The organism is Pullulanibacillus sp. KACC 23026 (assembly GCF_029094525.1).
In the GTDB taxonomy this organism is placed as follows: Bacteria; Bacillota; Bacilli; order Bacillales; family Sporolactobacillaceae; genus KACC-23026.
On the sequence record NZ_CP119107.1, the window covers coordinates 3,517,963 to 3,633,305 of the forward strand.

At 41.5% G+C, this 115,343-nt stretch carries 89 protein-coding genes, 3 rRNA genes and 1 riboswitch (1 of these 93 running past the window's edge); of the genes, 18 read left to right on the forward strand and 74 right to left on the reverse strand.

Features of this window, described 5'->3' with window-relative positions; all coding sequences use genetic code 11:
* The first annotated feature begins 261 nt into the window (after positions 1–261).
* The gene (locus tag PU629_RS16380; protein WP_275281123.1) at positions 262–483 is read left to right on the forward strand and encodes a hypothetical protein; all 222 of its coding nucleotides are present in this window, start codon (positions 262–264) and stop codon (positions 481–483) included.
* A gap of 108 nt (positions 484–591) precedes the next feature.
* Here the strand turns inward: PU629_RS16380 and PU629_RS16385 are convergent, their stop codons facing one another.
* Positions 592–1,737 (reverse strand): FtsW/RodA/SpoVE family cell cycle protein, encoded by a 1,146-nt coding sequence (locus tag PU629_RS16385; protein WP_275281124.1) that lies wholly within the window; start codon positions 1,735–1,737, stop codon positions 592–594.
* Between the two features lie 387 nt (positions 1,738–2,124).
* Positions 2,125–2,424 carry an Fpa/YlaN family protein gene (locus PU629_RS16390; RefSeq protein ID WP_275284468.1) on the reverse strand — a complete coding sequence of 100 codons (300 nt, stop codon included), beginning with the start codon at positions 2,422–2,424 and terminating at the stop codon, positions 2,125–2,127.
* 217 nt (positions 2,425–2,641) lie between these two features.
* Between PU629_RS16390 and PU629_RS16395 the strand changes: the two genes are divergently transcribed.
* The gene (locus PU629_RS16395) at positions 2,642–3,115 is read left to right on the forward strand and encodes an immunoglobulin domain-containing protein (protein ID WP_275281125.1); all 474 of its coding nucleotides are present in this window, start codon (positions 2,642–2,644) and stop codon (positions 3,113–3,115) included.
* A gap of 76 nt (positions 3,116–3,191) precedes the next feature.
* On the opposite strand, the gene PU629_RS16400 is transcribed toward PU629_RS16395, so the two are convergent.
* The gene (locus tag PU629_RS16400; protein ID WP_275281126.1) at positions 3,192–4,517 is read right to left on the reverse strand and encodes a PhoH family protein; all 1,326 of its coding nucleotides are present in this window, start codon (positions 4,515–4,517) and stop codon (positions 3,192–3,194) included.
* 377 nt (positions 4,518–4,894) lie between these two features.
* On the opposite strand from PU629_RS16400, the gene PU629_RS16405 reads away from it, so the two are divergent.
* On the forward strand, positions 4,895–5,098 hold the full coding sequence (locus PU629_RS16405) for a YlaI family protein (protein WP_275284469.1): 204 nt from the start codon (positions 4,895–4,897) through the stop codon (positions 5,096–5,098).
* 237 nt (positions 5,099–5,335) lie between these two features.
* Here PU629_RS16405 and PU629_RS16410 read toward each other — a convergent pair whose 3' ends face one another.
* From PU629_RS16410 to PU629_RS16420, 3 genes are all read right to left on the reverse strand, one after another.
* Positions 5,336–5,668: a YlaH-like family protein gene (locus PU629_RS16410; RefSeq protein WP_275281127.1), complete on the reverse strand. Its 333-nt coding sequence runs from the start codon at positions 5,666–5,668 to the stop codon at positions 5,336–5,338.
* A 26-nt stretch (positions 5,669–5,694) separates the two neighbouring features.
* The gene (gene typA / locus PU629_RS16415) at positions 5,695–7,539 is read right to left on the reverse strand and encodes a translational GTPase TypA (protein ID WP_275281128.1); all 1,845 of its coding nucleotides are present in this window, start codon (positions 7,537–7,539) and stop codon (positions 5,695–5,697) included.
* A 230-nt stretch (positions 7,540–7,769) separates the two neighbouring features.
* Positions 7,770–8,909: an IS110 family RNA-guided transposase gene (locus tag PU629_RS16420; RefSeq protein WP_275281129.1), complete on the reverse strand. Its 1,140-nt coding sequence runs from the start codon at positions 8,907–8,909 to the stop codon at positions 7,770–7,772.
* A 393-nt stretch (positions 8,910–9,302) separates the two neighbouring features.
* Between PU629_RS16420 and PU629_RS16425 the strand changes: the two genes are divergently transcribed.
* Positions 9,303–9,470: a DUF5325 family protein gene (locus PU629_RS16425; protein ID WP_275281130.1), complete on the forward strand. Its 168-nt coding sequence runs from the start codon at positions 9,303–9,305 to the stop codon at positions 9,468–9,470.
* 99 nt (positions 9,471–9,569) lie between these two features.
* On the opposite strand, the gene PU629_RS16430 is transcribed toward PU629_RS16425, so the two are convergent.
* Positions 9,570–10,403: an inositol monophosphatase family protein gene (locus PU629_RS16430; RefSeq protein WP_275281131.1), complete on the reverse strand. Its 834-nt coding sequence runs from the start codon at positions 10,401–10,403 to the stop codon at positions 9,570–9,572.
* A 236-nt stretch (positions 10,404–10,639) separates the two neighbouring features.
* Positions 10,640–10,828 carry a hypothetical protein gene (locus PU629_RS16435; RefSeq protein WP_275284470.1) on the reverse strand — a complete coding sequence of 63 codons (189 nt, stop codon included), beginning with the start codon at positions 10,826–10,828 and terminating at the stop codon, positions 10,640–10,642.
* A 299-nt stretch (positions 10,829–11,127) separates the two neighbouring features.
* On the opposite strand from PU629_RS16435, the gene PU629_RS16440 reads away from it, so the two are divergent.
* On the forward strand, positions 11,128–11,748 hold the full coding sequence (locus PU629_RS16440; protein ID WP_275281132.1) for a YktB family protein: 621 nt from the start codon (positions 11,128–11,130) through the stop codon (positions 11,746–11,748).
* 74 nt (positions 11,749–11,822) lie between these two features.
* Here the strand turns inward: PU629_RS16440 and PU629_RS16445 are convergent, their stop codons facing one another.
* Positions 11,823–12,800: an NAD(P)H-dependent flavin oxidoreductase gene (locus PU629_RS16445; protein ID WP_275284471.1), complete on the reverse strand. Its 978-nt coding sequence runs from the start codon at positions 12,798–12,800 to the stop codon at positions 11,823–11,825.
* 152 nt (positions 12,801–12,952) lie between these two features.
* On the opposite strand from PU629_RS16445, the gene PU629_RS16450 reads away from it, so the two are divergent.
* Complete coding sequence (locus tag PU629_RS16450; RefSeq protein WP_275281133.1) at positions 12,953–14,431, forward strand: aminotransferase class I/II-fold pyridoxal phosphate-dependent enzyme; 1,479 nt, start codon at positions 12,953–12,955, stop codon at positions 14,429–14,431.
* A gap of 52 nt (positions 14,432–14,483) precedes the next feature.
* Here PU629_RS16450 and PU629_RS16455 read toward each other — a convergent pair whose 3' ends face one another.
* The 31 genes from PU629_RS16455 to PU629_RS16605 form a co-directional block, all read right to left on the reverse strand.
* Positions 14,484–14,603, reverse strand: coding sequence for a GapA-binding peptide SR1P (locus tag PU629_RS16455; protein ID WP_275281134.1), 120 nt, complete (start codon positions 14,601–14,603; stop codon positions 14,484–14,486).
* Between the two features lie 504 nt (positions 14,604–15,107).
* A 5S ribosomal RNA gene (rrf, locus tag PU629_RS16460) occupies positions 15,108–15,223 on the reverse strand.
* A 64-nt stretch (positions 15,224–15,287) separates the two neighbouring features.
* Positions 15,288–18,237 (reverse strand): 23S ribosomal RNA (locus PU629_RS16465).
* 124 nt (positions 18,238–18,361) lie between these two features.
* A 16S ribosomal RNA gene (locus PU629_RS16470) occupies positions 18,362–19,922 on the reverse strand.
* Together the 16S, 23S and 5S rRNA genes form the textbook arrangement of a ribosomal RNA operon.
* 823 nt (positions 19,923–20,745) lie before the next feature.
* A complete protein-coding gene (locus PU629_RS16475; protein WP_275281135.1) occupies positions 20,746–21,651 on the reverse strand; it encodes a fumarylacetoacetate hydrolase family protein in 906 nt (301 codons plus the stop codon).
* Positions 21,652–21,701: 50 nt separating this feature from the next.
* Positions 21,702–22,472: an SDR family NAD(P)-dependent oxidoreductase gene (locus PU629_RS16480; RefSeq protein WP_275281136.1), complete on the reverse strand. Its 771-nt coding sequence runs from the start codon at positions 22,470–22,472 to the stop codon at positions 21,702–21,704.
* Between the two features lie 36 nt (positions 22,473–22,508).
* A complete protein-coding gene (locus PU629_RS16485; protein WP_275281137.1) occupies positions 22,509–23,372 on the reverse strand; it encodes an NAD-dependent epimerase/dehydratase family protein in 864 nt (287 codons plus the stop codon).
* A 40-nt stretch (positions 23,373–23,412) separates the two neighbouring features.
* Complete coding sequence (locus tag PU629_RS16490; protein ID WP_275281138.1) at positions 23,413–24,789, reverse strand: four-carbon acid sugar kinase family protein; 1,377 nt, start codon at positions 24,787–24,789, stop codon at positions 23,413–23,415.
* A gap of 16 nt (positions 24,790–24,805) precedes the next feature.
* On the reverse strand, positions 24,806–25,039 hold the full coding sequence (locus PU629_RS16495) for a hypothetical protein (RefSeq protein ID WP_275281139.1): 234 nt from the start codon (positions 25,037–25,039) through the stop codon (positions 24,806–24,808).
* A gap of 15 nt (positions 25,040–25,054) precedes the next feature.
* Positions 25,055–26,533: a glycoside hydrolase family protein gene (locus PU629_RS16500; RefSeq protein WP_275281140.1), complete on the reverse strand. Its 1,479-nt coding sequence runs from the start codon at positions 26,531–26,533 to the stop codon at positions 25,055–25,057.
* 194 nt (positions 26,534–26,727) lie between these two features.
* Complete coding sequence (locus PU629_RS16505) at positions 26,728–27,816, reverse strand: Gfo/Idh/MocA family protein (protein WP_275281141.1); 1,089 nt, start codon at positions 27,814–27,816, stop codon at positions 26,728–26,730.
* Positions 27,817–27,834: 18 nt separating this feature from the next.
* Positions 27,835–28,281 carry a MaoC family dehydratase gene (locus tag PU629_RS16510; protein ID WP_275281142.1) on the reverse strand — a complete coding sequence of 149 codons (447 nt, stop codon included), beginning with the start codon at positions 28,279–28,281 and terminating at the stop codon, positions 27,835–27,837.
* Positions 28,282–28,325: 44 nt separating this feature from the next.
* A complete protein-coding gene (locus tag PU629_RS16515) occupies positions 28,326–29,174 on the reverse strand; it encodes an amidohydrolase family protein (RefSeq protein WP_275281143.1) in 849 nt (282 codons plus the stop codon).
* 58 nt (positions 29,175–29,232) lie between these two features.
* Entirely contained in the window at positions 29,233–30,381 is a 1,149-nt protein-coding gene (locus PU629_RS16520) for a CaiB/BaiF CoA transferase family protein (RefSeq protein WP_275281144.1), read from the reverse strand.
* Between the two features lie 22 nt (positions 30,382–30,403).
* Positions 30,404–31,549: a CaiB/BaiF CoA transferase family protein gene (locus PU629_RS16525; RefSeq protein WP_275281145.1), complete on the reverse strand. Its 1,146-nt coding sequence runs from the start codon at positions 31,547–31,549 to the stop codon at positions 30,404–30,406.
* Positions 31,546–32,691 carry an ABC transporter substrate-binding protein gene (locus PU629_RS16530; protein ID WP_275281146.1) on the reverse strand — a complete coding sequence of 382 codons (1,146 nt, stop codon included), beginning with the start codon at positions 32,689–32,691 and terminating at the stop codon, positions 31,546–31,548. The genes PU629_RS16525 and PU629_RS16530 overlap by 4 nt, the downstream gene beginning before the upstream one ends.
* Before the next feature lie 87 nt (positions 32,692–32,778).
* A complete protein-coding gene (locus PU629_RS16535; protein WP_275281147.1) occupies positions 32,779–33,477 on the reverse strand; it encodes a YesL family protein in 699 nt (232 codons plus the stop codon).
* A gap of 51 nt (positions 33,478–33,528) precedes the next feature.
* The gene (locus tag PU629_RS16540; protein ID WP_275281148.1) at positions 33,529–34,527 is read right to left on the reverse strand and encodes a family 43 glycosylhydrolase; all 999 of its coding nucleotides are present in this window, start codon (positions 34,525–34,527) and stop codon (positions 33,529–33,531) included.
* Positions 34,528–34,564: 37 nt separating this feature from the next.
* On the reverse strand, positions 34,565–35,263 hold the full coding sequence (locus PU629_RS16545; RefSeq protein WP_275281149.1) for a GDSL-type esterase/lipase family protein: 699 nt from the start codon (positions 35,261–35,263) through the stop codon (positions 34,565–34,567).
* An 18-nt stretch (positions 35,264–35,281) separates the two neighbouring features.
* A complete protein-coding gene (locus PU629_RS16550) occupies positions 35,282–37,681 on the reverse strand; it encodes a glycoside hydrolase family 95 protein (RefSeq protein WP_275281150.1) in 2,400 nt (799 codons plus the stop codon).
* A 33-nt stretch (positions 37,682–37,714) separates the two neighbouring features.
* A complete protein-coding gene (locus PU629_RS16555) occupies positions 37,715–39,760 on the reverse strand; it encodes a beta-galactosidase (protein WP_275281151.1) in 2,046 nt (681 codons plus the stop codon).
* Complete coding sequence (gene lacZ / locus PU629_RS16560; RefSeq protein WP_275281152.1) at positions 39,738–42,899, reverse strand: beta-galactosidase, LacZ type; 3,162 nt, start codon at positions 42,897–42,899, stop codon at positions 39,738–39,740. The genes PU629_RS16555 and lacZ overlap by 23 nt, the downstream gene beginning before the upstream one ends.
* Positions 42,900–43,559, reverse strand: coding sequence for an aspartate/glutamate racemase family protein (locus PU629_RS16565; protein ID WP_275281153.1), 660 nt, complete (start codon positions 43,557–43,559; stop codon positions 42,900–42,902).
* A 418-nt stretch (positions 43,560–43,977) separates the two neighbouring features.
* Positions 43,978–44,760: a response regulator transcription factor gene (locus tag PU629_RS16570; protein ID WP_275281154.1), complete on the reverse strand. Its 783-nt coding sequence runs from the start codon at positions 44,758–44,760 to the stop codon at positions 43,978–43,980.
* 11 nt (positions 44,761–44,771) lie between these two features.
* Positions 44,772–46,565 (reverse strand): sensor histidine kinase, encoded by a 1,794-nt coding sequence (locus PU629_RS16575; protein WP_275281155.1) that lies wholly within the window; start codon positions 46,563–46,565, stop codon positions 44,772–44,774.
* 67 nt (positions 46,566–46,632) lie between these two features.
* Positions 46,633–48,201 (reverse strand): extracellular solute-binding protein, encoded by a 1,569-nt coding sequence (locus PU629_RS16580; RefSeq protein WP_275281156.1) that lies wholly within the window; start codon positions 48,199–48,201, stop codon positions 46,633–46,635.
* A 104-nt stretch (positions 48,202–48,305) separates the two neighbouring features.
* Positions 48,306–49,190 (reverse strand): carbohydrate ABC transporter permease, encoded by an 885-nt coding sequence (locus PU629_RS16585; protein ID WP_275281157.1) that lies wholly within the window; start codon positions 49,188–49,190, stop codon positions 48,306–48,308.
* 18 nt (positions 49,191–49,208) lie between these two features.
* A complete protein-coding gene (locus PU629_RS16590; protein WP_481900450.1) occupies positions 49,209–50,198 on the reverse strand; it encodes an ABC transporter permease in 990 nt (329 codons plus the stop codon).
* Positions 50,199–50,332: 134 nt separating this feature from the next.
* Positions 50,333–51,589: a ribulose-bisphosphate carboxylase large subunit family protein gene (locus PU629_RS16595; protein ID WP_275281158.1), complete on the reverse strand. Its 1,257-nt coding sequence runs from the start codon at positions 51,587–51,589 to the stop codon at positions 50,333–50,335.
* 35 nt (positions 51,590–51,624) lie between these two features.
* Positions 51,625–53,667, reverse strand: coding sequence for a beta-galactosidase (locus PU629_RS16600; protein WP_275281159.1), 2,043 nt, complete (start codon positions 53,665–53,667; stop codon positions 51,625–51,627).
* 4 nt (positions 53,668–53,671) lie between these two features.
* Positions 53,672–57,526 carry a glycosyl hydrolase gene (locus PU629_RS16605; RefSeq protein WP_275281160.1) on the reverse strand — a complete coding sequence of 1,285 codons (3,855 nt, stop codon included), beginning with the start codon at positions 57,524–57,526 and terminating at the stop codon, positions 53,672–53,674.
* 221 nt (positions 57,527–57,747) lie between these two features.
* Between PU629_RS16605 and PU629_RS16610 the strand changes: the two genes are divergently transcribed.
* The gene (locus PU629_RS16610) at positions 57,748–60,456 is read left to right on the forward strand and encodes a family 78 glycoside hydrolase catalytic domain (RefSeq protein WP_275281161.1); all 2,709 of its coding nucleotides are present in this window, start codon (positions 57,748–57,750) and stop codon (positions 60,454–60,456) included.
* Positions 60,457–60,716: 260 nt separating this feature from the next.
* Here PU629_RS16610 and lpdA read toward each other — a convergent pair whose 3' ends face one another.
* From lpdA to PU629_RS16635, 5 genes are all read right to left on the reverse strand, one after another.
* Complete coding sequence (gene lpdA, locus PU629_RS16615; protein ID WP_275281162.1) at positions 60,717–62,129, reverse strand: dihydrolipoyl dehydrogenase; 1,413 nt, start codon at positions 62,127–62,129, stop codon at positions 60,717–60,719.
* Between the two features lie 4 nt (positions 62,130–62,133).
* Positions 62,134–63,405 carry a dihydrolipoamide acetyltransferase family protein gene (locus PU629_RS16620; RefSeq protein WP_275281163.1) on the reverse strand — a complete coding sequence of 424 codons (1,272 nt, stop codon included), beginning with the start codon at positions 63,403–63,405 and terminating at the stop codon, positions 62,134–62,136.
* A 48-nt stretch (positions 63,406–63,453) separates the two neighbouring features.
* Positions 63,454–64,431: an alpha-ketoacid dehydrogenase subunit beta gene (locus PU629_RS16625; protein ID WP_275281164.1), complete on the reverse strand. Its 978-nt coding sequence runs from the start codon at positions 64,429–64,431 to the stop codon at positions 63,454–63,456.
* Between the two features lie 3 nt (positions 64,432–64,434).
* The gene (gene pdhA / locus PU629_RS16630; protein WP_275281165.1) at positions 64,435–65,520 is read right to left on the reverse strand and encodes a pyruvate dehydrogenase (acetyl-transferring) E1 component subunit alpha; all 1,086 of its coding nucleotides are present in this window, start codon (positions 65,518–65,520) and stop codon (positions 64,435–64,437) included.
* A gap of 425 nt (positions 65,521–65,945) precedes the next feature.
* On the reverse strand, positions 65,946–66,614 hold the full coding sequence (locus PU629_RS16635) for a YkyA family protein (protein WP_275281166.1): 669 nt from the start codon (positions 66,612–66,614) through the stop codon (positions 65,946–65,948).
* 162 nt (positions 66,615–66,776) lie between these two features.
* Between PU629_RS16635 and def the strand changes: the two genes are divergently transcribed.
* A complete protein-coding gene (def, locus tag PU629_RS16640; protein ID WP_275281167.1) occupies positions 66,777–67,325 on the forward strand; it encodes a peptide deformylase in 549 nt (182 codons plus the stop codon).
* Positions 67,326–67,389: 64 nt separating this feature from the next.
* On the opposite strand, the gene PU629_RS16645 is transcribed toward def, so the two are convergent.
* The gene (locus PU629_RS16645; protein WP_275281168.1) at positions 67,390–68,172 is read right to left on the reverse strand and encodes a Cof-type HAD-IIB family hydrolase; all 783 of its coding nucleotides are present in this window, start codon (positions 68,170–68,172) and stop codon (positions 67,390–67,392) included.
* Between the two features lie 642 nt (positions 68,173–68,814).
* On the opposite strand from PU629_RS16645, the gene PU629_RS16650 reads away from it, so the two are divergent.
* Together PU629_RS16650 and rnjA are read left to right on the forward strand one after the other, a co-directional pair.
* A complete protein-coding gene (locus tag PU629_RS16650) occupies positions 68,815–69,024 on the forward strand; it encodes a DNA-dependent RNA polymerase subunit epsilon (RefSeq protein ID WP_275281169.1) in 210 nt (69 codons plus the stop codon).
* Positions 69,024–70,706 carry a ribonuclease J1 gene (gene rnjA, locus PU629_RS16655; protein ID WP_275281170.1) on the forward strand — a complete coding sequence of 561 codons (1,683 nt, stop codon included), beginning with the start codon at positions 69,024–69,026 and terminating at the stop codon, positions 70,704–70,706. The genes PU629_RS16650 and rnjA overlap by 1 nt, the downstream gene beginning before the upstream one ends.
* A gap of 46 nt (positions 70,707–70,752) precedes the next feature.
* Here the strand turns inward: rnjA and prpB are convergent, their stop codons facing one another.
* From prpB to PU629_RS16720, 13 genes are all read right to left on the reverse strand, one after another.
* Entirely contained in the window at positions 70,753–71,670 is a 918-nt protein-coding gene (gene prpB, locus PU629_RS16660) for a methylisocitrate lyase (protein WP_275281171.1), read from the reverse strand.
* A gap of 15 nt (positions 71,671–71,685) precedes the next feature.
* Entirely contained in the window at positions 71,686–73,131 is a 1,446-nt protein-coding gene (locus PU629_RS16665; protein ID WP_275281172.1) for a bifunctional 2-methylcitrate dehydratase/aconitate hydratase, read from the reverse strand.
* Between the two features lie 30 nt (positions 73,132–73,161).
* Positions 73,162–74,277 (reverse strand): citrate synthase, encoded by a 1,116-nt coding sequence (gene mmgD / locus PU629_RS16670; protein WP_275281173.1) that lies wholly within the window; start codon positions 74,275–74,277, stop codon positions 73,162–73,164.
* Between the two features lie 195 nt (positions 74,278–74,472).
* Complete coding sequence (locus PU629_RS16675; RefSeq protein WP_275281174.1) at positions 74,473–75,144, reverse strand: potassium channel family protein; 672 nt, start codon at positions 75,142–75,144, stop codon at positions 74,473–74,475.
* A gap of 30 nt (positions 75,145–75,174) precedes the next feature.
* Positions 75,175–76,206, reverse strand: a complete 1,032-nt coding sequence (locus PU629_RS16680) for a cytochrome d ubiquinol oxidase subunit II (RefSeq protein WP_275281175.1) — start codon at positions 76,204–76,206, stop codon at positions 75,175–75,177.
* A gap of 525 nt (positions 76,207–76,731) precedes the next feature.
* Complete coding sequence (locus PU629_RS16685; protein ID WP_275284473.1) at positions 76,732–77,355, reverse strand: ECF transporter S component; 624 nt, start codon at positions 77,353–77,355, stop codon at positions 76,732–76,734.
* A 50-nt stretch (positions 77,356–77,405) separates the two neighbouring features.
* Positions 77,406–79,079: an ABC transporter ATP-binding protein gene (locus PU629_RS16690; protein ID WP_275281176.1), complete on the reverse strand. Its 1,674-nt coding sequence runs from the start codon at positions 79,077–79,079 to the stop codon at positions 77,406–77,408.
* On the reverse strand, positions 79,052–79,939 hold the full coding sequence (locus tag PU629_RS16695; RefSeq protein WP_275281177.1) for an energy-coupling factor transporter transmembrane component T: 888 nt from the start codon (positions 79,937–79,939) through the stop codon (positions 79,052–79,054). Before PU629_RS16695 ends, PU629_RS16690 begins: the two co-directional genes overlap by 28 nt.
* 3 nt (positions 79,940–79,942) lie before the next feature.
* A complete protein-coding gene (locus PU629_RS16700; protein ID WP_275281178.1) occupies positions 79,943–80,776 on the reverse strand; it encodes a DUF4430 domain-containing protein in 834 nt (277 codons plus the stop codon).
* A gap of 9 nt (positions 80,777–80,785) precedes the next feature.
* Positions 80,786–81,361, reverse strand: a complete 576-nt coding sequence (locus PU629_RS16705) for a class D sortase (protein ID WP_275281179.1) — start codon at positions 81,359–81,361, stop codon at positions 80,786–80,788.
* Between the two features lie 2 nt (positions 81,362–81,363).
* Positions 81,364–83,127 carry a DUF4430 domain-containing protein gene (locus tag PU629_RS16710; protein WP_275281180.1) on the reverse strand — a complete coding sequence of 588 codons (1,764 nt, stop codon included), beginning with the start codon at positions 83,125–83,127 and terminating at the stop codon, positions 81,364–81,366.
* A gap of 139 nt (positions 83,128–83,266) precedes the next feature.
* Positions 83,267–83,460, reverse strand: a riboswitch (cobalamin riboswitch).
* 369 nt (positions 83,461–83,829) lie between these two features.
* On the reverse strand, positions 83,830–85,659 hold the full coding sequence (locus PU629_RS16715; protein ID WP_275281181.1) for an ABC transporter ATP-binding protein: 1,830 nt from the start codon (positions 85,657–85,659) through the stop codon (positions 83,830–83,832).
* Between the two features lie 12 nt (positions 85,660–85,671).
* Positions 85,672–87,429 (reverse strand): ABC transporter ATP-binding protein, encoded by a 1,758-nt coding sequence (locus PU629_RS16720; protein ID WP_275281182.1) that lies wholly within the window; start codon positions 87,427–87,429, stop codon positions 85,672–85,674.
* Between the two features lie 665 nt (positions 87,430–88,094).
* On the opposite strand from PU629_RS16720, the gene PU629_RS16725 reads away from it, so the two are divergent.
* Positions 88,095–88,964 (forward strand): mechanosensitive ion channel family protein, encoded by an 870-nt coding sequence (locus PU629_RS16725; protein ID WP_275281183.1) that lies wholly within the window; start codon positions 88,095–88,097, stop codon positions 88,962–88,964.
* A gap of 67 nt (positions 88,965–89,031) precedes the next feature.
* Here PU629_RS16725 and PU629_RS16730 read toward each other — a convergent pair whose 3' ends face one another.
* From PU629_RS16730 to cbpB, 6 genes are all read right to left on the reverse strand, one after another.
* On the reverse strand, positions 89,032–90,345 hold the full coding sequence (locus PU629_RS16730) for a hemolysin family protein (protein ID WP_275281184.1): 1,314 nt from the start codon (positions 90,343–90,345) through the stop codon (positions 89,032–89,034).
* 416 nt (positions 90,346–90,761) lie between these two features.
* Positions 90,762–91,001 (reverse strand): YkuS family protein, encoded by a 240-nt coding sequence (locus tag PU629_RS16735; RefSeq protein WP_275281185.1) that lies wholly within the window; start codon positions 90,999–91,001, stop codon positions 90,762–90,764.
* A 136-nt stretch (positions 91,002–91,137) separates the two neighbouring features.
* Positions 91,138–92,271: an N-acetyldiaminopimelate deacetylase gene (locus PU629_RS16740; RefSeq protein WP_275281186.1), complete on the reverse strand. Its 1,134-nt coding sequence runs from the start codon at positions 92,269–92,271 to the stop codon at positions 91,138–91,140.
* A gap of 468 nt (positions 92,272–92,739) precedes the next feature.
* Complete coding sequence (gene dapD / locus PU629_RS16745) at positions 92,740–93,453, reverse strand: 2,3,4,5-tetrahydropyridine-2,6-dicarboxylate N-acetyltransferase (protein WP_275281187.1); 714 nt, start codon at positions 93,451–93,453, stop codon at positions 92,740–92,742.
* A gap of 131 nt (positions 93,454–93,584) precedes the next feature.
* A complete protein-coding gene (locus tag PU629_RS16750) occupies positions 93,585–94,460 on the reverse strand; it encodes a transcriptional regulator CcpC (protein WP_275281188.1) in 876 nt (291 codons plus the stop codon).
* 258 nt (positions 94,461–94,718) lie between these two features.
* On the reverse strand, positions 94,719–95,180 hold the full coding sequence (cbpB, locus tag PU629_RS16755; protein WP_275281189.1) for a cyclic-di-AMP-binding protein CbpB: 462 nt from the start codon (positions 95,178–95,180) through the stop codon (positions 94,719–94,721).
* A gap of 352 nt (positions 95,181–95,532) precedes the next feature.
* On the opposite strand from cbpB, the gene PU629_RS16760 reads away from it, so the two are divergent.
* The 4 genes from PU629_RS16760 to PU629_RS16775 all read left to right on the forward strand — a co-directional run bounded on the left by PU629_RS16760 (position 95,533) and on the right by PU629_RS16775 (position 98,366).
* Complete coding sequence (locus PU629_RS16760) at positions 95,533–95,703, forward strand: aspartyl-phosphate phosphatase Spo0E family protein (protein WP_275281190.1); 171 nt, start codon at positions 95,533–95,535, stop codon at positions 95,701–95,703.
* A gap of 155 nt (positions 95,704–95,858) precedes the next feature.
* The gene (locus PU629_RS16765; RefSeq protein WP_275281191.1) at positions 95,859–96,116 is read left to right on the forward strand and encodes a sporulation protein; all 258 of its coding nucleotides are present in this window, start codon (positions 95,859–95,861) and stop codon (positions 96,114–96,116) included.
* A 395-nt stretch (positions 96,117–96,511) separates the two neighbouring features.
* Entirely contained in the window at positions 96,512–97,798 is a 1,287-nt protein-coding gene (locus PU629_RS16770; RefSeq protein ID WP_275281192.1) for an MFS transporter, read from the forward strand.
* A complete protein-coding gene (locus PU629_RS16775) occupies positions 97,746–98,366 on the forward strand; it encodes a TetR/AcrR family transcriptional regulator (RefSeq protein WP_275281193.1) in 621 nt (206 codons plus the stop codon). Before PU629_RS16770 ends, PU629_RS16775 begins: the two co-directional genes overlap by 53 nt.
* A gap of 174 nt (positions 98,367–98,540) precedes the next feature.
* Here PU629_RS16775 and PU629_RS16780 read toward each other — a convergent pair whose 3' ends face one another.
* Positions 98,541–98,819 (reverse strand): hypothetical protein, encoded by a 279-nt coding sequence (locus PU629_RS16780; protein ID WP_275281194.1) that lies wholly within the window; start codon positions 98,817–98,819, stop codon positions 98,541–98,543.
* Positions 98,820–99,068: 249 nt separating this feature from the next.
* Here PU629_RS16780 and PU629_RS16785 point away from each other — a divergent pair, with 249 nt between their 5' ends.
* The gene (locus tag PU629_RS16785) at positions 99,069–99,968 is read left to right on the forward strand and encodes an SDR family oxidoreductase (RefSeq protein ID WP_275281195.1); all 900 of its coding nucleotides are present in this window, start codon (positions 99,069–99,071) and stop codon (positions 99,966–99,968) included.
* 29 nt (positions 99,969–99,997) lie between these two features.
* Here the strand turns inward: PU629_RS16785 and PU629_RS16790 are convergent, their stop codons facing one another.
* A complete protein-coding gene (locus PU629_RS16790; protein ID WP_275281196.1) occupies positions 99,998–100,621 on the reverse strand; it encodes a histidine phosphatase family protein in 624 nt (207 codons plus the stop codon).
* 229 nt (positions 100,622–100,850) lie between these two features.
* Positions 100,851–101,669, reverse strand: coding sequence for an alpha/beta fold hydrolase (locus PU629_RS16795; RefSeq protein WP_275281197.1), 819 nt, complete (start codon positions 101,667–101,669; stop codon positions 100,851–100,853).
* 165 nt (positions 101,670–101,834) lie between these two features.
* Between PU629_RS16795 and PU629_RS16800 the strand changes: the two genes are divergently transcribed.
* Entirely contained in the window at positions 101,835–102,068 is a 234-nt protein-coding gene (locus PU629_RS16800; protein WP_275281199.1) for an alpha/beta-type small acid-soluble spore protein, read from the forward strand.
* Between the two features lie 257 nt (positions 102,069–102,325).
* Here PU629_RS16800 and PU629_RS16805 read toward each other — a convergent pair whose 3' ends face one another.
* Positions 102,326–103,558 carry a DHH family phosphoesterase gene (locus tag PU629_RS16805; RefSeq protein WP_275281200.1) on the reverse strand — a complete coding sequence of 411 codons (1,233 nt, stop codon included), beginning with the start codon at positions 103,556–103,558 and terminating at the stop codon, positions 102,326–102,328.
* 274 nt (positions 103,559–103,832) lie between these two features.
* On the opposite strand from PU629_RS16805, the gene PU629_RS16810 reads away from it, so the two are divergent.
* Positions 103,833–105,929, forward strand: coding sequence for a DNA topoisomerase III (locus PU629_RS16810; protein WP_275281201.1), 2,097 nt, complete (start codon positions 103,833–103,835; stop codon positions 105,927–105,929).
* 193 nt (positions 105,930–106,122) lie between these two features.
* On the opposite strand, the gene PU629_RS16815 is transcribed toward PU629_RS16810, so the two are convergent.
* The 5 genes from PU629_RS16815 to PU629_RS16835 form a co-directional block, all read right to left on the reverse strand.
* On the reverse strand, positions 106,123–106,770 hold the full coding sequence (locus PU629_RS16815) for a glycoside hydrolase domain-containing protein (RefSeq protein ID WP_275281202.1): 648 nt from the start codon (positions 106,768–106,770) through the stop codon (positions 106,123–106,125).
* A gap of 189 nt (positions 106,771–106,959) precedes the next feature.
* Entirely contained in the window at positions 106,960–108,912 is a 1,953-nt protein-coding gene (locus PU629_RS16820; protein ID WP_275281203.1) for an NADPH-dependent 2,4-dienoyl-CoA reductase, read from the reverse strand.
* 295 nt (positions 108,913–109,207) lie between these two features.
* Positions 109,208–112,303, reverse strand: coding sequence for an SbcC/MukB-like Walker B domain-containing protein (locus tag PU629_RS16825; protein WP_275281204.1), 3,096 nt, complete (start codon positions 112,301–112,303; stop codon positions 109,208–109,210).
* Positions 112,300–113,457 (reverse strand): exonuclease SbcCD subunit D, encoded by a 1,158-nt coding sequence (locus PU629_RS16830; RefSeq protein WP_275281205.1) that lies wholly within the window; start codon positions 113,455–113,457, stop codon positions 112,300–112,302. The genes PU629_RS16825 and PU629_RS16830 overlap by 4 nt, the downstream gene beginning before the upstream one ends.
* Positions 113,458–113,725: 268 nt before the next feature.
* Positions 113,726–115,343 carry the 3' portion of a 2-isopropylmalate synthase gene (locus tag PU629_RS16835; RefSeq protein ID WP_275281206.1) on the reverse strand. Its footprint extends 86 nt past the window's final position, so the window shows 1,618 of its 1,704 coding nt (coding positions 87–1,704); its start codon lies off the right edge, out of view; the stop codon is at positions 113,726–113,728.

Below are 115,343 nucleotides of genomic sequence, written 5' to 3' on the forward strand. Positions count from 1 at the left end.
CCACAGCCGTCTCAAAATCTCCTCTCGACATTTAATTTTAGTTGATCAATTATAAAGCATTCTATTAATGTGGGAGTTCCTTAAAATCGTTTGGAATTGTTTTCTATTGTTGTTTGGAACCTATAATAATAGGGGGAGTTTCTAGAGCAGCGCTTACTCAGATAGTAATCTTGATTAGTTCGGATTTTCTTGATAGTAAGCCTAAAAATCCTCAGCGCCGCTTACTCTAGAAGCGTAAACTAGAGTCCTGCGGGAATGCACGTGTCCGAAGATCCACTTGGGAAAACAATTAATCAATTCCCAAGAAAGCTTGAGGCCGTGCCCGCGGAAAGCGAGGTTATTTTCGCACTAAAAAGCTGTGTTTTAATTGTGAGTTATCCACAAGTCCAGATTATAAAGATTCCTGGCAAGAAGAAAACTTGGCGTATCACCAACGTATTAGAAAAAGCAGACTCCCTGACGAAAGGGAATCTGCCTTTTTGATTGATGAAATTCGATTTTTTCAAAACCTATTTTAAATGGCAGCATTTTTTTAAGGGACTCACGCCTCAATTTGCGTCTGGAGCCTTCTTAATCTCCTGTGCGAACAACTTACGCCGCTTCTTGTTCAGCCTGTTTCAATTTTTTATTCGTAAAGGCAGAGACATTAATTAATATGCCTATCATAAATAACGTCATGATAAGAGAAGATCCCCCATAGCTCACTAATGGCAATGTGACACCTGTTACAGGTAGTAGACCCGTAGCAGCACCTAGATTAACGATCGTTTGAACACCGACAAAACTTGCTATACCTATTGCAAGCAGACTGCCAAAGACGTCCTGGCAGCGAATCCCAACCAAAATGCCTCTAATGACGATGTAAGCGAGGCAAAGCATAACAAAGGTGACTCCAAACGTCCCTAATTCCTCCGCGATAATCGCGATTATAAAATCGGTATGAGGTTCAGGTAAAAAGCCTGCCTTCTCTATGCTATTACCTAAGCCCTTACCGGTTAAACCACCCGAAGCAATGGCTACATAAGAATTAATTAATTGCCAGCCCTCTGCATTTGCGATCGTAAAAGGATGGTAGGCAGCGGCAAATCGCTTTAATTGATAGCCCTTTAACATGAAGTGAAAGAGAAAGGCAATTGTTCCGCCACCCAATCCAAATAAGAAAACAATATGCTTTAAGCGCATCCCCGAACAAATAACAAGGACGGCTGATATTCCGGCGACAATCATGGCTGATCCTAAGTCAGGCTGCTGTTCAATGAGAATGAAAAATATGGCAACCGTGACAAGAGGAGGCAAGACCCCGCTTTTAAAATCTGAAATGAAGGCTTGCTTATTCGAAAAAACAGAAGCCAAATAAATAATGACAGAGAGCTTGGCAATCTCAGCTGGTTGAATGTTGAAGCCCCCAATGGAAAACCAGGACGTTGCCCCGTTTGAGCTCTTTCCGATCAACATGACCAGAACGAGCAAGGCCAAGGTCAATATCGTAATCCATTTGGTAAATGCTTTAAAAAGCTTATAAGGCACAATCATTCCAAACGTTCCAGCTATAAGAGCGAGAACACACCAAATCAATTGCTTTTTTAAGATTGAGACACTTGATCCATGCAGGACCATCACTGACCATATTGAGCTGGCACTATAGACCATTACAAGCCCAAATGCTAATAAGAGAAGTGTAACAACTATTAAAGAGTAATCATAATAACGAAACAACTCTTTTATCTTTGAACCCATGCTGCTCATCCTAACTAACGTATTTCTATAATAAATCGTTTCACTTCAAGTGACATGAATGAACCATACACGCGCCACAAGTAGCCACTTCACGTGTGGCAGACATAAACTTATTAATTGATTAAAACAAAAGAGGGACTTAAGGACACAGCATGCCTGTCCATTTGGTCCGACCAAACTGACTGGGAATAAACAAATTTGATTTTGTTGTGTTCTTTAAGAGTTTAATAGTCTACCTAATAAATTCGCTATTGGTTTCTTAAATCCTTTAAAAATAAGGAGTTTAAGTCCTGGAAATCCTTGCTAAAACGTAAAATGGATTTAAGTAACTCTATTAAAAAAACTCAAACCCACTTGTTTTCAAAACCAAGGTAGTTTGAGTTTTCCTCACTCCTGACCTGTTATCGCTTCGTACAGGCTTGAGAGCTGCTGTTCAAGTTTTCCAAGAATTGCTTTTCCATCTTTTGCATCAACTAGGCCTAGACGAACGGCAAAATCGATCTCTCTTGATAGCCCAAACATTTGTGTATCTAAAACTTCCTCGTATAGAGGACACTGTGGCATGGTTAGATTCTCCATCTGAACTTCTATTAATTTTAGGATCTTATGCGCATCTGCTTCAAGCAACGCATAGGCCTGATCTCGATGCCGTGTTTCGGTATCGATCGACAATAGGATCCCCTCCATTACTCTTGCTTTAACTTTCATATTAAAGGGAAAAAAGGGAAAAAGCAAGTTATAATTCCTATTCCAATGGATGTCCCCCAAGAGACCGTTTCTTAAAAGATATTAAATTATATGCTGCCTTATGTGACAAATGAAAGACTAGCTTTTATACTTAAGAGAGGCACCTTCAATTAAAGAAGGCGGGACCGACATCCTTTAATAGAAATGAGGCGTTTTTTTGTCCACCATTGTACCCATTACTGGCCGCGTCCAGTTTCAAATTGTTTTAGATCCCAGCAGTTGGATTTTTGATCACCGAAAGATTGAATTGAATGATTACTTAACCGAAACCATCACCATTCAAGATGTACTAGGACATAATCGAGATGAACGAGCAGGTGCTGCCATGCCCCGGATGATCGAGACAGGCGTTAAATACGAAAAGGATAAATGGTTAACCGACTCATTTGTCATACCTATTGCTCCTTTTCTAAGCAATGCTGAACCGTTAGAGGATGCGAGTCTCGTCCATTTATTAAGTGAAGACGGGGAGGAAATAACTACACTCCCCATTACAGTCTTCAAGGAAGGCGTCTTTTGTTTTTCAAAAAATGGGAAGATCTTAAAAGAAGAAGGGCCGCTCCAATTTTACAATTTAGACGATTATCACGATGAACCTATTGGAGGCATTTCTAAAATTGTTCTTGCCTAAGCTTCAAGAATAGCCGGCCCGACCTTTATAAGTAGGACCGGCTATTTTTTATACGTTAAGGGCGACCTTGAACCGGTTACAAAACATCCGCAGCGATTTGCGCAAGTTTTGACCGTTCGCCCTTCTGAAGCTTAACATGTCCACTGACATCTTGATCTTTCATCTTTTCCACAACATAAGTCAGTCCATTATTGTATTGGTCAAGATAGGGGTGATCGACTTGTTCTGGATCCCCCATTAAAATAATCTTAGTGCCTTCCCCTACTCTTGTTAAGATTGTTTTGACCTCGTGCTTCGTTAAATTCTGAGCTTCGTCTATAATGATAAATTGCTCGGGGATGCTTCTTCCTCTTATATATGTAATCGCCTCAGTTTCAATAGAGCTAATACCCGCTAATATATCCTCGATCTCTCCTTTTCTCTTGGTGTTAAAAAGGAATTCCAAATTATCATAAACAGGCTGCAGCCACGGTCTCAGCTTCTCTGCTTTCTCACCTGGCAGATAGCCAATATCCTTGCCGACTGGCATAATGGATCTGGCAATCAAAAGTTTTTTATAGAGATGCAAATCCTCCGTTTGCAGAAGCCCTGAAGCAAGCGCCAACAAGGTCTTGCCGGTCCCTGCTTTCCCAATTAATGTAACGAGGTGAACGTCCGGCCGTTGTAAAAGTTCAAGCGCCATCACTTGCTGGGCGTTCCGGCCTTTTATCCCCCAGACCGTTTCATTCCCATAATAACAACTCGTTAACAGCTTTCCTGATGCATCAATAATTCCGATCGCAGAGGATTTCATATTCAATCCCTTTAAAATAAAGAACTCATAAGGATAGGTCGGTTCTTTTGTAATCTCAGAAACTGGAATTTTCTTATCGCGATAGAATTGGTTGATCAAATGATCGGATACGTAGAACTCGCGATAGCCATTGTAGATATCATCATCCTTTATGACTCGATCATTCAAGAAGTCCTCAGTTTCAATCCCAAGGGCATCCGCCTTGACTCTTACTAGGACATCTTTACTGACTAAGATCACTTGTTTCGGGATCTCTTTTTGTTGTTCTTCGATTTGTAAATTTAACGCGACAGCAATAATCCTGTTGTCATTCGTTCTATCTATAAAGCTTTCTTTTACTGATTCAAATGAGCGATGATTAAGTTCTACACGAATAGAACCTCCGTTTTCAAGCGGCACCCCTTGATGAAGCCTTCCTTTTTCTCTAAGCTGGTCAATGAGTCGAGAGACCGTTCTTGCATGCCGCCCAATCTCATCCATATTTCGCTTTTTGGAATCAATCTCTTCCAAAACAATGGCTGGAATAATCACTTCATGTTCCTCGAAAGCGAACAATGCAAAAGGATCTTGTAAGAGTACATTTGTGTCTAGGACGTAAATTTTAGTCAAAGTGTCGCCTCCTGTGTCATTAGCCTGTTGATTCAAGGCCCTATTCATTTTTTAATTTGCATTAGCAGGGTCAATCAAGAAAAATTAAGGTCGTTGTCTTGTGAGGACGAACTTAAATTTTCAAGATGGATGACTTTTTTTATCACCTCAACACTGAATTAGAGTTAGTTGTGAAAGAAATACAGCTGTGTCACTCAATGAATTTCCGTTTAGTAAAAATGTATGTACAATTGAACAAAGATAGACGAATGAGAAAAAAATGATGACTAATTAACTGATTAAAATAGGCTAGTACCGCTCAAAATGGCGGACTTGAGTCAAGAATAAAGAGACGTTGATCATTGGGTCATGGTATAATGTCACTTGAGGTGAATGAGATGAAGATCACATGTATCTTATGCCAAGAAACACAAGAAATTGATGACCAAAATCCCGTTGCCAAACGATTAAGGAATCGTCCCATTCACACATACATGTGTCCAAACTGCCATGAACGAATAACAGACAGAACCATAAAACGCTGGGAAACAGGGAAATTTCGCGTCCATCATAAAGAAGTCCAGAAAAATGACCAATGGTGAGCCTACTACTTGAACTAACATCATGAAATTTCATCCTCGGGTTGATCTACATGCTGGCTTGCGTATAACTTCCATCTTTCTATCGTAGGTTATACGCACCAGCAAGTTGCACATTCCAATTCAAATCTGTTCTTACTAACCTATTTTCTGCTGGCTTGCACAATTCCAATCAGTTTTTACGAAGCAAAAAAAAGCCATTACAGGTCCAGATGGACACGTAATGGCTTTTTTTAGTTGTTACATTTTTAATTGGTCGTCTCTTCTCTTCGATTGGTACAGTCGCAGTTTATAGATAATAAGCACGACTGCTGCAATCGTCAAAGCCCCGACAATCGGTAATTGAAGGGCTAAGATCGTCATAATAATGCAACCAAACAAGAGCAGCACATAAATAATTAAGGATTTCAAAGGAGGAAGCTTTCGGGCAAACCCTAGTTTGTAGACCACAATAGACAAAGCAACAATCGTCAGATACAAAATAATAATCATGTGATCAGAAGACCATTTGTGATCGAGCAGAAATTGCGGATAGCTCGAAAAGTGAAATTGACTGCTATCAGTGTTTGACACAGCTTCTTCCCCCTATCTTCTCCTTATTAGAACTTTGAACTAGCTAACTTACGCTTCTTCTCTTCCCGCTCACGTTCGTTTTTATTTAAAACTTTCTTTCTCAAACGAATGTTTTCCGGAGTCATTTCGCAATATTCGTCATCATCCAAATAAGCTAATGCATCCTCAAGAGACAGGATTCTTGGCGTTTTAAGCGTGACCGTTTGATCTTTTGTTGCGGATCGCACGTTCGTCATTTGCTTGGCTTTTGTCACATTAACCGTCAAATCATTCTCACGGGTATGCTCACCAACGATCATTCCCTCATAAACTTGAGCGCCCGGCTCAACGAACATCGTTCCACGGTCTTCAAGCTGACCAAGTGAATAAGCCGTTACTTGCCCAGTATCCATGGAAACGAGGACACCTTGACGACGGCCACCGATAGCCTCACGAATAAATGGACGATAGTGGTCAAAGGAATGATTTAAAACTCCATAACCGCGTGTCTCACTTAAGAAATCACGACGATAGCCGATAAGGCCGCGAGATGGTGCCATAAAAGTTAATTTGAAATGACCGTCTTCTTGCTGTTCCATGTTCTGCAGCTCCGCTTTGCGGCGGCCAAGTGATTCAATGACAGACCCAGAATAATCTTCAGGTACGTCGATCATAACCTGCTCCCATGGCTCAGATAAAACACCATCAATTTCTCTTTCAATAACCTTAGGCTTCGACACTTGAAGCTCATAACCCTCTCGGCGCATGTTCTCAATTAAAATAGACAAGTGAAGTTCCCCGCGTCCAGAAACGATCCAAGCATCAGGAGATTCTGTTTGCTCAACAATTAAGCTCACATCGCGTTCGACTTCTGCCATCAAGCGTTCATACAGCTTACGGCTAGTGATATATTGGCCCTCTTTACCAGCAAATGGACTATTATTGACTAAGAACGTCATTTGCATGGTTGGTTCTTCAATGGTTAAGAGAGGAAGTGGATCAATTTTGCCCGCTTCATTGATTGTTTCACCGATATTGATATCCTCAACACCCGTAATCGCGATTAGATCTCCAGCTTTGGCCTCTTGAATTTCCGATCTTTTAAGGCCAAAGAAGCCGAATAGCTTCGTTACACGGAACCCTTTTTGTGTACCATCGGCCTTCACAAGCACCGCCTGCTGACCCACTTCGATTTTTCCTCGGTAAATACGGCCGATCCCAATACGTCCTACATAATCATTATAATCAAGCATCGTCACCTGGAATTGAAGGGACTCATCGGAGTTATCAATCGGTCCTGGTACGTGCTCAAGAATCATGTCAAAAACAATGGACATATCATGCGTGACATCATCAGGTGTCTTTCCTGCTACACCGTTGATTGCCGATGCATAGACAACTGGAAACTCAAGCTGGTCATCATCAGCACCAAGATCAATAAAGAGTTCAAGCACTTCGTCTATAACTTCTTCTGGTCGAGCCATAGGCTTGTCGATTTTATTTACAACAACGATTGGCTTTAATTTAGCTTCAAGCGCTTTTTTCAATACAAAGCGTGTTTGTGGCATAACCCCTTCATACGCGTCGACGAGAAGCAAGACCCCATCCACCATGCGCATGATCCGTTCAACCTCACCGCTGAAGTCAGCGTGTCCAGGAGTATCCACAATATTAATACGGTGGTCTTTATATGAAAGGCTTGTGTTCTTAGCTAAAATCGTAATTCCGCGTTCACGTTCAAGATCATTGGAATCCATTGCCCGTTCATGAACATGCTCATTTTGACGGAATGTACCAGATTGCTTTAATAATTCATCCACAAGCGTTGTTTTTCCGTGGTCAACGTGTGCAATGATCGCAATATTTCTTAAATCATTTCGTGTATTTGACATTCAATACGCTCCTCAGTTTCATAGGTCCGCTTAGCTTATGCGGTGCAAACTCTATTATTATAACATATCCGTAAAATAATGTCCCTCTTTCTTTTCTGTGAAAATAATCACTGGGTTTAATCCACACTTGAATTGGCTATCCTATATCTAACTTAATTTTGACAATAGGAAAGCAGAGCTACCTAAATTTTAGGTTTCTCGAATAACTTTCTTATTAATTGTCTATAATGCTAATTTGCTGTGGACTCGTGATAGGGTTCTTTGTTCTGAAGCATGTGATAGACAATGGTAAGCATTCGGTGTCCGATGGCAACGAGTGCTTTTTTCTTTCCTCTTCTTGCAGCTAGCGACCAATACTTAATGGACAACCTTTTATTTCGACTTCTTGAAACAGCCCACGCAGCTTCACATAAAGCAGATTTAATATGAGGATTCCCTTTGACTGTCTTTGTACTCTTTCGTTTTCCCGCACTTTCATGATTACCAGGAGATAAACCTGCCCATGAGGCAAGGTGTTTGGAAGTAGGGAATTGTCCCATATCCACTCCTATTTCAGCGATGATAATGGCTGCGGTCTCTTTTTTAATACCGGGCATGGTCATAAGCAATTGCACTTCTTCTTGATAGTCCTTCAAAATGTCATCCATTCTCTTTTCGATAGCCGATATTAACTCTTCAAGGTAAATAATATGCATCCAAGATTGTTTAATAAGAAAGAGTTGATGTTCGTTTAATGTTCCAAACAGTGAATCGGCTATCATTTGCTTTTTATGTGCCATTTTCCCATGAATCTTTTGACCAACTTCTTCTTGATCAATGTACCCATTATCCATAAGTTGTTCTAAAAGCTTTCTTCCTGAAACGCCAAATACATCTGAAATAACGGTAGCTAGTTTAATATTCGAAGCCTCTAGAACCTTTTGAATCCGATTTTTTTCTGACGTCATCTGACCCACCCACTTTTTGCGAAGACGAGTCAAGTCACGAAGATTTCGAAAATCCTCGGGAGGCACAAAACTTTTTTCAATTAAACCATGTCTTAATAATTTGGCGATCCACTCTGCATCTGACACATCCGTCTTTCTACCAGGAACATTTTTAATCCTTTGGGCATTCGCCAACGTAATATCGAAGAAATCCTCTAAGATGTTATAAACCGGCTTCCAATAAATGCCTGTACTTTCCATCGCTATATGGGTGACTTCTTTTTCCTCTAACCACTTTAGAAGACGAAAGAGATCTTTGGTTAAAGTAGGGAAAGTTTCCGTTTCCTTCACTAGATCTGTTTCTGATTCTCCCATTAAGACACATGCCACAATCGTTTCTGAATGAACATCCAAGCCTGCGCAACGTTTGTACAACGTTTCCACTTCAAACCACCTTCATGTTTTTATTCCACAAACAGTGGAATGAATTTGAAGTTAGACATTTTTCTGTTCGTAGTCATCTCTTAGTAAGACAAATAGAGAGCTAACAATGGGTTGTTCACCAAATTCATTCCAACAGTTTTTTATACAGGGTAGAACCACCATTAAAGAGCACGTTATATACTCACTGTCTGTGGTATCTACATTATGGGGTGGGTACTCTATTTTCATTCCTGGGTTGAGAGCGAAAGATCATGGATGTTTTTTATATAATATAGGCTAGACTATATTATAGAGGTTCATGCATGGAATGTTTACTCATTTTATATTGAAGAATTGTGTTTTTTTGCTATTATTATTTATTAGTTATATCCTGTATGTAGGAGGTTGTTTTTTATGAATGCCGTTTTCTTTTTGCTTGCTGTCTTAACAGTTGGGAGCTTAGTGATGATCGGCTACGCCATTGTGGCGAGCAGCTTGCTTGGAGTCATCCTGTCGATTCTGGGTGTTCTTGTATTTATGGGGCTTGGGTTTACCTTAAAGCGCCGCGTACAAACGAATTGAATGCCAAAAGCCCTGGGATATTCCCAAGGCTTTTTTTATAGCCTCGCAAACTTTTTTGTTTTTTACTGAAGCGAAAATAGCCCCCGGCTTTATTTGACTTTATTCATACTGTTCGACGAATTTACCGCTTTCTATTTCTTGCTGGATATGGTTGGAGACCGTTTGATGAACCGATGGATTGCCAACTAATAATGAATTTTGCTTGAGCAAGTTAATCGGGGACCCATCAACACGGGTTGCCGCACCCCCTACTTCTTCCACCAAAATTAATCCAGCCCCAATATCCCAAGGGGCGAGACGCATCGACCAGTACAGATCCAGTGCTCCACACGCCACATAAGCCAGTTCAATAGCAGCCGAGCCATAAGAACGGGTTCCTCGGCATTGACGGGCGATGGGTCTCACAATATCCGGGTCAATCCGACGATTCTGATTAAGCCAAGTGGCATTAATGGAAATCACCGCTTCGTTCAAGGATGTTTCCGTAAGAGGAGGGAGCTTGCTATCGTTTTGAAAGGCACCGGAGCCCTTTACGCAATGATAAAGATCGCCATTCATTACATCTAAAATAAGACCAACTCGTCCAACACCATTTTCATAAACCCCAATTGATATCGAAAAGTGCCGTTTTTGATGAACAAAATTCATCGTCCCGTCTATCGGATCAATCATCCATATAATCCCTTTTAGTTCACTAAGCTTATCGCCATAGCCCTCTTCCGATATAATGTAATGCCCCGGAAAAGATTCGCGGATATGCTGAATGAAAAATTCTTCAATTTGCCGGTCCATATTCGTGACAAGGTCATCTGGGGAAGACTTGGTTTCCACTTGAAGAGTAGACTTCAAGGCTTCTTTTAGCTGTTCTCCGGCATCTAGGATCCATTCCTTTGCTCGGTCTCTGATTGCGTACCAATCGATTTGTTCACTCATGCCATGACCCCTTTATTTTAAATATCAACTATGCCATAAATGTATTAGAAAATTTTTCACACTAAAATAAAACGTGAATATCAATATATATGTATCATTGTCTATTATGACATATTTCCGACTAAATCTTGCCAAAAAATGCTCGGAACTTATTCCAAATAAAGGAGGGTAAACTTTATAGAAAGTCTACCCTCACTTAACATTGGCTATTTTGGTTAAAAGGTCCTGTTCGATTGTCATGCTTCTAATCGAATTAACTCTTGTCTAAAACGGGTCAAATTCTCCTTGCATGATTCAATGGTTTCTTGATCCGCATTGACCATTGCCTCATGAAGCCTTGCTAATTCGTAATCGATTTCCATGCGTAAGACGGGAATCCGTTTCTCAGCGTCCGTTCGCTTTAAGGTTTGGATGACTTGTTTCATGGTCACCGACACATCCTTTCTTTAAGGTATTCAAAACGGGCAATGGGCAACTCTACAAAGCCTGAGACAATTTCCTGCTGTTTAAAAATTCAGATATTATGTTATTTATATTATGAAGAGAAGTTATCCTATGCGACATTTTTAATGTTAAATGGGCTCCGTATCCGTTGCATTCCCAAATTAACTATGTTTGACTTTATACCCAAAGCCAATTGATTAGAAACCTGGACAAGACATGTGTTAAACTGACTAAAAAGCGAACTATCCGTCGAATTTAGATAAAGTAGGAGTTGTACGACATGACTTTTAATGGATTTTCAGAAGCGGACTTCGATGTGTTTTCCATTGAAGGACTTGACCCGCGGATGCTAGCCCTTCGCCATCACATTCAGCCCAAATTAGCGGAGCTCGGAGACTATTTTTCTCCTATTTTAACAGCCTTAACAGGTGATGAAATGTTCTATCATGTAGCCAAGCATGCCAGACGAACCGTTAATCCACCGAAGGATACTTGGGTAGCCTTTGCCGCAAACAAAAGGGGCTACAAAAAACATCCTCATTTTCAGATAGGACTTTGGCCTACCCACCTTTTTATCCGTTTAGCCGTTATCAATGAATGTCCTGATAAAAAAGCACTGGCGAAGGCTCTCAACACACATGGTCGGTCCATAATGGAGCACTTTCCAAAACAATTTGTATGGTCAGCGGATCACACCAAGCCTCATACAACGGAAGAACCCGCTCCGGATCTAATCGATCGTCTTGGGGAGATAAAAAAAGCAGAATTTCTGGTCGGCCTTGATGTAGACCGTGAAACCACTGTAAAGAGCGGTGCGGAGATTCTGAATGTGATTGAAAAAACATTTGGACAGCTCGCCCCTCTATACAATGAAATGCGCCGGAGAGTTAGGCCCCATTAATTAAGAAAGAGGCGTGCCTTTCGGGTATGCCTCTTTTAATCATTATATGTGGTTGTGATAGAAAATGACCGGCATCAACCCATTCTTTCTTCCATTGAAGTGCCCCATTTAGCACGAATTTGATGAGCTTCTGCCATTATTCGATCAAACAAAGTCTGAACAGTGGGGATATCCTGTATTCGCCCAGCCGTTTGACCTGCCCAGCCAAAGCCCTCCTCCATTTTCCCATCATAGATTAAGGCTTTATTGCGTTCACCGCTGATTAACGCCTTTAATCCCTCATAGCCGCTACCTTTTTCTTCTTCTCTAAGAATGGAAGCTGTCCAATCATTTTTTAAAGCTCGTGCAGGGGCACCCAATGATTTTTTTATGATAACCGTATCGGTTTCATCGGCTTTTAAAATCATCTCCTGATACGTTTTTGAGGCATGGACGCATTCCTTTGTTGCAATGAAGCGTGTCCCCATCTCCACCCCTTCTGCCCCAAGTGCTAGTGCCGCCATCAAGCCTCTTCCGTCTGAAAAACCCCCTGATGCGATAACGGGAATGTTAACGGCATCAACGACAGAAGGAATGAGGACCAACCCACCAATTTCTTCACGGCCAAGATGTCCTCCCCCTTCATTTCCGACAACCATCACGGCATCGGCCCCTAACGCCTCAGCTTTGATCGCTTGTCTCTTTGTTGCCACTAAGACGAGCTTCTTGATAGGGGTTTGATTTAATTTTTCAAAGACAGGTGTTGGATTGCCACCGGTAATCGAAACGACCGGAACCCCTTCATCGATGGCCACCTGAAGCATCTCCTCGTAAGGACGCCCATGCTGGCCAATCGCAAAGTTCACACCAAATGGACGATCGGTTAATTGACGTATTTTATGTATCTCATCTCTTAAATCTTCAGGAGATGAACAAGTCATAGCAGTCAGTTGCCCAAGCCCGCCGGCATTTGAAACCGCAGCCGCAAGCTCTGAATAGGCCAAATAAGCTAGTCCCCCTTGAATAATAGGCAAATTAATAGCTAGAGCATCTGTCAGGCGTGTTTTTAAGATTGTCACATTTTTGTCCTCCCCATTTAATTTTTCTTGATAAAAAGGTAAGTTATGGACTAAGATAATCCTAGTCTGTCTTTTTGAAATCGGTTAAAGAAGCCCTGCTTGACCTTCCGATTTTGGAGTCCATAAGAAAGTGTGGTGGAAAGTTCTTGTCACAACAAGAGACCCCATTATTTACCGGTTTAGTCCATTATATCAAAAATAATCCGATTCCCTTCCACATTCCTGGTCATAAAAAAGGAAATGGAATGGATCCTGAGTTCAGAGAATTCATTGGCGAAAATGCTTTAAAAATTGACTTAATCAATATTGCACCTTTAGATGACCTGCATCAGCCTCATGGCATGATCCAGCAAGCTCAAAAATTAGCTGCTGAAGCGTTTGGTGCTGATGAGACCTTTTTCTCAGTACAGGGAACGAGCGGTGCCATTATGACAATGGTTCTTGCGGTTTGCTCACCTGGGGATAAAATTTTGGTTCCGCGAAATGTACACAAATCCGTTTTATCAGCGATTATCTTCTCAGGTGCTCTGCCTATTTTTATCTACCCAGAAGTCGACCGAGAATTAGGGATTTCACATGGCATTTCAACGGAGGCAGTTAAACACGCGCTTCAAGCTCATCCAGATGCTAAGGCCTTATTAGTGATCAACCCCACTTATTTCGGGGTCAGTGCAAACTTAAAAGAGATCGTCGAAGTGGCTCATGGATTTAATGTTCCCGTCCTTGTTGATGAAGCCCATGGCATTCACATTCATTTCCATGAGAAACTGCCGATGTCAGCGATGCAGGCAGGAGCTGATATGTCAGCCACCAGCATTCATAAATTAGGCGGCTCTCTCACTCAGAGCTCTGTTTTAAATGTCAAACGCGGACGTGTTTCCCCTCAGCGTGTACAAGCCGTTCTAAGCATGTTAACCACCACGTCGACTTCTTATATATTGCTCGCGTCTTTAGATGCAGCTAGACGTCATTTAGCGACGGAAGGCCACAAGGAAATTTCCAGAGCTATCGAACTAGCTGATCACGCAAGAAATCAAATTAACCAGATTGAGGGGCTCTATAGTCCAGGTGAAGAAATTCTGCATTCCAAAGCCACTACCGCCCTTGACCCTACTAAAGTATTGATTTCGGTTAAAAAACTGGGGATCAAAGGGTATGATGCAGAAGTTTGGCTTCGTGAAAATTACCGGATTGAGGTCGAATTATCAGACCTTTACAACATACTATGCCTCGTTACTTCCGGCGATGATGAAGCTTCTATTCAATCACTCATTAATGGCTTGCGTGCTCTGTCGGACACTTTTAAGCAAAACGGGAAGGACCCGATTCACAAAGAAATGCCGGTCCATGTTCCACAAATGCCCAAGCTTGCCCTTTCACCGCGCGACGCCTTTTATGCCCAAACCGAATTCGTCCCATATGAAGAATCGGTCGGAAGAATTATCGCTGAGTTTGTAATGGTATACCCACCCGGCATTCCTATCTTCACGCCGGGAGAAATTATTACAAAAGAAAATTTAGATTATATTAAAGAAAACATGGATGCCGGTCTCCCTGTTCAGGGACCAGAAGACCCCGCTTTGAAGACCTTAAAAGTTGTCCAAGAAATTGCGCCAATAGAATAGCTTAAACCTCATAAAAAAAGGTGACCTCCCCCAAAAGGTCACCTTTTTCCATTCATTTCTTCTTGTTTGTCTTATCCTTACATGCCGAACAGGTACTGTACAAAGTAGACACTTTAAAATCATCAACATGCTCAATCGTCCGTTCACATTCCTGACAGATGATGGTGCCCAAGTCTTCCAGCTCCTTTTTGTTAAGTATTTAATCACTTGATATCTCTATAATATGTCATACTGATTCCGTTTACAACCATAATTAGTATGTCTTAAATAATTAAATAAGCGTATTAATGGGCCGCAGATCGTTCACCGAGGGGTTCCCTTTAAGCTGGCTTACTCCTGTGATTAATAGTCTATTTGATACCGTTTACATTAATACTATTCCTGCACAGCTTTATTCCAAAAAAAAGACACTCGCCGCACCACCACCCTATAAACGCAAAAAGGAGAACTGCTTAATCGCAATTCTCCTTTTTTCAGTTGCCCGGCGGCGTTCTACTCTTGCCAATCTAATCGCTTGGAATACTTCGTGGGTCCCCTTCTTCGATTGACGCCTTGTTGATTTGCGCATGACCTCATTCTTTTAAACCAAGGTTAGGTGCAGGGGCACAGCCACTATCAATAATTAATGATTCAATGTAAAAAAGGAATCGTCATTTAAACGATTCCTTTATCGATTGCCCGGCGGCGTTCTACTCTTGCAGGGGGAAGCCCCCAACTACCATCGACGCTGAAGAGCTTAACGGCCGTGTTCGAGATGGGAACGGGTGTGACCTCTTCGCCATAACCACCGGACAAAGTATTTAATTGAAGGATCATACCTTCAAAACTAGATAGGAAGTCAAACAAACACTAATTTAAGGTTAAGCCCTCGATCGATTAGTATCCGTCAGCTCCATGCGTTGCCGCACTTCCACCTCGGACCTATCTACCTCATCATCTCTAAGGGATCTTACTGACTTAAAGTCATGGGAAATCTCATCTTGAGGGGGGCTTCATGCTTAGATGCTTTCAGCACTTATCCCGTCCACACATAGCTACCCAGCGGTGCTCCTGGCGGAACAACTGGGACACCAGCGGTGTGTCCATCCCGGTCCTCTCGTACTAAGGACAGCTCCTCTCAAATTTCCAACGCCCGCGACGGATAGGGACCGAACTGTCTCACGACGTTCTGAACCCAGCTCGCGTACCGCTTTAATGGGCGAACAGCCCAACCCTTGGGACCCACTTCAGCCCCAGGATGCGATGAGCCGACATCGAGGTGCCAAACCTCCCCGTCGATGTGGACTCTTGGGGGAGATAAGCCTGTTATCCCCAGGGTAGCTTTTATCCGTTGAGCGATGGCCCTTCCATGCGGCGCCACCGGATCACTAAGCCCGACTTTCGTCCCTGCTCGACTTGTAGGTCTCGCAGTCAAGCTCCCTTGTGCCTTTACACTCTGCGAATGATTTCCAACCATTCTGAGGGAACCTTTGGGCGCCTCCGTTACTCTTTAGGAGGCGACCGCCCCAGTCAAACTGCCCACCTGACACTGTCTCCGAACCGGATTACGGTCCCGGGTTAGAATGTCCATACCGAAAGGGTAGTATTCCACCGACGCCTCCACCGAACCTGGCGGTCCGGCTTCAAAGGCTCCTACCTATCCTATACAATCGATACAGACATCCAATATCAAGCTGCAGTAAAGCTCCATGGGGTCTTTCCGTCCTGTCGCGGGTAACCTGCATCTTCACAGGTACTATAATTTCACCGGGTCTCTCGTTGAGACAGTATCCAAGTCGTTGCACCTTTCGTGCGGGTCGGAACTTACCCGACAAGGAATTTCGCTACCTTAGGACCGTTATAGTTACGGCCGCCGTTTACTGGGGCTTCAATTCAGAGCTTCTCCTAAAAGGATAACCCCTCCTCTTAACCTTCCAGCACCGGGCAGGTGTCAGCCCCTATACATCACCTTTCGGTTTAGCAGAGACCTGTGTTTTTGCTAAACAGTCGCTTGGATCTTTTCACTGCGGCTCAGCAGGGCTATTCACCCCGCCAAGCACCCCTTCTCCCGAAGTTACGGGGTCATTTTGCCGAGTTCCTTAACGAGAGTTCTCCCGAGCGTCTTAGGATTCTCTCCTCGCCTACCTGTGTCGGTTTGGGGTACGGGCACCTTGAGACTCGCTAGAGGCTTTTCTTGGCAGTGTAAGCACGGGCACTTCGGTACTAAAATTCCCTCCCCATCACAGCTCAGCCTTACGAAGGCGGGATTTGCCTCACCTTCAGCCTTACTGCTTGGACGCGCATAACCAACAGCGCGCTTGCCTTGCCTTCCTGCGTCCCCCCATTGCTCAAACGTCTCCTGGTGGTACAGGAATATCAACCTGTTGTCCATCGCCTACGCCTTCCGGCCTCGGCTTAGGTCCCGACTAACCCTGAGCGGACGAACCTTCCTCAGGAACCCTTAGGCTTTCGACGGAGGGGATTCTCACCCCTCTTTTCGTTACTCATACCGGCATTCTCACTTCTAAGCGCTCCAGCAAACCTTCCAGTTTACCTTCTCTGCCCTTAGAACGCTCCCCTACCATCCCATTGGGATCCATAGCTTCGGTGATACGTTTAGCCCCGTTACATTTTCGGCGCAGCGCCACTCGACCAGTGAGCTATTACGCACTCTTTAAATGGTGGCTGCTTCTAAGCCAACATCCTGGTTGTCTGGGCAACGCCACATCCTTTGCCACTTAACGTATACTTGGGGACCTTAGCTGATGGTCTGGGCTGTTTCCCTCTCGACGACGGATCTTATCACTCGCCGTCTGACTCCCGAGGATGAGTCCTTGGCATTCGGAGTTTGACTGAACTCGGTAACCCTGTGGGGGCCCCTCACTCAATCAGTGCTCTACCTCCAAGTCTCTTCCCTCGAGGCTAGCCCTAAAGCTATTTCGGGGAGAACCAGCTATCTCCGAGTTCGATTGGCATTTCACCCCTACCCACACCTCATCCCCGCACTTTTCAACGTGCGTGGGTTCGGGCCTCCATTCAGTGTTACCTGAACTTCACCCTGGACATGGGTAGATCACACGGTTTCGGGTCTACAACCTTAAACTATCGCCCTATTCAGACTCGCTTTCGCTCTGGCTCCGTCTCTTCAACTTAACCTTGCTTAAGATCGTAACTCGCCGGTCCATTCTACAAAAGGTACGCCGTCATCCCCCCGGGTCCCCGCAAAAGCCTGCTTTTGTGGGTGGGGAGGACTTCGACTACTTGTAAGCACACGGTTTCAGGATCTCTTTCACTCCCCTTCCGGGGTGCTTTTCACCTTTCCCTCACGGTACTGGTTCACTATCGGTCACTAGGGAGTATTTAGCCTTGGGAGATGGTCCTCCCGGATTCCGACGGGGTTTCACGTGTCCCGCCGTACTCAGGATCCACTCAGGTTGGGGGTCTGTTTCGACTACAGGGCTGTTACCTTCTCTGGCCGGCCTTTCCAAACCGGTTCGTCTACAGCTCCCCTTCCGGGATGAGTGTCCTACAACCCCAAGAGGCAAGCCTCTTGGTTTGGGCTGTTCCCGTTTCGCTCGCCACTACTAAGGGAATCGCATTTGCTTTCTCTTCCTCTGGGTACTTAGATGTTTCAGTTCCCCAGGTCTGCCTTCCATACCCTATGTATTCAGGTAAGGATACTGCCCGTTCAGGGCAGTGGGTTTCCCCATTCGGAAATCTCCGGATCAAAGCCTACTTACAGCTCCCCGAAGCATATCGGTGTTCGTTCCGTCCTTCATCGGCTCCTAGTGCCAAGGCATCCACCGTGCGCTCTTATTCGCTTAACCTTGTTACAATTGATGTCTTGTTTGCACTTCATTATCCAGTTTTCAAGGGACGATTTCGAGTGTTCACACACTCAAAACCAAACAAATAACCAAAAGCACCTAACGCTAAGAATCGTTTCCTTAGAAAGGAGGTGATCCAGCCGCACCTTCCGATACGGCTACCTTGTTACGACTTCACCCCAATCATCTGTCCCACCTTCGGCGGCTGGTTCCTTACGGTTACCTCACCGACTTCGGGTGTTACAAACTCTCGTGGTGTGACGGGCGGTGTGTACAAGGCCCGGGAACGTATTCACCGCGGCATGCTGATCCGCGATTACTAGCAATTCCGGCTTCATGCAGGCGAGTTGCAGCCTGCAATCCGAACTGAGAGTGGCTTTATGGGATTCGCTCGACCTCGCGGTTTCGCTGCCCTTTGTACCACCCATTGTAGCACGTGTGTAGCCCAGGTCATAAGGGGCATGATGATTTGACGTCATCCCCACCTTCCTCCGGTTTGTCACCGGCAGTCACCTTAGAGTGCCCAACTGAATGCTGGCAACTAAGATCAAGGGTTGCGCTCGTTGCGGGACTTAACCCAACATCTCACGACACGAGCTGACGACAACCATGCACCACCTGTCACTCTGTCCCCCGAAGGGGAAAGCCCTATCTCTAGGGTGGTCAGAGGATGTCAAGACCTGGTAAGGTTCTTCGCGTTGCTTCGAATTAAACCACATGCTCCACTGCTTGTGCGGGCCCCCGTCAATTCCTTTGAGTTTCAGCCTTGCGGCCGTACTCCCCAGGCGGAGTGCTTAATGTGTTAACGTCAGCACTGAAGGGTGGCCCCTCCAACACCTAGCACTCATCGTTTACGGCGTGGACTACCAGGGTATCTAATCCTGTTTGCTCCCCACGCTTTCGCGCCTCAGCGTCAGTTACAGACCAGAGAGCCGCTTTCGCCACTGGTGTTCCTCCACATATCTACGCATTTCACCGCTACACGTGGAATTCCACTCTCCTCTTCTGCACTCAAGCTCCCCAGTTTCCAATGACCCTCCACGGTTGAGCCGTGGGCTTTCACATCAGACTTAAGAAGCCGCCTGCGCGCGCTTTACGCCCAATAATTCCGGACAACGCTTGCCCCCTACGTATTACCGCGGCTGCTGGCACGTAGTTAGCCGGGGCTTTCTGGTCAGATACCGTCAAGGCGATAGCATTTCCTCTATCACTTGTTCTTCTCTGACAACAGAGCTTTACGATCCGAAGACCTTCATCGCTCACGCGGCGTTGCTCGGTCAGACTTTCGTCCATTGCCGAAGATTCCCTACTGCTGCCTCCCGTAGGAGTCTGGGCCGTGTCTCAGTCCCAGTGTGGCCGATCACCCTCTCAGGTCGGCTACGCATCGTCGCCTTGGTAGGCTATTACCCCACCAACTAGCTAATGCGCCGCGGGCCCATCTGTAAGTGATGGCAGAACCATCTTTTACATTGACACCATGCAGTGTCAATGATTATCCGGTATTAGCTCCGGTTTCCCGAAGTTATCCCAGTCTTACAGGCAGGTTGCCCACGTGTTACTCACCCGTCCGCCGCTCGATCCACAACCATCACCCCGAAGGGATCTGGAAGTTTCACGCGCTCGACTTGCATGTATTAGGCACGCCGCCAGCGTTCGTCCTGAGCCAGGATCAAACTCTCAAAAAAGTGCAGTTTATAAGCACTGCTGGCTTTTGATGGGGACAGATCTCTTTTAAAAAGAGGTCTGTCCCCCCTTTGGAAAATATGTTCGTTTGATTCCTAGCGTTAAACTCAAAGTATGACTTTGACTGGCGCTTTTGGTTTTTGTTTAGTTTTCAATGTACGAAACAATCTACTAATCTTTCACTATCAATCGCCGTCTCTCAAAGGCGACTTAATTATCTTATCACGCCAACAAGATGAAGTCAACAAGTTTTTTTCTTTGTTAAAACCACCCGTCAGAAGCGACGTTTATTAATATACCACCATACAGTGAAAAGGTCAACTATTATTCTATAAACAAATAATGAAAATACATATCTTCTCTTAAAGAGGCGGTTTAATAGGATATTAGATTATTACTATAATTCTTTAAGAATCATAAACCATTTTTTCATTCTGATAGCGCAAAGTCCAAAATGACCACTCAAGTATCGCTTCATGCTGCCTTGCTTAAAATCCCCAGAAATACGGGGGGCATCCCTACCCTTTTTTAAGATGAGGAGGTAAGCAGTAGTCTCACCTATTCCGTATGGGCGTGAGTATTTAATCCAAATCAGCTTTATCTCATTGGCTTGATAAGAGTGACGATTCATGAGATCTCAGGCAAAACCCATTTTTCGCCTCTTAATATAGTTTCCACCATCCCTCTTTTTTTATCTTTTGGAAAAAATGGGTCTCCTATTTTTCTCTTGTGATCAACATTAGGGTTTAAAAAAATTAAACCGTCAGACGCACTAAGTGTCTGACGGTTTTTAGCCACCAATCAAAACCTATATGATTCAAGTTATTAATAACTTGAACTTTCTTCTACAAATTTATTGGATAAGCTTCCTAATCCTTCAATCTCCACGATTACCTCATCACCTGGCTGGATATAGACTTGCTTTTCTTCAGGATAACCTAACACCACGCCCTCTGGTGTCCCCGTTAAAATGAGATCTCCAGGCTCTAATGTCATGTGTTTTGAAATATAACTAATTATCTCATCGCATGAAAAAATCATGTCCGATGTATTCGAGTTTTGACGAATTTCACCATTAACAACTGTTCTAAGGTTTAAATTTTGCGGATCCTCAATTTCATCTGATGTTACCAAATAAGGGCCAATTGGGCTGAAATCATCACAAGTTTTGCCAAGTAACCATTGTTGCGTTCTCAATTGTAAATCCCGAGCTGATAAATCATTCGCTGTGCAGTAACCAAAAACATAGTCTAGTGCCTCTTCCTTAGATACATTTTTAGCTTTTTTCCCAATTACGACTCCAAGCTCAACCTCATAATCTAGTTTCTCTGTAACGTTTGGAACTCCTATATCATTTCGATGGCCAGTCAGCGTGTTGTTAAACTTATTAAATAAAATAGGCACTTCTGGATAGGCGGCATTCGTTTCATCCGCATGTTTACGATAGTTTAATCCCACACAAATGATTTTACTTGGTTGCGTTACACATGGCCCCCAAATCAGATCATTTTCTGCTAATAAATACGTTTGATCCCCATCTACCTTTAACTCATTGATGTAACTGTTTAATAAAGTGACTGCCTGATATCCCCCCGCAATAACTTCCATGATATTTGAAGGAACAGTATCTAAAGGGTGAGAAAGAAGTGCTTCTCTGATGTCAATAATTCCCTCATTAACTTTCACACCTAATCGATCCTGCTCATTTTTTTTAAAGGTTACAAGTTTCATTGTGTTTTACTCCTCTATTCCTTTTAATTTTAATCACTTTTGGTATCACCTTAAACGGACTTCCCGTTTACGACACCTCCGTCAATCATAAAAGGGGCACCCATCATAAATTTAGATTCATCCGATGCAAGGTAAAGCGCAGCATAGGCAACATCAATGGGCTTTCCCAGCTCCCCAGATAACTGGCGTCTTTTTATGCCTTCAATTGTCTGTTCAGGATGAGGATCCTTTGATAAGTAATCCTCCACAAATGGTGTAAAGATGGTTCCTGGCATAAGGGCATTAATTCTAATATTATAAGGAGCATAATCCACCTGCATGGATTTAGTCATCGCAAGGATTGCCCCTTTACTTGCTGCATAAGAAGCTCTGTCTGAAAGTCCCATTTCCGCAATACAAGAAGACATATTAATAATGGACCCGCTCTTTTGTGCCATCATATATGGCAGGACATATTTTGTAACAAGAAACACGCCATTCACATTGACATCCATAACTCTCTTCCAGGCTTCGTATTCCAAGGCATGTGCTTGGCCAACTCCGCTGATACCCGCATTATTAAACAAAACATCCACCGAACCATATGTCGTGACCATCTTTTCAACCATTGTTTGTACACTTTCAGGTTGAGTCACATCAACTTGAATAAATATCGCTTCACCATATTTTTCTTCGATTTCGTTTACCGTCTGTCTTCCAGACGCTTCATTAATATCTGTTACAACCACCTTTGCTCCTTCTTTTGCAAATAGGAGGGCGGTTTCTTTTCCAATCCCTGATCCTGCACCTGTAATAAGAGTGATTTTATTCTTTAATCGCATCGTCTATTATCCCCCCATTTATTTCTAAAAGTTCGTTTAAAACGGTTTCACTTTCATTTTATTAACTTCTTCACGCCAATTGCACTGTGGTTCCCAACCAAGTAATTGCTTAGCTTTTTTATTAGAAAGTAATGATTGATAGTCATCAATTGGTTCACGAATATCCGTCACAGTTGGATAACAAGTCGCCAATAGTTCAGAACTCTTAATAGCCATACACGTCTCATCAGCCGCTAGATTCACGGCTTGAAAACCTAAATAGCTTTTTTCAATAGATAACCTGCAAGCACTTGCAACATCTCGAACATCAATGTAACTCCACAATAAATTCTCTCGTCGCGATGGATCATAGATAAAGTTAGGGAACTGCTGATAGATTTCAGGCGTGATAACATTTGTAATCCTCAACGCAATTATCTGCCTATCAGTTCGTCGGCACATCATCTCTGCTGTTTCTTCATTGACTATCTTAGAAAGCCCATAACTATCTTCAGGAAGTTGCGGGTGTGCTTCATCTATTGGTACATAAGTTGGTGAAAGTTTATGTTTTGAAAAACAGATCCCATACAAACATTCACTCGAAGCCATAACAACTTTTTTAATTCCAAGAAGATAAGCGGCTTCAAGGACATTATAAGTTGTCATCACATTGTTTTGAAAAACGACTTCATTTGGATGGGAATAAGCAACGGGTATCGACCCCATATGAATAATGGCATCCGCTTCAAATAATGCCCCCACTACCTGCCCTAAATCGGTTAAATTTGTGATAATCGTTTGACATAAGGACTTTTCAGGTTCCTTTTGATCTAAATTGATCACATCATATCCGTGATCAATTAAATCTTGGATTATCCAATGTCCTATCCTTCCGCTTCCCCCTGTAACAGCAATTTTCACATTTGAACCCTCCTCAGATTCGGTTGAGCACTTTCAGATTTCAATAACCATGATCCTCAATTAACCCGCTAACTTGAATAAAGAAATCTCGTTCTCCCATTTGCCCACCCTTTAAACAAATTTGAAGATCATCAAAGTTAGGATCATACGAATAGGCTTTGCATAAAGGAGCCCCTGGAGATACTGGACTTATCATTTCCATCGCATAAATATCAAGCTCTTTTAACACATACCCTGAGGTATCTCCTCCGGCAATTATGACCCGTTTTATTTTTTGTTTCCGAATAATTTCTTGACTCATTTTTCCTAACTGTTCGCCAAATAAATGACCCGTTTCCTTTGGATCCATCCCATTAGCTTCTAGCCCCTTTTTCGTTGTGAGAATGTCAGGGTCATTATCACCAAATGCCGAATACATTAGAACAGATTTCCCTTTAGCTAATAGTTGAATGGCCTCTTGAACAAGTTGTTCACAATAATTTTTACGATTCTTGGATAAAAGCAACTGTTCACCAGAAACCTTCAAACCTATCAACCCATAATCTAAGGCACTCTTAATTTGCTTTTGTGTCATAGAAGAACAACTTCCAGAAACAACTAGGACAGGACCTTCCGATGGTAGTGGAGGAAAATGAGGCTTTTTAAAGGCACCTATTGTTTCAAGCGTTTTCGTCAAAGCATACTCAATCCCTGATGAACCAACCGCAAAAAACGGGTCATTTTCGGACTCCTCCCATATTAATTCACCTGCTTTTTCCAAGTGATTGGAACTCAAGACATCAAATAAAAGGATTTGGTTAGGGGTTTTCACTTTTGAATCAATGATTTCTTTTACTCTATTAGTCGGTTGTTCTAATTCCAAAACGTTTAGAAGATCGATAGGAAGGTGTGTTTGTTTGGACAAATGGATCCGTAAATCGGATTCATCCATTGGGGTTGTCGGATGCTGAGACATAATAGGATGTCTGTCTAAGCGGTATGTTTCCTCCTCTAATGTTGCAAAGTGGTGGCCAAATACGGTAAATCTCTTTAATCTCGGTACACCAACCACAAGTGGAATAAAGGATTGATTGATATCAAAAACTTCAACGGCAAGCTCAATCGCTTTCCCAATGCTTCCAATCTGCGGAGAGGAATCCAATGTGGAGCAGGTTTTATAATGACAGACACGTGCTTTTGACTGTTTTAAACTCTCAAAGGCTTCTCGAAGCTCTTCTTCCATTTGTTGTCCATCTAACGACCGACTGACACCTGCAATACCAAAAGCCTCAATATCTGGAAATTGTTCATTCAATAAATTCTCAGATGGGGCTTTGAGAAAGAGAACCGTTCGAATCCCGCTTAAGGTTAATGCTTCCATCGCATCTGTCGAGCCCGTAAAATCATCCCCGTAGAATCCAATTAATTTTTGATTCACTTGCTCACCTCTTCTATTACCAAATAAGTTCTTGCTCAGGATGATGAAAGGTACCTTCTTTCATCGGCGCCTGATCATAAATTTTACGATTATTATAAAGCGGCTTGTGGTTTCCTTCCGGAGAAATATGTATGACATCATCCCCGCGCCATTGCACGACATATTCTTGTCCCATTGCTTTTTCAATGGTTTGGTACTCACTTAAAGGAAAGTGTACTTTGACAATCTCACCTTTTTTAACAGAGCCCACTCTATAGAAACATTCCTATATCCACGAACTCGCATCTCTTCCAGTTTGAATACGTTGTTGTCCTTCCCATTCCCGTTCAACTCTTACCTTATTATATCCCGCCCACTTTGGTATTCTGATTTCTAAATTTCCAATATCTTGATTGATCTTAAGTTCGACACGGCCTTCATGCGGCAAATAGCTATAAACATCTAACCATCTTGACCCTCTGTTTAAGAGGAAGTTGACACGAACGGTTCCATTATGTTCTGTTACAGTATTACTCCAACCCATGAATAGCCCTCTTGTCCCTGAGCCGATACAGCATAACTGCAAATCACTCGTATGTCCTCTCCCATGGTTCACATCACAAGCAAAATCATTAGGTGCCGAATACCCCGCGAAAGCACCTCGTGATCGTTCCGCCACTTTATAGTAGGTCTTATAACCGGGTTCATCCATCGATTTATCTTCTCGCTGCTCAACCCAATCAAGATCTAATAACTGGGACTCCGTTAAATGATTTCTTATAAATCTTTCGACAACGCCCCAATATTCGCTATAACCGCTATGGGCCAAAGCAATGCCAGTCGCTATTAAATCGACCAGAGAACAGGTTTCATGTTCATAGGCTTGTTCTTGTAAATCACCAGGTGTCCATCCAAACGCCGTACATTGTTTTAAAACCCAATCATAGCTTTTCTTAACAAAATGAGTAATGGAAGCATCTCGTGTAAACCCGGCATAACGGGCAAGTGATTCAAGTGTCCCGATTCTAGTATGGAAGTGACCACTCCTATAAGCTAAGGATGCATTGAAACTGCCATCTTCATTAAAGACCCCGCTTCTATGAATAATAAGAGCAGAAAAAAATTCACATAATTCCAGAGCATCTTGATTACCCGTTGCTTCGTGGTATTTTAAAAGAGGCATCATTAACCGACCGCAAAAAGAAGCCGGATCTGGTGCCAATCGGATATGTACAGCATTTTTTGAAGGCCATCCCTTTTCTGTATATTCAGAGGCTGGATAATACCACACATCTTTCTCCTTTATTGCAATACGTTTCAGAGCCGCAACATGCTTATCCGCTGCTTCTTTTGCTTTAGGGTCTTTTGTTGTTAAATACCAGCTTGTAAGGGCTAAAATAACAGCGCGTTGATCAATCATATTTGCCGTCGGATCTCCAACTATAACCTCAGGCAGGCGATAGTTCATTCCGTCTTCCTTAAAGAAGCTCAATAAATTTTCCTTATACTTTTCTTCTACTTCTTCCCCAAAAGTCTCACCTGTCATAGTTCTGGCTAATGTCAAGGCATCAATTAAGCGACCATGGCTTGATCCAAAATCCCAATCTCCATGAGTCATATGGGCCGGTTTTTCTACTAAATTAGCATTAAAAAACGGAATATAATTATAATCTTCATCCGCCATTCCTATAATGCAATTCATGACAGCTTTGGCTCTCTCTTCAAGCATCAATGTATCGGGAATATAGTGCTTTTCTAGTTCCATTTTTGACCCCCCCAATTTTCGGTAAGCGCTATCAAATCGTAGAATCTTCCTGAATCATCTCTTTAATTGTCGCATGGATCTACAAATACCAAAATTGAACATTAATAAGGTTCTAGTGTTCATTTTGAAGAAACGAACAGTTTTATAAAAAGGAGGTAGATCATTCGATCCCTCCTCCTTTGTTCTTTGTAAAACTAAAGAGCCGCGACTTCAACTCGTCTTTTTTCTTTCATAGATAAATAGGTTGCAAAGACCATTTGAAGCGTCTTCAGATTATCTTCTGCACTATTTTCAGGTTCTCGATCTTCTTCAATCGCACACATTAATTCTCCCATGGTCCCCATAAACGCATGCGGGAACCATTTCCCCTCTAATATAGGAGAAAACCAATCGTTCGGATCCACCTTTTTGGATAAAAAGCGGAGCGTGTCCTCTCTACCCATTGGATAATTATAAAGAGCGCCATTTGTTCCTTTTATAATCCCCTCCGTACCTTCAAATCGAAAGGTGGCATACCAATCATCTTCTGTTGCCCAATTGTTATGGTTATCATGAATCAGGCCTCTTTTAAAACCTGGATACTCCATGTTAATCATTGTTCTGGTTTCACCTTTTACCTTTTGGCCCGGATAGGTCATTCCATCTGCGTAGATAAACTCAGGTGTTCCAAAGAGATAGCGAATGGCATCCATATAGTGAATGCTATGGTACATAACCTCTAATGTGTCGATTTCTTTAAGGAATGACCATCCTTCAAAAGGGGTATGAACATTCACTTGAATAGTAGCCTGTGTTAAGTCGCCTAACCATCCTCTGTCAATGATCGTTTTGCTTGCTTTAATTCCCGGAGCCCATCTCATTTGTTGATTGACAGCCCCTTTAATTTTATAGGTCTTGCACAATTTCACAATTTTCCGTGCCGAAGCAAGCGTATCCCCTAAAGGTTTTTGACATAAGACATGCTTCCCCGCCTTGGCTGCCATTTCAACCATTTCGGGCTGAAATTGCGCCGGAATGGCAATATCCACAATTTTAACTTCGGGATCATTAATGACTTGCTCAGCGTTGGCATACACATTAGAAATCTCAAATTGTTGTGCCAGCGTTTTGGCCCGTTCCTTTATGAGATCTGACAACGCTACGACATGGAATCCCGCTAGCTTGTAAGCCGGTAAGTGAGCTTCTCTTACAATCTCTCCTGCTCCAATAATCCCTATTCCCATCATTTTATTTTGGGGCAATTTCGGGAGATAGTCCAAGTCAAGCTGGTTAACGTCCATCATTATGTCCATCACCCCCGCTCATTTTTCTCTTTTTTCGACTAGTAATATATGATCACAGACAAAGACCGTTTCATTCTTTTGATTTAAAACTTCTACCAATTCAACAACCCTACCGAATTCCGGTCGCTTAGGATCATCGTGTTTGTCTTTTATACTGACTTGAACTTTAATCGTGTCATTGATCAAAACAGGTTTAATAAATCTCAACCGATCATAACCATACGAGAAAGCAGCGGGGTTAATAACCGTTGCGGTCATCCCAACGCCAATTGAAAAAATTAATGTCCCATGAGCAATTCTCTGTTTAAACTCAGTTGTTTTGCACCATTCGGCATCCATGTGATGAGGAAAAAAATCACCTGTCTGTCCCGCATGAAGAACAATATCCGTTTCAGTTATAGTTCGACCAATCGTTTCTCTCTGATTGCCAAGGTCATAATCTTCATAATATTTTGTTTGTAACAATGGACAATCCTCCCTTTATATACTCAAACCTCCGACTATCTTCGCTAATTATTTTCAAGTTTTAAATGATAAAACTCATTTGCTGTTTTCCAAAAAAAATGATCGAGTTCTTCCTTTGTTCGCTCACCTAATGCTTTCTTGATCTCATTCAGAACTTTCAAATAACCACCTGCTAAATTAGCAACAGGCCAATCACTCCCAAACATTAGGCGATTTGCCCCAAAGAGATCAAAGGCGACATCAAGATAGGGATTAAGATCTTCAAAAGACCAAGTATCCCAGTGAGCAGCCGTATTTAATCCAGATACTTTTGTATAAACATTTGGATACTCAGCAACTCGACTCATTTGGAGTGCCCATTCTTCAATCTTTTTTTCTTTAATCGGCGGTTTTGCAAGGTGATCAATCACCAGTTTTAAATTCGGGATTTTTTCCGCTAAGGTTGGCACATGATTTAAATGATCAGGGAAAATGGCCACGAAATCAAACGGAATATTGAAGGAAGCCAACACTTTTAATCCTTCTATAACCTCATTCTTAACAATCCAATTTGTATCCTCATACATATGGATCAGATGTCGCACCCCTTTAAAATAGGGATTTTTAGTAAATTCCTCTAATTTTCGATGTGCTTCATCTGGTTTATTTAGTGGTACCCATCCGACTACACCTGCAACCCAATCTTTCTTCTCAGCCGTATCAAGCATGTAAACTGTATCCGCATATGAATCATCGGCTTGTACAGTGATCGTTTTGTCAATACCGGCTTTTTTCAACAATGGTTCGAGTTCAGAGGCTTCTATATTACGATAAATCTTCTTTTCTTCTTCTGTAGGCCAAGCATAATGAAGCCAATCGAAATTCCAAAAATGTTGATGAGAATCAATAATCATGTTTCGACTCCTCTAAATAACTTTTTAGTGCATCTTTTTAGTCCTAATTCGCTCATTTTTAAACTTGATTCAACATTTCTTTGAAAATTCTTAGGTTATCTTGGCCAATTCGCGGTGAGGCTAAAGGAGATTTATAGATTTCCCCATCAATTCTTATCGGGCATCTTGTAGTAAGCAGGCTAACGGTTTGATCTCGCGATACGTTTTGGACCATATCCAGCACCTTGAAACCTTCTTGTTGAACCAATTCCTTCCAAGATAACACTTCAGCACACCAATAATCAGCTGGCTCGAGCCTGTTTAGCCAATAAGCTGTTGTATTGGTTTTTAAATGATCTGCTAGCAAACGTTTAATTCGATCTCTTTCGTCAAACCATTGACTAGGTTCTTTAAATTCTTTAAGTAGCTCGCAAGAAAGTAATTCTGAAAGTTCTATAATGGATCCCATAGCTAATGCAAGGTAACCATCCTTTGTTTCATAAACCCCATATGGTGCACCGAGATAAACATTGGCGTTATTGAAAGCACTTCTTTTTGGTAACTCCATTTGATCGTTTAAATAGGTGGTTAAAACTTCAAATTGTAAATCTAATGCGGCTTCAAGGAGACTGACTTGAACGAAACTACCGTTACCCGTAATCGATCTCTGAACTAAACAAGCAAGAATTCCTTGGGTCAACTGGGCCCCCGCCATCATATCGATGACTGATAACCCGAACGGAACAGGCGGTTGATCTGAATTTCCATTCAAATAACCTAGCCCCGATAAGGATTGTACAAGCAAATCCTGCCCTGGCTTTGAAGCCCATGGTCCATCATACCCATAACCTGTAATTTCCCCATATATAATACTGGGGTTTATTTGCTTAACCGTTTCATAATCTAAATCGAGTCGTTTCATTACTCCTGGCCGAAAATTTTCTATTAAAATATCTGCTTTGGCAATTAATTGTTGTAACAAGTTAACGCTCTTTGGGTCTTTTAAATCAAGAGCAATTCCTTCTTTGTTTCGATTAATGGAGTGAAACAGCGTGCTGTCTCCATCTAACTCTAAATTCGATATATATAGACTTCTGCATATATCACCGCTTTCAGGCCGTTCAATTTTGATTACTCTCGCCCCAAGATCCGACAATCTCAAAGCAGCTGAAGGGCCGGACAAAAATTGACTAAAGTCAAGAACCAATAAGTCACATAATGGCTTCATATAAGGCATCCAACACTCCTTCTTAATTTAAATAAAATTCCAACTTGATGTTCTCTGTATCTTCCCCAAGCTTAGGTGCCCATTTGCTCGATTTTAAGAGTTGATTGTTGATCCGAATAGGACATCTCGTTGTAATCAGCTCATTCTCACTAAATCGTGAAATATCCTGAAGCATATCCAATACCTTAAATCCTTCATGATCGATCAACTGATTCCATTGTAGAACTTCAGAGCACCAATAATTTGCCGATTCAAGCCGTTCAACCCACTCTTTCGTCGTTTTTGTTCTTAAATGCTCAACAAGCAATCCTTTAATCTCGTCTCTTTTTTCAAACCAAGAGTCTGGATTAGAATAAGTGGTTAGTTCATGGCAATCTAATATCTGGCCTAACTCTATTACTGAGCCCATTGCTATGGCTATGAAGTGATCTTTTGTCTCGAAAATGCCATATGGTGCACCGAGATAAGCATGAGCGTTATTAATAGCGCTCCTTTCTGGTAATTGACCGCCATCATTTAAGAACGTTGTGAGAACTTCAAATTGTAAATCGAGAATCGATTCTAATAAACTGACTTCAACCCGCCCGCCTTCATTCGTCTTGGCCCGTCGAACTAAACAAGCTAAAATACCTTGGACGAGATGAGCCCCCGCGTACATATCTGCTACCGAAAGACCAAAGGGAACAGGTGGCTGATCCTTGTTGCCATTAAGCCACGTCATTCCCGATAACGCCTGAACAAGCAAATCTTGACCTGGCTTATTTTTCCATGGCCCCTCTTTACCGTAACCTGTAACAGACCCGTAGACTAATCTTGGATTAAGAGCCTGAACCTCCTCATAACCCAATCCGATCTTCTCCATAACACCTGGACGAAAATTCTCAATCAAAACATCTGCTCTTTGTATTAATTGTTTAACAAGGTTTAATTCATAGGGATCTTTTAAATTGGCGGTAAAACTTTCTTTATTTCGATTTATGGCGTGAAATACAATACTATCTCCATCTACAACTAAATTTTTTAAAGAAAGTTTCCGACTAAGATCACCAGTTCCAGGCCGTTCAATTTTGATTACCCTTGCTCCTAAATCTGCAAGCCTTAAAGCAGCAGATGGTCCTGATAAAAATTGACTGAAATCCAATACAAGAATTCCGTTGAGCGGCTTCATACACGCTCACCTTGTAAAGATTCTTGATAGAAGTTATTTAACTGATCCATTACTTTGTCCGGCTTCCCACCATAACGGACATAATCCCTAATCAAATCCCCAGCGTGATCCTGGAAATGGAAATAACCGCTATAACGCGGCCTTAAATAGGCTCTATCAAGTGCTGGAAGTGTGGCTTTAAAAAAATGATGTGTTCTTCGATTTACCTCTGTGTCTAGCCAAGCTTTTCGGTGTCCTGGCTGCCCGCCATTTTCAAAATAGAGCGTTCTTTGAATATCCGGTGAAGCCGCATACTTGACAAAATCAATGGCTTTATCTAACTTTTTACAGTTATTTGATATGGCCAGTCCCGTTCCACCAAGAGTCGAGATAAGTTTTTTCCCATTTAATTCAATAAGATCCGTTGAGATCAGAAGATTCTTGGCATAACCTTCTCTTGAATAATTCGAGTATCCATAAGCAAATGGACAATAAAATAAATCATCTCTTGTAGACATGGCTTCATAAACACTTATAGGTTCCCAGTCAAACATTTCATCTGTACAATAGCTTGCAAGCTCCCGCAATTGTTCTAATACCTGAATGCCTAATTCTTGATTGACAACCTCGGATCCGTTAAAAAGATAGCCGTCTTGAGTGCGGCACATCATATAAAATTCCATTAAGTTATTAATTGGATAACCTGCATACACCACTTTCTTTTCTTTCGCTAACTCTATTAAATCTTCCCAGGTTTTAGGTAATGGTCGATTTTCCTTTTCAAATAAATCTGGACGATACGTGGCGACTGGAGCAGCTGCATCAATGACTAAAGCACTTTGGTACCCATCAAAGTTATAACTTTCAAAGGATTTCCCTACCGAATTTTCTGCTTGGTCTTGTAAATAGCTCTTGGGTAAATACTTTTCTAACCTTAGTAATATCCCTTTATCTGCAGCAAAACCCGCCCACGGATGGTCAATAACAAGCAAATCATATTTTTCGGCAAGCTCGTCTATTGGGTAATCCGCAAATTCTTGAAGAGACCGCTTATCCCAAGTTATTTCAACGTTTGGATTGATCTCCATAAATCTTTGGGAGGTTGCCACGATGGACGTATAACCACGACTATGATTCCAAGTAATTCCTTTTAATTTAACCATTACAAACTCCTCCATCACTCGAATAAGATCAACCTGATTTAGTCACCTATTAAAAGAAAGACGAGATCGAATCTCGCCATGCTTACCTTATGGATTAACCTCTCTTAAGTTGTTTACTCTCCTAAGATGCGAGTAAAAGCCTAAAAACGAAGGATAGGCGATCAATGAGACAATAAAAAATGGGAGAAAAAAACTCACAATCTTAACACTAAGAAACACGATCAAACAACTTACTAAAGCCATCCCTAACGTATTAATCGGTCGTCCAATCGTAATTAAGAAAGAATTTTTAAAAGTTGAAAGAAGTTTAATATCAAAATGGACTGTTAGTGAAAAGAAATGCAAGGTAAATACAGACAAGACGACATATATCAAAATATAAACAGGTAATAAACCAAGCCCTAGGTGTAAATAAAGCGAATACAAATAAAAGGTTACAATAAACCACATCAAGGTAATGACCAATCCGCCACTCATACTCTTAAGATAGTTTTCCTTGTAAAAGTTAAAAAAGGAATGCCAAACTTTAATGTCTCCTTCTTTCATCACCCATTTTCGAACAACTCCAAATACAGCGGTTGTTGAAGGAAAAATAAGAAATGGAATGAGCACCCCAATTGCAGCGTAGGAAAAGATCACTTGAGATAATTGGTTAGCATTTAATAGATTTATAATCAAGAGCGCAATGGGAAGATTAACTATTACCCAAATCAAATTGAGAGAAGCGAATCGCATCACCCATTCACACGCCCTATAAATCCCTCCTGCCATCCCTAGAACTTTCATCGTTCCTCCTCCGATCTAATAAACCAACTAAGTTTTCTAGTTGTATAAAAGTTAAAAGATGTTCTTGGATGCCGCTACACTTATAGTCCGAAATTCAGTTCCCCAATTTACTGTTCGGTCGCCTTCCTTTGATTTTCGACTTGCACAATAGAAATGATACAAAACACCGTTGTGCGTGATGACTGAAGGCTTATGAGCAAAGGTGGCATCAATCTCATTCGCTTCACCAACTTGAAGAATAGGTTCAGGATATTTTTCCCAGTTAAGAAGATCTTTTGAAAACGCCAAGCCTTCTTCAGCTTTTTTATAATCGTAGCCAAAGTAATACATGACCCATTCCTCCCCATTTTGAAGAACACATGGATCACTCGCAAACTTACTATCCCATGTCCCTTCTTCAGATACAGGAAGGATAGGATTATCAGCGTATCTTTGCCAATCTACCAAGTTATCAGAAAAGGCTACACCCGTTTGTTCAATCCATTTCTCTTTTTTATTTTTTGCATTATAAAAAAGATAAAACTTCCCATCCTGTTCGATTAAGCACTCTTTATAGAGTCCCGCTTTTTCCCAATTTGCCCCTTCTTCAGGAACAAGAATAGGTTCCTCTAACCGATGCCACGTCAACAATTCTTCATCCTCGGTCCAAGCTAGACCAATTTTCGCAGACCCTTCTTCATATCCCTCATTTGGATAGGCATGATAGACAAGCCAATATTTATTTTTCCACTTTTTAAGAACTGGAGGTTCATTTAATCCGTGTTCCTTTAAAATCCACGTCCCGGCTACGCTTACGGAATCCCAGCCGGCTCCTTCGCCTCGTTTTAAAATCACACCTTTTGGTTTCCAATTTAATAAGTCATCACTTATAGCTAAACCAGTTTGATAACCAACTCCGTCGAAACCTACATACATCATGTAAAATTGATCATTATGACGAAAGACAAAAGGACAATCCACGGCATCTTTATCGAAATGCCCTTCTTTTCCAGAACCAACTAACACTGGTTTCCCATACTTGTACGGTGTTAAATAAGGTTCAATATTCATCGCTTATCTCCCCTATTCTTAAGTCATTTACCTAACCTTAAATTTCTATTTCATGCATTTTAAGCTCACGGCGCAAAACTTCCGCCATTATGTCATAGCCTAAAACATTTGGATGTAAGCCATCGTCCGCCAATTCCTCTCTCAAAGCCTTTCCACTATTATCTGTCATAGAAGAATGATAGTTGATGAAGATCCCATTTTGATTTTCAGTTTGTTCTTTTAATTGCTTATTAATTTCAATGACAAGATCATTTCTGGCCTCGGTTTGTTTATTTGTTGCAATACAGGTTGGAAGCAATGAACAGACAATTGGTTTAATTCCGGCATCCATTGCTAACTGCACCATGTCCTTGATATCATTTAAAAGTTCATCTCTTATTGAATCAGCTGTTCTTAAATCCTTCTTATTCCAGGCATCTAATGCCCAAGTGTTATTGATTCCAATCTTTATTACCGTATAGGTAGGCTTGAGTTGAATAACATCCGCTTCAAAGCGTCTTTTAACGTAAGGCGTCATATCACCGCCAATCCCACGATTTACAATGCGTCTTCCACTCCTACCAAAATACGTTTCAAGATCCCACATATCTGTGATCGAGTCTCCAATAAATACAAAATCAATTGACGCGTTATGCGCCACTATAACTTCATTATGGTAATCAAATACATTGCGTCTTGTATCTGCAGAAACAATGCCACCAAACATCCCTGGTCTTATTAGTTCCGGCCTATTCATTTTTCTCTCCCCCAATCTTTAATTTATTTGTTCAATTTGCTTTTGAATTGATTTTAGTTGATAGGACTCCCCAGCTTTAACATTAAACTGAATAACGTCTGAACAGTCATTAACCATTTCAGCTTTGTCAACCGTAACAGGTGTTTTTGTGCGAACCTTACAAACTCCATCAAAGGCTGATTTGATTAAGGCACTGGATAAGTCCCCATTTTGCCATTCGATATCGAGTTCGTATCCACCTCTTGCACGAATCCCACTAATCTTCCCTTTCTTCCATGCCTTTGGAAGTGCGGGGAGCAGATGGAGTTCTCCTTCATGACTTTGTAACAGCATTTCAACAATGCCCGCTGTTGCAGCAAAATTCGCTTCGATTGTTAAGGGATGAAAAGTCAGCTTAGGATGACGATGGGCATTGAATAAATTAGGATGCGGATTACCTAGTAATTTTTGGAGGTACTCATACGCTGTTTCAGGATCTTCTAACCTGGCATAAAAATTAATGTACCAAGCAAAAACCCAGCCAATAGTATCTTTCCCTTCATGCAGACGTCTCCGCTCCAGACTTACACGTACCGCTTTGGCTAACTCTGGCGTACTCCGTAATGTGATTTGGTTACCAGGATGCAAAGGATAAAGATGCGCCGTATGCCGATGTCCCGGTTCAGCTTCTTCAAAATCCTTGAACCACTCCTGGAGTTGACCTTCTTTGCCAATTTGGAAGGGTAACAGCCGATCCCTGGCACTTTCGAGTTCACTTCTAAGTTCATGGTCTATATCTAGAAGGTTTGAAGCTTCAATACAATGGGTAAAAAGCTCCCTCATAATGGCGATATCCATTGTCGAACTCATGCTGACAGCAGCAGGCTCTCCATTTGATGATAAAAATGTATTTTCTGGAGAAGTCGATGGACTCGAAACAAGATAGCCATTTTCATCTTCTGTAAGGTAATCCAAACAAAATAGAGCCGATTCTTTCATTAATGGATACGCTTTATTTTTTAAAAATACTTTGCTTTTTCCAAAAGCGTAATGTTCCCATAAATGCTGACATAGCCAAGGTCCGGCCATTGGCCAAAATGCCCAACTAGCCGGTCCTTTTGAAGGTCCACCTTGAGGGGTAGCCGTTCTCCATAAATCCACAGCGTGGTGAGCCGACCACCCCCGACAATTGTAATGTGTTTTCACCATTTTGCTTCCTGTTAATCTTAAATCCTCTAACATATCAAATAAAGGCTCATGGAACTCCGCTAAATGGCACGTTTCAGCTAACCAATAATTCATTTCTGTATTTATATTAGTTGTATAATTACATGCCCATGGTGGACGTGTCATGTTGTTCCAAATCCCCTGCAAAGTTGCCGGTTGAGTATGGGGTCTTGAGCTGCAAATCAATAAATAACGCCCAAACTGAAAAAACAATTCGGCTAAATACGGATCTTCTCCCCCCCCACGGACAGCCATAATCCGTTCGTCAGTTGGAAGGTCCTCAAAACCGTTATCGCTTAATTCTAATTCCACTCGATTAAAGAAACGTTCGTAATCTTCTATGTGTCGCTCACGCAATTCTTGATACGTTAAACGACTGGCATCGGTTAACCATTTTGTACAAATGGGAAAAGGATCTTTCCCTTCCGTTACTGGATTTTTATCAAATCCATTGAAACTTGTGGCAGACGAAAGTAATAACGTAACTGAATCAGCCGATTTAACAGCGAGTACTGCTCCATCCGTTTCAATATGGCCGCCTTCAGGGATCACTTTTAAATGGGTCTGAAAACGAATGCCTTTTTTTTCTTCATAAACAACGAGATCTTGGTTGTTTTTTTCTATCGGCTCTACGTAACTTGGTGCAACACCCTCCATCATCACGTGATCACGCCCTACCTTTTTAACTTGATGATTAAGAGGGCTTGTCAACATGGTTTCAAAATTAATTTTGCCCTTCTGATCACTCTCCAGACGGATGACCATAACTTGATCAACTGCCGATACGAATGACTCTCGTTTATATCTAATAGAGTTATGAGTGAACTCAGAAGTTGAAAGAGCCGTTCGTAAATCTAATGTTCTCTTATAGTCTTGAACAGTCGATCCACTTTTGAATTCGATCCACAAATCACCCATGGCTTGGTATGCATGTGACCATGGGCCGAGCATGTGATTTTCAATAATGGTTTGCGCATCCCTATATTGCCCTAAGGAAATTAGATGCCGCACCTCATCCAAGTATTTAACTGCTTCCGATTGATCCTCTTCTCTTGGCATGCCGGACCATAAAGTATCCTCGTTTAGTGAAATGCGTTCGTTTTTGATACCGCCATAGATCATTCCGCCAAGGCGACCATTCCCAATAGGAAGAGACTCTACCCATTCTTCCGCTGGTTTGGAATACCATAGAAGCAAATCTTTCTTAGTCATCTGATTCTTCCTTTCCCCCTCAATTTGCGTACATTAGATAGAAGAGGTTAATATCACTGCTTGTTTTGAATCTAATTCAACCGTTCCGCTGACTTCCACCCCATTTAAAGCTTCATAATAAGGAGCTTTTTTTAGTTCCACGGTAACCGATTGATCGTTATGATTTAAAAGGAATAAAAACGCCTTATCTCCCTTTACCCGACGGCTGACTTCCACATTTTCAGGAGTGTTTAATATAGGGTGAATGTGATGGTGTTCACAGAGATGTTTAGCAAAATCTTTTAGGAAATTTGAATCGGGACTTGATCCTACGTACCATGCTTTTCCTTTTCCGAATTGGTTAGAAGTCAAAACAGGCATATCTGCATAGAACTCCTCTCCGTAAACGGCATGAATGTCGGCTCCCTCTGAATGAATCAAGTCACAGAGTAGCTCGCACTCATAAGCGGATTTGAACGAGCCCCTTTCAGTTTTCATCTTCATCCTGTTCAACTGATCAGGGAATAAGGCATCCATTTCTTCCACCCAGATCCCTAGCAATTTCCGAAGCTTTCCAGGATATCCGCCTGTCGTCACAAGATCATTTTCATTCACGATTCCACTGAAGAACGTGGTCACAAATGTTCCGCCCTCATTTACATAAGCCTCTAGTTTGGAATCCAATCCTTCTTTCACCATATATAACACCGGTGCAATGATCACATCATATTGACTAAAATCTGACTCAACACTGACGAAATCCACTGGTATGTTTTGATGATAGAAGGCATCATAATACTTTTGAACTTCATTGAGATAGTTCAAATCAACGGTTGGTCCACTGGAAAATTCCATAGCCCACCAATTATCCCAATCAAAAAGGATAGCTGTTTTTGACTCAACTTGCGCTCCGAGAAATTGATCCCCAAGCACCTGTAGCTCATGGCCTAATTCAGCACACTCTCTAAAAACTCGTGTATGTTCATGTCCTGCATGATCAATTAGAGCACCATGGAACTTTTCAAAAGCGCCAATCGACCTCCTTAACTGGAAATACATGATCGTATCCGCACCGCGAGAGAGAGCTTGATAGCTCCATAGTTTGGTTATCCCAGGGCGCTTTAAAGGATTTTGTGCTTTCCAATTTAGTTGGCTTGGACAGGATTCCATTAGCATGAATGACTTCCCGTCCTTTAATCCTCTCATAAGGTCAAGCCGCATCGCCGTATGACTCATCGGCATATCATTCGTTGGATAAAGATCGAGCGCAATGATATCTAATTCCTTAGCCCATTTAAAATAGTCAAGTGGTTTATAGGTGCCATTGCTTTGAAAGTTTGTTGTCACAATCGCTTCAGGAATAACTGTTTTTATAGCATCTCTTTCAAGCTTATAACAGTCTAAAAGGCTATCAGAATTAAACCTATAGTAATCGAGTGAAATACCTTGGAAAGCTGTCATATTGGGATTAGTTGCACTTAAATGCTCACTTAATAAATTTGGAAGCACAATCTGATCCCAATCATAAAAGGTATGCCCCCAAAACCGGGTATTCCAAGCTTGATTCACATTTTCTAACGTCCCGTATTTTTCCCTCAGCCAATCTTGAAAGGCTTCTTGACAGTTATCACAGTAACACTGCACACCGTATTCATTGTTAACATGCCATAACAGTAGCGCAGGATGATCCTTATATCGTTCAGCTAGTTTTCGGGCCATTTTTGAAGCAAATTGTCGGTAGGTCGGACTGTTTGGACACGAATTATGACGACGACCATATCTCTTCTTACGTCCTTCAAAATCGACGGTTAAGACATCTGGGTATTTTTTTGCCATCCAGGCAGGGTGGGCGGCTGTCCCTGTACCAAGACATACCTTGATATCATTTTTATGAAGCAAATCCATCATTTCATCTAACCACTCAAAGTTATAAGTGGACTCATCAGGCTGGTTAAGTGCCCAAGAAAAGACATTCAGTGTGGCAATATCAATTCCCGCAAGCTCGAATAACCGCATATCCTCATCCCAAATATCTCTAGGCCATTGTTCAGGATTATAATCACCACCATAAAGCACTTTAGAGACTTGATTTTTGAACAACTGCTTCACACCCTTTTGTGATCATTGACTCTTTCTTCATCTGTTTACTGACTCTCATTGGTGAACTTCCATTCAATGCAATCGGTTTAAGCCGGCAAGTAAAAATACGTTCAGTTGGCTCTAATAAATAAGTTGATAGTGTTGGGGCGTACCCACAGCTATGGTTTCCAATGCCGCTCTGGGCATCATCTAAGTTTACGAATGTGGCATTTTGTTTTTTTAATTCATTCACATGTGTTGTTTTCGTTAGATCTTCTATTGAATAATGATGGGCGCTTATATTTAACAGAGGTTCACCCAAAAACAGGAGACCGATCCCCCTAGAGTTTGTGAAGGTTGCCCATCTTACATCTGCCTTATTTCCATTTTCTTGTGGTCTGATATATGGAACAAACTGATCGTCTACCTTCCCTTCGTAAACTCCCAGTTTTCCACTTTCTTTTCTATCGCTATAACATTCATGCGGCCCTAATCCATACCACTTAAAATGATTAAGAGATTTTGGTAACTCACATTTCAAGCCAAAACGAGGTAAAACCGGAAGTTCTTTAGCTAATGGTATGAGTTTTGTCTCAACTAAAAGTTCTCCATATCCGTTCACTCTATATGTGATGACAGATTTAAAGCAGACACCCTCACCTGGCGCTCCATGAACGTACGAGGTTTGGACTTCGACTTCTTTATTTGACCATTCATTAATTGTTAGAGTTTTAAATAATGCGTTTAACCGATCATACCCTGCTGTGATCCACTCTTTCTTTAAATGCACATCATTATCTAATGGGGCACGCCATAGATTTAGTTCCAAACCATTTAGTAATAAAGGAACATGGGCATACGTCCAACTCGTAAGATTTCCATTATTTTTTGAAAAAACCATCTGGAAACTCCCATTTGATACGACAATTTCTTCATTTGTATTTTTTACAGACAATGATGGCACTGCTTCTAAATCAAAAGGAATATCGTTTTCAGTTTCAACGGATAGGGTTAAGTCAATCCATGCGACTTCATGACCTCTCTTGGCCCAAAGCGTATCATAACGGAGGGCAAAATTAAGGTGAATCCAATAGTCCAAACCTTGTTTAAGTTTTGAAGACACATATGGAACTTCAATTATCTTTTCATTGCCAGCTTCAATATCAAGAGTTGAAAGTTCACCCTGATCGATAATTACACCGTCCTCAAACAAGGACCATGTTGCTATAAGATGACTTAAAGAAGAAAAATCATAGCGATTCATAATTTTCACTTGGCCAAGTCTTAAATCAACCGGTTCAACAACAACCGGCTCAATCACTTTTTTATATTCTAATATAGAAGCCTTTACTCCACGGTCTGGGAACAGTAAACCGTCAATGCAAAAATGCCCGCTGTTTGGTTCATCATTAAAATCTCCGCCATAGGCATACCGCTCTTTTCCTGATTCATCGATTTGAGAGATCGCCATATCAGACCATTCCCAAATTAAGCCGCCTAATAATCTTGGATACTTATAGATGGTTTCCCAGTATTCTTTCATATTCCCAACCGAGTTCCCCATAGCGTGACCAAATTCGCACATAAGGAAGGGCCGATTTTCATCCACTTTCTTTCCTTCTTCAATTAGTGTCTCTACTGATGGATACATGGTGCTTACAATATCTACTATATTTTCCTCTCTGGCTCTTTCGTAATGAATGGGCCTTGTCGGCTCATTCTCACGAATCCATTCAGCCATTGCATCATGGTTCCCACCGTACCCAGACTCATTTCCTAATGACCACATAATAATGGAAGGATGGTTTTTATCCCGTTCAACCATTCGCTTGCAGCGATCTAGATAGTCCTCTCGCCAATCCGTATTTTGTGATATTGCCCCTTCATTTCCTATGAAATGGCAACCGTGCGTCTCTAAGTCTGCTTCATCTATGACATATAAGCCATATTTGTCGCAAATATCTAGCCATCTTGTATCATTTGGATAATGTGAAGTTCGAACCGCATTAATATTATGTTGCTTCATTAATTTAATGTCTTTAATCATAGAATCCACTGTAACGACATAACCCAATTTCGGATCAAACTCGTTTCGATTGACGCCTTTTATTGTGATGGGGGTTCCGTTAACAAGTAATCTTCCGCTACGGATCTCAATTTCACGAAACCCTGTCTTCACACTTTTAATTTCAGTAACCGTTTCGTTAGAATCTAATAATGTAAGGACTAAAGAATAAAGGAATGGCTCCTCAGCAGACCAACACTTGGGCTCATCCACAGGTATTTTGTAATGAAATAGCCCATCTATTGAAGTATGGTCGGCTAATTTATCTATTTTCCTCTCAAAAATAACTTCATTATCCGGATGAAGTAAGGTTAACTTCAGAGCCTGACGATCTAACTCCATTTGGTTACTAGTTTGATTCTCTAATGAGATCTGAACATCAAGGCATCCCTTTTGATTAACCTTCTCTAGTTGAGTTTTCACATAAATGTCTCTTATGAAGAACTTAGGCTCAGCAATTAAATACACATCACGAAAAATCCCACTCATTCGCCATTTATCTTGATCTTCAAGATAGCTCCCAGTTGACCATTGGTAAACTTGAACTGCTAGTTGATTCTCCCCCACTTTTAATAAATCTGTTATATTAAATTCTGAATGCAAATGGCTTCCTTGACTATAGCCAACAGGTTGACCATTCACCCATAAGTGAAAAGCAGAATCGACTCCCTCAAAAACTAAGAATATTTCTTTACTATCCCAGTTCATTGGAATATCAAATTGCCTTTTATAAAAACCCATTGGCTGATCCTCTGGCAGATGGGGAGGATCGATCGGAAATGGATATTTACTGCTGCTATATAAAGGAATTCCATATCCCAACATCTGCCAGTTACTAGGGACAGGAATGCTGTCCCAATTCGAAGTATCAAAGTCTTCCTCATAAAATGGTTCCGGTCTAAAATTTATTGAATCCGCATAAAAAAAACGCCAATTTCCATTTAACAACCTATAATAGGGAGACTGATTCCTTTCATCCAAAATGGCTGATTCTTTATTACTATAAGGAATCAATTGAACGTGCGGGGATTCTGTATTTTTTTGTATCGTTCCAAAATCCTTCCAATCAGTTGGAGCTAGTGTCATTCGTTCCATCTATAGCTCTCCTAACAACTGCTTAATTTCCAAAAGCGCTCTTTTAGGACTTGAGAGAACCGGTTTACCTGTGGCCTCATTCAATGTTTTTTCCATCCTTGCCATTGATCCTTGAGCTAATACGAACACATCTACTTGATCAGACAGTTGCTTAGCTGTTTCTAAAATTTTCTTATCATGTTCTTCTGGCCTCCCAGAGACTAACGCTTCATAGGCCCCTTCAGATAATCCATCAATAAGTACAACCTCTTTATCTATATCTTTAGCCTGTTTCTCAATTAATCGGATTGTTGGATTCAGCGTTGTCGAAAGTGTCGCCAATACACCTATTTTTTTATATTGGGTGACCGCTTCCTTTGCCATTGATTCATCAATCTTTACAATTGGCTTGTCAATAAATTGACGAGCAAGATCCGCCACTTCTCCAACCGATGAACACGTGTTTAAAATAAGATCCGCATTCATATCTGCCCCATTTTGATAATATTGAAATAAACGCTTCTTAACAGGTGATGTCACTTCACCCGCTTTTACGACATCATTTATTAAGCTGTCATCAATGATATTAATTAATCGACAATCCGGTAATGCTTCATCAAAAGCTTGCTTAACGAGTTCCGCTAACCCCTGCCCCGTATAGACAGCAACAACCGTTTTCATATGAAAAACCTCCTTATTTTAATTAGAAACGGTAAGCGCTTCCAATAACTGACAATAATTACTGTTTTTTTTCGTGTTTTAACCACTTAATCAAAGATCTACATTTATTATGTTTATTTTCTCACTAGAATTAAGTAAAAAAAATAGAACATATCTAAGGTCCAGATGTTCATTTTGAAGATCTAATCCTTAAATAGGCTCTTTCTTTAGAACTTATGTGTATGGCAAAATAAACGTGCAGAGTTGCCAATCTTGTTTCCGACCTGACCATAACGTCTCTTCATTGAGTTAAAGCAACTCAGTTTCTACTCCCCCATAAATATCGCAGCAAGGCGGCCATTGCCAATTGGTAAGGCTTCCGTCCATTCAAGTGGCCGGTTGTATCTATTAAAATTCCAGGTAATACCACCTCTATCTCTCATACGTTGTATTTAAAATGTTCACGATATTCTCCCGGTGTCACCCCTGTATACTTCTTAAATACACTGAAAAAATGACGAACGTTCTCATATCCGACTTTTTCTGAGATGACATTAAAAGATAGGTCTGGTTCTCTTACAATTAATTCTTTGGCTTTTTTAATTCGATATAAATGGATATATTGAATAAAAGTCAAACCGGTTTCCTTCTTAAATAGAGAGCTGATGTAATTGGGGTGGAGATAAACATGTTCTGCAATTTCATCAAGTGAAAGATCCTTATTATAATTTTTATCGATATGACCAATTATTTTTTTGATATTTTTAGACATGTTTGCGTTTTCATTTTTGAATATCCCTTCATTTTCCACTTCATGTACGACTTGATTCTTTGCGGGATTTTTTATTTGGAGTAACTCAACCGAAACATTTGAAAGAACATTAAACAATTCTGTTTTATTTACTGGTTTAAGCAAATAGTCAATGGTCCGGCATCTTATGGCTTGTTTTAAATAGCTCTTATGATCAAATCCCGATAGGATCACAAAATTATGACACGTCCCTCGAGCACGAAACTCATTAATTAATTCAAAGCCGCTCATTTCAGGCATTTGAATATCAGTAATTAATAAGTCAGGTTTAAAATGATCTAACTTTTCCAAAGCATCAACTCCATCACTCGCACTTTCAATTTCAGACCATGGGGTATTGCCGTTTTGTATGATTTTCATTAACCCCTTTACAATAAGAGGTTCGTCATCAACAATCATTAAATTCAACATCCATACTCCCCCTATTTTTGAATTTTAAGAATTAATGAAGTCCCATCGTTCAAGCGGCTTTTAACTTCTAAACCGGAATCGGCACCAAAAAAGGCTTTAATACGCTCACTGACATTATACAACCCTAAACCTGAACTCTGAGTTCTTAAATTCGTTTTTTCTAAGGTATTGTTTAGAACGCCATTAATAACCGCTAACCTTTCTTCTGTTATCCCTGGTCCATTATCTGAGATTTTCACCATAGTATGCAAATCAGTTTCTTTAATATCGATGGTAATAAATCCCTTTTTTCTAATTCTAGCTAGACCATGATTAATACAGTTTTCTACAAGAGGCTGTAAAATAAACCGAGGACATCTAAAGTTTGTGATCGCAACAGGCTTGTTTATTTGAAAATTAAGCTTGTCTCCCATTCTAAGCTGTTGAATACTTAAATAATCCTTGATGTTCTCGAGTTCTTCCTCGAGTGTTGTCGAATTTCCTTCCACAGAGAGACTATATCTTAAAAGTTTACTAAGCGTATAAGTTGCTTCAACCACTTCTTCATCTTCATTCATTTCAGCAAGCATCCGGATGGATTCTAATGTGTTATATAAAAAATGAGGATTTACCTGGGCTTGCAGGACTAAGTAATCCGCTTCTTTTTTTAAAAGCTCTGCTCGATGAACCTTATTCATTAGTTCATCTATTCTATAAATCAATGAATTATAAGATTCGGTCAAAAGACCGATCTCATCTTTTCCTTTATCCCCCTCATAAGGTGTTAATTGATTTTCATCAACATGTCTCATGTGTCTTGCTAGACCTAATATTCGTTGAGTCAAAACGGAAGCCGTTGCATAGTAGATCACAGATAATAGTCCCAACAATCCCAAAAATAAAAGGCCAAAAACAAAGGTTTTTTCCTGAATGTTCTTAAACACTTCGTTAACTGGACTAACAACAAAGATCTCTAAATTGCTCGTTTTCATAGTTAAAGTATTAATTAATAATCTCTTTTTATTGTCAATCCAATAATTATCATGGCTCTTATCGATTACATTCTCACGGTTGGTTAATTGCCTTGTATTTAATGGAAAGCTTTTATCACGATATAAGACATCCCCATTTTTCGCTTTAATCAGCACGTTAACATTTTTATATCCTTTTACAGTCTTTAAGAGGTTATTAAATATATGTTGATTAAAAGTGACTTCCAAAACCGCTATTTCATTACTGTAAGTTTCATCATAAACTTTTTGATAGTAAAAGAGATAGGGAGGCGTTTTAGCATTTTTATGTTTCTTTGCAATCCACATTCCCTGTTCATTCTTTAACTTATTTAATTTTTTTGAATCTTTATTGGAAAGATGAAGGGAATCAAGGTTCTCTATTTCTCCAGATACGGGTAAAATATCGAGATTCTTTTTATACAATTTGATAGATTGAATCGATGGATTCCCTAAATGGGCAAACTGAAACATCGGACGGATATACTTTAAATAATTATACACTTGGTCGCTGGGTGTTAGATACTGTCCTCTAAGATAATCAACAACAATCGGATCATATTGAAAGAGTGAGTAAATAGAATTAACTTGAGCCAAGTCCACATTAAAACTAGTTCCAGCCTGATTAACAAGACTCTGCTTTCCTGATGTATAGGTGTTCAATATATTGTTATAGAGGTGATTATACATAATCACTCCAAAAAAGAGGAGTGGAAGCACAACCAAGAAGAGATACCCTGTAACCATCTTCTTAACAATAGGAACCCTATTTATACTATTAATTCCATCAATGATCCAACGACTTCTCTGTTTCATTATAAACTCCTAGCCTATTACAAATTTGGGTAAGACTATTTCTAGTCTTACCCAAATTGTTTTATTGTTATTTAACTTTATTGTACTCTTGTTTAACCTTTTTATATTGATCATTTGCATATTTATCTAACTTTTGCAAACCAATTTGATCTGCTGTTTTCATCATATTTTGATAGGCTTGTTTAGCTTGAGCCGGAGTTTTTGCTAAATAAATTTTGGTTTGTTCATTTTTAATCATGTTATCTATATTCGCTTGTATGGCCTGTTCGTCTGATCCAGACGGTGGAGTCACTGCACCTAATAAAGGATCTGAATCCACATATTGCTTAGCATCCACTTCAGCAGCCGTCTGATCCGAATTAGGAACGTAACGTTGGACTTGTTCATTAATTCCATCATCGGCTAATAGGCCCCACCACACAACACCCATTTTTTGTTGAACCGTCGTGTCCTGGGAATTATAATTAAATTTCGGATATCCCCCATTTGCAACTGTTTTGTCCATAGTATAATCTTGGCCTTTAACTCCCCACAATCCTAATTGTTGCCCCTTTTGACTATGCATAAATTGGAGGAATTTAATTGCAGCTTCAGGATCCTTACAATTTTTTGTTATAAATAAGCCTGACCACCCAGTGGCATTTCCGTATATTTTTGGACTGCTTCCCAATAACTTTGTTAATTGAACAATTTTATAATTTTTTCCGTTTGATTTCAATTCAGTGTTAATAGCATCTGTCGCCGTAACATTATTAATCGCAAAAGCTTGCCCGTTTTCTATCATATCTTTTGCTTTATTTGTATCTGTCCAAGTGAAGTTTTCTGCTTGGATGAGTCCATCGCGATAGAGTTCATTCATAAACATATAATAATCATATTGTTTAGGATCATCAATATAATACTTTACCTTTCCATTAATCGTTTCAAATCCTTGATAAGGCACGCCATAATTCACTCGGAAATATTGCCCGATTGCACCTGGATTCATGACAAGCGGAGTCATATTTGGATACTTTTGTTTAACTTCTTTTAAAACATTAACTAAATCATCTAAAGAATTAATCTTCGGATCCCCAAGTTTATCAAGGATATCTTGACGAAGAGAGATGGCCGGGACATTCCCTAACGCTTTTGGTGTATCTTGGAATGTTTGCGGATTAGTAAACCCATTTTTTATTGAGTATAGATTGCCATCGCTTGCTTGATTTAAAACTCTCGCCATAGGATCAATATTAAAATTACTAATGTTATACTTTTTAATTAATTCATCCCAGGTATAGGAGATATTCGAGTTCGACATTTGCTGAAAGTTATTAGTTGTAAAGACAAGGTCTGGCAAATCACCTGATGAGATCATCAATGGTAATTGTTGGGCATCTGTTGCAACTTGTACCTTGAGTTTAACACCCGTTTCCTTAGTAATTTCTTCAGGTATCTTACCTGTCCAATCTTTTAAAGGCCAAAACGTTTGATCAACGAAAATGGTTAACGTGACCGGTTTTTTGGAGTTACCAGCTGAATCTGAGCTCTTGTTTGCATCCGTTTTAGTTGAGTTGTTACTACAGGCCATTAAGATTGAAAATGTTAAAACAAGAATAGCTAAAAACTTGAAATTCTTTCGGATTCTTTTCTTCATACCCTAACCTCCTAATGATTTTATACTTCGGTATTTAAAAACAAAACTATTCTAAGAAATCTTCTTAGTAAGTTGGTTTTATACCCTTATAGATAAAATTCATATTAACCTTTGACAGCCCCTATCGTTGCACCTTTTACAAAATATTTTTGCAAGAAAGGATAGACACACATGATTGGAACAATTGAAATAACCATCGCAGTAATTTCCAACGAGAATGTCGTTGATTGTGCGACACTATTCGCATAATCAGCAGCGGCTCCCTGTAAATTTTGAGGAAGATTGGATTCATTAATCACCTGTATCATCTTATAAGTTAGTGTTCTTAAGTGATCATTTTGAACATAATAAGCTGAGTCCAACCATGAATTCCATTGTGTCACCCCTATGAATAGAGACATTGTAGCTAAAATGGGTTTAGAAATTGGAAGGATGATTGAAAAGAAGATTCTGAGATCACTAGCTCCATCCATCCTTGCTGATTCTTCAAGTTCTGCAGGTATTTCCCTAAAGAAGGAAATAGCTATTAATAAGAGAAATAAATTCAGCATGGACGGAATCACATATACCCAAAAAGTATTTAGAAGATGAAGATTTCTTAATACGACATAGAGGGGGATAATGCCTCCTGAAAAATACATACCAACGATAAATATCGGAAAATAAACCTTTTTAAACATAAGCTTTTTATTGGATAATCCATAAGCAACCATACTCGTAAAAACAACACCCAAAAATGTTCCAACAACTGTTCTGGCAACACTGACAAAAAAGGCTAAGACCCATTTTGGATCGTGTATAATTGTGGTGTAGTTAACCAGAGAAAATTTTCGTGGCCAGAAGTAGATCCCACCAAGAGAAGCATCTACTCCGTCATTTAACGAAATGATTATTAAATAATAAAAGGGGTAAAAGGTGACAATAAATACTAGAATTAACAAAAAGTAATTTATCCCGTCCACAAAATAATCCTCAAGTGTTCTTTTCATAAGGAATCCTCCTTTCCATTAAAAGAGACCCGTTTTGGTTGTTTTCTTAGCTAACCAATTGCTCCCGAAAATCAAAATAACCGAAATGATGGATTGTAAGAGATCGATTGCCGTTGCATAGGAATAGCGGCCTTGTGCCAACCCCATATTGAAGGCATAGGTTTGAAGAATTTGCGATCGATCTGAATTAACACTATTACCTAAAAGGAAGGACTGTTCAAAGTTTGATCCAACCAATCCCCCTCCTAAGAGGCTTCCAATAGCCAATATAAGTACGACGATTATTGTCCCTCGAATGGCTGGTAACGTTATATGCCAAATCCGTCTTAGACGCCCAGCACCGTCTATTTGTGCCGCTTCATAGAGACCAGGATCGATGCCGCTTATTGCTGCCAAAAAGATGATGGTCCACCATCCAGCCTCTTTCCAAATCGCAGTTCCAACAGCTAATCCCCAAAAATAATTAGGACTTGATAGAAAACCAATTGGCTTGTGGATTATATGCAACCCGATCAACAGATTATTTAATAAACCAGAATCAGCTGATAGAAAAACTGAAGCTAATCCAGCTACAACAACCCAAGAAATAAAGTGTGGAAAATAACTTGTAGATTGCACAACTTTTTTAAATACCTTATTCCGAACTTCATTGATCATGAGAGCCAATAGAATTGGTACAGGAAATGTAAAGATTAATTTCAAAATACTAATTGCAAGTGTATTTATAAGGATTCTTTTAAACTGATAGTCTGTAAAGAACTCTTTAAAGTATTTTAGTCCTGCCCACTTATCTGTGAAAATACCTCTAATTCCATCTGTAATCGAATAGTCTTTAAACGCCATTAAGATTCCAAACATTGGCATGTATTGAAAGATAAAAAGAGCAATCAGGCCCAGGATAACAAAAAGTTGCGGATATTTTTGTTTGGTTAAGCGCTTCCATACGGAGTTCTTCTTAGTTTTGGATAAAACTGATTTATCTGCCGTCATTTCTGCTTTTAAGCTCACTCTCTCACTCCTTCCTTTTGTAAGTTTTCTTATTTATACTAAGTTTACGATTAATGAAAACGCTTCGATATTGTTTATATTTAAGAATGAAGTGCTCTTTTATTAGATCTTCTAAATTTTGTAATAGATTCATCCTAATTCCTGCCAAATTTATGAATCGCTCGTTTTAAACTTGGATGGTCATTGGCAAATTCGTGAAAATCAACCCCGTGCTTTGCAGCCTCCCAAGCCAGTTTCATGCTCTCAAAGCCTGCAGAAGGGCCATCTGGATGACCTAAAATCCCTCCTCCTGCGAGATGCATGACATCGTTGGTCTTAATGTTATTAAAAGTTTCCTGTACAGTCCCTGCCCATTGACCGTTTGAAATAACAGGCATTGTTTGATTCCCACCTAAAAGAGGCTCGAGACAAGACTTTATTGAATTGATGACCGATTTATTGCTTTCATAAAATTTTCCATTGAGACCATTCACATGTAAATGATCGGCTCCCGCTAAACGACAAAGTTTTTGATAGGCGGTAAAGTCCATGCCTAGAAAAGGAGAGCGAGTATACATCCCCCATTGATTCCGATGTCCATGGATCGGAACTTCCGAGAATTTATTGAGATGGGCTAAACCCGCTAAACCAACACTATTTATACTGACCATGACACACGTTCCTCCTGACTTTACAACGAGATCATGGTTTTGTTTCAATTCATCGATATCTCCAGTAATGTTAAAGGCATACATGATTTTTCTGCCTGTTTGATCAGCCGCCGCTTCGATCGCTTCCATTACCGCCGGGACTTTCACTTTTAAAGGAGCATAAGGGGGATTAGCGTTTAATTCATCATCTTTTATAAAATCAAGTCCAGCCACGGCTAAATCAAAAACCAATTTTTTTAGCTCATCCATTGATAAGCCCACACTGGGTTTCACAATGGTTCCAATGATGGGGCGATCATAGACATTAAGAATGGAACGCGTCCCTTCAATTCCAAACTTAGGTCCCTGATAGACGTTCATAAACTCATCTGGTAAATTTAAATCTAGTAATCGAATCCCTGTTAACTCTTGCAATTCAAATAAATTGCCCGCAACGGTCGCTAAAAGATTGGGAATAGACGGGCCAAAATTATGAAGAGGAAAAGAGACGGTGATCTCCCCTCTTCTATACAGCCCATCATGTTTTTGGGGAGTTTTTCCACCCGGTAAACTTGGTTGTTTCACCGGCTCCAACTGCTTAATATTAATAATTCTAGCACCATGCGTTTTTACTAAATCCTGCGATTCTCCAGGTACAGAAGTAAAAGTTCCGGTCGACTGCTCTCCAGCTATTTTCTCAGCCGCATAATCCAGTGAATAAGGTGTTTCAACTAAATAAGTAGCTGCTAATTGCGAGACCATTGAATTCAGCTCCTTTCAAACAACCATCTGATAAATTACATTTCCGTTAATATAACAAGATCTTTAGAAGGAATCTCAAGTTCTGAATTGACTGCCTTTCCAGAAATTATATCTTTGTATGATTCACCTTTAAGTTTAATCTTTTGAGTGATTTCCGTATGATTAAGATAAAATAAAAAGGATTGTCCATCACAGGTTCTCTTTGTTACCTCAATCCCTCGCGGCACTTCATCGATCGGTTTGATGCCTTTGTGTTTACAAAGGGACAGAACAAAATCCTCAAGAAACGCTGACTCAGGACTTGTCGCGACGTACCAAGCTTCTCCCTTTCCAAATTGATTTTTAGTCAAGCATGGCATCCCCTTATAAAAATCATCCCCAAATTCGGCAATCACTTCTGCCCCTTCACTGTGAAGAAGGTCGCATAGGATTCCACATTCATAGTCTCTCTTAAGGGCTCCAAATTGACCTTTAACGATCATTTGATTTTTTTGATCAGGGAACAGGGCATCCATCTCTTCCACCCAAATTCCTAATAACTTTCGTAACTCACCTGGATATCCTCCTAGAGTTACCAAATCGTTTTCGTTTACAATTCCGCTAAAAAACGTTGTAACAAATAAACCTCCTTTTTGAACGAACGCTTCTAAACGAGTGCTCAAACCAGGCTTGACCATATAAAGAACCGGTGCCATTACTAAGTCATATTTGCTAAGATCAGTTTCGGAATTAATAATATCGACTTGTATATTTTGGTTAAAAAACGCGTCGTAGTAGTTTTGTACTTCCTTCACATAATCTAATAAATCAGTCGGCCCGCTTGAAAAACTGACAGCCCACCAATTTTCCCAATCAAATAATAGAGCTACCTTTGATTCCACACGAGATTCAAGAAGCGTTAAATCTAGCTCCTTTAATTCCCTTCCAAGCTCACTTACCTCTTGGAAAACTCGCGTCTGTTCATGTCCTGCATGTTCAATCACTGCACCATGAAATTTTTCACAAGCTCCAATCGATCTTCTAAGTTGGAAAAACATCACGGAATTCGCACCGTGTGCAAGTGCTTGGTAGCTCCATAGCCTCATAACATTAGGACGCTTTAAAGAATTATAAGGTTGCCAGTTTTGCTGACTAGGCGTCTGCTCCATGATCAAAAAAGGATCGCCATTTTTAAAACCACGCATCATATCTAAACGAAATGCTGTTGTGCTAATCGGTGTATTATAGGCTGGATAATTATCCCACGCCACAATATCCATGTATTGACTCCACTTAAAATAATCAAGCGGCTTATATGTGGCATGCCCATGATAATTAGTAGTAATTGGGGTTTGCGGATCTTTTTTTCGAATAATGTGATAGTCATCCAAATAACGATCCAACACACTATCAGAATTGAATCGATAATAATCAAGCGTTATTCCTTGGAAAGCTGTTCGATCTGGATTATTTTTATCAAGATGTTCACTTAATAAATTGGGTAAGACTATTTCATCCCAATCATAAAAGGTATGACCCCAAAAACGAGTATTCCAGGCTTTGTTCACTGCTTTCAGTGTTCCATACTTTTTTTCGAGCCATATTCGAAAAGCTGCTTCACAATTCTCACAATAACATTGGCAGCCCATCTCATTATTGACATGCCAAATGGAGACCGCTGGATGATTGCCGTATCGATCAACTAGCCGTGAAACTAATTCTTTAGCAAATTGTTGATAAGACGGACTGTTAGGACAGCTATTATGTCGAAATCCAAATTTTCTTTTTCTACCTTCAAAATCAACTGATAGCACATCAGGATATTTTTTTGCCATCCATGCGGGATGATTGGCTGTCCCCGTCGCCAAACATATTGAAATACCATTTTGATAGAGGTGGTCAATAACTTTATCCAGCCATTCAAAATTATAAGTGGTCTCATCGGATTGAATAAGCGACCAAGTAAAAACATTTATGGTCACAATATTGATTTTTGCAAGTTTAAACAGCCGTAAATCTTCTTCCCAAACCTCTTCTGTCCATTGTTCTGGATTATAATCTCCCCCGTAATAAAAACGAGGGAGTTTCGTATTAATCATTTGATCAACCTTCTCCTTCTAAATTATTAATTTCACTCTCTATTAAAGTTACCGGACCATATAATCCACCAGCAGCAAATTGCTGAGGCGTACCTGTTCCTTTATTCTCATTCCAGTAAAGGGGTTCGCCTCCAATTACATGACTTGGCCGGCCGATCTCATAATGCGTTCCTAAAGTATTCGTGACACGAATTCTAAGTTGATGTTCTCCTTGCTTCAATTCACCTAATTCATAAACATATGGTCTCCAGACACGAATTCCTGCTTTTGTATTATCAACCCAAACTTCAGCAGTGCCTCTTATATGACCTAAGTCAAGAATAAACGGTCCTGATTGATCTAATTTGAAGATTTTTAAATAGTCGATCGCACCACTATGATGAGGTAAATGCAAAACCGTTCTCCAATCCCCTAATTGCCCTTCCATAGAGGCAGTTTCAAAACGAATAGGTGCAGCCAAAACATCAGCTTCTGAGAAAGGCCCATTTGGTTCAACACGAATGGCGGCAATGGTACCTGCAGGTTGTGGTAAAAACTCAGATATCCCTTTATGCACAGCTACCTCTTCGCTATTGATCCAAATCCGTGTTTCACCTAATGCTTCAATCTTTAGTTTTTTCGTACCAATCGGGAGTGGGAATCTTAACCAAACTGGATCCCCGAGCTTTTCAGGATTGGGACTAAAAGGTAAAGGCTTTGGGTCGGGAATGGACTCTGGCATTAACCAACCAACATTAGGTAATGGGTGGGGACGTGAAGTGATCCATAATGATTCTGTTTCAGCAAATTGTAAAACGGCTTCATGAAGAATTTGAGCCTGATGCCCGGCTTCATCCTTCCAATCGTCTCCTGTACAGAAGGAATCAGAATGACCATCAAAATATTCAATCAAGCCATCTGCAAATACTTCTCCTTCTCCCTCAGGAAGTTGGAATTCAATTCTATTAGTCCCTTCTTTCCACACCGCTGTCACATCTACTTCTTCTTGCCCTTGCCTAATATAAGGATTGAAATCCCCATGTTCCGTTACTTTATTCCCATTTACATAAAGCGCAACCCGCCCTCGTGCAGCAAAAACAAGCCGTACTTTTTCGACGTTTGATTGTTCATCCGTTACAATGTCCTTAACCAATCTTGTTTGACTATTGGGGCTAGAAGAAAATATCCATTTTGGCAAAGATATTTTTTCCTCAAGATTAACCTCCACACCCACTCGAATAAGACCTTTCACAATGGCCTTTGCTTTTAAAACTAATTCATTAGGACCTTCCTTGAGCTTGATCCAGGCGGTTTGCTCTTCTGGACCTCCTTCAAACTGAATGTCACTCCCATTTATAGAGCCTTTAATTTTGGCATTACTTTCTAACCTAATCCAATGATCACCTTCACAATCAGCAAGGACATTAGTTTTAGCAGTCACCCATTCCCCTTGCTCTACTTCACCCAAATTAAGAAATCTTCTCGGAATTCTTCCCATTCTTCCAGCCCATGTTCTAAATTTCATGTCTCCAAAAGTCGTACTGTAAACCACTGGCCAAGCTTTGCTTGGATTAAATTCATTCCCAGGACTAGCTAACCAATAAGCCGATTCACTCCATAACCGTTTAATCCAAGTTGAATCATCAAGCTCTGATTTGTGCCAATCGGAACGGATGCCATCATTTGAAGTTGTTTCTTGATTAACTTTAACCAAACGCCTCTCAATTGGCATAAAAGTGTGCGTACCATGCAGATCAAAATCACCATAACGATTATCAAGAGTTGAGAGCGCTCTTATTTTCCACTTATCTTGTGATAAAACAGTTCGCTTCCCGGATTCTAATCTTTGATGAAGCATCTCTTGTTTTAAAGGCTTCGTTTGATCCTTTGATTTAATAGCGCTTATATCCGTTTTCTTACATACAATTAAAGCAGCCGGCCAAGCCGTAAATGGAACGTTTAACTCGATCCATTCCCCGACTCTCTTATAAGCTAGTCGTTCAATCTTGCCATTTGTTGGGTCCCAAAGTTCCGGAATACCTTCAGATTTCAAACGATAACTCGTATGGGTTTGTAAAGTTTGACCGGGTTCAGCTGGATAATGCATTTTAAGTAAATGCCCCTCATCGGGGAGCAGTAAGAAAACATCGGCTTCATCCGTTTGACGCTGAAGTGATGCTCCTTTTCCTTCCACTCTTTTTGGGAGCTTCCTATCAATGATTTCTACCGCTTCGTCAGCTTGTTCAACATAGTAAACGCCTTCAATTGTTTGCAGAACCTGTGGAACCTCCACACCAATGACAAGTCCCCCATTTTTAATCCAGGCTTCCAATTTTCTTTTTGCCTGTTCAGACATTATGGTCGTTCCCGAAAGCAACAAAGCAGAAAAGGATTCCTCTTCAACTATAAGTTGATGTCCTTTGATTACCGCCTTTTCGATTACTGAATCATCCATCACGTCAAAATCACGTTTAGCGGTTCGAATAGGTCCTTGAGAGGATTGTTCTTTTCGATTCCATCTGCCAGTTAAGTGTTTATAGACTCTTTCAATATGCTTCATATTCTCATTGGGCAGTCGATTGGCGATTGCCATTGGATGTTCTGAACTTTCCCCATCATTTAATGACATAAAACCCGTTGCCGCATATGAAGGATAGTGGATCCCAATATCCGCTACGTGATGCCCCTGACTAAGTAAGAAACAAACCCGACTTACTGTATCTGCAAATACTTGGTAATGTTCGTAATACGGTTGTCTCCAACCCGTATCCGGCGGTGCCCATTCCCACCATCCACCTCTTGTACTAAAATAAACCGCGTGCGGGCTATAGAGAGTAACGCCCGCTTGAAACCACGGAACAAGCCAATGCATGGTTTCTTCTAACGTGCCGCCCCAACCACTCGAATGAAAAGCTTCGAGCCATACTCTCTTCCCACCATTAAGATGTACCATAGAAGAGTGCGCCTTTGCCTCACCATCCATATCGGAGCCAGGTGAACTGTACCACCGATGGGTTCGGAAGTAGTCAAGATACAAACGTTGGGCACCATGAGGGTCTACCTTTCTTGCCGGCCCTGCTTGATCACAACTTATCAGCATGTTGTGCCGCTCATGCCATTCGGAAATAGGAATAAAAAATGATTGTTCTGCAAGTTCAGTTGCCAATTGATAAACACGTCTTCGAACTTCTCCAGCATGAGGAAGATCCTCAAATAGAGCGGGTAATAGAGGGAGAAGATCTTCATTAAACCGTTCTTGATAAATTTGGGGGATCTCTGCAGTCCATAACGGCAGCGGTGGAAGTTCATCTTGAAAGCTCCCCACAATGGTTTTGCCAAGGTCATGAGGGAATCTTTTTTCAAATTCACCGTGAACTTTATCTAATAACAGCTTTGTTGCCCGTGAATCAAGCCAATTAAACCCCTGCCTAACAGCGGCATAGACAAAATCATCGGTTTTTAGCAGCACTTCGGCCTCTATAGGAACCTCTCCTAATTCCATAAAACGACGCAACACATAACCGGCATAAGCTGGGTTTTCAGACACCATTCGCGCAGGGAAATTAGACCCTGAAAATCCAATCTGATCGTAAAACCAAAGGTTCATTCCGAGGCGTTCACATTCCCTTACAGCCACCTCAAACATGTCCCACCAGTCTTCAGTAAAATAAGCTGGGCGATCACTTACACTTCCATATTGTGGACCCGTTGGCGCAATGTTAATGATTCCAATATTCCTTAAACCACCTTTTCTAAACTTTTGAAGCTGCCAACGAACTCGTTCAGATGTCACTTCTTCTGCACTCCACCACCAAAAAGGAACAGGTCCAAAACGTGGATCAGCTTTAATAAATCCCTGCTTTAATTCCTCTAATTTCATATAACTCCTCACTTCCTTTTTCATTTTATCTGAAAACGTCCTCACCAATTAGTTAACAAGAAATAGGATTAAATTTAATGTTATAGCTAGTTAGCTAATACGAATAGTGATTATTTTTAACCGAAAGTCTTAATAAGGAACACCTTAATCTTAAATTTGCGAATAACGGATTAAATCGGACAATGTTATGATTGCTTTAGTTATTAAAGGAGATGGGATAATTGAAGATAAAAGAGCTATTTGTGGATTATCAATATGAGCCTTTAGGTCTCGATGAAAGGACGCCATCATTTAGTTGGTGTTTTGAAGAGAGTTTGGAGAGAGCACTTTTTCAATCTGCGTACAGAATCATAGTCACAGAAGACAAACCTGATCAAGATGATCGGATGGTCTGGGACACTGGAAAGGTTATATCAAGAAAGAATTCATGTCTTATTTATGATGGCGCCCCCCTCAAATCTCGTAAGCGCTATTATTGGAAAGTTTACGTGTGGGATCAATCCGATCAACTTCAAGAAAGTGCATGGTCTTGGTGGGAAATGGGATTATTAAATTCTGAGGACTGGGTAAGTAAATGGATCGGATATAATGATGAAAATTCTTCTTGTTCAGAAGCGATCATTCCACTTTTTAGAACTGAATTTAACCTTGTAAAACCAATTAAAAAGGCAAGAGCCTACCTCTCGGGTTTAGGTCATTATGAGCTTAGATTAAATGGAGAAAAAGTTGGAGATCGGGTATTGGAGCCTGGTTGGACTAATTATGATAAAACCTGTCTCTATAGTACTTATGACATTACAACTGATCTTCAACTAGGTCCAAATGCAATAGGTATTATGCTTGGCAATGGTTTCTTTAACGTATCTGGCGGCAGATACACGAAATTTAAAGATTCATATGGATTGCCCAAATGCTTGATTCAAGTTGAAATTGATTATACAGATGGGACACGAGAGCTTGTTTGTAGCAATGATCAATGGAAAACGTCTAGAGGTCCCATTACTTTTTCATGTATCTATGGCGGTGAAGATTACGATGCACGCCTTGAACAAAAGGGCTGGGATCTACCCGAATTTAAAATGAATGAACAGTGGAAAGCAGCCGTTGAAGTAACCCCTGCTAAAGGGTGTTTAAAATCCCAAGCCTTCCCACCATTGAGAGCAATGGAAACGCTTCACCCCACACGCATAACCGAACCAAAACCAGGTATTTTTGTCGTTGATTTTGGTCGGAATTTTTCTGGTTGGATCAGTATTAAAGTAAATGGAAATGGCGGAGACCCCATTAAAATAAGCCCAGGAGAATTACTAGAAGAAGATGGAACCATTAATCAAAAACCTTCAGGCTCCCCATATGAATACAATTATATTTTAAAGGGAGACATGATTGAGGAATGGGAACCGCGATTTAGTTATTACGGTTTTCGTTATGTACAAATCGAAGGCGCCTCTTTTTCGAAAAAAAGAGGTGACGCCACAATTATTCCGCAAATTTTGGATATAAAAGGAAAGTTTATCTACCCTGAATTAAACCAAATTGGAACTTTCAATACGTCAGACGAAATGATTAATCAAATCCATTCAATGATCCTTCAGGCGGTCTTAAGTAATACTAAAAGCGTCTTCACGGATTGCCCTCATCGGGAAAAATTAGGATGGTTAGAGCAAGTACATCTGGTTGGTCCAGCGATTATGTACAATTATCAAATCGCACCACTGCTCACCAAAGTAATAAATGATATTCGAGATGCCCAGCTTCCAAACGGTATGATTCCAACTACTGCACCTGAATATGTGGCTTTCACAGAGCCTTGGGACATCTTCCGTCATTCTGTCTCCTGGGCAGCAACCTATATTTTAATCCCTTGGGAATTGTATCGAAAGTTTGGAGATATAAGGCTCCTTATCGATCACTATGAAAACATGAAGAAGTACATCGATTATGTTTCAGCAAAAGCTGATCATGACATAGTAAAGGATGGATTAGGCGATTGGTATGACATTGGTGAAAAGCCTCCGGGATTTTCACAGGTCACGCCTGTTGCCTTGCCAGAAACAGCTATGTATTACCATATTGTTGATGTTTTTACAAAGATTTGTGATCTTATTGATCGACCAAATGATCAAATGAGGTATACACGTTTAAAACAAAACATTAAAGCAGCCTACAACGAGGCCTTCTTTAATAATCAAACGAAGCAATATGGATCAGAAAGTCAGGCATCAACTGCCATGTCTTTAGTATTTGGTCTGGTAAATAAAGAGGATGAAGATCACGTTTTTCAACATCTAGTGGACGATATTGAAAAACATCAATATCACACAACTGCTGGTGATATTGCTCACCGTTATGTATTAGCTGTCCTTGATCGATTCGACCGATCCGATCTTATTTATAAAATGTCCCAAAATACGGATCATCCGAGTTATGGCTTTCAAATTATAAATGGAGCCACAACCTTAACAGAAGCTTGGGATGGGCCTATCTCTAAAACCTCCCAAAACCATTTTATGCTAGGGCATATTGAGGAATGGTTCTTTAAAAATCTAGCTGGCTTAGATTATTCCTACAATCCTGAAGCGGAACTATTTCAAATCACCATTAAGCCTTATCCAGAAAGAAACATCGAAGCCGTAAATGCGGCAAGCCTGCTTCCTAATGGTAAAGTAGAGGTCCAATGGAAATGGTTAAACGCATCCACCTTTTCATTAAACGTTCATATACCTGTAAATAGCACAGCGATTATCTATTTACCTGCTCATTCACTTGACACCGTAAAAGAAAGCAACCAATTATTAACTACACTTTCTAGCATTGAGATTCTTGATACAAAAAATCACGTTATGGTATTGAAAGTGACCTCTGGAAATTACCAGTTTATTTCTATGTATAATGACGAACCTATTGGAATAAGGCATCTAAATCGATAACTCTTCCTTTACTTCCTCAAGTTCAAATAGAAATCATCATGATTCATTAGCAGAGCCCTTTAGTTAAAATCAAGTAATCATATAAACGTCCTTCCTAGTTAATCAATTTGGTTGTAAAACTAAAATGATTAACTAGGAGGGACTTCTTTTTTATGAGCCGCTGCATGCTCCTATAACCAAGGTTTTTCTTTATACAAAAAAAGAGGCCCCCCTTAAAACGAGGGAACCTCTTATGGTAATGCGAATAAAAATAATTATAATTAGCGTGCGATATGAATTGGCATGCCGAGTGCGACTTCAGCTGTTTCCATCGCAATTTCACCAAGAGTTGGGTGAGCATGGATGGTGAGGGCTACATCTTCAGCAGTCATGCCTGCTTCAATAGCTAAGCCCATTTCAGCGATCATGTCAGAAGCACCGGAGCCTGCGATTTGAGCACCGAGGATGAGTCCGTCTTCTTTACGCGTTACAAGCTTCATGAAGCCATCTGTGTCGTTAAGGGAAAGCGCACGACCGTTTGCAGCAAATGGGAATTGAGCGGTTTTGACATCATAGCCTTGTGCTTTTGCTTCTTCTTCTGTAAGACCAACAGAGGCAAGCTCAGGGTCAGAGAAGACAACAGCAGGAATACATTGATAGTCAATTACGGCGTTTTCTCCAGAAATTGCTTCTGCAGCCACTTTACCTTCATAAGAAGCTTTGTGAGCAAGAGCAGGGCCTGGAACGATATCACCGATCGCATAAATCCCTTTAACATTTGTTTGGCCTTGATTATCAACTTTGATCAATCCGCGATCTGTTGTTTCAACACCAGCCATATCAAGACCAAGTTCATCCGTGTTAGGACGACGGCCAACTGTTACAAGAACGTAGTCCGCCTCAAATTTTTCAACTTTCCCTTTGATCTCAGCACTGACCACAACACCCGTTTCACTTTCTTCGACACCTTTAGCAAGTGCCTCTGTGTGAATTTGGACATTTTTCTTTTTCAAACGCTTATTAACAAGCTGGCTCATTTTCTTTTCGAAGCCAGGGAGAATGGTCTTGGAGCCTTCAAGAATGGTGACTTCAGTACCGAATCCAGCAATCGCATTCCCTAGTTCGATCCCGATGTAACCGCCACCGATGACAACCATTTTCTTAGGAACTTCAGTTAATGCAAGTGCTCCTGTTGAAGAAAGAACCCGCTTGCTCCATTTGAAACCAGGGATTTCAATTGGACGAGAACCTGTTGCAATAATACAATTCTTAAACTTGTAACGGTTCGTTTCATAGTGTTCACCGTTTACACGAACTTCGTTTTCAGAGACGAAAAGCGCTTCACCTTTTACAATCTCAACTTTATTCGCTTTGAGGAGGCTTTCAACACCGCCAGTTAAACGTTTGACAACAGAGCCTTTCCATTCTTGAACCTTTGAAAAGTCAACAGTCACGTTCTCTGCTTTAATCCCCATGTCTTCAGATTCCTTAGCATGCTCATAACGGTGACTAGCTGAGATGAGTGCTTTAGAAGGAATACATCCGACATTCAAGCAGACACCGCCAAAATGTTCTTTTTCAACAATGATTACTTTTTGGCCTAGCTGGGCAGCGCGAATAGCTGCTACATATCCGCCAGGGCCCGCACCGATGACAATCGTGTCGACTTCAGTTGTAAATTCTCCTACTACCATTGTATTACGCCTCCATTATTAAGCGTTGTGGATCTTCTAACAAACGCTTGATTTTGTTTAACGCATTTTGAGCCGTTGCTCCATCGATTAAACGGTGGTCAAATGATAAGGATAACGCAAGTACAGGAGCTGCCACAATTTCCCCATTACGAACTATTGCTTTCTCAGCAATACGTCCAATTCCAAGTATAGCAACTTCTGGATGATTAATCACAGGAGTAAACCATTGTCCGCCTGCTGATCCAATATTGGTGATTGTGCAAGTACCGCCGCGCATATCATCCATCGCTAATTTGCCTTCACGAGCTTTAGCTGCATAAGCAGAAATCTCGTTAGCAATCGTGTACATCGACTTGCGGTCAGCATCTTTAATAACTGGGACAACAAGACCGTTATCCGTATCTGTTGCAATTCCGATATTGTAATAATGCTTATACACGATTTCTTGGTTCTCATCATCAACCGTTGCATTTAGAGCAGGGAATTCACGAAGCGTTGAGACTAACGCTTTTACTACGTATGGGAGATAAGTTAATTTAACCCCTTGACCCGCTGCTTCTTCTTTGAAGGCTTTGCGGTGAGCTACTGTCTTGGTGACATCAACTTCATCCATTAGTGTTACGTGTGGAGCGGTCTGCTTGGAGTGAACCATCGATTTCATAATTGCCTTACGGATACCACGGATAGGCTCGCGAGTTTCACTGCCTTGAGCAGTGGAAACAGGTGCAGCAGCTGATGCCGCTGGTGCCGCTTCTTCAACCTTTGTGGTTTCTGGCTGAGCTTGGGCAGCTGGTGCTGTTTCACCGTTAGCCACACGGTCGATATCTTCTCTTAAGACACGGCCATTTTTGCCGCTGCCTTGAACAGTAGAAATATCAACACCATTATCACGGGCGTATTTACGAACAGATGGCATGGCAATCACACGTTCTGTTCCTTTTGCAGGAGCGCTAGGTGTGGAAGCAGCAGCCGGTGCTTCTGTTTTTGGAGCTTCAGACTGTTCAGCAGGTGCAGCAGGGGCTTCTTCATCTTCATAGCCTTCTGCGTCGATCGTAACGATGACGTCGCCGACTACATATACCTTACCCTCTTCACCTAAAATTTCTTTAATGGTTCCATCAACCGGTGACGGAATCTCGACCACAGCTTTATCGTTTTGGACTTCAGCTAAGACATCATCTTCTTTTACCACATCACCAGGCTTTACAAACCATTTCACAATTTCGCCTTCGTGAATACCTTCACCGATGTCTGGCAGTTTAAATTGATACGCCATGCCGTTCCCTCCTTATGTCTTATTAAGAAAAACAAAATCAATTAGTCATTAAAAGTTATAGATTTCTTTTGCTTTTTCGTATACATCGTTTTCATCTGGAAGCCAGACGTTTTCGGCAGCAGAGAATGGGAAAACCGTATCTGGAGCAGAAACACGGCCGACTGGTGCCTCTAGGCTGAGGATCGCGCGCTCATTAATCTCAGCGATAACATGAGAAGCGATTCCAGCTTGTCTTTGGGCTTCTTGAATTACCACTGCACGGTTCGTTTTTTCAACTGATTTCACAATCGTCTCTACATCTAATGGACTGATCGTACGAAGGTCAATAACTTCAGCAGAGATACCGTCTTTTTCAAGCAATTCAGCGGCTTTCACAGAAGTTTGAACCATTGCACCATAAGCGATTAACGTAATGTCTGTTCCTTCACGCACAATGTTAGCTTTCCCGATTTCAACGGTGTATTCGCCTTCAGGAACTTCACCGCGGAATGAGCGATAGAGTTTCATATGCTCTAAGAAAATCACAGGATCGTTATCTCTTATAGCTGAAATTAATAATCCTTTTGCATCATAGGGGTTCGAAGGGATCACAACTTTAACGCCTGGTGTTTGATAGAATAAACCTTCTAAGCTGTCCGCATGAAGTTCTGGCGTTTTAACGCCTCCACCAAATGGTGAACGAATCGTAACTGGCGCTGAGAATTTACCTCCAGAACGATAGCGAAGACGAGCTAATTGTGAAGCAACGCTGTCCATGGCTTCAAATACGAAACCAAAGAACTGGATTTCCATAACAGGACGAAAATCTTGCATGGCAAGTCCGAGTGCAAGACCGCCAATTCCGGATTCAGCAAGAGGCGTATCAAATACGCGATCTTCCCCAAATTCGTCTTGAAGACCTTCAGTGGCGCGGAATACACCACCGTTTTTACCTACGTCCTCACCGAATACAAGGACGTTCTCATCGCGCTTTAATTCAACGCGCATAGCATCTGTAATGGCTTGAATCATCGTCATTTGCGGCATGGCTTATTTCGACTCCTTCTTACGGTATTCTTCTAACTGTTCACGAAGGTTATGTGGCAGCTCCTCAAACATAATTTGAATGAGATCCGTCACTTTTTGTTTTGGTGCGCTATCGGCTTCTTTCATAGCGGCTTTGATATCTTCTTTAGCTTGATCCACTACTTTTTCTTCTTCTTCTTGTGACCAAAGCCCTTTGCCTTCTAAGTATTTGCGGAAACGAATAAGCGGATCTTTCTTTTCCCATTCGTTATCTAATTCGTCCGTACGATAGCGGGTTGGGTCATCCCCTGCCATCGTATGAGGGCCATAACGATAAGTAAGCGTTTCAATTAATGTTGGGCCTTCACCTTTAATTCCGCGTTCACGCGCTTCTTTTGTCGCCACGTAAACAGCGAGCGGGTCCATACCATCAACCTGTACTCCGTGAATCCCTGCAGCAATCGCTTTCTGAGCAAGCTTTGATGCAGCTGTTTGCTTTTCTACAGGAACCGAAATAGCAAAGTGGTTGTTTTGAGAGATGAAGACAGCAGGAACATTATAAGCGCCGGCGTAGTTAATGCCTTCATAGAAATCACCTTGTGAAGTGGCACCGTCTCCAAAGTAAGTAACTGAAACATTTTGTTTATTACGCTTTTTAAGACCTAAAGCCATACCAGCGTTTTGAGTACATTGAGCAGCAATAATGATTTGTGGCATAAGCGCATGAACACCATCAGGCATTTGACCGCCTTGAAAATGACCTCTTGAATAAAGGAAAGCGTTTTTCAAAGACATACCATGGAAAAGCAGCTGAGGAATATCACGGTATGATGGCAATAACCAATCGTCTTTTTCCATAGCAAAGTGACTCGCAAGCATAGAAGCTTCTTGTCCGGCAACCGGTGCATAGAAGCCAATACGTCCTTGGCGATTTAATGAAATCGCACGTTGATCCCAAATGCGTGTAAAGACCATGCGGCGCATAAGCTCTTTTAATTGATCATCTGTTAAATCAGGAACAGCCGCTTCATTCACAACTTCTCCGTTTTCATTTAGAATTTGCAAAGTCTCGAACAGATTGTCGACTTGCTCTTTGTAATGCGTTTGCAATCCCTTCACCTTTCCTTTCAAATTAGGGGTTTATAGTTTACCTCTATAATTTCTGATGAGAGCTTTCTGCGAGACCTTAAAGAAAAAAAGGGTCTTTGGTTAAGAACAGAAAAACTGTTTCACCAAAATGAAGAAAAATAATAATACAATTCCACCACATCAATTTTATAATAATTAAATTGAAAACGTCAATAACTAGGGCTTTTTTTCAAAATGAATAACTTCTGTTATACTTCTTAAACTAAAACTGTACTATCGCTGTTTTAGTATTTAATCGTGTCCTGATAATCTGTTTGGAATAAAAGTGATGCCTGTCCGGCATTTCCAAAAATAGCTTTTAAGTCTAGTATCTCCCATACAGCCCTTATCTTACCCTTTTATTTGAGCGTTTCAAAGGCATAAAAAAAGGGGGTAACGGCTGTAGTTTACCCCGAATGCTTGCCCATAATATTCATGCTTTTATAAAAGTTTTTCTTGTCCTGATTAAATTGATTCGTTGAGTTATTAAATTTATCTTTATCTGTGTTAATTTTTTTGTAAGAATTATTGACTTTATCTAGCTGAGCTTGCAGTTTCTCAACGGTAAGATTTTTTGTTTTCAGCAGATTAAAGAGAGCTGTTTCTTGATCCAATGAATCTGAGTAGTCTTTATAGAGTGTTTGAAATGCTGATTTCCTATTAGACATATCGTTTATTAAAGCTTTGGCATAAGTGGCGGATTTGCCGGTTTTAACCTCTTTCAAAAGAGGGACCGCTTTCTCGAACACCTTTTCTGCTTGGTCAATACTTTCCTTTTCCTTCATTATTAAAGTTCTTCGTTTCTTGATACTCTTTAAAGCCTCTTCACTTTTCGCACTAATTTGATCAAAATGCTTCATATCAAGAGCCATTATTTCATTGTAAAGGTTTTGTTCTTTTTGTTCTTCCTGAATCAGCGGCTTTTGCTGGTCATTAAATGTTTTCTCTTCATGAGCGGCTTTCTCCATGTCGGTATAAGCCTGTTCAGCAGGACTTGCTTGTTTTGAACATCCCCCGATAAAAAGCAATCCTATTAAAGGTAAAAATAAACTAAATGTTTTAATACGATGTATCAAAATCACATCCCCCCTGACTTGATGATCTCGGATTACAAACAGGTCTATGAAAAACCAGCTCTCCATCCTAGTTCACTTAGAACCTCTCCCTATGATATTATAATAAAATAAGCTGCTATTTAAGAACAGGCTTCGTTTATTATATAAAGGAGTGTACCACATATGTTAACCATGGAGGACATTGTACGCGAAGGCCATCCTGCCCTTCGCAAGGTTTCTAAGGAAGTCACGCTCCCTCCGAGCGAGGAAGAAAAAGAAATCTTACAAAAAATGATGGAATTTCTTAAGAACAGCCAGGATGATGAACTAGCTGAAAAATATAAACTGCGGGCAGGGATAGGTCTTGCTGCACCACAGATTGCTATAAACAAACGAATGATTGCTATTTATTTAATAGAAGAGGATGGCAAAGTACACGAATACGCTTGGTTTAATCCAAAAATTATTAGCCATTCGGTCGAGGAAACCTATCTTGAAAGCGGTGAAGGCTGTTTGTCAGTCGATCGTGAAGTGGAAGGCTATGTCCCGCGTTACGCCCGCATACGAGTAAAGGCCTATGATTTGTCTGGGAAAGAAGTTTCAGTAAAATTGAAAGGTTTGGCAGCCATTGCCGTTCAGCATGAAATCGATCATCTCGATGGCATCATGTTTTATGATCGAATCAATAAAGAGGATCCATTCAAAATTCCAGATGGCGTTCCAAAAAAATAAAAAAAAAAAAACAGGCGTTCACATAAAAGTGAGCGCCATTTTTTTAATGATTTGGCCGTCTCGCTCAGCTAGCTGGAATTAAACCGAGCTTCTGCAAACCGAATGCGATTCCGTCTTGATCCACCGGTTTCGTTACATCACGCGCTGCCTCTTTTGCCGCCTGTACAGCATTTCCCATTGCAATCCCATGTCCGACAAACTTAAGCATCTCAATATCATTCAGTCCATCTCCAAAAGCCACAGCCTCTTCAGGAGCAATGCCAAGGTAACTCAACATCGCATGAATCCCCTTCGCTTTGCTTCCGCCTTTTGGAATAACATCCATTGAATGTTCATGCCATTGAATCGTATCGAACACATGATGATCGTCCAAATAAGTTGGAACATCTTCTTTTTCGAAAAAGAGCAAGGCCTGATAAATCTCATTTTCCTTATAAAAATGGGGATGATAGGCTGGGGCTGGATGTTTTAAGGATTCAAAACTAGTTAGGATAAAAGGGTGATTTTTTTGGTTAGCCCCCATTTGCTCGCTCCCTAAATAAGCTAATGGATGTTGATGGGATTCCGCTAATTCCAATAAGTGATCCATATCTTGTATTTTAAAAGGGTTCTTATAGATCTCCTTATCCCCTACTCGAACATATTGACCATTATAGCTAAGGTAAGACTGAATGCCTAATTCCTGTCGAATGTGCTGATGCATAAAAGGAGCCCGCCCAGTCGCAATCGCTGTATAGATTCCAGCCTCTTGCAGTTTGGCAACGGCCTTCATCGCCGAGACCGGGAGTTTTTTATGCTGATTTAACAACGTTCCATCTATATCGAAAAATACAATCTTTGGTTTCATAGGTACCTCCCCAGAAGATGTTGGTTTGTTCAATTCATTGATTATAACACTCAAGAGACTATACATAAATGAAATTTACAAGAGTTTAACAGACGTGTCTAAGCTTGTCCTCATTTGTTAAGACTAACTAACGAACACTTAAATGTCCTTTTGTGTCCAAGATCAGCATTAAAATGTATATATTGCACAAACTAACCCTAACCGTTAGAGACTCTAACGGTCCCATCAGCACCCGCCCACAAAAGCTTCAACACGAGGAGGGTATTTATGATTAAAAGGGTTAGAAAGCGGTTGGTTAGGCGAATGAAGGATCTTTTGACCAACAATCGATTGGCTCAAGTTTAAGCTAAAGTTTAGCACCGTCCTCCCCCCTTATAAAGGGGCTGGGGCGGCGACTATTTGCTGTTTCCATCCTTAATCTTAACTTTTTCTGGCTAAAACATGAAATTTCAAGAGACATCCTATATAATAGATATATCTTCGTGTTCCTTTGTACGCCATCAATAGGACATGATTTAAATGAGGAATAATGATTTTTAGGTTGTTCTTAACAAAGAGACTAAGGATCTTAAGATTAGATGGACGACCCAAGATCCTTTACTCCATTGTTAGAACAACATATATAAGGAGAGGTTTACAAAGATGATTTACAAAGTTTTGTATCAAGAATCCATTGCACAAGTGCCTGTAAGAGAGCACACACATTCGATGTTTGTCGAAGCAGAAAGCGAACGAGAGGTTCGGAAGCAGTTAGCAAATCGGGGTTATAATATTGAATTTATTCAAGCTGTGGACGGAAAATTCTTGGAATACGAAATGCAAAGCCAAGATTTTAAAGTGGAGAAATTTTAATGAAGTTTGTTAAAAACCACCAAACGGCCGTTTTTGCCTTGGGTGGGCTCGGTGAAATTGGTAAAAACACATACGGCATTCAATTTCAGGACGAAATCATTCTAATTGATGCAGGGATTAAATTTCCTGAAGATGAACTGCTAGGCATTGATTACGTTATCCCCGATTATACGTATTTAGTGAAAAATCAAGAAAAAATAAAAGGTCTCTTTATCACCCATGGTCATGAAGACCATATTGGCGGAATTCCTTACCTGCTTAGAGAAATTAATGTTCCGATCTATGGCGGAAAGCTCGCAATTGGTCTTATTCGCAACAAATTAGAGGAACACGGCCTGTTACGGTCAGCTAAGTTAAATGTCATTCAAGAAGACGATGTTATTAAATTCCTCAAAACATCGGTTTCCTTCTTCCGTACGACCCACAGCATTCCAGATTCCTATGGGATTGTTGTTAAAACACCGCCTGGAAACATCGTTCATACCGGGGATTTCAAATTCGATTTTACCCCCGTTGGCGAACCAGCTAATATAACAAGAATGGCTGAAATTGGAGCAGAAGGCGTACTCTGCTTATTATCGGACAGCACCAACGCTGAAGTACCCAACTTCACCATGTCCGAGAGACAAGTTGGGGCTAACATCACAGATATTTTTCGCAAGGTAACGGGTCGTATTATCTTTGCTACCTTCGCGTCTAACATTCACCGCCTTCAACAAGTGGTGGAAGCAGCGGTTAAAACCGATCGCAAAATTGCCGTTTTTGGCCGCAGTATGGAAGCCGCTATTACCATCGGTCAAGAACTTGGCTATATTACAGCTCCAAAAGATACCTTTGTTGATTCACAAAAGATCAATCGTCTTCCTGAAGACAAAGTCACCATTCTTTGTACGGGAAGCCAAGGGGAACCAATGGCTGCCTTATCGCGTATTGCCAATGGAACTCATAGACAAATCCAGATTAATCCAGGAGATACCGTTGTCTTCTCCTCCTCCCCAATACCTGGTAATACGGTAAGTGTTAATAAAACCATTAACCAATTATACCGGGCTGGCGCAGAGGTTATTCACAATAAAGTGAGTGATATTCATACCTCGGGTCACGGCGGACAGCAGGAGCAGAAACTCATGCTGCGATTAATCAGACCAAAGTTCTTTATGCCTATTCATGGTGAATTTAGGATGTTAAAAAAGCATACAGAGCTTGCTGATGATTGCGGAATTCCATTTGAAAATTCCTTTATCATGGATAACGGGGACGTCCTCGCCCTCGATAACCAGACAGCTGAGATTGCTGGAAAAATTCCATCTGGTTCCGTTTATGTAGATGGAAGCGGGATTGGTGATATCGGTAATATTGTTCTCAGAGATCGCCGCATTCTTTCCGAAGAAGGACTTGTTATCGTCGTACTCAGTCTCAATATGAAAGAGCACAAAGTCCTCGCTGGACCTGACCTTATCTCACGCGGTTTTGTCTATATGCGTGAATCAGGGGATCTCATCAATGATGCACAGGCCCTTCTTGCTGAGCACATTAAAACCGTTATGGACAAGAAGACCTCTCAATGGTCTGAAATTAAGAGTGAGATTACCGATACACTTGCTCCGTTCTTATACGAAAAGACAAAGCGTCGTCCGATGATTCTGCCAATCATTATGGAAGTCGATCCGACAAACGCTTAAATACGAATGGAAAAGCAGAGCTTGATCATCAAGCTCTGCTTTTCTTTTATGATTCTTTTCCGATTTCAGGTAAGATGGTTCGACTAATTTTCTTGTCTAAATCCTCATAGGCAAAATACTCAATCGTGCTATATAATTCTTCACGGGTTTGCATGTCAGCTAAAGATGCTTTCTGAGTCCCTTCTTCGGCAATCGCCCGAAAGACACGTTCATAGGCTTTTGCGGCCACCCGTAAGGACGTCACGGGATAAATAACCATGCTATACCCAAAGGATTGAAATTCACTTGCGCTATAATAAGGCGTTTTTCCAAATTCAGTCATGTTAGCAAGAAGAGGTGCTTTTATTCGTTCACTTGCCAGTTGAAAGTCCTCTTGTGATGTGAGGGCCTCTGGGAAGATAGCATCCGCGCCTGCTTCCACATACCGATTCGCGCGCTCAATCATCGCTTCGATCCCTTCAACCGACTTCGCATCTGTCCGAGCGACCACAACTAAGGATGGGGCAACTTCCTTTATCGCTTCAATCTTTTGCACCATATCCGGAGGACTGACAAGCTTCTTACCGTTCAGATGGCCGCATTTCTTCGGCAGGTCTTGATCCTCAATTTGAACGGCTGCCACTCGATGCTCAACCATTTCCCGAGCCGTCCGGACGACATTTAATACCCCGCCATAACCTGTGTCAATATCCACAAGAACGGGAAGGTTAGTTGCACGAATGAGATCGCGTGCCCGAACAGCCATTTCTTCTGATGTAATCATGCCAAGATCAGGCAGACCGCGGCTTGCAGTATAAGCCGCGCCTGACAGATAAAGGGCCCCAAAACCAGCCTGTTTGGCGACGAGCGCTGCCATCGCATCATGAGCACCTGGAATTTTTAGAATATCAGACTGTTTCACTAATTTCATAAACTTTGCAGCAAGCTCCTGCTGATCCAACTCTTCATTGACAAGCCAAGACATGCTAACCGCTCCTTTTTAGATCACGAAAAGATCCATAAATTCATTAACAGTGGTAGACTTAAGCTCTGTTTCATCTAGCAAAAGACTGAGTATGCGTTCTGATTGCTTAGAAGGAAAACGCGTTTTCAGATTCTCTTCAAATTTCTCGATTAATAATGGAATTCCTTCATTTCTTCTCCGTCGATGTCCGATTGGATACTCAACCTCTATTTCCTCAGTTTTTGAGCCATCTTTGAAAAAGACCTGAACGGCGTTTGCAATGGAGCGTTTGTCTGGATCCAAGTAATCCATACTGTAAGCCTTGTTTTCCACTGTTTCCATTTTTTCTCTTAACGCATCAATGCGCGGGTCCCTAGCCACCTCATCTTCATAATGATCAGCTGTTAAGTCACCAAAAATTAATCCGATCGCGGTGATATATTGGATACAGTGATCCCGGTCTGCTGGATTATGCAAAGGACCTTTTTTATCAATAATGCGAATGGCCGATTCATGTGTTGTAATGACGACTTTATCAATTTCATCCAAGCGATCCTCTACTTGTTCATGCAGCTGGATGGCGGCCTCAGCAGCTGTCTGGGCATGGAACTCAGCCGGAAACGAAACTTTAAACAAGACATTTTCCATGACATAGGAAGCAAATGGACGAGCCAATCTTAATTCCTTTCCGCCAAACAGAACATCCTGAAAGCCCCAGCCTGGTGCGCTCAACGCGGTTTGATAGCCCATCTCGCCTTTTAGTGACATCAGGGCAAGACGGACAGCCCTGCTTGTCGCATCACCCGCCGCCCAAGATTTGCGAGAACCCGTATTAGGCGCATGACGGTATGTGCGGAGACTAGAATTATCAATCCAAGCATTCGATACCGCATTAATGACTTCCTGCTTAGAACCACCTAAAAGGGCCGTGACAACAGCTGTTGAGGCAACTTTAACAAAGAGCACATGATCCAGTCCAACACGATTCAGGCTATTTTCCAAGGCCAAGACGCCTTGAATTTCGTGGGCCTTGACCATCGCTTCTAAAACAGTCTTCACAGTGAGAGGCTTTTTACCCTCTGAAATCTTCTTCCGGCTCAAATAATCCGCTGCCGCTAGGATTCCTCCTAAATTATCAGAGGGATGTCCCCACTCAGCCGCTAACCACGTATCATTATAATCTAACCAACGAATCATACAGCCAATATTAAAAGCCCCTTGTACCGGATCTAACACAAAGGAAGTCCCAGGTACTCTAACCCCATTTGGGACAACCGTTCCTGGTACAATAGGTCCTAAGTGCTTGGTACATTCAGGATAACGAAGGGCCAAGAAACCACAGCCCAATGTATCCATCAACACGTACCTAGCCGTTTCCAGTGCTTCTTGACTCGTAATTTTATGATTAACCGCATAATCAGCTATTTTTTCTAACAAAGTATCTGTTGCCTGCCGTTCAACATTTGTTGATGTCGTTGACATGTTTAAATGCATCCCTTCTAGATTAATAGTTTATGGATGAAGCTTACGTGGACCTGTATAGTTAACGCGCGGCCGGAATAAACGGTTATGACTATGCTGTTCAATGACATGGGCGCCAAGGCCTACTGTTCGCGAGGCAAAGAAAATAGGTGTATATAACTCGATCGGGATATTTAATAAATAATAAACAGGTGCTGCATAATAATCCAAATTTGGATAAAGCCCCTTCTCCTCGCGCATCAAGTTCTCACCCAATTCACACATGGCAAATAGATCTTCTCGGTTTTTCTCAGCAGAAAGCTTCTTTAAAGCCTTCTTCATCAACATTGCACGAGGATCCATTTTTTTCATATAAACGCGATGACCGAAACCCATGATTCGTTCTTTATTGGCCAATTTTTCAGTCAGCAGCTTTTGGAATCCATCCTCTGTCTTGGCTTCTAACAACATGTACATGACCGCTTCATTAGCACCGCCATGCAGATGTCCTTTTAATGAGGCAACGGCACCTGTCAAAGCGCCATAGATATCCGAAAGAGTCGAAGCAATAACACGTGCTGTAAAAGTGGAGTTTGGCATTTCATGTTCACTATAAACAGCTAGAGATTGATCAAAGATGGTTTCCTCTAATTCAGTCGGAACTTTTCCAGTAATCATATACAAGAAATTGGCACTGAAAGAGAGTTCCTGTTTTGGTTCATAAGTCTTTTCATCGTGAAGCACATGATAACTGTTGGCGACGATATTTGGTATCTTCGCGAGCAACCGAAATGCCTTTTCGAGATTGGCTTCTTCTGAGCGGTCGTTCAGTTTTGGATCAAAACCAGCTAAGGCTGACAAGCCCGTGCGCAGCGCATCCATCGGGTGTGTTTGCTTAGGAAGACGTTTAAAGATTTCTGTAATCGCTTCCGGAATGTCATATTCCTTTTTTAACTGCTCTTCAAGATAAAGCCGTTCTTCATGAGTCGGAAGCTTTTGATTTAACAAGAGATAGACAATGTCAAGGTATGTTTTCTTTTCTGCCAATTCAATAAGATCATAACCGCGAAGGACAATTTCTTCCTGTTCAACATCCAAAAAAGAAATGGCCGTTTCAGAAGCAATAACCCCTTCTAAACCGGGTTTAAAATCCACTTGCTTTTCCATGTACCCGCCTCCTGAAAAATTAATAAACGCTACCGCCTATTGATTGCGCTTCCAACTATTTAACTAGTTTAAATTAAACAATAATAACGAATATAAGATAAGTATAGCTAAGTTAGAAAGCGATTTCAATAAAGACAGAATTTACAAGCCCTAAAAAAAGAGAGCGTGTCCTTTAAGACATCCCTCTCTTTTTATCTACTCTTCTAAAAGCTGGTTTTTAAACCGGTCAATGTCGACATCGGCACCAATGACAATTAAAATGTCGCCTTCTTCTACAATTTGATCGGCGCGTGGTGACACATTAATCGAAGACCCCTTTTTAATCGCAACGATATTGACACCAAATTTGGCCCGAACATCAAGGTCAACGAGCGACTTTCCATGCATTTTTTGACCCGACACCACTTCCAAGATACTATGTTCATCCGACAGTTCAAGATAATCTAACACATTTGTCGAGGTAATATTATGTGCAAGTCTGGCACCCATATCACGTTCAGGGTGGATGACATGATCAGCCCCAATTTTTCTGAGCACCTTCTCATGATAATCATTTTGCGCTTTAGCCGTGACTCTTGGTACTCCCATTTCTTTTAAAATAAGAGTCGTTAGGATACTTGCTTGTATATCATCACCAATTGCCACAATCACATGGTCAAAATTGCGCAATCCAAGGCTTTTAAGAACGTTCTCATCGGTAGAATCGGCAATAACCGCATGTGTCGCAATAGTGCTAAACTCATTAACACGATCTTCATCTGAATCAATAGCTAACACCTCGGCACCTTGTTCACTCAATGTGCGACAAATCGCCCCTCCAAAGCGCCCTAATCCAATAACAGCAAATTGTTTTTTCATTCTCCCCATCCTTTACAAGTCCCAAGTGATTTGCTCTTTCTAAGCTTTTTCTTTGTGCTTCGTGTCGTCCTTTTTTCCATAATCATGCCGGAAGCGGACCAGTCGAAAAACAAGAATCAAAGAAGGAAACAGTAAAGCTAGCCCCATTATGAAAGCAAAATAAATATCAGCCCGAATCCCATGCAGGCTTGAAAGTTCTTTTACTTTTATATAAGGATAAATGATATAGGGCAAGTGAGATATCCCATACCCAAAGAACGCAAAGAAATATTGTAAGGCAGCCAATATAAAGGCGACTCCCAAACGAATCTTCCGAAAGACCAGTGTGACGGCACCAAGCAAGCAAACGAGTGAGAGGATAAACATCCAGGCTTCATCTAAGCTTTTCATAAAGTGCTCAGGATTTTGCTGCTGCAAGGCTACAAATACAAGGGCACTGGCTAAGACGGTAGGACCGCTCCAAAAAAGAGCATATCCTCTTAGTTTCTCAAGGGCAAGATCATCCTTCACCTTTGTCGCATAAAAAGCAAGAAACATTGCACTTATATAGAGAACCGAAACAATAGAAAGAAACACCACTGACCAGGCATAAAAGTTGGTCAAAAATAAAGACCAATGGAAGATAAGCCTTCCTTTCTGATCATCTAAATAGCCACCTTCACTCACCGTTAATGCTGATGAGAGTACAGCAGGTAAACATAAACCGATTAATCCATATAAAAGGGTCCATAAGCGAAAACCTTTTCGATGTGTCCTACTTAATAAGAAGAATAATCCCTTTAAAATCAGCAAGATTAAGGCAAATACGAATGGCATAATTAGAGTAGGTCCGAGAAGTCGGGCTGCATCCGAAAAAGAATAAACAATTGCCATCATGATCACAAGTAAACCAACACTTATTGATTCCCAAAAAGGAGAAAGAAATTGCTGGATAATCTCTCCCAACCCGTTTCGCTCTCCATAAAGGGTTTCATAGCTGGCAAAAAAACCGGCGCCAAAATCCACGGAGGCTACAATGATATACCCATATAACAGGATCCAAAACAGCGTCATCCCAATCCATTCAGGCATTCCTTCTAACCCCCTGAATACAAATATTTATATCATTTTATAAGTATAACAACCTTTGTAGAGACAGACCTCAGCAAACAGTTATTTTGTCAGCAAAGTCAGTTATAAAAACAAAAACTCATTACTTTTTTAGCCATCAAGCAAGATTCTGTGCCAATTTGCGAAAAATCCACTTCTTTTGATCAAGATTTTAAGCAATAGTCAGTTATAAAAACAAAAACTCATTACTTTTTTAGCCATCAAGCAAGATTCTGTGTAGATTTGCGAAAAATCCACTTCTTTTGATCAAGATTTTAAGCAATAGTCAGTTATAAAAACAAAAACTCATTACTTTTTTAGCCATCAAGCAAGATTCTGTGTAGATTTGCGAAAAATCCACTTCTTTTTGATCAGGATTTTAAGCAGAGGTCTGTCCCTTAAAAAACCCTACATATATTCTATCAAACCTCCTGCTTGCGTGTCATCATGAGTTACTCCTTTGAACCAACTTCATGCAGGTTTGCTCTTAAAGAAGCCCGCATAACATTACCGTCCACTATTGGTCTTATCCAGTAATCCATATTTAACTTTAAACCGGGTTAAAATCTTGATCCAGCTTTTACTAAAAAGAGCAAGAAGGACAACATTACAAATCGCATGAATGGAGTCAAAATAAAAGCTCGCCGCATAAAGGGAGAACCATTCAGAAAACGATACTAAATGAAGGCTTAATACCTCCCACACATTCATTACCCAGCCAAACAGATAACCCGCTATTGCACCAAAAAGGCAACGAACCCAGATCCACTCGCTCCATTTCCACCGTCCCATTACCCCCGCTGCTCCACCAATCGAGCCCCATGCGAACATCTGCCAAGGCGTCCATGGACCCTGTCCTAACATCATGTTGGAAACGAGGGCGGCAAGACATCCCACCACAAAACCACTTTCACCACCAAAAGTCAGACCAGTAACGATAATGACAAATGTGGTTGGCTGAACACTTGGAAGGGAAGCAAAGGGAATCCGGCTAACTGCCGCTACCCCAGCGAGAACAGATAAAAGGACTAGTTCACGTGCCTTTAGCTTTTTTCTTTCAAAACGAAACATCATGAGGAGAAAAGCTCCTATGAGGATCATTAAACTTAAAAAGAGACTGTGACCTGGCATCCAAATCATTCCTGCTGCACCTATCCCAACTAACAAGAATAGAGCCACCATTAACAGCCGGGACACGCGATCCATCGCTTTTCAGCCTCCTCTACTGTGACAACCTCAGGAAGCCGCTCATGATTGCGCGTTAGGCGATTAATGGCTGTCGTATAAAAGGTGTTTCCTTTAAAAAAGGATTCAGGCGGGCCTTCCGCTGTTAGTTTTCCTTGAAAGAGCAAGGCACAGTTTGTCGCATACTTTGCTGCAAATTCGATATCATGCGTCACAATAACAAGCGTTCTCCCCTCCTCTTTTAACTGCCAAAACTCCTCACCGAGCTGCTCTTTCATAAATGGATCCATCCCTTTTGTCGGCTCATCAAATAGGAGGATCTCTGGCTGCCAGAGAAGGGAACCAATAAGAGCCACACGTTGCTGTTCACCGCCGCTCAAGTCATAAGGGTGTTTATCTTTAACAGCCTGAAGCTCATATTTCTCTAAATAAAAGTGAATGAGCTCCTGTCCATTCTCAATTTCATGTTGCTGGACAATAGCCTGCAATTCCTTCATGACCGTATCATGTATAAAAAATAACTTTGTATTTTGTGGAAGATAGCCAAAAAGCGGCTTGGAATGCCCTTTTACTTTCTTCCCTTTATAAATTAAGGAACCCGTTTGAGGCTGAGCCAATCCAGCCAAGACCTTTAAGAGGGTTGATTTCCCTGCACCATTGGCACCCAAAATTGCAAAGATATCCCCTTGTTTGACCGAAAGTTCAAGATCATCTAGAACAAGTGCAGAATCACGTGAGTACTTAAAATCTAAGCGGCGTGTCTCGAGAATGAGAGGCTGATTCGTTTGAGAAACCTTGGCGTCCGGCCGAACCTCTTCCCTTTTTTTCTGAACGACCGTTAAATGTGACAGCCACTCCCGCCCCTCTTTAACCGTTAAAGGTGAGAGCGCAGACGGTTCATTTGAAAAAGTTAGATAAAGCCTTGCTAAACTTGGCAAATAAGTCATGTACCGATCATCGGATGCCTTTTTGATTTCTTCGAGAACAGCTCTGGGGGCTCCATTATAAAGGATACGTCCCTCATTCATTAGAACGAAACGATCAGCGAGGGGGAGGACCTCCTCTAAGCGATGCTCAACCATAACGACCGTTAACCCAAATTCCCGGTTCATTTGCTCGACCAACTGCAAGAACTCTTTGGCGGTTACAGGATCGAGCTGAGCGGTGGGTTCATCTAATAAAAGAACGGATGGTTCAAGCAATAAGACGGAAGCTAAATTCAACAGTTGCTTTTGTCCACCAGAAAGCTCAATGGTTTTATTAGGAAGCAATGGTTCAAGGCCCAAGGCATGCACCATTTCAGCAACTTTTCGCCGCATTTCAGCTGTTGATACCCCCATATTTTCAAGACCAAATATAAGTTCCTCTTGAACGCGCTCCATGACAAGCTGATTCTCAGGATCCTGAAAAACAAACCCAAAGGTCTTAGCATGATCAATCGGCGACAGACTCATAAAAGGCGTATCCTTATAATAAATTTCCCCCGTCAAATAGCCATGCGGCGATATATCCTTCTTGAGAAGTCTAAGAAGTGTCGATTTGCCGCTGCCAGAAGGACCGCCAATCACAACCCATTCCCCTGGTTTAATCTCAAGATTAAGGCGATCCACAGCCGGTTTCTTCGTTTCCGGATAGCTAAAAGTTAACTGGTTCGTTTTAATGATCGCCACACAATCCCCTCCTTTCCATCGATAATGAGAGGTATAGAAAAATACAGAGCATTGACTCCCAAATAAAACCATTCTCTCCCTTGAAGGCGAAGCGTTTCAAGAACAGGCGTAAGACTTAAAATGGAATCACCTAGCCATACCCCATATAAATTAAGAATAAACAAAACAATTACAATAATAAGAACAACACCATCCTCAATTTGAAACCGAAACGGATTGTAAACAGTCCGTTTTGTTAAGCCATAGCCCCTTGCCGTCATGGAATCAGCTGTTTGGATCGCCTCTTCTAGTGACCACGTAACGAGGATCTGGACTAACCGCATAGCTGATTGAGTACGTGCAATAAGAGAACCGTGATGAACAGAAAGTCCTCTTGCTCTCTGTACGCTTTCAATCTCTCCCAGCCTATGACGAAAAAGCGGAATAAATCTGAGCGTCAACATAATTAGTAAAGCCCAACTGGGAAGAAATCTGGAAAATAAGAACAGAAAGCGGTCCGATGGGATCAAAAAATTAAAAATAGGTGTAAGAAAAAGAAGGGCCATAAGAGTAAGGGCAATCATGATCCCTCTAATCACCGCTTCAAGCATAATCGGATTACTACCTAAGTAAAACAAAATATGCTGACCACGATGATTAAATAAAGGGTTCATTAAGAAAAAAAAGAGGAAAAAGACAAGTGTTGTCCATCCCCATTGTTTAAAATAACGACCGCGATCATTATAGACGATATAAAGCCCAAGGATGATCACGTCCACAATTAAAAAGTCCGGATGCTGACACAGCGTTACCAATATAAAGCCGCCCACAAGGTAGATTAGACAAGTAAAAGGGTGAAACGTTTTAAACGGCCTATTCATTCGCTATTCCTCTGTTGTTGTATAGACCCATTGAAGCACATCTCCAGACTTGATCGCTGTTATTCCCGCACTTTTCGTTAACGATTGCTGATTAAGCTTAGCTACCCAGCCGCTCTTTGGACCGTGATCAAACTCATACAAATTATCAATACCTTCTACATAAGCAGATGCCCCTGTTCCGCGGACACTTGATTGAATCCCTTTCGTTTTTAATAGTCTTAAAGTGACACTTAGAAATGTATCTCCATTATTAATCGTAACTTTTGTTGGTCCTACAATAACATGATTCTCATACCCGATTATGGATATTGTCACCTGTTGTGAATGGGAAGTGTCAGTCGGTGATTTCTCCGATCCGGATGTGTCTTCTTTACTTGCATTAGACGCTGTCGACTTATTTTTGGTCGTTGATTCCGTCGTCTTTGGCTTTGACACCGATGAAGAGGCTGGAGTGCTTACAGCCCTTTTAGTTGAAGTCGAACTTGTTTGAGAGGTCGATGATTGAGTAACGGTTTCTTTTTTATCATTAGAAGAAGGCTTCGATGCTTCTTTTTTTAAAGGTGCTTGGCTACTCGTTTCGGTCTTCTTTTTCTCTGGAGTTCCGCTTGAACTTGTTGATTGGTTAGTTGCTTTGTCAGAGGCTTTCTTAGTGGAGGTCTGACCTGCGACTGCCTTGGCAGAGGTTTGATCTTTGCCCGCCTGCATCGTCTGCTTTGGTTCCCCTGATGAGCTTGCCCCAGATATCGGTGTCACCGTGTCTTTCTGACAGGCGATTAGACTCAAGAGCAGGAATGACAGGACGACTAATTTGATGATGGTTTGATAGCTTACTTTCATGATGTCCTCCTATGCCTTGCTTGGGTAAGCGTAAATAATATACCGTTTTGGCGCATTACCGATGTAATAAAATGGATAACAAGTGGTCAGAACTAATTCTTCTTTAGGCTTTGTCGAATGGATGATCGTCTTGTCATCCGCCATTACAATTTTTGTATGATCCACGGTGTAAGTAAAGGTTCCAAAAGGGAAATGGAGAATGATCTGATCCCCTTTTTCTAAGTCACCGACATGTCGAAAAACCGTATCTCGATGACCTGACAAGACAATTTGATTATGTTGCCCGGGAAATGATGATGTCGAATAATGTCCGACACCTTTAGCTAATTGATTTTCATTGGTCCCTTCCACAATTGGCAACGTGGCCTTTAGTTTAGGAAGATCCATTAACCCAATCGTATCCCCTTTATATGGGTTGAAATTTTTTAGCGATATAGAATCTTTTGGCATCGTGGATAAGGCTTCTGCCTTTTTTAATGTAACTTTCTCTTGTTTATGCCCGTGCCAGATATGAAAAGTTCCATAGCCACAGATCAATAGACCTGCAGCTATGAACAGAATGGGTATAAGTCGTGTGAGTTTCACGGTTAATGAATCCCCTTTTTCAACCAAAATCTTGCACTTAAACCCACACCTATCAATAAGAATCCTAGAATTAAATAATTATAATAAAAAGTTGCGGTTTCAGGTAAAGCGGCTCCTGTTGTGTCAGCTGAAGTCGCTGGCTTTTCAAGAGAGGCAGTTTGCTTTGCCGGAGATACAGTGGATTTTGAAACTTTCGCTGGATCTGAAGCTTTTACAGGTGTCCATTTAAATGAATAGAGATACCCCTGTTGTAAGAGTTGATGATCTGCCGCAAGCGCTAAGAAAGCTTGTTGAGTGGAAAAAGAGCTTTCATCATTGGCTTGCCAGTCGAATCCCCCATCTTTTTGTTGATAAGACAGAAGATAGGCCATCAAAGTTTTACCATCTTTCAAAACATAATCCGCACTGTTCGGATCGACACCGTTAGAGGCGAGTCCAATGATAAGCTGTGCAGCAGTCGAGCTATTATCCAGCTTATCGGCCTTCATTTGATCAGCTATATACACTTCCGCTTTTTGTATAGCTGTTTTAGTTTCTGCCGAATGGGATTGAGACAGTGCGGTTAGAGCCATTCCCGTTGTATCTAGATCGCTCGTCTTACTGCCGTCCCAAGCCCAGCCGCCATCCGTATTCTGAGCTTTAAGAATATAAGTTTCTAGCTTCACTTTCGTCCATTTTGCATGATTTGGAACAGGAAAATCAGCGCTGTTTAGGGCGATTAAACCAAATAACACGCCATTTAAGCCTTGCTTTGTTAGATCCCCATTATATATATTTTTCACAAGGTTATAGCCGCCTACATTGGTCGGATCTCCACCTGCTGCAAGAATGCCAAGGGTATAGCGCTCTGTATCCGTCACAGAGTGGAAAGAACCTTTTGCATCCCGAACGGTTTGCGTCACTTGTTTTAAATAACTGGCTGGGACCGTCTTTCCGGATTTAGCAAGAGAGATTGCCTCCCATTCAGATACCCCATTTTTTAACACATAGGAATTTGCTTGATTGATAGCGTTGGATAATTGCGCGCTAGTAATCTGTGTCACGTTTGTTTGAGAGGGTTGAGATGGCGTTGCGACATCGGACTCCTTTAGAGTGATGGTCAACTGGTCGCCGCCTTGAACTTTCGCCTGACTAATGTCAGATACGGTCGTTTTGGTTCCTTGATGATCGTCTACAATGTTCCACGTGTGCGTCGAATCTGACTTAAAATCACCAATTGATTGGAGATCTTGACCCGATAAAGTGACGTTATAAAAAGCTTGCATATTTTTCAAAACGGTCTGTACGGTTTCATCTGCCTGAACTTTTACAAAAGTGGACGTGGTTCCATACGTTTTATCCGGTATAGTGACGGACACTTCATCGTTTAAAGTACCCGTACCTGGATGATACTCAAATAAGAGTTGATCTCCGTCTTTTGGTTTATAGCTGTTTGCCCCCATTGGAGCGCTGACACCATTAACATAAAAAGTCCAATAATTCGAATAATCAGCAGGCGTTGTGACGCCGTCAATTGTCGAAACAAATCCACCTGGAGCATCGACATTTCCTTCACCTACAGCTGCTTTGAGCAGATCAAGCGCTGATTGAGACCCATCAACGGGTTCAGGTGTTTCCGCCTGAATAATTTTCCCGTTCTGACCAACAACCTCAACCTTTGCCTGATTAGTTGTTGCGGCATGAGCAGACGAAAAATAAAGTGTCCCCTGCACAAGAACAAATGCCATAATAAATAAAAATTTGATCGTATTCCTAAATGATTGCATGCCTGACCCTCCCCAAAACAATATATGATGTTGTGTTGTAACAAAAAAACTCCCCTTAAGGAGAGTTGGTTGTCATTTAGAACGTCCTTACAGTTATGTAATGAACGTGGTCTAAGACACCTCCCTATCCGCGTAGGTTTGTGGTGTTAAAAAACAGGCAGGTCTCCTGGCTCTAAGGACTTGTTACCTATGGCCTTCCCATCTCACACAGACAGTGGCACATCAATAGGAAACACCTTATTACAGTGGCGGGACCGCGTCGGACTTGCACCGAACTTCCCTTTTCATGATCGGTTATCTCATAACCTATCAACCTATTTTTAAACGGTTATTTAACTAGGGTTATCATAGCGCGATGTCGAACCCTCGTCAAGCCTTTGATTTCCTCAGAATTCTTGGTTTGCGCACCTTTTTTGGCGGGGGGGGGGGGCGGCGTCTTCGTGGGCAAATTGGCTTTGCACACCATTTCTCAACCCCCTCGCAGATTTTCGTGGGCAAGCTCCTCTTACCCGCCATTTTTCCGGGCGTCGCCGCTTTTTTCTTGCACAACCGCCCATGCGACTTCTATCATCAGTCCTCTCACCCTCAGAGCATTTGTGCTGGTTGCCATTTGCATACGCGCCAAGCCTTTAGGAGAAGGCCGTCGCCTAGTTGCACTAAAAAAGAGGCCTCCGATTAGAGAGGCGCTCTTCTTATTAACGATTAGCCGGCATTTAGGGCTTCAAATTGGCTGAGAATCAACTCGTAGTATTTTCCTTTTTTCTCCATTAATTGATCATGGTTTCCTTCTTCCAGGATGTTACCATGTTCCAGAACGACAATCTTATCCGCATCACGAATGGTTGATAGACGGTGTGCGATGATAATCGATGTCCGGCCTTTTAAGAGGGTGTTTAGCGCATCTTGGATGATTAATTCACTTTCTGTATCAATACTGGATGTTGCTTCATCCAAAATGAGAATTTTAGGATTAGCGAGCAGTGATCGTGCAAAAGACAACAGCTGCCGCTCACCAACCGAAAGGACATTTCCTCGTTCCTCAACCTCTGTTTGATACCCATCTTTTAATCTCTGGATAAACGGATCGGCACCCACCGCCTTAGAAGCGGCGATGACCTCTTCATCGGTTGCGTCTGGGCGGCCAAATCGGATATTCTCCATAATCGTTCCAGAAAAGATAAACGTTTCTTGAATAACCGTGCTGACTTCTTTTCGCAGCTCAGACAGCTTAATATTTCGAACATCAATTCCATCAAATTTAACGGCTCCCTTAGTTGGATCATAGAAACGTCCAACCAAGTTGGCAATTGTTGATTTACCAGAACCCGTATGTCCAACGAGAGCAATGGTTGAACCGGCAGGAAATTCAAGATTGATGCCATTTAAGGCCTTGCGTTTAGAATCATAAGCAAACTCCACATTCTCAAAATTAATCCGGCCTTTTATCGTATCCATGCTGATAGGATCATCAACATCTTTTACATTTGGTGTCTCATCTAGAAACTCAAAAATACGTTCAGATGAAGCCATGGCGACTAACAATTGATTGTATGTGTTGCCGATTCTGGAGATTGGGTCCCAAAACATTCCAAGATAAAAAGCGAACGAGACAAAAACCCCTGTCGTAATATGACCATGAAGGATGAGATAAGATCCCCACCAAATCAAAATGGCCGACCCGACTGCATTTGCCAATTGAACAAACGGACCAAATACAGCATTTTGCTTGGTTGCCTCCTTCCAACTTTCTCTTGCATCCGTATTAACTTTTTCAAAAAAAGCGCGGTTATTAACTTCTTGATTATAAGCTTGAGTCACTCGAATCCCTTGTAAGCTTTCATTGAGATGAGAATTAAGCTTTGACATTTTGACACGAACGTATTGCCATGACCGGCGGATCTTTTGGCGAAACTTCGTCGAAATGAAGAACATGATCGGAATGATCACCATTACGGCAATGGCCAATTGCCAGCTAAGTGAAAATAAAATAACGATAATCCCGATCAACATGATAAAATCGGTCAGCGTATTGATGACACCGTTCGTAAAAAGATCTTGAAGCGAGTTCACATCATTAATGATTCGGACAAGAATCGAACCCGCTGAGCGTGAATCAAAGAAACGGTTAGATAAGTATTGCACATGATTAAACAACTGCTTACGTAAATCGTAGATCATAAATTGCCCAAGTTTGTTCGTCAACTTAATTTGAAAGTAACTGCAGACATAAGAAATCAAATATAAAACACCGATTGCTGCGACAAGTTTAAATAGGTCGGATTCCTTCCCGTGTTTAATAATACGGTCAAATGCCACCATCCCAATCAAAATAGGGACAAAAAGACGAATGGCTGTTCCAATTATTAAAGTAATGATTGCACCTGGAAGGATTTTCTTCGAATACGGTTTCAGATAGATGAGAAGCCTTGATAATTGGCTCCAATTAAACTTTTGAACAGCAATTTTGTCATTTGTATAGTAAAATCGCTCTCTATTTTGAAGCGATTTGGATTCGGCTTGGTCCTGTGCCAAATGGTCCACCTCCTAGCGACTATTAACCTGAGATTTTAAAAGATCCCGGTCTTTGTATTGGATTTCATAAATTCGACGGTACAGACCATGTGGTTGATTAACCAATTCGTGATGAGTACCTTTCTGAGCAATTTCACCATTTTCAAGAACAATAATTTGATCAGCGTGCTGAACAGATGAAATTCGATGAGCAATGACAAATGTGGTCCGACCGTTCATGAGCTCACGAAAAGCCGCCTGAATTTTGGCTTCCGTTTGCATATCAACAGCACTTGTAGAGTCATCTAAAATAAGGATACTTGGATTCATAATCAATGCGCGTGCAATTGAAATCCGTTGCTTTTGTCCGCCTGATAACCCCAATCCTCGCTCACCGAGTACTGTATCATAGCCGTCAGGAAGCTCCATAATGAATTCATGGGCATCCGCTCGCTTGGCAGCCTCTCGAATTTCCTCATCACTCGCATCAGGATTTCCATAAGCAATGTTGTCTCGAATGGTTGAAGAAAAAAGGAAGGTTTCTTGTAAGACATAGCCAATGCTCTTACGTAAGGTTTTTAAATTGAAATCTTGCACATTGACCCCGTCAATCAACAGTTCGCCTTCTGTCACATCATAGAACCGAGAGATCAATTGTGTAATGGTAGTCTTACCAGCACCTGTTGCCCCCATTAACCCGATCACTTCGCCCGGTTTAGCCTCAAAGGTGACATTCTTAAGCGCATAACTTGTTTCATTCGGGTAAATTAACGACACATTATTAAATTGAACATGCCCTGTAATCGGAATTTCCACTGCATTTTCTGGTGACTGGATTTCAATAGGCTCATCTAAGATTTGCAGCAACCGTTCACCCGATGCCTTTGCCTGAGAAAATGTATTCACCAGGAAGCCGAGATCCATAAGGGGTCCCATAATGTACCAAACCAAACTGAAAAAGGCAAACAAGCGGCCAGGACTCAGTTGACCGGTCATCACATAATGGCCGCCTAATCCCAAGAGAATAACGACACAAATATTTCCTATAAACCCCATGAAAGGAAAATATTTAGCCCAAATCAAAGCCGTATTAATCTGTTGATCTTTGTAATCCGTATTATGTTCAGAAAAGCGGTCGATTTCTTCATTTTCTTGTGAGAGCGCTTTTACAGTGTTCATCCCGCTAATATTTTCTTGTACACGTGTGTTCAATCGACCCATTGACTTCCGAATTCCTCGGAACGCCGGATGGACTTTGCGATCAAACTTATAAACCGTTACACAAAGAAACGGAGTCATAAGAAGAGTCACGACCGCAAGTTGCCAAGAATAAGAAAACATAATGATTAAGCTTAGTCCAACGATTAAGATGAAATTGAAAAGTTGAGTAAAGCCAAACGACAGGAAGTTCCGGAATCCTTCCACATCCTGTGTTAAACGAGACATCAAATCTCCAGTTCGGGCATTATCGTAGTAACGAAATGGAAGATCTTGAAGCTTTTTATACAAGGCTTTTCTCAATTCATAAACGGCACCAATCCCAAACTGGTTGGACCAATAAGATTGAAAGTAAGCGGCGAACCCTTTAAAAACCATAAGGATAATAAAACCAATAGCTAAATAGGCCGCCAAATTGTAATGCTTCTTGTTTACAACATTATCAATTGTCTGCTGTAAAAAAATGGGATAAAGTACGGTAATGCCTGTCACTATTAGAAGAAAGATAATAGAACCGACAAAATATCGTCTGTAGGGCCAATAAAATTGTTTTAACCTTTTAAACGTTTCCATGCTGTCACCTACCTATTCGGTCATAAAATTGTAACAAAGATTAATATATCGGATTTCGAAATAAATAACCACACGTCAAAACCTTCAAATCAATCGAAATGGCGTCAATTAAGGCGGTATACACCGTTTTTTTCATACAATAATTATTAATTTATCAAAATTCGCAGATTTACTTAAAAATACATACCATTCCATTATTATCGCCCCCTGAAAGTACAAAAATGAATCAACAGCCTAAACTTTTAAAAGAATGTCTCTATTTTGACAAACATTTTAAAAAAAGACCATTAATAAGCCTATTATTTTTTGATGAGAAAATGCCTGTTTCCTCATAAGAAGATCCTCCCCACTAAATTTAGGACAGCCCTCGAACTTATTTGTGTGCTCTTATCTTTTTGAAAATGATGCTCACTGGCTTGTTCCCCTCATTATTCCCGGAATGATCAACCCTATTTGTTTGAGATGCGAGTTGAGGCCCTCTATAATTATAGGTGCCGTCTTATGAAAAAAGAGGAGGATTGCTTCCTTAAAGGGCTTATCTGTTATAGAATGGTTTGATCAAGAGATCCGTACTAATAGAGGAGAAGCGATTGGGGATTCTACCACGATCCTTTTTTGTAACGAATGAAGCTTGATGGCAAAATGGTCCAAGGAGTGTATGACAAATGACTAATTTACAAAAATATCTAAGTGAAGATTTTTGGGTAACATTAATATCCAAAGTAGGTGTAGCCCTCATCCAAATTGCGATTGTCTTCATCATCTACTTAATCGTTAAATCAATTGGAACAAAGGTGATTGAGCGCTCCTTTGAACGTTACAAGGAGAAGCGAGAGGTTTCTTCTGGACGAGTTATAACACTAGAAAGATTGCTCCTTAACATATTTAGTTACGTCTTGTTTTTTATCTTTATCGTCATTATCTTTCAAACATTCGGTCTTAAAACATCTAGTTTATTAGCAGGAGCCGGAGTTGTGGGATTAGCTGTTGGTTTTGGAGCACAAGGTCTTGTCAGTGATATTGTTACAGGTTTTTTTATTTTATTAGAGCAGCAAATCGATGTTGGAGATTATGTAACAATTGGAAATCTTGACGGAATTGTAGAAGAAGTGGGTCTAAGAACGACCCATTTAAGATCCTTTGATGGGACCGTTCATTTCATTCCGAACCGGGGGATCTCGACGGTCAGTAACCATTCTCGCGGCAACATGCGCGCATTAGTCGATATCAGCATTGCCTATGATGAGAACATCGATGAAGCGATCAAAGTCATTCAAGACACTTGCGATAAAGTAGCTGAAGGAAACGAAATGATTATTGAAGGACCGAGTGTACTTGGCGTTCAAACAATCGGGAGTTCTGACGTTGTACTCCGCATCATTGCTCAAACAAGGAACGGTGAACAGTGGGAAGTCGAACGAATTCTGAAAAAGGCGATTAAAGAAGCGTTTGATGAAAATGGGATTGAAATTCCATATCCACATCAAGTCTATGTGCACAAAAACGACATCAATAACGCGCGCAGCACTCAATAAAAACAGGCATACCAAAACACGTTTAAAACGATTAAAAGGAAGCGAACCTATCGTTCGCTTCCTTTTTTTAGGCGTTACTCTGTTCTGCTTCATCCAGATCGTAAATTTCCACACTCTTGATCCAGGAGCCTTCCAATTCATGGACTTTAATTTCTAAATGCTCCACTTGGACCACCTCATTAAGCATAAGGTCGGGATTATCGGCTAGGATCAGACCCGCGATCGTATCAATATCTTCATGTTCAATATGTGTATGAAACTGACGATTAATATCCGTTGTTAGCGTTTTGCCATCGACCAAATAACGGCCGGGCCCAATTTGTTCGATCGTTGCCCGTTCATCCTCATCAAATTCATCGCGAATTTCTCCTACAATTTCTTCAAGTATGTCCTCAACCGTCACCATCCCTGAAGTTCCACCATACTCATCAACTAAAATCGCCATGTGCTCCCGCTTTTTTTGCATGATAAGAAGGAGTTGTTTGATCGGCATCGTCTCGTGGACTCGCAGGATTGGACGAATGTGAGCTTCTAACCGAGGGTCTGTTATACTGTCAAAGCGTTCGCTTGAATAGTAAAGTTCTTTTATATTAATAACCCCGACAATATGGTCTTTATCCCCTTTGGCAATCGGATAACGGGTGTAGGTATGCCGCTTCATTTCGTCTTTATTTTCTTCAAGGGACCGGTCAACGAACAAACAGATAAGTTCAGTTCTTGGTACCATAATTTCACGGGCGACACGGTCATCAAAATCAAAAATGCGATTCACATATCGATACTCCGCTTGATTAATCTCACCGCTTTGATAACTTTCGGAAAGCAATAATCTGAGTTCCTCTTCAGTATGAACTTCCTCCGCTTCTCCCATTGGTTTAATCCCAAATAACCGAGAAACAGCATTTGCAGATCTATTTAATAACCATATAAAGGGAAAAGCAATGCGGCTAAACCAAATCAACGGTTTCGCACTCCACATCAAAATAACCTCAGCCTTTTGAATAGCCATGCTTTTAGGAGCCAGTTCACCAAAAACAACGTGAAATAATGTGATGATTAGAAATGCTAAAATGCCTGAAATGGTAAACGAAAGGGTTGAGCTAAATGGCAAGGTATGAAGCAGTGGCTCTAATAATCCCTCAACAACGGGCTCCCCTAACCAACCAATCCCAAGAGAAGCCATTGTAATTCCCAATTGACAGGAAGATAGATAGGCATCCATCTCTTTTAGGACGCGCAAACCGTCTTTTGCCTTTTTCTCCCCTTTTTCGCTTAATGCTTCTACACGGGATTTTCTCACTCTTACAATGGCAAATTCTGCAGCCACAAAAAATGCGGTAAAAAAGATGAGAATAAGAACACAAATTAATTTTAATAACATAAATAACTCCCCACGATTCAAACTTTTCTTTCTTAAACGCTGCAGTTAAGCGATGCAAATCTTGAACGCATCCCCCTATTCATGTATAGGTTTTCTCCATTGCACACTTTCCAAGGGTTGACATCTATATGTAAAGAATTCGCCTAATCCGCAGGCAGCCCGATGATCGTTTTCCCTGACTGTAGACGAACAAGTGTCACCCAACTTATCAAAATCAATTCCTTTTCTGGATAAAAAACGTGTTGGAGAACAACCATGAAGCCCTAAAAGCCGTTCCGTAGACTTCTGGTACTTATCCTTACGTAAAAGCTATCATCATGGTTTCAAAATGACCTTTTATCTTTTTGGCCTTAAGTAGATAAACATCGATATGAAAAAGCAGCCCTCAGGCTGCTTTATTCAACGCTTCCCTTAGATTAAAGATTTTGTTCAACGGCTTCGCAGACGTCATCCGCGCTCATCCCAGTTGCGTCAATTACTGGGCTTTTCGTAGCTGTCGTTTGGATTCCCATCACATCACGGTCCTGTCCAGTGACGACGCAGCAATCACATCCGTTGATATCTGATTCTGAGCGAAGTGTCACCACTTCATACCCTCTGTCTTTAAGGGCTTCAGACACCGCTGTAAGAGATTCTTCAACTGCAATTCTTGCCATTCTAGAAAACCTCCTCTGTCTTCTTCCAAGCTCCCCGTCATTGGGGCTATTCTTAGATTGGCAAAAAGAGGCGGCCCTTATTCGTTTTCCCTTTTATCAATTTCAATCATACACCTATTATAGAAATAAAAAGGAATTAGGAATGAGGATGACCTAAGAAGGTCAAATAACGCGCGATCACATCAACCGCAACCGGGATTGCCGCTTCATCCGGATTAAGCGTTGAAGTATGAAGCCCCGATTCAGAAGAAACGCCTAGCCAGAACATAAAGCCTGGGATTTCTTTAAGAAAATACCCAAAATCTTCGCCAGTCATGGCTTCCTTAGCTTCAACGACTTCTATGTTATGAAGTCGTGCAAAAGAAAGGAATTTTTCGATCTCCTGCTGATGATTGTATACTTGATAATAATTGGAGCCAAAATCAATGGTTACCTCGCAATCAAAGGCCATTTCAATCCCTTTTGCCTGTCGTTCGACCTCGGATTTCATCATCTCCATAGATTCCGGAGTAAGCGCCCGGATTGTCCCCTCTAAACGAGCCGATTCGGCAATCACGTTTTGTCTTGATCCACCGGTTATCTTCCCAATCGTCACCACACCACTGTCGAGCGGATTCACCCGCCTTGACACAATCGATTGGAGCTGGGTGATTAAGTGAGCACCCGCTACGACCATATCATTGGCAAGGTGAGGAAAAGCAGCATGTCCTCCCTTTCCCTTTAAATCGATAAAGAGCTCAGAGGTGTTAGCAAATAACAATCCCGGTTTTGTCGCAATCGTTCCAGTTGGATATTCAGGAGCAATGTGCAGAGCCATCATCATGTCAGGACGCCACTCTTGAAATTGATCGCTCTGCATCATCGGTAAAGCTCCACCTGGTCCTTCTTCAGCTGGCTGAAAGACGAATAGGAGATCTTGTTGTAGGGGCGGCTGCTCTAACAGTCGCGCGATCACGCCGAGGGCAATCGTCATATGTAAGTCATGACCACAGGCATGCATTCTCCCTTCATGCCGTGAAGTAAAATCAAGACCAGTTTCCTCTATAATGGGCAAACCGTCTATATCCGTTCGATACCCAAGTGTTCGAGTTGGATTGGTTCCCTTAAGTTTGACAAAGAAGCCGGTTTTCCAGGTCTTTATTTCGATCCGTTCTTGATGAGGAAACGTTTCGATAACCTTCAATAAATAGCTCTGAGTTTTGATTTCCTCAAATCCTAATTCCGGAATTTGGTGCAGCTGTCTTCTTACTGAAATTAAATCAAGTCCCATAATAACCTCCTATAAGAAGAGCGGAAGAGTCCTTGGTCTGCCACACTAACCCAATACTGAATCAACAGGACTTCTTCACCACTCTAAATCTTTCTTATGCTTAAAGAATGGTCTTTTATTTTGGCTCTTTTCTAAAAGATTGTTGCTAGTTGATAAAAATAGGTGGAAATAGGCGCGACTCTTGCGGGAATAGCAAGCCAGGTGAGACCCCGCAGGCGTATTTTGCCGAGGAGGCTCACGGATTGCCCGCGGAAAGCGAGCTTATTGGAGCCTAAAAAAAACAACAAAGTTTACGAAAACAGCCTTTATTTTTCTTTTAACTCAAGGCCTAGAACTGACCAACCCCCATCGCTCGTAACGTAAACGGATGAGTTAGTCGGATTAGGGTTGGCTGCAAAAAGATTTCAAAAAGGGGCTGACTTCATTGAAGAGTCAGGCCCCTTTTGTCCAGTGTTATTAATCGCGTTCTTAGTCTTCTTTAAGCTGTCTAAGCTCTTGCTTAATTTCGACTTTCGAACGTGTCTTGTCATCAATTTCTTTAATAATTCTTGCAGGAACACCGGCAACTACTTTATTCGCTGGAACATCTTCAATAACAACAGCACCTGCTGCTACTACTGAGCCCTTCCCGATTTTTACCCCTTCAAGAACAACCGCATTGGCACCAATCAGTACATCATCTTCTAAAATCACCGGCTGGGCAGAAGGCGGTTCAATAACACCGGCTAAAACAGCGCCAGCACCTACATGACAGTTCTTACCCACTGTAGCTCGTCCACCTAAGATCGCGCCCATATCAATCATCGTGCCTTCACCAATAACAGCCCCAATGTTAATAACAGCGCCCATCATAATGACGGCATTATTGCCGATTTCGACTTGATCACGGATAATAGCACCTGGTTCAATACGCGCTTGCACTTTCTTTGTATCCAAAAGCGGAATAGCCGAGTGACGGCGGTCATTCTCTAATACATAATCCTCAATTCGTGACGAGTTCGTTTCCAACACATCGCGAATGATTTTCCATTCACCAAAAAGCACACCTGTCGTTCCATTGATAAAACTCTTTGTGCCTTCGCCGAAGTCAATGCCTTCCAAATCCCCTTTTATGTAGACCTTTACAGGTGTTGATTTTTCACTGTTTTGAATAAACGCAATGATTTCATTGGCATCCATCATGGTCCAAACACCCTCCCTTTAATCGCCTGCCACAGCATTAATTGCCTGGCTTCTTTTTTTCCTTTTCTTCTTTAGAAGTCTAAAGTCTCTTCTATGTTAACGAATTTTTGCGATGAAGTCTATTAAATCCTTCAATCAAACGGATACTCTTCTCTCACTAAATCAACGAAAGCTTTTACTTGCCGAAGTTCTAAAGCTTCTTCAGAGGTCAATAACCACGTCCCGCGTTCGAGTCTGCTTCCCGATACATCAAGCAACGGTAAACGAGAGATACTTTCATCCCGCTCAGTCAGGCTAATTCCTGGCAAGATCGCATAACCAATTCCATTCAATGCCATTTGTTTGCATGTCTCAATTTGATCAACAATGATCGTGCGTTCAGGACGTTTTTTAAAAGTTTGATGCCACCAATCTTGAATGACATGATGATAGTTTGAATCACTCCGGAATTGAATATAGGGCCTTGGTGTTTTTGGAAGATCCTCTATTGATTCAATTTGGGTATCGACTAAATGCAAAGCATCCGAGAAGAGATGATGCTTAGTGCCCCGCCATTTAGGATTTCCTCTTATAATGCCGATGTGACTGTCATCCTCATACATATGCCTTAGGATCTCACTGGACCAGCCTGTCATTAGTGAAATTTTCACTTGAGGATATCGGGCAACATATTTCTTTAACATTTTCGGAAGCCAATATTGGCCGATTATAGAGGCCACTGCAATTTTTAAGGTACCATAGATTTCCTTGACATTCATTTGCATTTCTTCACGAAGATGTCCTTCGATCTCAAGCATCTCCTTAGCAAATTGGGCCACTTTTTCTCCTTCTGATGTAAGAATCAGCCCTTTCTTTGATCTTACGAATAAAGGGATGCCCCAATCTTCTTCAATCGAATGGAGGCGCTGACTGAGTGCAGGCTGAGAAACAAAAAGACGCTCTGCGGCTTTTCTCATATTTTTTTCTTCGGCCAAAACCGAAATCACTTGCATGTCCGATCTTTGCATTTTGATCCTCCATTAAACAAGACTCACCTGTGGAGATGATAGCACTCATTATAATGGATTCCAGCTTAATTCGCGACCTTCTTTAGATACAAAATAGAAAAATTCCTCTTTTCTCATCAGAAATGGGAACCGTTAAAACACGTTTCGATTCAGAAAGACAACCGGAAATGATGTTTAGAAAAAGGAGGTTATCCTATACCGTTTTCCCCTCCTAAGGAAAAAACAACGAATAGGATAACCTCCTTTAGTAATTTAGACTTACTTTACAGGTAGGACTTCATGACTAATATCCCTCAAGTAATGGTTCATGAACTTAAGCAAAGCACTTCTTGGGATAATCCCTTTAAAATTTTCTTCCTGATCTACTACACACAAAAAAGGTTCATTTATCGAAAGTTTGACAACGGTTAAGAAATCATCATCCGGGTGAACAATGGGGACAGAGCTTTTCATGACGTCTTGCACTTTAAACTCCGATAACTTTTCAAATTCGATCCGTTCAATTCCAAAGATATGATTTAAGATCATCGTTTTACTTACGATTCCTTGGAATTTATTTTTTATGTCGACTACTGGTATGGCCGAATATCCTGATTTGACAAGAACAAGCAAAGCGTGTTCTAGTGGGTTATTCGATTGAACGACTGCTACTTGCTCATCAGGAATGATCAAATCCATTATATTCTTATTAATGACATCACACTCTTTTAGTCGTTTCAAGGTCTGTCAACTCCTTTTCCTTCAAAACCATGAAAGCCTTTTCACAACCATACAATAGTTTATCACAAACAGCTTGTTCAGGTCATGATCTTTTCCATCCATTTTTTTATTTCTGGATGCCATTAGTTCTTCTCCAATTAGAGAATTACCCCTATATCCTATTCATAAAACCTTAAGAATATCTTAAAACGAATTCAATGAGGTCTGAAGAGTGACTGATTCACTTTCTATTATTTTTTAGAAAACTATGTCGAATTCATGTAAGTTTTGGCGAATCTATTTAAATGTTTTCTTGATTATAGGATAATGACTTGAAGTGACTTTTCTATTAAATCGAGAGGAGACGGCTCAAATGCGCGACGAGATTGAAAAAAAACGACAACAGCTTATTCTTATCGCGAATAAGTATGGATTAAATGCTGAATTGACGCTGAAATGCAGTCGCGAATTAGACCGCCTTCTTGACAATTATCAAGAAAAAACACTACTTTCTAATAAAAATATAAATAGTGCCACTAACTAAAAGCCTAATCCTGTTTAAATCCTCATACCTTAAACTTTAGAAAAGGAGCTTTCCCATTGAAATGGGTACCGCTCTTTTTTTATACCCTTTTTCTCATAAATAATGATCAATATGTAAAAAATAAAGTATTCTAGGCATCCTGAGGAGGCGAATTTATGAAAGACGATCATACCCTTGATTATGTCTTGGAATCTCTGTCAAATTGGGTGGATACTCATCATAAAGCAAAAGCGCTTTACGAAAAACTTATGCACCATTCCTACAAAAATGAAGAGGACTTTGCCAGAGCCCTCTCAGCCGAAGAGGCTCACTTTTTGTCCGACGTCCTTTCAGAAGAAATCAACTATGCCGAGCAAGCTGGAGACAAAGTACGACTTGGACAGTTGAACGACATGTACGAACAGCTTTATTAAGTTTCTAACCGATTCGTTCCGATTGGTGTCCTTTTCAAAAATGGCTGCTTAGTGATCCTGATCAAAATGGCTGCCATGATCATGACGGGGTTATCCAAGCCCCTTTACCTTGTTTCCTTAACAACTTTCGAACTTTTGGATAAATGCCGCGGCTGACCGTCCGCACTGCTTTAGGATCGATCTATTTGAATCCGTTCTTTTTTAGCGAGGGGACCTTCCCCTTGCTTTTTCTTTAGAATTGGACTTCCTCAAGGTGAAAACGGGTTTCCATAAGTTGCGCCTATTGGTAGGCCTACCTTTTATTTTAACTTTTTTAAAAACCCTCTTGTATAACGACAAACGTGTCATTTATAATAACGACATAGGTGTCATTTTTATTTGGAGGAGGTTCTTTCATGAACCCGCAATTGTTAAAAAGTAAATCCTATAAGGCCCTAATTTCCGCACAGACGGTCAGCAACCTCGGCGATTGGCTTTACATTTTAGGCTTAATGGCTTTAGTCGGAATTAAATGGCACGGGTCCCCTCTTGAGGTCTCACTTGCCATGCTCATGATGTCACTGCCCTCTATTCTCTTTGGCTCACTTGCTGGAACGTTGGCCGACCGAATGGACCGCAAATTCTTAATGGTCCTCTCCGATCTCACACGGGCTGCGATCATGGTTGGAATTGTAGTTGCCTCCCAATTGTTTGAAGTGTATCTCCTTGTCGCACTCCTCTCCCTTTTCTCGACTCTATTTGAACCTGCCAAACAAGGCAAATTAAAAGAAATTGTGGCTGAAGAGTTGCTGCAATCAGCCGTCTCCACCAGTCAGTTAATAAATAATGGCGCAAAAATAGTAGGTCCAATTATTGGCGGTGCCTTAATTGCTATCACGAGTGTCACTTGGGCTTTTTATATTGACGCCTGCTCGTTTCTCGTTTCCGCCTTGTGCTTGACTTTCTTGCCTAAGACAGAGCGATTCAGCCAAACAAAAGAAACGCCAAACGAAACAAAGACCTCAAAATCAAGCTTCGTCCACCAGCTTGCTGAGGGCTTCCGCTTTCTCAAAACCACACCGACGCTTCTCGTTGGTGTCGTCATGTTCAGTCTTGTCATGTTTGTTCTCCAAATTTCTGATTCCCAATTTATTGTCCTTTTTAGAGAAATTCACGGATCCAGCATCAATATATTAGGCTGGCTCATGGCGGGAAGCGGTCTAGGCGTTGTATTAGCCTCGATTTATTTAAACAAGAAAGAAATCACTTCCTTTATTGGTTTATTGGCCATTAGCAGCGTCGTCCTCGGACTTGGCTATATGGGCATAACGGCTGGAATCCATATGCCCATTACCATGATCGAGATCCTTTATCCGATTGGCGGTGTGGTGGTCGGGTTTTGCTTTGGGCTTTCTCTCATTCCATTTGAAGTTATGGTCCAAAAACAAACCCCCGAACAATTTACAGGACGTGTATTTGGTACAATCGGGAGTTTGACAACACTTTCTGTTATTTTGGGGACATCAACCGGAGGAGTGCTTTCACAATTCTTCGGTGTCCATTTGACGTATTACCTGGCAGGTGGATTACTTGTTCTTGTTGGACTCGTTGTTTATAGTAAACGTAAGTCATTAGAAAGAGGGAATCGCAATGCCCAAGGTGAGCCCGGAACACTTCAAGAAACGGCGGGCCGAAATTCTTGAAGCCGCTAAGAAGGTATTTACCAAAAAGGGATTCGAGCCGACAACCATGCAGGATGTGGTGAAGGAATCAGGGATGAGCCGTGGCGGTGTTTATCAATATTTTTCAAGTCCTGAAGAGATGTTTATTGCCATACGCGAAGACGGCTTCGAAGCGTTTGACAATTACTTAAGGGAGTTATTAGACACACATGAAACCGTGTGGGATGCTCTATTGGCCTATGTTAACAATTATATTTACGAACCCGAAAGTGAAGGAATTTCTTTCGGCCTCGTCTCTTATGAATATTCGGTTGTCTCTTGGCGAAATGAACAGCATCGTCAGGTTATCTTAAACCAAGCGCTAAAAGCGACTGAAACGTTTAAGGACTTTCTGCAAGTGGGAGTAGACCGCGGAGAATTTACTCCCCTTTATTCTCTAGAAGCGATTGCTTTATTTATTTTTAATGTCACAGACGGCCTTCTTCTTCATGCCGTTTTTGCTTCCGAAAGTGCCAATCATTTGTATATCAATGAACAAGTGGCCAGTCTTATTTTATATCTAAGAACCGCCCTGCAAATTAGAGAATAAATAACTTTTGATTTGCGTTTTTAATAAAACGTCAAGAGATTTGCTAGGAAATTTAACATTAAATTTCGGTATCTTTAGATGAATGCAATCATAAATTGATGGTGTCTCATTTTTTGGCAGTCAAAAAGACTGGATGTCGATGACTCACCAGTCTTCTTGGATGTCCATTCCCGCTTATGCCGGGCTGACTTGCTCTCTTGAACCGTAAATACATTCGATTAACCGCCCCATAATAATAGGTGCTTTTTCACCTTCTATAATCAGTAGGAGTTCATCTTGATCTGCCGTTAAAACAAACAGAATAAGTTCAGTCATTCTATGTATCTGACAGACTGATTCATTGTGGTAGAGAAACAAACGTTGTCCCGACTTCGAGCAAATGGAATAGAAATCAATGAGCTTTGGAAGATCAAAATCAGATGCTCTAATCTGATATGATAGGATGCTTTTCATGTTGTCATACTTCCTTTCGTGTAATCTCTCTTCTTTTATTTTCCCACAAAAAGAAACTGGACTGTACCGGTTAATTTTGTCGAATCTTATATAACTTTCGAGTTTTTTCGAGTAAAATCAGCGGATTATGGTCTTTATTCTCAAAAAAAGCGATGCCTTTTGGCATCGCTTTTTTGCAACCTGAGAAGTATGAACCTCTGAATCTTGAACCAAACTAACATCAATTCAAGATAACTGGAGGTTTTTCGTTTGTATCCTACACAGCCTTATTTTAATAAAGAACAAAAAGAAAAAACCATTGTTCATACCTTCCCGCCGCAACATCAATCCCAGATGCCCGGGCATGAGCATGAAATGAATCCTTTACCAATTGCCGATAACCCCTCCTACAAAGCAAGCGGAAAATTAAAAAATAAAATAGCGATCATTACTGGAGGAGACAGCGGCATCGGCCGTGCCGTGGCCATCACTTTTGCCAAAGAGGGGGCGAAGGTTGCGATCGTCTATTTCAATGAAAAAGAGGATGCCGAGGCAACCAAACAGATGATCAACGCTTACGGCGGACAATGCCTTTTGATTGAAAAAGACCTGCGTGAAGAAACAAGCGCCGAGGAGGCGGTTAAAGAAACCTTAGCCCAATACGGCGCCCCCCATATTCTTGTTAATAATTGTGCGGTCCAATACCCACAGAAGTCGATCCTTCAGATTACAAAAGAACAGCTTTACAAAACCTTTGAGACCAACTTTTTTTCTTACTTTTTTATGGCTAAAGCGGTCTTACCGCATATGACGGCAGGAGCATCCATTATTAATACAGCATCGATCACGGCTTATAAAGGAAACAAGACGCTCATCGATTACAGTTCGACGAAAGGCGCGATTGTGTCCTTTACCCGGTCTCTATCCTTAGCGCTTGCCGAAGAGGATATTCGAGTGAATGCGGTGGCACCAGGGCCAATATGGACACCGTTAATTCCTGCTTCCTTTGATGCGGACAAGGTTAGCCAATTTGGAAACAACACGCCAATGAAGCGTGCCGGACAACCCTTTGAACTCGCACCTGCCTATGTGTACCTCGCCAGTGATGATTCCCGTTTCATGAGCGGACAAGTTCTTCATATTAATGGCGGCGATATTGTTAATGGTTAACACTTAAGAAGGTTTTTTATAAAATTTCTTTAAAATGAAATGGGTTCACTATAGTGGGAGGTATCTGCATATAGGAGAATGTCAGATTCCTCTCCATCGAAATCAATAACGGTTAAGCATGTACTGTGGATGAACGGACCCTCCCACAATTTCTCTAGCGGGCGATTTTCAAAATAAGCCATGAGCGTCTTCAAAACGACCGCATGTGTGACAAGAAGAATGTCTCGATCCTTATTTTCTTGGAGAATGCTTTTCATTCTTGGAAGCACTCGATTTCTCAGATCATAAAAATCTTCCCCGTTTGCTGCTTTATATAAGTGGGGTTCTTGCCAAAAATGCTTTGAACGAATAGGGTCATGTCTTTCAATATCCGCCTTCAATTGACCTTCCCAATCACCGAGATCCATCTCTAGGAAATGCTCGTCTTGAATAATGGGGAGCTGGTGTTTCACATTTAATAGCGTTGCCGTCTTAAGCGCTCTTTCACTTGGACTCGATATCACGATATCGATCGATTTATTCTCAAGGCGAGAAGCAAGCTCCTCGGCCTGCCGTATGCCACGTTCTGTTAAGTGGGAATTAGCCCTGCCTTGCAGACGTTGTTCTCTATTCCATACTGTTTCACCATGACGGGTCAAATATAACCGTCCCATGCTTGTCACTCCTTCTTCTAATAAATATCAGGACAATACTCTATGATCATTTAACCCAAACCTTACTATACTTACATTTCGATAAAGCTATCCCCATTCCCTTCTCATGTCGAAAGGTCATTAGAATTAGAAAAGTGAAAGCGCCACAAGGTGGGAACAGATCTCGTCCAACAGTCGTCTAAAAAAAAGAACCCAAGAGGGGCTAAAAAGAACCTTGCCCCTTTTGGGTTCATTCATGGATGAATTGAATGATGGCTTCTGCAACTTCTTTAGGACGTTCTTCCGGAAGCAAGTGACCGGTTTCTTCAAAAACTTTCAATTCAGCCTGTTTCATTTCTTTTTTAAAACGTTCCCCAATCTCTAACGGAACAATTCGATCTTGTCTTCCCCATAACAATAGAACCGGCTGTTCAATCTCCCCAACTTCTGGTGTCGTCAAATCGCCTTCTCGATCTTGTATAAGTCTCGTCAAAGAGTGATAAAACGCCTTTTCTCTTAAAGGCTTTTTGTAACCTTCCATCATTTCCTCTGTAATTATAGAAGGGTCATGAGTCACATCCAAAAAAGTCTTCATAGCATTATACTTTTGAAAGTATAGTCTCAAGAAGAAAGGAAAAAAAGGAATTTTAGTCGCCATTCTTAGCTGTTTTTTTACCGGCCCCATATAACCTGCAGCCGATAAACCGATTACTTTTTCCACCCGCTTAGGGTCCTTTCTAGCGGCACGAAAGCAAATCTGGCCCCCCATCGAATGCCCGACCAATATGACATGATCTCTATTAAAATAAGTTAAAATGGCAAGCAAAGTTTCCGCATAATTATCCAGGGAATGCTCGTAGTGTTTCGATTTTTCACTTTTGCCAAAGCCAGGCAAATCTATGGATAGAATGGAGAAGTGAGGCTCTAAGTAAGGAATAAGGTCTCTAAAGCTAAATAACGAAGAGAGGTACCCATGTACAAGAAGTAAGGTGGGATGTTGACCATCTAACGGCTTTCCCTTCACTTCATAATATATGTTAACATCCTTTATTTTAATATAAGGGGACATATCCTACACCCTTTCTATATCCATTTATGACATAAACAGTTTATATGTATTATTAGTATTAAATATCCAGTGAGGTGGTGTAAGACCACTTTCCATTATTTTCTGTCTCACCCTGTACATCCGAATGAACAAAAGGGGAAGTTTAATCTTATGGGAGTGATAAGGATGACAAAATCAACCGCTTTTCAAAATAAAGGAATGGATCATCAAAGCCTCAATTCTGACCAACTTAAATACGAGATAGCAAAAGAGCATCATATTCCCTTAAAAAAGGGGGACAATGGGAACCTGACCGCTAAACAGGCTGGGACCGTCGGAGGGCATATTGGCGGCCCAATGGTTCATGAACTCATTAAGCGAGCTAAACAACAGCTTTCGACCTCAAACAAAACCGATTAGGCATTTGGGAAAACTTTAGTTTTAACCACCTGATTATTCACTTTTAAATAAGCCTATTTTCCCAAAGTCCATCTAATATATAGATGTTATAATAAGTCAGGTAGTAGATTTTTTCGACATTATTAAGCTTTTATTTTGTTACATTCTCTTACCCTTATGTTTGCCAGGATGCTTATCCTGGCTTTTTTTATTGGATAAAAAGAATCCGATCCCTTTTTTCTAGACGGGTCGGATTCAATTTAAATGAAAGCTTAAATTTATTGCATCAAGAGAGCCATCATTTCTTTATAACGCGATTTGACTTCCTCAAGAGTCAGTGGAAAAGAACTTGTAATCTGATAGAACAGTTCATCATCATAACGAAGCCAAACCCCAAACTCCCTCTTAATGGCTCTTTCTGCGTCTGAAAATTGATTAAAGGTCTGCCCCCATTTCTTGCCTTGGTACAGGACCTCCCACTGATTGACTCCCAATTTCCGAATAAACAGTTTGTCTCCCTTACGATTCGCGTAACAGGTTCCAAATTCGGATTCTTTCTGGTTAAACTCATTTCGCTCAGGATCTGGTTTAATCGGTGCCATAGAAAAGGTTTCTTGCATGAAGGTCTTAAAGGCCGCCTCCGTCAGTTCAGCACCAGATGCTTTCGGGTGACCGCCGCCGCCATATTTAGAGGCGAGTACAGATACATCGATGGCATCATGAATGGTACGAAAACTTAACCCTTTAGTCCCAGGATTGACCATTGTAATCAAATCTAAATGCGGATAAGCTTCATTCAATAAATTTCCTAATTCCGATTGATACTGTTCCGCATAAACCACTCCGACACAGTAATTGTCGATTGTCGTCTGAACAACTTGTCTTTTCTTAGAATTAATGTACCGGTCTACTTTCTTCTCTTCTACACGCAACAAGGTTTCTTCTGTATCACTAAAGGAGAAGGAGACCGTTTCATTGGTCAAACGTGTCACCATTTCCGCTTCAAAAAGCTCACGGCCAATCAGTCCATACAAGCTATTCAGTTGTTTAGCTTGATAAGTCCCTCTTTCATCCCATTCCCAAGTGTCGTATTGACGTACCCAATCAATATAAGTATCAAGTGCTTCTGTTTCCCCTAATTTATTATTGGTCTTTAAATCTTCATAGAAAAGTGACGCAGCCGATGTCTTTCTCCCCGTTATATCTTCAGGCTTTACATCTGCCCAAGAAAACTCATTTAGAAACAGAGCTGTTCCGTGGTGATCAATTAATTTAACAGCCTGGCCCTTTTTAACCGCATCATTAACGAGCTTAGCTACCTCAGGGCTTACTGATAAATCCGTAATGATGAGTTTCGTGCTGTCCTCAATCTTTTGGAGTGTCTCTTTCACACGTTGGTCGACCCATCTTGGCGTTGTGTAGAGAACCTCTGCCGCTTCATTAAACGCCAACTTTGCAAGTATGCCGCAAGAAACGCCGTCAAGATCACTGTCCGTAATAAGTTTGATCATCTCTATATCCTCCTAATTATAAAGGGCAGCTTAAAGCCCTTTTTGAGCAATCGTATATGTATTGGCATCTTCAATCAACCTCTGCACCGCCCTAGTATAAATCAATCCTAACAGCTCTAAACGTCTGACGCACGTCTTCGAAACTTAAGTTCTCCTTATTATGACCTTCTTTTACAATTTATTTTATCATCAATGTAGTGAAGCAACCCTTCTTCATTTGGTTTTTAACTTATTTCCGCTATACTAATGATGAGTATGTATAAAGGAGCTTATTATGAAATCACTGATTCTTGCTGAAAAACCAAGCGTTGCACGAGAAATGGCCCGCGTGCTTGGACTTAAAGATAAACATAAACATTATATTGAAGGACCGAATTACGTTGTTACTTGGGCCCTTGGGCATCTTCTCGAGTTGAAAATGCCAGAGGATTATGATAAAGCTTATCAAACATGGAAGATGGAGGATTTGCCTATTATCCCTAAACACATGGGGATTAAAGTGATTAAACAGACCGCCCATCACTTTAAAGGCATTGAACAACTTGCAAAGCGTGATGATCTAAAAGAACTCATTATCGCAACGGATGCCGGGCGAGAGGGAGAATTAGTTGCCCGTTGGATTATTAAAAGACTTCGTTGGACGAAGCCGCTTAAACGATTGTGGATTTCCTCCCAAACGGATCAAGCCATTCGAGAGGGATTTCGCACGCTCAAACCAGCCGGGAATTACGAGTCGCTTTATGAAAGCGCCGTTTGCCGAGCAGAAGCGGACTGGCTAATCGGTTTAAACGTAACGCGTGCCCTGACGACCAAATACAATGATCCTTTATCGGCAGGACGCGTGCAAACACCAACACTTGCTATGATTGTTGATCGGGAGAAGAAGATATTAGGATTTGTTCCAAAACCCTATTGGTCTCTCAAAGCGCAGATTGGACCTGTTACAGCCGTTTTCGAGCGTGATGGTGAAAAGCGTTTGTTTAATGAAGCGGAAGCGCATGAGCTAGAAGAAAAATTGAAAAACCAATCCGCTCAGCTTACGACTCTAAAATCTCAAATAAAAAAAGAAGCCCAGCCGCTTCCTTATGACCTGACCGACTTACAACGAGATGCCAACATTCGGTTTGGATTTTCAGCAAAGAAAACCTTAAACGTGCTTCAAGGTCTTTATGAACATCATAAAATCGTCACCTACCCGCGCACGGATTCCCGCTACCTGACCGAAGACATGAGAAGCACAATGGGCGACCGGTTAAAAGCCGTTGCCCATGCTTACAAAGAAGAAGCGCAGCCTCTCCTTCGAAATAAAGGCGGCCGCGTTCAAGCAGAGCGGGTCTTTAATAATTCAAGAGTAACGGATCATCATGCCATTATTCCAACAGAAGAACCTGCCTTTTTACGCGATCTCACAAGCGATGAAGCGAAACTTTATGAGTTGATCGTCCGCCGCTTCCTTGCCCTTTTCATGAGTCCTTATCAGTATAAAAGCTATCAAGCCGTCTTTACTTGTCAATCGGAAACCTTTACCGCAAGTGAAACTGAAACCGTGGACTTAGGCTATAGACGCGTGACTCATCCACAAGAGTCTGTGAAACAAGCTGGGTTCTCAGAGTTAAAAGAGGGTAAAACGTACACCATTCAAAATCTCTCTCTGTCCTCTCATACAACCGAACCTCCATCACGCCTCTCTGAAGCGGACCTTCTTAAGCGGATGGAGAAATATGGATTAGGGACACCCGCAACAAGAGCAGAAATTATTGAACGGCTCATCCAAAACCAATCGATCGATCGAAGGAATGGAAGACTGTTTCCAACCCCAAAAGGCAAACAATTAATTGATTTAGTGAATGAGGATCTCAAATCGCCAAAACTGACAGCGAAATGGGAACGCGAACTCGAATCGATTGCCCGCGGTAAAGGGAACCGAGCTGATTTCATGGCCAATATTCTGGAACAAACCAAGAAATTGATCAATGAAGTCAAAAACAGTGATCAGCACTACCGGGCGCATAACTTAACAGGCTCAAAATGCCCGGAATGCGGGGAATTAATGAAGGAAGTCAAAGGAAAAGATGGCCGCATTCTTGTTTGTTCGAACCAAGAATGCCGCTATCGTCGCCGAAAGGATCCCAAGCTTTCGAATCGCCGGTGTCCAACTTGCCATAAAAAAATGGAAATTCATAATGGAAAGGCCGGAACTTACTTCCAATGCCGCACTTGTAATATCGTCGAAAAAGCAACTGACAAAAAGAAAAATGTCTCCAAACATGAAGCGCGAAAGCTTCTCAAAAAGTACAGCCCTGATGATGGCGGACTTGGAAATCCATTAGCCGATGCCCTTAAAGCCGCTATGGAAACCAAAGATGAGTAACAAAGTGGAAGCTTCCTAACCTTTTTCTAAATGAGAGCGCTCCATGCAAGCTTGTCCTAAAGAAAGCTTGCTACTTGCGTTTTGCTTGAAAACTCGGGAGACAACAGTTGGCCCCCCCCATCTTCTAAAAACAACTAAAACAAAAAGGTCGATTGGTTTCCCGCTTAAGGGATTCAGATCGGCCTTTTTGAATCTACCATAATTTCAAATAAAGCTCTGGTTCGACAAGATCGGTGTCAACAGGGCAGCTCGATACATTTCGACCGTACTGCCATCCCCACACATTTCCTCCACAAGGCGGCACGATCGGTTTATACGCCGGCTTACGGTTGGCTGGCGTCTCACCGGGTTCCGGCTGAGCACTCCATAAAATCGTATGAGATTTGATTTTCTTGTTAGTCCCAATCGCCTCGCAAAAAGCCTGCATAAAGTTTCCTTCTTCAGAGTCGAAATAATAAGCAGGTTGGTAGGGCGATCGGTAGAAAGCCTCAAACCAGCCGTTTAACCAATTCGCATCAACATCAAAGAATTTCTCAACATTAGCAAAAATAGGTGCCCCTTTTGGAACCTCTAACCGGTTGGCATAGTAAATAGCGTTTTGAGCCTCTACGGATCCCTTCCTATAGCCAACAGCCGATTGAAAACTGCTGTAAATGGGTAAAATTTTTGTCCCTCTACTATGGATTCTTTTAATTTCTTCAGCAGTTAGCCCATCTGCCGACCCTTGTACCGTCTTCAAATACCTCCCCCAAAAGGCAGGTTTTCCTAAATTCTCCATTACACAGTTGTATAAATGAGTTGTAACCGGAGCAGCCGAATCCACTCCCCAATAAGTCGCCAAGCGTCCCAGCCCCTTGATGATTGTTATACACCTTCAATCATTATATTGAGAGCCTAGGGAAAAGTGACGATTGTCAGGTCTACTAAGATTTAGCAGAGGATCACTTTACTTAAACTATTTATTAGAATAGGCAGCGCACGATTAAACACAGGGCTATAAGAACCCTGCGTTTATCTCTGTTAACTTCTATTAACCTCTTTTGACTAGACGATCGGTGTAAGCTAACCTCGCCCCCTCATAAATGGCTCGCTTAGCATCTAATTCCCCTGCATATCTTGCTCCCCCAATTTTAGTAAACAAATCATTAGAGGCAACCCATGCATTAGACTCCTGTCCCGCTGCCAAGACGATGGTATCTGCTTTAAGCAGAAGCGATTCAGTTTCTCTTCCTTCTGTTAAACGATTGATCCAAATGCCTTCAGAAGTAATTTCGCGATATCTAAGCTGAGTTAAAAATTGAACGCCATTCTCCCGAAGATGCTGAAGCAAGGCCCATTTGGTGGTTTTACCAAGGCCGTCACCCATTCGTCCATTTCGGCGCAACATCTTAATATCGGTTATTCCTTTATCAATTAAATAATGGGCCACATCACACCCAATACCGCCTGCACCAATAATGACCACTCGATTTCCTGGATTCTTAACCCCGCTTAAAAGTTCTGCGTACGTCATAACATTTGGGCCTTCAATCCCTTTTATAGTTGGGATTCTAGGGGTAACGCCAACCGCTACCACGACTTGATCAAATTTTCCATGTCGTGATAACGTCTCCTCTGTAACCTCTGTATTCAATCGAATCGAAACCCCTAGCCGCTCAAGTTCAGTTTCATAATAGCGAAGCGTTTCAGCAAACTCTTCCTTCCCCGGGATTTCTTTTGCAAGCAGCAGTTGACCGCCAATACGGGAGTTTGCTTCAAAAAGAGTGAGATGATGGCCAGCTGAAGCGAGTGAACGCGCTGCTTCTAAGCCTGCCACGCCACCGCCAATAACCCCCACTCGTCTAGGCACACTTACCCTTTCAAGCAACCAGTGATGTTCGCGACCCGCCCGAGGATTGACCAGGCAGGAGGCCGGTTTCCCTTCAAAAACATGATCGAGACAGGCTTGATTGCAAGCGACACATGTATTAATACGATCCGTCTCGCCCGCCGCCGCTTTTTGCAGCAGCTCGGGGTCTGCTAAAAAAGGCCGCGCCATGGAAACGAGGTCACACTTTTCTTCCTTTAAAAGCCGGTTGGCCACCGCTGGATCATTAATTCGATTGCTTCCGACAACTGGAATCTCGACAACTTGTTTGATCGCTTGAGCATAATCAATGAAACCTGCTCTAGGAACCATTGTCGAGATCGTCGGCACCGCCGATTCATGCCAGCCAATCCCAATATTCAGAGCATCCACACCCGCCGCTTCAAAGCGCTGCGCCATCTCCAATGTTTCTTCATCCGTGCTGCTTCCTGGAATAAGATCAATCCCCGACATTCTGAAAATAACTGGATAATCTGGACCCACCTTTCTGCGAATCTCTCGTATAACCGCAAGAGGAAAGGCTAAGCGTTTCTCAAAACTGCCACCCCAGTCGTCTTCACGCTGATTCGTCACGGGAGATAAGAATTGATTGATCAGATACCCTTCCGACCCCATAATTTCTAGGGCATCAAAGCCGATCGACTGAGCTTGTTTGGCGGATTCAGCGAAGGCCTCAATCGTGCGAAAAATCCCCTCCTCTGTTAAAGCAATCGGTGTATGGCGATGAATGGGGGAACGAATCGCAGAAGGAGCCACCGCTTGAATGCCGCGAGAAGGGTCAAGCACGGCATAACGCCCTGCATGAAATAGCTGTGCAGCCAATCGTCCACCAACCTCATGCACGGCATTCACGACAGATCTGAGCACCTCACAATCCTCTTCACGATAGAAACCTAAGAAATGATTCCCTCCCTCGCCTTCCTCAATGACTGCCACTCCTCCTGTTACAATCAGTCCAGGACCACCTGATTTCGCGCGAGTTTGATAGAACACTTCGAGCGCCTTTGCACCGTCCTCTACACCTTCTAACCCAACATGCATGGAACCCATCATAACTCTATTTGGAAGCTCAAGGCTGCCAATTTTTATTGGTTTAAAAAGATGATCAAATGTCACACCGCTAGCCTCCTCTATTGGGCGCTGCCCCTTGTATGCGTTTTCTATTTCTATCGTAGGCTAATTTTATTAAACAATCAATCAGAAAAATGGAAACTTTTAAGAAATGTGGCGTTAACCATTTGCAGCCATTCACACAATCTTATTTAGAAAAAAAGACCGAGGAGGCTCACAGATTGCCCGCGGAAAGCGAGCTTATTGGAATCTAAAAAACAAGTTTACGAAAACAGCCAAAAAAAAGAAAAACGACCTTCAATTCCTAAGAATAAAAGTCGTTTCTTGATTCGTGAGCTTGTTAAACATTTACAACAAAACGAGCCTGACTGTGGCCTTCTTTATTTTTCTTCACTTCAAGCAAAGCGGGGATCGCGGTTTTAAGTTCTTGCACGTGTGAGATCACACCAATCATCCGGCCCGATTTTTGTAAATCAATCAAAGCATCGATCGCCTTGTTTAACGATTCTTCATCAAGTGAGCCAAAGCCTTCGTCGATGAACATCGTTTCTATAGAAACACCGCCCTTATAGGCCTGAATCACATCAGCCATTCCAAGTGCTAAAGAAAGCGAGGCATTAAATTTCTCACCGCCTGATAAGGATTTAACATCGCGTGTCTGACCTGTATAAGCATCATACACGTCCAGCCCAAGACCGCTTGGCCGATTGTTTTTCTCAATCCGTTCACTTCGAATCAGATGGAATTGACCATTTGAAAGCTTCTGAAGACGAAGATTCGCATGCTGAATAATTTGTTCTAAATATTCAATTTGTAAATAACGCTCCAGCGAGAGGGACTTCGTATTATGGCCTCTGATCACATCATAGAGATCTTGAATCGTCGAGAGTTGATTCTCAACCGCTTCAAGACGGCTCCGCTGCTCCAAAAGGTTCTGACCAATGGATAAGACCCGCTGTTTGAGTTGCCGATATTGATCCCTTTCTGCCTGAACCCGGTCCTTTTGGCTCTTCTTCTCTTGAAGAGATTGTCTTAATGCCTCCAGGTCGGATGGTTCTTTATTCGCTAATGTTTGTTCGAGGTCAAGAACTTGTTGCCGGACCCGTTGTAAGTTCTCCCGATAGCTTTTTAGCTCTTCTGATAAACGGCTGAGCCTTTCATCCGAAAGCGTTGCCTTTTGATAAGCCTCTTCCGTTTCAAACCCGGCTAATAGCCTTTGATCATCGAATGTCTGCTGAGCATTCTTCAATTTCTCCTCAGCTTCAGCTTTTTGCTCAGTTGCACTTTCTAAACGGGTCACTTGGGCAGTAAACGCTGATTGCACTTCCTGCAATCGCTCCTGAGCTTTTTTCCAAATCATTTCGAGTCGCTCAGCTTCCGTTTTTACTTGTCGCAAATGGTGATCAAAGGTTGTCCAATCTCTTAATGATTCGGGAATTTGCTTAAGCGTTTCTTCGTAGATCGCTTTTTCCTTCTCATAGATCAACTGAGATTTAGCATGATGATCTGAGGCCATTGCTAACTGGTCTCTCATCTGTTTTAGAGCATATGTCCGTCGGTCATGGTCCTCTTTTAAAAGTTGCAGCTGCTCTTCAACCTGTTTCATCTTGTCCACAATCTGCCGTTGTTCTTTCCCTTTTTCAACCAATTGACTAAAGGCTTGATCCAGGTCAGAACTACTGACATTTGCCGCTTCAAGTTCCGTTTGCACCTGCGTCCATTGTTCGTTTAAAGTAGAGAGCCTTCCGACCATTTTTTGCAGCTCGCTCTCTTCCTCCTGGGAAACTTGCCGCGCACGCTCTAATTCTTCGCGCGAAGGTAAATAACTCGCTGGAATGGCTTTATTTGGATGTTCAAGGCTTCCGCAAACAGGACAAGCTTCTCCAGAATGAAGGTGTTGGGCGAGAAAGCTTGCCTGTGAGTCAATCCAAACCTTCTCGATCTGAATCATCGTCTCTCTAGCGCGCATGCTTTCCTTATACTTCGCTTCTTTTTCTGACTGTAAGAGATGAAGCGAGGCGCTCAACTGTTTGGCCAGTTTAATTAGCTTGATCTGCTCTCTATAATTCGTTAAAAGAGACTCCTCTTGAGCTCTAGTTTTAACAAAAGCTTCTTGTTCACGTATCTGAAGGGTGATCTTCTCAAGCTCTGTTTCTTGTTTGGTCACTTGCGGCTTAAGCTCTGTCAATGATTTCAATGACGCTTCAGCTTTTTGTTCAAGACCCGCTAACACCTGCCGCTTTTCATTAAGCTGTTTGACCTTTGGCAAGAGATCGGTCAACCGGGTTAGGTCAGACTTTAGCTGCTCCCGAAGCGGCTGATCACGCTCCAACTCCGCAAACGCTCCCTGCGCCTGTTCTAGATCAGCCTTGATAGCCTCTAGGCGGGACTTGGCCAAAGCAAGGGCTTCCTGCTTCTCCTTTGCCTCTTGTTTTGCAGTCAGTAAATAGGTTTCATACACTTTTAGGCGCGAAGCCTTTTCAGCGAGTTCTCGTGTTTCTTCCAATTCCTTATAGGTTGACTCTTTCGCTTCAAGACCCGCTTTTTCTTTTCGCAATTCATCAAGACGAACAAATTGGTTGTGCAGCACTTCTGCCGTGTGCAGGCGTTCCAACTGCTGATTATAGACACCGTCCGCTTTTTCAAAAGCCTCTTCTAGCTCGAGCACCTTATCCACGTAAAAATTCGCTTCCAACTCTAAAGCTTCGGAAACTTGCTGACTATTATAATGTTCCCGTCCCATCACCTCTGTCAGCATCGAATGCTCTCGTTCTGGCAATTCCTTCTTAATAAAATCATACAGTCTCTTTAAAGACAGACTCTCTTGATCATAGGATCGCTTGACATCGCTTCGTTTTTCACGCAACCGTTCTTCCATCCATTGATAGGGTTCTGTCCGAAAGATCCGCCGCAGAATCGCTTCTTTATTTTCCGTTTCCGAGGTTAAGAGTTTGCGAAATTCACCTTGAGGAAGCATCACGATTTGAGAAAATTGATCTTTTGTAAGGCCAAGGATCGCTTCAAGCTTCTTATTTACCTCTGTCACAATCATCCGATCGACAATTGGCAGTTCTTCCTCACCGATTATTTGATACAGTTCATGTTTGGCACCTGTTGGACTTTTATTGCCTTCCTTGACGTGCGGGAGCTGACGAAACACCCGATAGGTCTCGTTCTTCAGCTGAAAAATCAGTTCGACTGATGTATAGTCCTCATCATCGGCGTAATGACTCCTGAGAAGGGACAAATCCTTGCGATCTTCACCACTTGCCTGTCCATAAAGAGCCACACAAACAGCATCAAAAATGGTGGTTTTTCCTGCTCCAGTATTACCTGAAATAAGGAAGAGTCCCATCTCTTTGAGCTCCCGAAAATCAATCACCTGTGTCTTCTTGTACGGACCGAAAGCAGTAAGCGTCAGTTTGATAGGTCTCATACCAATTCCACCTCTTTCTTCCGCACGTCATCAAGCACTTCGATAAATAAGGCTTCAGCTTCTTCCTTTGGCGCCTCTCCTGTTACTTCTTTATAAAAAGCTTTAAAAAGCTCCTGATCGGTCAATGTCTGCCTGCCTTGAATCCCATCTACCGTTTGCGTGGCAATAGGCTGAGAAAGAATCCGTTCCACATGCATCGCGTTAGGATAGACAGAGCGAATTTTTTCCATAGGTGCTAAAATCGGTGTTTCATCCAATAATCGGACAAACACATAATCCTCGCTCATCTTTCCTTTTAAAAGATCATCTAGCTTTCCTTCAACCGTCCGCATCTCATGTTTTGGCTTAAGCGAGCGATGCTCAACCGTCACCTGCCCGTCCTGGTCCAATTCAACCACTAAATAGCCTTTATTATGATGCTCCTCAGAGATGGAATATTTTAAAGGCGAGCCTGAGTAACGAATGGTCGGATTCCCTACATAATGAGCTTGGTGCAAATGTCCGAGAGCCGTATAATGAAAGGACTTAAACAGTTCTGCACTGACATGTTCGGCTCCGCCAATTGAGAGTGGGCGCTCCGAATCACTTGTGTTAGGCTCAGACTCACCACTCGCCGTAACAAAGGCATGTCCGACTAAAATATGTCGCGCCTTTGGATCAAGGCGCTCCTCTATTTGTTCAATCAAAGCGGACATGGCCTCTTGATGGCTATGAATCTCTTCATTTTCTAATAAATGCCGAATGACCGCCGGTTCCGCATAAGGGATTTGATGCACATGTACCTCTCCGTACTGATCTTGTAAAATGACAGGCTCAAGGGATGGCTTGAGTTGGCCCATCAGATAGAGGCCGTTTGAGGCCATCAGCTGCGTTGCAAAATCAAGGCGGCCGGGACTGTCATGATTACCCGCAATCGCAATAACGGGTGTCTTTAGATCCATGACTAACGTGCGTAACCGATCATCAAGCAATTCAACCGCGTCCGTCGGCGGTACTGCCCGATCATAGAGGTCCCCGGCAATAATAACCGCATCCGGACGTTCGGCCTCTACCGCTTCTACAAATTGATCAAGGACATATCGCTGATCATCTGTCATATAAACGCCGTGAACAAGTTTTCCTAAATGCCAATCCGCCGTATGGAAAAACTTCATTTATAACCCTCCTCGAAACTTATCACTATGACTCTATTATATAGGAAATAAACGTAGAGCAGAAAGGAGAATCCTGGCAAGACAGACTAACTTTGACTTCACAAAAATAGAACGGCTGTTACGGAGTATTCTCGTTACCTCTAACCTTAAAATTCCTCCCAAACAGACGAAATAGCGAATCCTCGTTCCCTCTAAAACTCACAAACGTAACGAGGATTCACTATCCAGCAAAGAAAAAGCCGCTCCCTCAAAGGGAGCGGCTCTTATTTTATTTCATTGAAAAGGTGGCATCGGACACTATGGGGTGGTTCGTTGTGACAACGAGATTATTGACGGCGCTGAATAGGGCTTTAACAGAGGCATTCATAATATCCGCATCGATGCCAGCCCCCCAATGGATTTGCCCGTTTTCGTCTGTAATCCCAACATAAGAAACCGCATTAGATTTTGACCCGATTTCTTGGGCATGCTCACGATACACAAGATCTGAATAAGTTATATCAAACTTGGTTTGAAGCGCGTTGCTGATGGCGTCAAGACGACCATTGCCAACACCCGTAATTTCATCGACTTCCTCATGAATTTTAATCGTTAAGAAGGTTTGATAATCATCTGACTTTTTAAAACGGAAATTGAGAAACTCAATAGGTGATTGCTTATTGACATAACTCTTAACAAAAATATCATAGATCTCAGTGATCATAAGTTCTTTATTCTCGTGGTCAGAAACCTGTTTGACACGGTAGCCAAAGTTTTCACGCATTTTCGGCGGAAGATCATAACCGTATTGCTGTTCAAGTAAGTAACCAATCCCGCCTTTACCCGATTGGCTGTTAATTCGAATGATATCCCCTTCATACTCACGCCCAATATCTAGCGGGTCAATGACAATATATGGAACCTTCCATTTTTCATCAGGGTGATCCTCACGCCATTTAAAGCCCTTCGCAATGGCATCCTGATGTGAACCAGAAAAGGCGGTAAACACGAGCTTCCCTCCATAGGGATGGCGTTCATGAACGGTCATTTTCGTCAAGCGCTCATAAACGGCTAGAATACTTGGGATATCCTCAAAATCCAATTGCGGATCCACCCCGTGAGAATAGAGGTTCAAGGCAAGTGTAACGATATCAACATTTCCCGTTCGCTCACCGTTGCCAAATAAAGTTCCTTCAATTCTCTGACCGCCGGCAAGTAAAGCGAGCTCCGAATCAGCAACCCCTGTCCCTCTGTCATTATGGGGATGAATGGACAAGATGACATGCTCACGCTTATTTAGATGGTCACTCATGTATTCAATCTGACTGGCGTACACATGAGGCAGCGATAAAGATACCGTGACCGGAAGATTAATGATGACTTTGTTTTCTTCAGTAGGCTGCCAAACATCAAGGACACGGTTACAAATCTCAAGGGCAAACTCAACTTCAGTTCCAGTGAAGCTTTCGGGGGAATATTGAAAAACGAAAGAGCCTTCCGTCTTCGCGGCATACTCCTGGACAAGTTTTGCCCCGCTCACCGCGATCTCGATAATGTCTTCCTTTGACTTTTGGAAGACCTGTTCGCGCTGTGCGACAGAAGTGGAATTATAAAGATGGACAATCGCACGCTTTGCCCCTCTTAATGCCTCGAATGTTTTCTCGATTATATGTTCCCTGGACTGGGTCAAAACCTGAATCGTCACATCATCTGGAATTAAATCCTGTTCGATGAGTGCCCGTAAGAAAGCAAACTCGGTCTCGGATGCAGCCGGAAAGCCTACTTCAATCTCTTTAAACCCAATATCTACCAGAAGCTGAAAATACTCTAACTTTTCTTGTAAAGTTAGAGGGACAACAAGTGCCTGATTCCCGTCACGAAGGTCCACACTGCACCAGGTTGGCGCT

Bases quoted from the DNA above. Each gene is read 5' to 3' on its own strand.
- PU629_RS16385 (WP_275281124.1), bottom strand. From the start codon at position 1,737: ATGGGTTCAAAGATAAAAGAGTTGTTTCGTTATTATGATTACTCTTTA.
- PU629_RS16390 (WP_275284468.1), bottom strand. From the start codon at position 2,424: ATGGAGGGGATCCTATTGTCGATCGATACCGAAACACGGCATCGAGAT.
- PU629_RS16405 (WP_275284469.1), top strand. From the start codon at position 4,895: ATGAAGATCACATGTATCTTATGCCAAGAAACACAAGAAATTGATGAC.
- typA (WP_275281128.1), bottom strand. From the start codon at position 7,539: ATGTCAAATACACGAAATGATTTAAGAAATATTGCGATCATTGCACAC.
- PU629_RS16425 (WP_275281130.1), top strand. From the start codon at position 9,303: ATGAATGCCGTTTTCTTTTTGCTTGCTGTCTTAACAGTTGGGAGCTTA.
- PU629_RS16430 (WP_275281131.1), bottom strand. From the start codon at position 10,403: ATGAGTGAACAAATCGATTGGTACGCAATCAGAGACCGAGCAAAGGAA.
- PU629_RS16435 (WP_275284470.1), bottom strand. From the start codon at position 10,828: ATGAAACAAGTCATCCAAACCTTAAAGCGAACGGACGCTGAGAAACGG.
- PU629_RS16440 (WP_275281132.1), top strand. From the start codon at position 11,128: ATGACTTTTAATGGATTTTCAGAAGCGGACTTCGATGTGTTTTCCATT.
- PU629_RS16475 (WP_275281135.1), bottom strand. From the start codon at position 21,651: ATGAAACTTGTAACCTTTAAAAAAAATGAGCAGGATCGATTAGGTGTG.
- PU629_RS16480 (WP_275281136.1), bottom strand. From the start codon at position 22,472: ATGCGATTAAAGAATAAAATCACTCTTATTACAGGTGCAGGATCAGGG.
- PU629_RS16500 (WP_275281140.1), bottom strand. From the start codon at position 26,533: ATGGAACTAGAAAAGCACTATATTCCCGATACATTGATGCTTGAAGAG.
- PU629_RS16505 (WP_275281141.1), bottom strand. From the start codon at position 27,816: ATGATGGACGTTAACCAGCTTGACTTGGACTATCTCCCGAAATTGCCC.
- PU629_RS16515 (WP_275281143.1), bottom strand. From the start codon at position 29,174: ATGATTATTGATTCTCATCAACATTTTTGGAATTTCGATTGGCTTCAT.
- PU629_RS16520 (WP_275281144.1), bottom strand. From the start codon at position 30,381: ATGAAGCCATTATGTGACTTATTGGTTCTTGACTTTAGTCAATTTTTG.
- PU629_RS16525 (WP_275281145.1), bottom strand. From the start codon at position 31,549: ATGAAGCCGCTCAACGGAATTCTTGTATTGGATTTCAGTCAATTTTTA.
- PU629_RS16530 (WP_275281146.1), bottom strand. From the start codon at position 32,691: ATGGTTAAATTAAAAGGAATTACTTGGAATCATAGTCGTGGTTATACG.
- PU629_RS16535 (WP_275281147.1), bottom strand. From the start codon at position 33,477: ATGAAAGTTCTAGGGATGGCAGGAGGGATTTATAGGGCGTGTGAATGG.
- PU629_RS16540 (WP_275281148.1), bottom strand. From the start codon at position 34,527: ATGAATATTGAACCTTATTTAACACCGTACAAGTATGGGAAACCAGTG.
- PU629_RS16545 (WP_275281149.1), bottom strand. From the start codon at position 35,263: ATGAATAGGCCGGAACTAATAAGACCAGGGATGTTTGGTGGCATTGTT.
- PU629_RS16550 (WP_275281150.1), bottom strand. From the start codon at position 37,681: ATGACTAAGAAAGATTTGCTTCTATGGTATTCCAAACCAGCGGAAGAA.
- lacZ (WP_275281152.1), bottom strand. From the start codon at position 42,899: ATGGAACGAATGACACTAGCTCCAACTGATTGGAAGGATTTTGGAACG.
- PU629_RS16565 (WP_275281153.1), bottom strand. From the start codon at position 43,559: ATGAAAACGGTTGTTGCTGTCTATACGGGGCAGGGGTTAGCGGAACTC.
- PU629_RS16570 (WP_275281154.1), bottom strand. From the start codon at position 44,760: ATGTTGAATTTAATGATTGTTGATGACGAACCTCTTATTGTAAAGGGG.
- PU629_RS16575 (WP_275281155.1), bottom strand. From the start codon at position 46,565: ATGAAACAGAGAAGTCGTTGGATCATTGATGGAATTAATAGTATAAAT.
- PU629_RS16580 (WP_275281156.1), bottom strand. From the start codon at position 48,201: ATGAAGAAAAGAATCCGAAAGAATTTCAAGTTTTTAGCTATTCTTGTT.
- PU629_RS16585 (WP_275281157.1), bottom strand. From the start codon at position 49,190: ATGAAAAGAACACTTGAGGATTATTTTGTGGACGGGATAAATTACTTT.
- PU629_RS16595 (WP_275281158.1), bottom strand. From the start codon at position 51,589: ATGGTCTCGCAATTAGCAGCTACTTATTTAGTTGAAACACCTTATTCA.
- PU629_RS16600 (WP_275281159.1), bottom strand. From the start codon at position 53,667: ATGATTAATACGAAACTCCCTCGTTTTTATTACGGGGGAGATTATAAT.
- PU629_RS16605 (WP_275281160.1), bottom strand. From the start codon at position 57,526: ATGAAATTAGAGGAATTAAAGCAGGGATTTATTAAAGCTGATCCACGT.
- lpdA (WP_275281162.1), bottom strand. From the start codon at position 62,129: ATGGTAGTAGGAGAATTTACAACTGAAGTCGACACGATTGTCATCGGT.
- PU629_RS16620 (WP_275281163.1), bottom strand. From the start codon at position 63,405: ATGGCGTATCAATTTAAACTGCCAGACATCGGTGAAGGTATTCACGAA.
- PU629_RS16625 (WP_275281164.1), bottom strand. From the start codon at position 64,431: ATGCCGCAAATGACGATGATTCAAGCCATTACAGATGCTATGCGCGTT.
- def (WP_275281167.1), top strand. From the start codon at position 66,777: ATGTTAACCATGGAGGACATTGTACGCGAAGGCCATCCTGCCCTTCGC.
- PU629_RS16645 (WP_275281168.1), bottom strand. From the start codon at position 68,172: ATGAAACCAAAGATTGTATTTTTCGATATAGATGGAACGTTGTTAAAT.
- PU629_RS16650 (WP_275281169.1), top strand. From the start codon at position 68,815: ATGATTTACAAAGTTTTGTATCAAGAATCCATTGCACAAGTGCCTGTA.
- rnjA (WP_275281170.1), top strand. From the start codon at position 69,024: ATGAAGTTTGTTAAAAACCACCAAACGGCCGTTTTTGCCTTGGGTGGG.
- prpB (WP_275281171.1), bottom strand. From the start codon at position 71,670: ATGTCTTGGCTTGTCAATGAAGAGTTGGATCAGCAGGAGCTTGCTGCA.
- PU629_RS16665 (WP_275281172.1), bottom strand. From the start codon at position 73,131: ATGTCAACGACATCAACAAATGTTGAACGGCAGGCAACAGATACTTTG.
- mmgD (WP_275281173.1), bottom strand. From the start codon at position 74,277: ATGGAAAAGCAAGTGGATTTTAAACCCGGTTTAGAAGGGGTTATTGCT.
- PU629_RS16675 (WP_275281174.1), bottom strand. From the start codon at position 75,144: ATGGGGAGAATGAAAAAACAATTTGCTGTTATTGGATTAGGGCGCTTT.
- PU629_RS16680 (WP_275281175.1), bottom strand. From the start codon at position 76,206: ATGCCTGAATGGATTGGGATGACGCTGTTTTGGATCCTGTTATATGGG.
- PU629_RS16685 (WP_275284473.1), bottom strand. From the start codon at position 77,355: ATGCCAGGTCACAGTCTCTTTTTAAGTTTAATGATCCTCATAGGAGCT.
- PU629_RS16695 (WP_275281177.1), bottom strand. From the start codon at position 79,939: ATGAATAGGCCGTTTAAAACGTTTCACCCTTTTACTTGTCTAATCTAC.
- PU629_RS16700 (WP_275281178.1), bottom strand. From the start codon at position 80,776: ATGAAAGTAAGCTATCAAACCATCATCAAATTAGTCGTCCTGTCATTC.
- PU629_RS16710 (WP_275281180.1), bottom strand. From the start codon at position 83,127: ATGCAATCATTTAGGAATACGATCAAATTTTTATTTATTATGGCATTT.
- PU629_RS16720 (WP_275281182.1), bottom strand. From the start codon at position 87,429: ATGGAAACGTTTAAAAGGTTAAAACAATTTTATTGGCCCTACAGACGA.
- PU629_RS16725 (WP_275281183.1), top strand. From the start codon at position 88,095: ATGACTAATTTACAAAAATATCTAAGTGAAGATTTTTGGGTAACATTA.
- PU629_RS16730 (WP_275281184.1), bottom strand. From the start codon at position 90,345: ATGTTATTAAAATTAATTTGTGTTCTTATTCTCATCTTTTTTACCGCA.
- PU629_RS16735 (WP_275281185.1), bottom strand. From the start codon at position 91,001: ATGGCAAGAATTGCAGTTGAAGAATCTCTTACAGCGGTGTCTGAAGCC.
- PU629_RS16740 (WP_275281186.1), bottom strand. From the start codon at position 92,271: ATGGGACTTGATTTAATTTCAGTAAGAAGACAGCTGCACCAAATTCCG.
- dapD (WP_275281187.1), bottom strand. From the start codon at position 93,453: ATGATGGATGCCAATGAAATCATTGCGTTTATTCAAAACAGTGAAAAA.
- PU629_RS16750 (WP_275281188.1), bottom strand. From the start codon at position 94,460: ATGCAAAGATCGGACATGCAAGTGATTTCGGTTTTGGCCGAAGAAAAA.
- PU629_RS16760 (WP_275281190.1), top strand. From the start codon at position 95,533: ATGCGCGACGAGATTGAAAAAAAACGACAACAGCTTATTCTTATCGCG.
- PU629_RS16765 (WP_275281191.1), top strand. From the start codon at position 95,859: ATGAAAGACGATCATACCCTTGATTATGTCTTGGAATCTCTGTCAAAT.
- PU629_RS16770 (WP_275281192.1), top strand. From the start codon at position 96,512: ATGAACCCGCAATTGTTAAAAAGTAAATCCTATAAGGCCCTAATTTCC.
- PU629_RS16775 (WP_275281193.1), top strand. From the start codon at position 97,746: ATGCCCAAGGTGAGCCCGGAACACTTCAAGAAACGGCGGGCCGAAATT.
- PU629_RS16780 (WP_275281194.1), bottom strand. From the start codon at position 98,819: ATGAAAAGCATCCTATCATATCAGATTAGAGCATCTGATTTTGATCTT.
- PU629_RS16790 (WP_275281196.1), bottom strand. From the start codon at position 100,621: ATGGGACGGTTATATTTGACCCGTCATGGTGAAACAGTATGGAATAGA.
- PU629_RS16795 (WP_275281197.1), bottom strand. From the start codon at position 101,669: ATGTCCCCTTATATTAAAATAAAGGATGTTAACATATATTATGAAGTG.
- PU629_RS16800 (WP_275281199.1), top strand. From the start codon at position 101,835: ATGACAAAATCAACCGCTTTTCAAAATAAAGGAATGGATCATCAAAGC.
- PU629_RS16805 (WP_275281200.1), bottom strand. From the start codon at position 103,558: ATGATCAAACTTATTACGGACAGTGATCTTGACGGCGTTTCTTGCGGC.
- PU629_RS16810 (WP_275281201.1), top strand. From the start codon at position 103,833: ATGAAATCACTGATTCTTGCTGAAAAACCAAGCGTTGCACGAGAAATG.
- PU629_RS16825 (WP_275281204.1), bottom strand. From the start codon at position 112,303: ATGAGACCTATCAAACTGACGCTTACTGCTTTCGGTCCGTACAAGAAG.
- PU629_RS16830 (WP_275281205.1), bottom strand. From the start codon at position 113,457: ATGAAGTTTTTCCATACGGCGGATTGGCATTTAGGAAAACTTGTTCAC.